The sequence below is a fragment of the Actinophytocola glycyrrhizae genome (genome assembly GCF_042653545.1).
Classification (GTDB): Bacteria; Actinomycetota; Actinomycetes; order Mycobacteriales; family Pseudonocardiaceae; genus Actinophytocola; species Actinophytocola glycyrrhizae.
In genome coordinates, this window is the sequence record NZ_JBHSIS010000002.1 from 1,256,630 (window position 1) to 1,371,972 (window position 115,343).

Below are 115,343 nucleotides of genomic sequence, written 5' to 3' on the forward strand. Positions count from 1 at the left end.
CCCGCCAGCCAGCGGGCGACGTGGCCGCCGAGGGCGCCGGTGCCACCGGTGACCAGGACCGTGCCGCGCGGCTGCCACGGGGTGGCGGGCCGGGCCGGGGCCGGTTCGATCCGGCGGCCGAACGCGCCGCCGGGCCGGATGGCGACCTGGTCCTCCCCCGTCCCGGACAGGACGCGGGCAAGGCGGTCCGCGGTGGCGGTGTCGAGGTCGGCCGGCAGGTCGACCAGACCGCCCCAGCGGGTGGGAAGTTCGAGGGCGGCGACCCGGCCAAGGCCCCACAGCCCGGCGGCGACCGGGTCGGGGCGCTCACCGCCGACGGCGACCGCACCGCGGGTGACGACCCAGAGCGGGGCCGAGGTGCCGTCGAGGGCGTTGATCAGGGTGACCGAGTCGGCGAGGGCGTCCGCGCCGTCGAGGGCGAGCAGGGAGAGAACGCCGTCGACGGGGTCGCCGGACAGGTCGGGGAGGTCGCCGGACACGGCGTGCCGGACGGTCGCGCCGCGCCCGGTCAGTGCGTCGAGGTAGGGGGTGGTGTCGAAGCCGGGGCGGCTGACGACCAGCCAGGTGCCGGGCAGGGCGGCGGGGCCGCGCTCGGCCAGGGGCTGCCAGCCGGCCCGGTAGCGCCAGGCGTCCTCGGGGGCGGACGCCGCCGCGGGGGCGGCGGTGGGCAGCAGCCAGTAGTGCTCGCGCTGGAAGGCGTAGGCAGGCAGGTCGACCCGGTTGCCGCCCGCGACGGACCAGTCGACGTCCACACCGGCGACGTGGAGCCGGGCCAGGCCGCGCCACCAGGCGTCGACCTCGTCCCGCCCGGACCGCTGCAACGGGACGGCGCCGTCCACGAGCGCGGAGAGGACCGCGTCCGGCCCGACTTCCGCCCAGGCGCCGACGTCGGCGTCGGCTAGCCGGTCGACGGCGTCGGCGAACCGGACGGTGTCGCGGACCTGCCGCACCCAGTAGCCGGGGTCGGTGACGTCCCCGTCCGCCACCACCCGCACGCGCGGCTGGTGGAAGGTCAGGGTCCGGACCGTTTCGGCGAACTCGGCGAGCATCGGCTCCATCAGCCGCGAGTGGAACGCGTGCGATACCGCGAGCCGCTTCACCCGGCGGCCCTCGGCCCGCCACCACTGCTCCAGCGCCGAGATCTCGTCCTCGGCACCGGAAACCACGATCGACGAAGGACCGTTCACCGCGGCGACGTCGATCCCCGCCGGAACGTCCGCTTCGGACACTTCGGCGGCCAGCATCGCCCCACCAGGCGGCAGGTCCTGCATCAACCTGCCACGCGCGGCGACCAGCGCGCAGGCGTCGTCCACCGACAGCACCCCCGCGACGTGGGCGGCGGCGACCTCGCCGATGGAGTGCCCGACGAGGTATTTGGGCCGCACGCCCCAGGACTCCAGCAGCCGGTAGAGCGCGACCTCGAAGGCGAACAGCGCCGCCTGGGTGTGCCGGGTCTGCCCGAGCGACTCGGCGTCGTCGAACGGGATGCCGCCCAGCCGCGCCGTGATCTCGCCGAGCGCGGCGGCGAACACGGGGAAGGCGGCGGCGAGACCGCGGCCCATGCCCGCGCGTTGCGCGCCCTGCCCGGTGAACAGCACCGCGAGCCCGCCGGGGGCGGCGGTCCCGGTGACCACGCCGGGGTGCGGCTCGCCGAGCGCGACGGCGCGCAGTGCGTCCCGGTCGCCCGCGGGGACGACGGCCCGGTGTTCGAGGGCGGCGCGGGTGGTGGCCAGGGAGAAGGCGATGTCGGCCGGGTGCGCGTCCTGGTCGAGACCGGTGCGCAGCCGGTCGGCCTGGGCACGCAGTGCCTGCGCTGTCCTGCCGGAGAGGACCCACGGGATGCGCGCGGTCGGCGCGGTGCGCCCGGCGGGTTCCTCGGCCGGTGCCTGCTCGATGATCACGTGGGCGTTGGTGCCGCTGACACCGAAGGCGGACACACCGGCCCGGCGGACCCGGTCACCGCTGGGCCACGGCTGGGCCTCGGTCAGCAGGGACACCGCGCCCGAGGCCCAGTCCACGTGCGGGGACGGCCGTTCGACGTGGAGGGTGCGGGGCAGCGTCTCGTTGCGCAGCGCGAGGATCATCTTGATGACACCGGCCGCGCCCGCGGCGGACTGGGCGTGGCCGAGGTTGGACTTCACCGACCCGAGCCACAGCGGCCGGTCGCGGTCCTGCCCGTAGGCGGCCAGGACGGCACCGGCCTCGATCGGGTCGCCGAGCACGGTCCCGGTGCCGTGCGCCTCCACCGCGTCCACATCGGACGGTGCGAGACCGGCGGCGGCGAGCGCGTCGGCGATCACCCGCTGCTGGGCGGGGCCGTTGGGGGCGGTGAGCCCGTTGGACGCGCCGTCGGAGTTGACGGCGGAGCCGCGCAGCAGCGCCAGCACGGGGTGCCCGTTGCGGCGGGCGTCGGACAGGCGCTCGACCAGCAGCACGGCGACGCCCTCGGCCCAGCCGGTGCCGTCGGCGGCCTCGGCGAAGGACTTGCAGCGGCCGTCGGCGGCAAGCCCGCCCTGCCTGCCGAACTCGGCGAACGCGCCGGGGCTGGCCATGACGGTGACCCCACCGGCCAGCGCCAGCGTGCACTCGCCACGGCGCAGCGACTGGGCGGCCAGGTGCAGCGCGACCAGCGAGGAGGAGCAGGCGGTGTCGATGGTGAGCGCGGGGCCTTCCAGACCGAGCGCGTAGGCGACCCGGCCGGACAGCACGCTGGGCGCGGACCCGGTGCCGAGGTAGCCCTCGACGTCCTCGGTGGCGGGAGTGGCGATGCCGTAGCCGGAGGTGGACGAGCCGATGTAGACGCCGGTGCGCGTTCCGCGCAGTGCCAACGGGTTCATGCCCGCGCGCTCGACGGTCTCCCACGCGGTCTCCAGCAGCAGCCGCTGCTGCGGGTCCATGGCCAGCGCCTCGCGCGGGGAGATGCCGAACAGGGCGGCGTCGAACTGTCCGGCGTCGGGCAGGAACCCGCCGGTCACCGCGGCGGCGTCCGGCCAGCCGCGGTCGAGCGGGGCGGGTCCGGTGGCCTCGGCTCCCGCGTCGAGCAGCGCCCAGAAGTCCGCGGGCGAGGTGATCCCGCCGGGCAGCCTGCATGCCATGCCGACGACCGCGACCGGCTCGGCGGCGGCGTCGGTCAGCTCGCGGTTGAGCGCCTTGAGCGACTCGTTCTCCTTGAGCGAGGTGCGCAGGGCGGCGACGTACTGATCGACCGTGGCACTCATGACTCCCCCTCGCGGGCTCCGGGGAGCCGCTCGCGGTCGCCCTGTGTCTGTTGATTCGTTCCGCGGGCTCCACTCATGACTGGTGCACCTCTCCGGCGGCGACCAGCCGCAGCAGACTCTCGCCGTCCATGTCGTCGAGCGAATCGGCCGCGGCGGGCGCCGGTTCTTCCGCGCCGGACGCCAGGCGCAGCAACAGGTCGAGCAGGCCGGCCTCGCGCAGGCGGGACACCGGGATCGCGGCCAGCGTCCGCCGGACCTCGGCGTCGGCGCCGGACTCGGCAGGACCGCCGGTGACCAGGGGGGCGGTCACGTGGGTGAAGAGGTGCTCGGCGAGCCGGGCGGGTGTCGGGTGGTCGAAGACGGCGGTCGCGGCGACCGGCAGTCCCGTGGCGGCGCGCAGGCGGTCGCGCAGCCGCACCGCCGACAGCGAGTCGAAGCCAAGGTCGCGGAACGGCCGGCCCGGTTCGATCTCGGCGGCGCCCGCGTGCCCGAGCACGACGGCGGCCTGGGCGCGGACGACCTCGGCGAGCCGCTCCCTGCGCTCCCACTCCGGCAGTGCCGCCAGGTCGGCGCGCAGTGCGGCGTCATCGACCTCGGTCTCCCGTTCGCCGGTGGCGGCCTCCGGCAGGTCGGCCAGCAGCGGGCTGGGCCTGCGGGCGGTGAAGGCTGGGGCGAACCTGGCCCAGTCGACGCAGGCCACGGTGGCGCACGGGTCGCCGCTGTCCACGGCGTCCTTCATGGCCGCGAGAGCGGGTTCGGCCTGCATGGGTGGCAGGCCGCGACGGCGCAGGGCCTCGCCGGTGGTGCCCTCGCCCATGCCGGGACCGGCCCAGGGGCCCCATGCGATGGCGGTCGCGGGCAGGCCGCGGGCGGCACGGCTCTCGGCGACGGCGTCGAGGGCGGCGTTCGCGACGGCGTAGGCGCCCTGGCCCGCGCCGCCCCAGGTGGCGGCGGCCGAGGAGAACAGGACGAACGCCTCCAGGTCACCGCACAGGGCGTCGAGGTGGCGGGCGCCCTGCGCCTTGGCGGCCAGGACTGCGGCGAGCCGGTCGGTGCCGGTGGCTGCCAGCGGGGTGAGGTCGCCGGTCCCGGCCGCGTGCACGACGGCGGTGAGCGGGTGTTCGGCTGGGACGGCGGCGAGCAGGGCACGCAGGGCCTGCGCGTCGGCGACGTCGCAGGCGGCGACGGTGGCCTTGGCGCCGAGGGAGTTGAGTTCGGCGACGAGGTCGGCGGCGCCGGGCGCCTGGTCCCCGGCCCGGCTGACCAGCAGTACGTGGTCGGCGCCCTGGCGGGCGAGCCAGCGCGCGGTGTGCCTGCCGAGAGCGCCGGTGCCGCCGGTGACCAGGACGGTGCCGTGCGGGCGCCAGTCGCCGCGCGGCCCGGTGCCCTCGGCACGGACGAGCCTGCGTGCGACCGTCCCTTCCGGGCGGATCGCCACCTGGTCCTCGGCACCGGCCAGGACGGCGGCGAGCGCGGCCGGGTCGGGGACGCCGTGCAGGGCGACGACCCCGCCCCAGCGGTCGGGGTGCTCCAGCGCGGCGACGCGGCCGAGGGCGGCGACGGCCGCGGCGGTCGGGTCGCCGGGGGTGTCGGCGGTGGCGACCCACAACGGGGCGCCGACGGTCCGGATCAGGGCCAGCGAGTCGGCGAGCCCCGTGGTGAGCAGCGGGTGGCCGGGGTGCGGGCGGTCGTCCAGCGCCAGCAGGGACAGCACGGCATCGGGGCTGCCGGTCCGGTCCGCAAGACCGTCGAGGCCGGTGATCCGGACGGCGGTGCCGCCGTGCCGGGTGACGGCGTCGGCGCAGGCGGCGGCCACGTCCCCGGCGCCGGAGGGCTCGACGATCCACCAGGTGCCGGTGAGGCGGGCATCGGTCGTGGCGGTCACCGGGGTCCAGTGCGTGCGGTAGTGCCAGTCGCGGGCGGGCGGGGTGGCGCGGGCAGGCCAGTGGCGGGTGCGCTGGAACGCGTAGGTGGGCAGATCGACCGTGGTGCCGCCCCAGTCGGCGAAGACGGCGGCCCAGTCGACGTCCGCGCCGTCGACGTGCAGCTCGGACAGGGCACGCAGGGCCGACGCGGTCTCGTCGCGGCCCGCGCGCAGCATCGGCACGGCGCTGTCCAGGTGGGTGGCGAGGACCGCGTCCGGCCCGATCTCGACGAAGGTCGCGGCGTGCCGCTCGCGCAGTCGCCGGACGCCGTCCGCGAACCGGACGGTGCCGCGGATCTGCCGGACCCAGTAGCCGGGGTCGGTGACGTCGCCCCCGGCCGCGGCGGGGACGACGGGGATGCGCGGGGCGTGGTAGGTCAGCGAGTGCGCGACCTCGGCGAACTCCGCCAGCATCGGCTCCATCAACCGCGAGTGGAACGCGTGCGATACCGCGAGCCGCTTCACCCGGCGACCCTCGGCCCGCCACCGCTGCTCCAGCGCCGCGATCTCCTCCTCGAGCCCCGACACCACGAGCGAAGCCGGACCGTTCACCGCCGCGACGTCGACATCGGCCGGAACGTCCTCTTCGGACACTTCCGCGGCCAGCATCGCCCCACCAGGCGGCAGGTCCTGCATCAACCTGCCACGCGCGGCGACCAGCGCGCAGGCGTCGTCCACCGACAGCACCCCCGCGACGTGGGCGGCGGCGACCTCGCCGATGGAGTGCCCGAGCAGGAAGTCCGGGGTGACGCCCCACGACTCCAGCAGCCGGAACAGCGCCACCTCCAGCGCGAACAGCCCGGCCTGGGCGTTGCGGGTCTGGTCGAGCGCGCCGGGGTCGTCGAGCGGGACGCCGCCGAGCCGGGCGAGGATGTCGTCGAAGACCTCGGCGAAGACCGGGAAGTCACGGCGCAGTCCCGTGCCCATCCCGGCACGCTGCGCGCCCTGACCGGTGAACAGGAACGCCACTCCCCCACCGCTCACGGTCCCGGTGACGACCGCGCCGGACTCCTCGCCCGCCGCGAGCGCGGCCAGACCTGCCCGTGCCTGTGCCCGGTCGCCCGCGAGGACGACGGCGCGGTGGTCGAGCGGGGTGCGGGTGGTGGCGAGCGAACGGGCGAGGTCGAGGTCGGTGTGCCCGCCGGACAACGCGGGCGCCAGCCGCCGGGCCTGGCCGCGCAGTCCGGCCGTGGACGCGCCGGACACCAGCCACGGCAGGACGGCGGGACGCACGGAAGGCTCAGGGGTTTCGGCGGCGGTCTCGGGGGCCTGTTCGACGATGACGTGCGCGTTGGTGCCGCTGACCCCGAACGCCGACACGGCGGCGCGGCGCGGGCGGGCGGTCTCCGGCCACGGCCGTTCCTCGGTCAGCAGCGACACCGCGCCGGAGGACCAGTCCACGACCGGGGTCGGCTCGTCGACGTGCAGGGTGCGGGGCAGGACACCCGAGCGCAGCGCGCCGATCACCTTGATCACCCCGGCGACGCCCGCGGCGGCCTGGGTGTGGCCGATGTTCGACTTGACCGAGCCGAGCCACAGCGGCCCGTCCACCCGGTGCCTGCCGTAGGTGGCCAGCAGCGCCTGGGCTTCGATGGGGTCACCCAGCCGGGTGCCGGTGCCATGCGCCTCCACCATGTCCACATCGGACGGTGCGAGCCGGGCCCGCCCCAATGCCTGCTCGATCACCCGCTGCTGAGCAGGCCCGTTCGGCGCGGTCAGCCCGCTGGACGCCCCGTCGGAGTTGACGGCGGATCCGCGCAGGACGGCCAGGATCCGGCGACCGCCCGCGATCGCGTCGGACAGGCGTTCCAGCAGGAGCACGCCAGCGCCCTCGCCCCAGCCGGTGCCGTCGGCCGCGGCGGCGAAGGACTTGCAGCGCCCGTCGGCGGCCATGCCCTCGTCGAACTCGAACCCGGAGAACATCAGCGGGCTCGCCATGACGGTGACCCCGCCCGCCAGCGCGAGGGCGCACTCCCCGTCGCGCAGCGCCTTGGCGGCCAGGTGCATGGCGACCAGTGACGACGAGCAGGCGGTGTCGACGGTGATCGCCGGGCCCTCCAGTCCGAGGGTGTAGGCGACGCGGCCGGACAGGACGCTGCTCGCGTTGCTGGTGCTGACGTAACCGTCGAACACCTCGGGCGCGGCGTCGAGGCTGGCGGCGTAGTCGCTGTACATCCAGCCCGCGAACACCCCGGTCCGGCTGCCGCGCAGGGTCCGTGCGTCGATGCCCGCGCGTTCGACGGCCTCCCAGCAGATCTCCAGCATCAGCCGCTGCTGGGGATCCATGGCGGTGGCCTCGCGCGGGGAGATGCCGAAGAAGTTCGGGTCGAACTCGCCCGGCCCGTCGAGGAACCCGCCCGCGGCGGCGCGGGCGCCGGTGAGCGCGGCGAGGTCCCAGCCCCGGTCGCCGGGGAAGCCGGTGAGGGCGTCGGTCCCGTCGGCGACGAGCCGCCACAGGTCCTCCGGTGAGCGCACACCGCCGGGGTAGCGGCAGCCGATGCCGACCACGGCCACCGGCTCGGTGTCCCGGTCCTGCACCTCCCGCAGTTTGCGGTTGGCCTCGCGCAACTCCGTCGTGGCCCGCTTGAGGTAGCCGAGGAGCTTCTCGTCGTTCGCCATGGGTGGATCTCCTTCCGCACCGGTCAGGACTTCGAGAACTCCTGGTCCAGAAGCGTGTACAGGTCCTCGGCGGTGGCCGAGTCGAGACTGTCGGGCACCTCGGCGTGCTCGGTGTGCTCTGCGGGGGTGTCGGTCAGCCGGTCGAGCAACGCCCGTAGCCGGGTGGTGAGCGTCCCTCTGTCGGCCATGAGTTCCGCGCCGCCGGGGGCGATCCCGGCCAGCGCCCGCTCCAGCCGGGCCAGTTCGGCGAGGGCGGCCGGTCCCGCGCCTGCCGCGCGCGGTTCGAGGCCGGTGCGCAGGTGCCGGGCGAGGGCTTCGGGGGTGGGGTGGTCGAACACCGTGGTGGCGGGCAGCCGCAGACCGGTGCCGCGGGCGAGGCGGTTGCGCAGCTCGACACCGGTCAGCGAGTCGAGGCCGAGTTCGACGAACCCGCGGCGGGCGTCGACCAGCCCCGGGTTGCCGTAGCCGAGGACGATGGCGGTCTGGGTGCGCACCAGGTCCAGCAGGATGCGGCCACGTTCGGTGTCCGGCGCGGCGGTCAGCTTGCGGCGCAACGCTTCCGCCGAACCGGCCGCCGACGCGGCGCCGCCCGTGCGGACGAGCCCGCGCAGCAGCGGTGCCACCTCGGCGCCCCCGGCCCGCAGCGCCGCCGGGCTGAAACCCATCGGCACCACGAGCGCGTGGCCCGCGGTGAGCGCCTCGTCGAAGAGCCGGAGCCCGTCCTCGGTGGCCATGGGGATGAGGCCGTGGCGGGCGAGACGGCGCAGGTCGGCGTCGGTGAGGTCGCCGGTCAGCGCCGACCGCTGCGCCCACGGACCCCAGGCCAGGGACACGGCGGGGAGGCCGATGGCGGCACGGTGCTGCGCGAGGGCGTCGACATGGGTGTTGGCGGCGGCGTAGTTGCCCTGTCCCGCGCCGCCGAGAACCCCTGCCGCGGACGAGAACAGGGCGAAGATCTCCAGGTCCGCGTCCCGGGTCAGCTCGTGGAGGTTGAGCGCGCCCCGCGCCTTCGGTGCGAGCACGTGGTGCAGGCGCTCGGGGGTGAGTGCGGCGACGACACCGTCGTCGAGCACGGCGGCGGTGTGGGCGACCGCGGTCAGCGGATGCTCGGGCGGTACGGCCGCGAGGACGTCGGCGAGAGCGGCGCGGTCGGCGACGTCGCAGGCGACCACCGTGGCCTGCGCGCCGAGTTCGGCCAGCTCGGCCACGAGTTCGGCGGCGCGGGGGGCGGCCGCGCCGCTGCGGCTGGTGAGGACCAGCCGCCGGTAGCCGTGGACCCGCACCAGGTGCTTCGCCAGTTCCGCGCCGAGCGTGCCGGTCGCACCGGTCACCAGCGCGGTCCCGGCGGCCGGGCGCGCCGCCGTGGTGACGGTCCGCCGTGGCAGGCGAACCAGGCGCGGGGCCAGCGCAACGCCCGCGCGGACGGCGATCTGCGGTTCGCCCTGGGCGCCCGCGGCGGCGATGGCGGCGGGCAGCGCGGTCAGCGAGGCCGGGTCGTCGTCGAGGTCGACCAGGAGGCACCGGCCGGGGTGCTCCGACTGCGCCGACCTGACCAGGCCGTGCACGGGGGCGTGGACCAGGTCGGGGACGGTGTCCCCCGGTCGCGCGGCGACCGCGCCCCTGGTGACGACGACGAGCGTGCGCTCGTCCGTCGACCAGCTCTGGAGCAGCGCCAGCACCTCGGTCAGTGCGTCGGCCGGACCGGTGAACTGGGCGAGCACCACGTCGGCGTCCGGGTCGGCGGCACCGACGCCGAGCGGGTCGGGGCCGTGCAGGGTGACGCGGACCGGCGGGGCGGTCGCGGTGACCGGGCTCCAGTCGACGGCGAAGAGCGATTCGCCGGAGCCGCGCCGCGCCCCGGCGACATCGGCCGCGGCGGGCCTGCACGCCAGCGCGTCGATGGTGAGCACGGGCGCACCGGTCTCGTCGGTCATCCGCACGGCGACCGTGCCGTCGGGCGCGGCGGCCAGCCGGACCCGCAGGGCGGTCGCGCCGTGCGCGTGCAGAGCGAAACCGGTGAAGGAGAACGGGAGTTCGGCGGGGCGGTCCAAGCCGTTGCCGTCGCGCAGGGCACGCGCCATGCCGATGCCGTGGAGCGCGGCGTCGAGCAGGGCGGGGTGCAGGCCGTAGCCGCCCTCGCCGCGCAGGTCCTCGGGCAGTGCCACCTCGGCGTACAGCTCGCCGTCGTGGTGCCAGGCGGCACGCATGCCCTGGAACGCCGGTCCGTAGCCGTAACCGGCCTCGGCGGCGCCCCGGTAGAAGCTGTCGACGTCGACCGGGGTCGCGCCCGGCGGCGGCCACTCGGGGACCGGGTCTCCCGCGGCGGACGAGTCGGCGACCAGGGTGCCGGTGGCGTGCCGGGTCCAGGCGGCGGGGTTGTCGTTCTCGTTCTCGTTGTCGTTCTCGTTGTCGTGGCGGGCGTGGACCGCGACGGCGCGGCGGCCGTCCCGGTCGGGCGCCGCGACGGTCACCTGGAGCCGCACGGTGTCGCGCTCGGCGAGCACCAGCGGGGCCTCCAGGACCAGTTCGTCGACGGCGGGACAGCCGGCCTCGGCGCCCGCGTGCCGGACGAGGTCGAGGAACCCGGTGGCGGGGAACAGGATCGCGCCGAGGACGGCGTGGTCGGCCAGCCACGGCCGCGTGCGGATCGACAGGGTGCCGGTGGCGACGACCCCGCCGTCGGCCAGCGCCACCGTGGTCTCCAGCAGTGGGTGGCCGCCGTCGGCGACCGGGCCCGCGACGGCGGGCTCGAGCCAGTACCGGGTGCGCTGGAACGGGTAGGTCGGCAGGTCCGCGACCGGGCCGGTGCCGGTGAGGGCGGCCAGGTCGACCCGGCCGCCGGCCGCGAAGTACTCGGCGGCGGAACGGGCGACGCGGCCGCCCTGGTCGCGGCGCAGCGTGCCGATGGCGACGGTGCCGGGCAGGTCGGCGTCGGTGACGGCGGCGGTGAGCACGGGGTGGGGGCTGGTCTCCACGAAGAACCGGAAACCCTGTTGCGCCAACGCACGCACGCCGCGTTCGAACTCGACGGTCTGGCGCAGGTTGCGGTACCAGTAGGCGGCGTCGAGACCGGTGCCGTCCAGCCAGCAGGAGTCCACTGTGGACCAGAAGGGGACGGTGGCCGCGCGGGGCCGGATGCCCGCGAGGGTGGTGAGCAGCTCGTCGCGGATGCGTTCGACGTGCGCGGTGTGCGAGGCGTAGTCGACGGGGACGCGCTTGGCCCGCACGCGGTCGGCGGCCAGGTCGGCCAGCAGTTCGTCGAGCGCGTCCGCGTCACCGGCGACGACGGTGGCGGCGGGCCCGTTGACGGCGGCGACGGCGAGTTCCCCGTCCCGGCCCGCCAGCCGGTCCCGCACGGCGTCGGCGGCCAGTGGCACCGCCACCATGCCACCCAGCCCGGACAGTGCGGTGATCGCCTTGGCACGCAGCGCGACGACGGCGGCGGCGTCCGCCAGCGACAGCGCGCCTGCCACGCAGGCGGCGGCGATCTCCCCCTGGGAGTGCCCGATCACCGCGTCCGGCTCGACGCCGAGCGACCGCCACACCGCGGCCAGCGACACCAGCACCGCGAACAGGGTGGGCTGGAGGACGTCGACGCGATCCAGCGCGGCGCCGTCGAGCACCTCGCGCAGCGACCAGTCGACGTGCGGCGCGAGTGCCCGCTCGCAGGCGTCGACGCTGTCGGCGAACACCGGCGAGGTCGCCATCAGCTCACCGGCCATGCCCGCCCACTGCGAGCCCTGGCCGGGGAACACGAACGCGGTCCTACCCGTTCCGGCCTCCCCGGTCACCGCGGCGGCCGGTTCCTGGTCGGCGGCGACGGCGGTCAGCGCGGCGCGCAGGGCGTCACGGTCACGGCCGAGCAGGACGGTCCGGTGCTCGAACACCGGCCGCGCGGCCAGCCCTCTGGCGACCTCCCCGACGGTCGTCTCCGGGTGGCGCTCCAGGTGACCGGCCAGCCGCCGCGCCTGGTCGCGCAGGGCGGCGGGGTTCCTGGCGGTGAGCACCCACGGGACGTCCCCGCCGGGTTCCGCCGTGGCCTCGGCGGGCCGGGCGTCGTACTGCTCGATGACGGCGTGGGCGTTGGTGCCGGTCCCGCCGAAGGCCGAAACGCCTGCCCGGCGCGGGTGGCCGGTCCGCGGCCACGGCCGGGACTCGGTCAGCAGCGACACCGCGCCCGCCGACCAGTCGACCTCGGGCGTGGGTTCGTCCACGTGCAGCGTCCGCGGGAGGACGCCGTGGCGCAGCGCCATGACCGCCTTGATCACCCCGGCGACGCCGGCGGCCGAGCTGGTGTGGCCGATGTTGGACTTCACCGAGCCCAGCCACAGCGGCTCGTCCCGGTCCTGGCCGTAGGTGGCGATGATCGCGTCCGCCTCGATCGGGTCGCCGAGGGTGGTGCCGGTGCCGTGCGCCTCCACGACGTCCACTTCGGACGGTTGGAGCCGGGCGTTGGCCAGCGCCTGGCGGATGACCTGCTGCTGCGCGAGGCCGTTGGGGGCGGACAGGCCGTTGGACGCGCCGTCCTGGTTGACCGCGGAACCGCGGATCACCGCGAGCACCGGGTGGCCGTTGCGCCGCGCGTCGGAGAGCCGTTCGACCAGCAGCACGCCCACGCCCTCGCCCCAGCCGATCCCGTCGGCCCCGGCGGCGAACGGTTTGCAGCGGCCGTCGGCGGCCAGGCCGCGCTGCCTGCTGAACTCGGTGAACGACACCGGCGACACCAGCACGGCGACACCGCCGGCCAGGGCCATGTCGCACTCGCCTGCCCGCAGCGACTGGCAGGCGAGGTGGATGGCCACGAGCGACGACGAGCACGCCGTGTCGACGGTGACCGCAGGGCCTTCGAGCCCGAAGGTGTAGGAGACCCGCCCGGAGGTGCCCGCGGTCCCGGAACCGAAGAGGAAGTAGCCCTCGGCCTCACCACCGGGCCGCCCGCCGACGCCGTACCCGGCGAAGGACGCGCCGACGAACACACCGGTGCGGCTGCCGCGCAGCGTGCCGGGGTCGACCCCGGCACGTTCGAACGCCTCCCAGCCCGCCTCCATCAGCAGCCGCTGCTGCGGGTCGATGGCGACGGCCTCGCGGGGGCTGACGCCGAAGAACCCGGCGTCGAAACCGGCCGCGTCGTGGACGAAGGCACCCTGGGAGGTGTAGGAGGTGCCGGGGTGGTCGGGGTCGGGGTGGAACAGGTTCTCCAGGTCCCAGCCGCGGTCGGCCGGGAAGTCGCCGACGGCGTCACCGCCCGCGCTGACCAGGTCCCACAGCTCGTCCGGCGAGGTGACCCCGCCGGGGTAGCGGCAACTCATGGCGACGATGGCGATCGGCTCGTCGGAGGCGACGGTGGCCGTGGCGTCGCGGACCGGGCCGCGTTCGCCGAGCAGATCGGCCAGCAGGTGCGCCGACAGGGCGGTCGCGGTGGGGTGGTCGAAGACCGCCGAGGTCGCCAACCCGCGGCCAGTGGCCGCGCGCAACCGGTTGCGCAGCGCGACGGCGGTGACCGAGTCGAAGCCGAGGTCGCGGAACGCCCGGTCGGGTTCGACGGCGGACGGGTCGGCGTAGCCGAGCGCGGCGGCCGCCTCGGCGCGCACCAGGTCGAGCAGGAACGGCGCGCGGTCGGCCTCTGCCATCTCCGCGAGCCGCCGCCGCAGGTCGGTCCCGGCTTCGTCGTCGGGTTCCGCCTCGGTCAGCGCGGCGCGGACCTCGGGGATCTCGCCGACCAGGGGTCGGCCGCGGGCCGCGGTGTAGGTGGGCAGGAAGGCGGGCCAGTCGATGTCGGCGACGGTCAGCGCGGTCTCCCCCGCGCCGACGGCCTGCGCGAGCGCCAGCAGCGCCAGGTCCGGGTCCATGGTGCGCAGGCCCCGGTCGCCGAGGCGGGCGGCGGTGGCGGCGTCGGTCATGCCGCCACCGGCCCAGCCGCCCCAGGCGAGCGCGGTGGCGGGCAGGCCACGGTCCGCGCGCCGCCTGGCGATGGCGTCGAGGTGGGCGTTGGCCGCGGCATAGGCGGCCTGGCCGGCGCTGCCCCACACGCCCGCACCCGAGGAGAACAGGACCAGCGGGCCGTCGGTCAGCTCGTCGAGGATCTCCGCGCCCGCGATCTTGCCCGCGAGTACGTGAGCCAGCGCGGCGGCGTCGAGGTCGGCCAGAGCGGTGGTCTGGGTGACGCCCGCGGTGTGCACGACGGCGTCGACGGGATGGCGGGCGAGCAGGTCGGCGACGGCGGACCGGTCCGCGGTGTCGCACGCCTCGACCACCACGGGCACGTCCGGCGCGGCCTCGGTGCAGGCGGCGACGATCGCGCCGGCTCCTGGCGCGGCCGGGCCGGAGCGGCTGGTCAGCACGATCCGGGTCGCGCCGTTCGCGGCGAGCCAGCGGGCGACGCGACCACCGAGCGCGCCGGTGCCGCCGGTGACCAGCACGGTCCCCTCGGGCCGCCACGCGGGCGCCGGTCCCGCCACGGCACGGACGAGGCGACGGGCGAGCACGCCCGCCGGGCGGAGGGCGACCTGGTCCTCGGTGCCGTCGGCGAGGACGGCGGCGAGGTCGGCGAGCGCCCGGTCGTCGAGGGTCTCGGGGAGGTCGACGAGGCCGCAGCGCAGTTCGGGGCGCTCCAGCGCGGTCACCACGCCCAGGCCCCAGACCTGGGCGTGCGCGGCGGCGTGGATCCGGTCGTCGGGTGCGGTGGCCACCGCGCCGCCGGTCGCCAGCCACAGCGGTGCGCGGACGTCGGCGGCGACGAGGGCGTTGACCAGGCCGAGGGTGGCGGCGGTGCCGCGCGGCACGCCGGAATCGTCCTCGGCGTCGAACGCCAGCAGCGACAGCACGCCGTCGACCGGTGTGCCCGGCTCGAACACCGGGACCGCGGTGGCGACCGCGCCCGCGGCGGTCAGTGCGGCGACACACCGGGCGGTGCGGTCGTCGGTGGGGTCGCCGACGACCAGCCAGGAGCCGGACAGGGCCGCGCCCGCGGGCCGGACCGGCCGCCAGTCGACCCGGTAGCGCCAGTTGTCCACAATGGACTGGCCGCGCTTGCTCCTGCGCCAGGTGGCGAGCGGGGGCAGCAGGTCGGCGGCGGCGTCGGCGGGGACGGACAGGGTCGTGGCGAGGCCGTCGCGGTCGCCGCGCTCGACGGCGTCCCAGAAGGCGGCCTCGGCGGGGTCGGCGGCGGCCGGGGCGGGCGCGTCGAGCCAGTAGCGGTCCCGGCCGAACGGGTAGGTCGGCAGGTCGACGGGCGCACCGGTGCCGGTCAGGGCCGCGAGGTCGACCGGGGCGCCGTTGGCGTACAGCTCGGCGAACGCGCCGGTCAGCCGGTCCGGTCCGCCGTCGTCGCGGCGCAGCGAGCCGACGGCGACGAGGTCGGCCGACACGGCCTCGCCGACGTCGCCGACCGCGCCGAGCAGGACCGGGTGCGGGCTGATCTCGACGAAGAACCGGTGGCCGTCGGCGGCCAGTGCGGCCACCCCGGCCTCGAACTCCACGGTCTCGCGGGTGTTGCGGTACCAGTACTCGGCGGCCATGGTCGCGGTGTCGATCCACCCGACGTCCACAGTGGACATCATGGGCACGGCCGCGGTGCCGGGGCGGATGCCGTCGAGCACGTCGAGCAGGTGGTCGCGGATGAGGTCGACCTGGGCCGAGTGCCCGGCCCACGCCGCCGGGACCCGCTTGGTGCGCACGGACTCCGCCCCACACAGCGCTTCCAGGTCGTCCAGGGCGTCGCGGTCGCCCGCCACCACGACGGACTCCGGCCCGTTGACGGCGGCCACGGACAGCCTGCCGTCCCACCGGGGCAGCCACGCGCGGACCCGCTCCGCGGTCGCGGCGACGGAGGTCATCCCGCCCCGGCCGACCAGACCGGCCCCGGCCTTGCTGCGCAGTGCGATGATCCGGGCGGCGTCGGCCAGGTCGAGCCCGCCTGCGACGTGCGCGGCGGCGATCTCGCCCTGGGAGTGGCCGATGACCGCGTCCGGCTCGACCCCCAGCGACCGCCACACGGCCGCCAGCGACACCAGCACGGTGAACAGCGCGGGCTGCACGACGTCGACCCGGTCCAGCGACGGTGCCCCCTCGACGCCGCGCAGGACGTCGAGGACCGGCCAGTCCACGTGCCGTTCGACGGCGTCGGCGCACTCCGCGGCCTTCTGCGCGAACACCGGCGAGGTCGCCAGCAGCTCGCGGGCCATGCCGGTCCACTGGGAGCCCTGACCGGGGAAGACGAACACGACCTTGCCCGGCTTGGCGGTGCCGCGCACCAGACCGGGGCTGGTGCGGTCCTCGGCGAGCGCGGTGAGCTGCCGGTCACGGTCGGGGCCGGTGAGCACGGCGCGGTGCTCGAAGGCGGTGCGGGTGGTGGCCAGCGCCCTGGCGGTGTCGGCGTCGGCGTGCGGCCCGGCGGCGAGCAGGCGGCGGGCCGCACGCGCCAGCGCGGGCGCCGTGCGGGCCGACAGCACCCATGGCAGCCGCCCGTCCCCGGCCGCCGGGGCCGCGGGCGGGGCCTGCGCGGCGGGCGGGGCGTCGTACTGCTCGATGACGGTGTGCGCGTTGGTGCCGCTCATGCCGAACGAGGAGACCGCGGCCCGGCGCGGGCGGCCGGTCGCCGGCCACGGCACGGTGCCGGTGAGCAGCTCCACGTCCCCGGCGGACCAGTCGACGTGCGGCGAGGGCGCTTCGACGTTCAGTGTCGATGGCAGCGTCCCGTTCCGGATGGCCAGCACCATCTTGATCACCCCGGCGACGCCCGCCGCGGCCTGGGTGTGCCCGATGTTGGACTTGATGGAGCCCAGCCGCAGCGGCCGCTCCCGGTGCTGCCCGTAGGTGGCGAGCAGGGCACCGGCCTCGATGGGGTCGCCGAGCGCGGTGCCGGTGCCGTGCGCCTCCACCGCGTCCACTTCGGACGGTGCGAGTCCGGCGTCGGCCAGTGCAGCCCGGATGACCCGCTGCTGGGCGGCGCCGCTGGGCGCGGTGAGCCCGTTGGAAGCGCCGTCGGAGTTGATCGCGGAGCCGCGGACCACCGCGAGTACGGGATGCCCGTTGCGTTCCGCGTCGGAGAGCCGCTCGACCAGCAGCATGCCGACGCCCTCGCCCCAGCCGGTGCCGTCGGCGGCGGCGGAGAACGCCTTGCAGCGGCCGTCCGGGGCGAGCGCGCCCACCTGCCCGCTGTCGACGAACATCGCCGGGTTGGTCATCACGGTCACGCCGCCCGCCAGCGCCATCGTCGCCTCGCCCGCGCGCAGGGCGCGCACGGCCAGGTGCAGGGCGACCAGCGAGGACGAGCACGCCGTGTCGACGGTGAGCGCGGGGCCCTCCAGGCCGAACGCGTAGGCGACGCGGCCGGACAGCACGCTGGTGGCCGCGCCGGTGAGCATGTGGCCCCGGGTGCCCTCTGGCAGGTCGAACTGGCCGAAGCCGTAGGCGGAGTTGGCGCCGCCGACGAACACCGCGGTGCGGCTGCCGCGCAGGGACGCCGGGAGGATGCCCGCCCGCTCGACCGCCTCCCACGAGGTCTCCAGCAGCAGGCGCTGCTGCGGGTCCATCGCCAGCGCCTCTCGGGGGCTGATGGCGAAGAAGGCCGGGTCGAAGCGGTCGGCGTCGTCGACGAAGCCACCGACGGGGGTGGCGCCCGCGGCGGTGACCGCGCCGATGTCCCAGCCACGGTCGGCCGGGAATTCGCGCAGCGCGTCGACGCCGTCGGCGACCAGCCGCCACAGGTCCTCGGGCCCGGCGACGCCGCCGGGGAACCGGCAGGCCATGCCGATGATCGCGATCGGTTCGTCGGCCGCGAGCGCGGTGGCGGTCGCCTCGGTCGTCCCGCCGCCGAGGTCGCGGTGCAGGCGGTCGGCGAGGGCGTCGGGGGTGGGGTGGTCGTAGACGACGGTCGTCGGCAGCGCGACGCCGGTCGCGGCGACGAGCCGGTTGCGCAGTTCGACGGCGGCCAGCGACCCCACGCCGAGTTCGGCGAAGGGCCGGTCGGCGACGACGTCGTCCGCCGAGGCGAACCCGAGGGTGGCGGCGGCGGTCGTGCGGACGAGGTCCAGCAGGGCGGCGCGGCGGTCGGCCGCCGACAGCGCGGTCAGGCGGGGGCCCGCCGCGCCTGCGCCCCGCCGGACCGGCCGGATCAGCTCGTGCAGCAGGTGCGGTGGGCTGCCGCCGAAGCCTGCCGGGTTCAGCCGGACCGGCACGACGGCGGGGTGGTCGAGGCGCAGGGCCTGGTCGAGCAGGGCGAGCGCGTGCGCCGGGTCCAGCGGCGGGAGACCGGAGCGGGCGATGCGGGCGCGGTCGGCGTCCGCGAGCGCACCGACCATGCCGCCTTCGGTGTCCCATGGGCCCCACGCGAGGGAAAGCGCGGGCAGCCCGGCCTGGCGGCGGCGGGCGGCGAGCGCGTCGAGGACGGCGTTGGCGGCGGCGTAGTTGCCCTGGCCGGGGCTGCCCATCGTGCCGGCGATCGAGGAGAACAGGACGAACGCGGTGAGGTCGGCGTCGGCGGTCAGTTCGTGGAGGGTGAGCGCGGCGTCGGCCTTGGGCGCGAACACCTGGTCGAGCGCTTCCGGCGCGAGCGTGGCGACCAGGCCGTCGTCGACCACCCCCGCGGTGTGGAAGACCGCGCCGACGGGGTGGTCGGCGAGGAGTGCGGCGAGCGCGACCGGGTCGGCGACGTCGCAGGACGCGACGACGACGGCGGCGCCGAGTGCGGTCAGCTCGGCCGTCAGCTCGGCCGCGCCGTCGGCGTCCGGGCCCCGGCGGCTCGTCAGCACCAGCTCGCGGACGCCGTACGCGGTGACCAGGTGCCGGGCGAGCAGGCCGCCGAGCATGCCGGTGCCGCCGGTGATCAGGACGGCCCGCCCGGGATCGACGACGAACGGCACGTTGTCCTGAGTGGACACGCGGGAGAGCCGGGGGGTGAACAGACTGGTCCCGCGCAACGCGACCGCGGGCTCCCCGGTGGCGACGGCGATCTGGACGGCGGCGTCCACCTCGCCGTCGGTGTCGACCAGCACGATGCGGCCCGGGTGCTCGGCCTGGGCGGAGCGCACCAGGCCCCAGCAGGCCGCGCCCACCGGGTCGGGAGCGGGATCGTCGCGACGGACGGCGACCGCGCCCCTGGTCGCGATCACCAGGTCCTCGGTGCCGGTGCTCGCCAGCCAGTCCTGGAGCACGGAGAGCACGCTCTGGACGCCGCGGCGCAGGTCGGCGCTGTACGGCTCGGCCACCGCCACACCCCGGTCGGCGACCTGGACGCGGTGCAGCATCGTCTCGTCGAACAGCGCACGGAACCCGCGCTCGCCCGCCCGCGCCGGTGCGGGCGCGACGGTGCGTTCGCGCCACTCGACGCGGTAGAGGTCGTCGGCGCCCGTCGCAGCGGCCGGAAGGTCCCAGGTGGACAGGACGACGCGGTCGGCGGAGAGCACCGGCCGGTCATCGGCGTCCACCGCGAGGACGGCGACCGCGTCCCCGCCCACCGGGGTGAGCCGTACGCGCAGCGCGGTGGCGCCTGCCGCCCACAGGGTGACGCCCGACCAGGTGGTGGCCGCTGCGCCGTCGAAGGCGGCGTCGAGCAGGGCGGGGTGCAGGCCGTAACGATCGGGACGTTCCCCGTCGGGCAGGGCGACCTCGACGGCGCTCTCGGTGGTGGTCCAGGCGGGTTCGGCGGCCCGGTCCTGCGGGGCGAGCACGCCGCGGGCGTGCGGGGCCCACGGGCGGCCGGACCAGCCGCGGTCGGTCCCCGGGTCCTCGGCGCGGGCGTAGACGGTGAACGCCCGGCGGCCGGCCGCGTCGGGGGCGTCCACCCGCAGCTGCACCTGGAGCGCACCAGCTGCCGGGAACGGCAGCGCGGTGTCGACGGCCAGTTCGGTGAGGTGCCCGCAGCCGACCTGGTCGCCGGCCCGGATCGCGAGTTCGACGAACGCCGTGCCGGGCACGGCGTCGTGCCCGGCCAGCCACGGCTGGGCACGCGCGGACAGCCGGGCGGTGAACAGGTAGTCGTCGCCGCCCGCGACCCCGATGCCGGAGCCGAGCAGCGCGTGGTCGGTCACGCCGAGCCCGGCGTCGGCCACGTCGCCCCGCCGCACGGCGGGGGCGGGCCAGAACCGCAGGCGAGCGAAGGGATGGGTGGGCAGGTCGACGCGCCTGCCCTCGGGAACCACCTGGGTCCAGTCGACGGTCGCGCCGCGCACCCAGGCGCCCCCGACGGCGGTGAGCAGGGTCGCGGCCTCGTCGCGCCCACCGCGCAGCACCGCGGCGGAGTCCTCGACGTGTGCGGACAGCACTGGATCGGGCCCCAGTTCGAGGAACGACGTCACGCCCTGCTCGCGCAGCCACGCGACCCCGTCGGCGAACCGGACGGTGTCGCGCACCTGCCGCACCCAGTACGCCGGGTCGGTCACCGCGCCGGGCAACGGAATCCGGGGTTCGTGGTAGGACAAGGACGCCGCGACGGTGGCGAAGTCGGCGAGCATCGGCTCCATCAGCCTGGAGTGGAACGCGTGGGACACGACAAGCCGCTTGACCCGCCGCCCCTCGGCACGCCAACGCTCCTCCAGAGCGTCGATCTCGGCCTCGGTACCCGACACCACCAGCGACGTCGCACTGTTCACCGCCGCGAGGTCGACACCAGCCGGAACGTCCTCTTCGGACACTTCCGCCGCCAGCATCGCCCCACCCGAAGGCAAAGCAGCCATCAACCGGCCACGAGCAGCGACCATGGCGCAGGCGTCGTCCAACGACAGGACCCCAGCGACGTGTGCGGCCGAAATCTCACCGATCGAGTGCCCCAGCAGGAAGTCCGGGCGGACGCCCCACGACTCCAGCAACCGGAACAGCGCGACCTCCAGCGCGAAGATCGCGGCCTGCGCACCATCGGTCCGGTTCAGCAACTCCTCGTCGTCGACCGGGACCCGGTCGAACCGCGCACACACCTCCTCCCAGGCCCGCGCGAAAAGCGGGAACGTTTCGCGGAGTTCCCGCCCCATCCCGATCCGCTGGGCACCCTGACCGGTGAACAGGAACGCCAGACCGCCCGGCACCACCGCACCGTCGACCAGGTCGTCCCCCACCAGAACGGCACGGTGCGTCAACCGCGCCCGGGTGGTGGCCAGCGAGAACGCCACATCGGCCACGGGTGCGGTGAGCGCGCGAACGGACTCGACCTGCTCCCGCAGCGCCTCGGCCGACCCCGCCGACACCACGAGCGGTGCGGGCGCACCCGGCACCGCGTCCGGCTCGGCGGCCTCGACCGCCGGTGCTTCCTCGATGATGACGTGCGCGTTGGTCCCGCTCACGCCGAACGCGGACACCCCGGCCCGCCGGGGTGTCCCACCCGCGGGCCACGGCCGGGACTCCGCGAGCAGCGACACCGCGCCCGCCGACCAGTCGACCGCCGACGTCGGCGCGTCGACGTGCAGGGTCGCGGGCATGGTCGAGTGCCGCAACGCCATGACGGCCTTGATCACCCCGGCGACCCCGGCCGCCGACTGCGTGTGCCCGATGTTGGACTTCACCGATCCCAGCCACACCGGCGAGTTCCTGGCCTGCCCGTAGGTCGCCAGGATGGCCTGCGCCTCGATCGGATCGCCAAGCCGCGTGCCGGTGCCGTGCGCCTCCACCATGTCCACATCGGACGGTGAAAGCCGGGCCAGCGCCAACGCCTGCAGGATGACCCGCTGCTGCGACGGTCCGTTCGGCGCGGTCAGGCCGTTGGACGCGCCGTCGGAGTTGACCGCGGAACCCCGCACCACGGCCAGCACCGGCCGGCCGGCACGGACCGCGTCGGACAGCCGTTCCACCAGCAGCACCCCGGCGCCCTCGCCCCAGCCGGTCCCGTCGGCCGCGTCCGCGAACGGCTTGCACCGGCCGTCGGCGGCCAGACCGCGCTGTTTGCTGAACTCGGTGAACACGCCCGGCGTGGCCATCACGGTCACCCCACCCGCCAGCGCCATGGTCACCTCGCCCCGCCGCAACGACTGCACCGCGAGGTGCAGGGCCACCAGCGACGACGAGCACGCCGTGTCGATCGTGACGGCGGGCCCTTCGAGACCGAAGGTGTAGGCGACGCGCCCGGAGACCACGGCGGAGGCGCCGCCGGTCAGCAGGTACCCCTCGGTCTCGTCGGGGGAGGCGCCCGCCACCGAGAGGTAGCCCTGGTCGTTGGTGCCCGCGAACACGCCGACCCGGTTGCCGCGCAACGAGGTCGGGTCGATCCCCGCCCGCTCGAACGCCTCCCAGCACGTCTGGAGCAGCAGCCGCTGCTGCGGGTCCATCGCCAGCGCCTCGCGCGGGGTGATCCCGAAGAACACCGGGTCGAACTCCGCCGCGCCGGACAGGAACCCGCCCCGGGAGGCGTAGCTGGTGCCCGGGGAGTCGGGGTCGGCGTCGAACAGCGCGTCGAGGTCCCAGCCGCGGTCGTCGGGGAACGGTCCGACCCCGTCGCCGCCGGACGCGACCAGCCGCCACAGGTCCTCCGGTGACTCGACGCCGCCCGGGTAGCGGCACGCCATGCCGGTGATGGCGATGGGCTCGGTGTCGCCGTCCTCCCATTCGCGCAGGCGCTGCTTTGTCCGGCGCAGATCGGCGGTGACCAGCTTGAGGTAGTCGCGAAGGGTCTTCTCGTCAGCCATGGGGACCTCATTCACGCCGGGTGGTCAGCGGACCGCGACCGGGAACTGCAGCATTCCGCGGATGATGTAGGACTTGCGGCGGCGGATCGGGCCGATCCGCCGCACGTCGGGCAGCCTGTCGGCGACCGCGGCCAGCGCGACCTCGCCCTCCAGCCGGGCCAGCGCCGCGCCGAGACAGAAGTGGATGCCAAGGGAGAACGACAGCAGCTCCCGGCTCCTGGGCCGGAACACGTCGAACCGCTCGGGGTCCGGGTAGACACCGGGGTCGCGGTTGGCCGCGCCCGCCAGGATCGCCAGCTGGCTGTCCACCGGCAGCGTCACGCCGCCGATCTCCAGCTCCTCCTGGACGACCCGCCGGTACTGCTGGGTTGGCGTCTCGAACCGCAGCGTCTCCTGGATCACCGCGGGCGCCAGCGACGGGTCGTCGCGGAACGCGGACCACTGGTCGGGGTGCTCCAGCATCAGGTGCAGCGCGTTGGCGATCAGGTTGACCGTGGTCTCGACGCCGCCGAGGGTGAGAAACGCCAGCAGCGGCACGAGTTCCGCCATCGACAGGTGCTCCTCGGCCAGGGCGGGCAGCAGGTCCGACACCAGGTCCTCACCCGGGTCGGCGCGCCGCCTTGCGATGATGTCGGCGAAGATCGCGTGCATCTGCGCGGTGGAACGGGACACGTCCTCGACCAGCTCCAGCGACGGCTCCCCGTCGACCAGGTGCATCATCCGCCGGGTCAGGGCGAACATCTCCGGCTGGTGCTCGCGCGGCACGCCGATCAGCTCGCCGATGACGTACATGGGCAACTGCTGGGCGAAGGCGGTCATGAAGTTGAACCGGGCGGGCCCGGCGAGGACCCTGTCGAGCAGTTCGTCGCAGAACCGCTCGATCCTCGGCCGCCAGGACTCCATCCGGCCCGGGTTGATCGCGTGGATCGTCAGCTTGCGCAGCCTGCTGTGGTCGGGCGGGTCCATGCCCAGCATCGAGTTGTCGAACTCGACCGACTGCGGCGCGCGCTCCCCGGAGACCATGCGCACGCCGAACCGGCGGTCCCGCAGCACTTTGCCCGCCAGAGCGTGGTCGGGCACCAGCCAGGTGCCCAGCGCGCTGCGCGAGACCGGGCCCCGCGCGCGGATCTGTTCGTAGAGGGGGTACGGGTTCTCCGGCGCTCCCAGCAGGACCGCGTAGGGATCGCCCTGCTCGCCCGCGGCGGCGACGTACTCGCGCCACACCGCCAGTTGCGCCCGCGTCCGTTCGATTGTGTCCGTTGCCATCCACCGCTCCCGCACACGACTCCCGGCCCGGACCGCCCCGGTGCCCTCGGCCAACGAAACCGACGCCGTGCCCCTAGCAACAACCCCTACCGGCACCGATCGGACGCGATCGGGCCACGCGAAACCACCGGACGGGCCGGCCAGGGGTTGTGCCGGACCGGCCGCGCGCCGCACGTTGGCACGTGCGGACCGGGCGCGAGTGCCCGTCCGGCAAGGCGCACCTGCCCCGCAGACCGAATGGACGGGAACGAGACCATGACCCACACCGCCCCGGCGACCGACCTGTGGCTGCGCCGGTACCACACAGCGCCGGACGCCACGCACCGGTTGGTCTGCCTGCCGCACGCCGGTGGGTCGGCCAGCTACTTCTTCGGCGTCGCGGGGAGCCTCGCCCCCACCGTCGACGTGCTCGCCGCCCAGTACCCGGGGCGGCAGGACCGCCGCACCGAGCCGTGCGTGGCGACCATCACCGAGCTCGCCGACCTGCTCGCCGCCCAGGTGGCGCGCGTCGCCGACAAGCCGCTGTCCCTCTTCGGGCACAGCATGGGCGCCGTTCTGGCGTTCGAGATCGCCACCCGGCTCGAGGCCGATGGCGTGCGGCCGCACTCGATCATCGTCTCCGGCCGCCGCGCCCCCGGCACCGTCCGCGACGAGCGCGTCCACCTTCGCGACGACGACGGCCTCGTCGCCGAGATCCGGTCGCTGTCGGGCACCGACGCCAAGGTCATGCAGGACGAGGAACTCCTGCGCATGGTGCTGCCCGCGATCCGCAGCGACTACCGCGCCGTCGAGACCTACCGGGGAGAGCCGGGCCGCACGGTCTCCGCCCCGATCCACGCCCTCGTCGGCGAGCGCGACCCGAAGGCCACTGTGGACGAGGTCCGCCGCTGGGAGGAGCACACCACCGGCCCCTTCGCGTTGAAGGTCTTTCCCGGCGGCCACTTCTACCTCGACCGCCACGTCCCCGAGGTGCTCGGCCTGATCCGGGCAGCGCTCGGGGCCGCCTGACCCGGGGGTCACCGGGACAGGGCCACGCGGGTCCGGGTCTCCGCGACAGCGGGCGGCAACTCGGTCGGCAGATCGGTGCGCCTGGTCACGTTCAGCTTGCGGTACACCCGGGTCAGGTGCTGCTCCACCGTGCTCACGGTGATGTAGAGCCGCCGTCCGATCTCCCGGTTGGTGTGACCGTGCGCTGCCAGCTCGGCGACCTTGCGCTCGGCCGCCGACAGCGACGTCGCGCAGACGGCGTCACTGTCGAAGCCGGTCCGCGCCTCCTGCACGGGCGCGGGCACGACCTCGTCGGCGAGCAGGCCGGCCTGGCACACCTTGGCCAGCTGGGTCACCTTGCGCAGCACCATCCTGGCGCTGGCGAGCTGACCGCGCTCCTGGTGGGTCCGGCTCAACTCGGCCAGCGACCTGGCCAGCTCCAACCGGTCGGCGCAGCGCTCCAGGTGCCGGACCGACTCGTTCAGCAACACCGTGCGGTCCTTCGCGTCCTTGCAGGAGGCCAGTACCCGCAGCGCGATGCCCACCCCTCGGGTGCCGCCCGGCGTCCTGGCGCGGTTGAGCTGCTCGGTCGCGTACGCCCGGGCCTCCCGGTGCCGTCCCAGCCGCTGCAGCGCCTGCGCCAGGTCGCCCCGCCACGGCGCGGCGGCAGGGACGTCCAGCTCACGACCGCGCGCCCAGCTCGCGCACCGCTCGAACTCCTCGAGGGCCGCCAGGGTGCGGCCGGCCGCGAGGTGGCAGTGCCCGCTGGCGTGGGCGTACCGCGCGCCGAACGTGGTGGCCGCCATCGCCTCGGGCACCGGACGTGACAGCAGCGCGGTCGCCTGCTCGGTGTTGCCCATCGCGGTCTCGGCGAGGATCAGCACCGACAGCGGGTACCCGATCAGCACGCCCCAGCTCTGCGCGGTCAGCATGCCCAGCGCCTCGGTCGCCTTCGCCCTGGCGGCCACCAGGTCACCGCGGCGCAGCGCGGTGTCGGCGGCAACGCACTTCAGCAGCGCCCGCCCCGTCGTCGCGCCATGACGGGTGGCCTCGTCGGCCAGCGCGGCCGACGCGCGCATCGCCCGCTCCGGCCGGTCCACGTCGTCCAGGGCCAGCAGCGCGGTCGCCACGACCTCCGGCGGGACGTCCCCGACCCGGCCCTGCAGCACGTGCTCGGCCCTGGGCACGACCTCCCGTGCCGAGCCCCGGGCCCACGCCCGGTGCAGCAGCGCGGTGTGCACCCACGGGTTGGCCGACGCGGCCTTCTCCTGGGCCGTCAGGAGGGCGTGCGCCTCGGCGGGAACCTGGTCGCGCAGCGACCCGTAGATCCACTCGCAGGTGAGCCGCAGTTCGGCGGCGGTGCGCACATCCAGGGGCCCGGCGGTGGCCGACGCGACGACCAGATGGTCCATCGCGGCCCCCAGGTCGCCCTGCCACAGCAGGTGCCGGATCACCGGGACCGCGTCGCGCCACGCCAGGTTCCCGGCCAGCAACGCGTCCCGCAGCGGCGGCAGGTGCCGGGCACCCGAGGAGGGGTTCACCCGCCACGCGATCCGCACCAGCGCGGCACGCAGCGCCGTCCGGTCCTTCTCGTCCCCGGTGGCGCGCAGCGCCAGATCGAGGCATTTCACCGCCAGTGCCGCGTCGTCCACCGTGACCTGTTCGGCGGCCTGGCGCAGCACGCGCACCGCCCACTGTCCCGGCGCGGTGTCGGCGGCGACGAGGTGGCGTGCCACGCCGACGGCGTCCACACCGTGCTTGTCGAGCAGTTCGGCGGCGCGGGCGTGCAGCTCGGCGGCGCTGTCGGGCGGCAGGGCGCCGAGGACCGTCGCGGTGATCGCCGGGTGACGTAATCGCCAGCCGTCGGCGATGGCGGCGCAGGACAGCACGTCGACGAGCTGGGCGGCCAGCGCGGCGTGCATGCCGAGCAGCTCGGCGACCAGTTCGGCACCGGCGTGCCCGCCGAGCACGGCGAGCCCGCCCGCCACCCGCAGGAGGTCCGGGTCCCACCGGTGCAGGCAGTCCAGGACGGCCCGCCGGAACGCGGGACCCGGCACCGGCCGGTCCGTGCCGGGGTCCAGGTCCCGGAAGTCGGCGACCAACGCGTGCACCAGCGCCGGGTTCCCGCCGCTCAGCGCGTGCAGTGCGGGGGTGAGCATGGCGGCGGCCTTCGGTTCGAGGGCACCGGCCACGATCCGGGCGACGGCCGACTCGGGCAGCGGGCCCAGCCGCACGTCAACGTGAGCCGCCCTGGTCAGCTCCGCCACCGCCAGCGGCCGGGCCATCCCTGGCCGGTCCCACTCACCGAGCACGAGCATGACCCGCGCGGCACGGGCGCGGCGGCGCAGGGTCGTCAGCACCTGGAGGGTCGCGTCGTCGACGAACTGGAGGTCGTCCACCACGACGACCAGGGGGGCGGCCGCGGCCAGGCCGAGCAGGACACCGCAGAGGTCGTGCACGGCACGGACATCGGCGGCCTCCCCGTCGCCGTCCCCGTCGATCAGGCCGGCCACGCCCTCGGGCACGCCGTCGGGCAGTGGGGCGCAGCCGAGCAGCTGCCACACCACACCCATCCGCACGCCCTGCTCCAGCCTCGTCCCGGTCGCGGTGAGCAGGATCGCGCCCTGCCCGGCCGCCTCGTCCGCGAACGCCTGCAGGAGGGTGCTCTTGCCGCCGGCCAGCCCACCGGTGACCAGCACCGTTGCGCCCCTACCCGCGACACACTCCGCGAAGGCACCGCGGAGCTGGGATAACTCGGTACGCCTGTCGACCATGGGACTTCTCACTTTCCACTCTCGGGAGCGAGGGAAGCGCCGAAAGCGGACCTCGCGTCGAACCGGACGGGGGAAGGGCGGCGGGGAAGCGCAGGCATCAGCCGGCCAGCCAGACGCCGCAGCCGCGGGCCACGGCGGACTCGTGCAGCGACCGGGCGAGCGCGGCTGTCGGGGCGCCCGCGGTGAGCAGCTCGACCAGCAGGACCTGCTCGTCCCTGCTCCGGCCGGGGTGCTCGCCGCGCAGCACCTGGCCGAGTTCGGCGTCGACCACCCGGTCGCCTGCGAGCCGGGCGTCGTCCACATAGGTCTGGTCCGCCGCGATGGCGCCCGCCACGGCGTCCCCGCTGGCGTCCACCACCAGCGCACCGGGGTCCAGCGCGTCGGCGGTGAGCGGCGCGCCGTCGGGACCGCCGACCACGACGAGGGCGGCGCCCCGCACCGCGCACCGCACGTCCTCGACGACGGACAGGGCCACTCCCGACAGGTCGGCAGCGGCTACCAGAGCGGGGTCGGCCGGCACGCCCCGCGCCGCGCTCGACGGGCACAGCGCGATGCGGTCGACCCGGGGAAACTGGTCGACGAGGAGAACGAGAAGAGGATCGCGGCCGGACCACGAGCCAACCAGCACCGCGGTCACGGGCCCAGCGGCCACCGTCAGCTCTCGCGCGGCCAGCACGGTCAGGGCGGCCGTCCGGCAGTCCCTCAGGCCGGCGGCCGGGAACACGCAGCGCGGCCTGCCCCTCGCGTCCTCGAGCACCACCAGCTCGGGGTCGTCGTACCCGGGTACCAGGCGCGAGCCGTCGTCGTGGCGATCCGTGCCACGGAGTTCCTCGGCGACCAGGTCGACCGCGGCGACGCTGCCCAGGGCGCCTGTCATGTCCCGCCCACTGAGCTGGATCAACGGTGTTGCCATCTGCGTCCCCTGACGTGTTCGCGAGGCGGTCGGGACGAAGAGTCGACCCCCGGTCTACCAAGCCTCTACCGGTTCGTTGAGAGGGACCGAGGAGAGCGGTCCGGCCAACTGGTGCCAGCAACGGACGCCAGCACTCAGGGAGTGGACATGAACAAGGTCTCGAAGCTCGCCACCCAGGTCGCCGCCAAGGTCGCCAAGGTCGCTGCCGCGACCGCCGCGGGCATCGCGGGGATCAGCGCCGTGGTCGTCCTCACGGCCTCCGGCGGCACCGCGGCGGCGGACGGCGGCTGCCTCGACGACATGCACTGGGTGGTCTGCCCGACCCTGGACGAGGTCACGGACACCGTCGACGACATCACCGACGGCATCGCCGACGACATCACCCACGACATGCACTGGTGACGCGGGGGCCTCACCCGGCGTCGAGCTGGGACAGCAAGCGGGTGGCCTCCTGGGAGTCCAGGCCGCTCAACAGGGACCGGGCGCGATCCGCCCGCTCACCCGCCACCACCGGCTCCCCCATCCCCGCGTGCATCCCCGACTGCAGGATCAACGTCTTGGCGTGCCAGAGCGCCGAACCGAGGTCCTCGAAGACCACGCGGGCCGCGTCCAGATGCAGCGTCCCGGTCTCGTCGTCGCCCCGGCCCAGGCTGATCTCGCCGAGAACGTAGCGCGACTGCCCCTCCACCAACCGCTCCCCCAGCCCCAGTGCCAGGTCCAGCGCGGCGTGCAGCGCGGTCTCCGCCTCCTCGGCCCTGCCCTCCCGGTACAGCGCCACCCCGAGCCCGTACTGGGCGTACGCCTCCCCCATCCGGTCGCCGATCTGGTGCACGATGTCGCGCACCCGGGACAGGTCCCACTGCGCCTCGACCACCGCACCCGACTCCAGACGCAGGTTCGCGTACCGGTACAGCACCTGTGCCTCGCCGCGCAGACATCCGACCTCGCGGCAGATCGCCAGCGCGCTGTCGAGCAGCTCCGCCGCGAGCTCCCCGTCCCCCTCGTTCCCGCGGAACTCCGCCACGCTGCGCAGCACCTGCGCCTCGCCCATGCGGTCACCGTGCTCGCGCAGCAGCGCCAACGACTCGGTGTACTTCTCCAGCATCGTCGCCGAGTCGCCGTGCAGCCTGTCGATGATGGCCGAGTTGCGCAGCACCAGCGCCCGGCCGTGGCCGTCCCCGACCACGGAGAAGATCTTCAACGCCTCGGCGAAGCACATACCGGCGTCGGCCAGCCGCTTCTGCGCCAGGTTCAGCGTGCCCAGCGAGTAGAGCATCGCCGCGTAGCCGCGCCGGTTGCCCGCCCGGCGGGTCACGTCGAGGCCGAGCGACGCGGTCTCCCGCCAGTAGTCGTAGTAGCCCTTGACCTCGAACAGCGTGATCGACGTCAGAGCCAGGTCCCAGCACAGCTCGTCCAGCCCGGCCGCCGCGGCCTGGCGGACGGCGTCGACCAGGTCCGCCCGCTCGGAATCCCACCACGCCATCGGGTTCTTCGACCGGTCGCGGCGCACGCGGCCCGGCACACGCCACCGCGGCGCGGTCCCGTGCAGGGTCGTGTAGTCGCCGCCGTACTCGTCGCGGTGCGCGTCCTCCGCGAGGGCGAGCCAGCCGCCCACCACCCGCTCCAGCGCGGCCGACCGCTCGTCGGCGCTCTCGGTCACGGTGAGCTGCTCCACCGCGTAGATCCTTATCAGGCTGTGGAACCGGTAGCGCAGCCGCTCGCCGGGAAAGTCGACCACGTCGAGCAGCTGGGCCTCGACCAGCTGCTCGATCACGTCCTCGGCGTCGACCAGGTCGGTGCCGAGCAGGGCGGCGGCCATCCACGTCGGGAAGTCCGCCGCCCGCACCACCGCGAACAACCGCATCAGGCGCTTGGCCCGCTCCGGCAGGCTGCGGTAGGTCAGGTCGATGTTGAAGCGCAGACCATAGCCGCGGTAGGTGAACTCGTCGAGTCTGCCGACCTCGTCCTCCAGCCGGGCGACCAGCGCGGCCACCCGCCAGTGCGGCCGCGACTCCAGCCGGGCGCCCGCGATCCGCAGCGCCAGCGGCAGACCGCCGCACAGCGCGACCAGTTCCTCGACCGAGCCGGTCTCGGCGGCCACCCGCCGGGGACCGATGATCTTCGCGAGCAGGCCGGTGGACGCCTCGGTGCCGAGCACGTCGATGTCGAACCACTGCGCGCCGAACAACCCGGGCAGGCGCATCCGGCTCGTCGCGATCACCGCGCACGTCGCACTGCCCGGCAGCAGCGGCACCACGTCCGCTTCACTGGTGACGTCGTCCAGCACCACCAGCACCCGCTTGTCGGCCAGCAGGCTCCGGTACATCTCGGCCCGCTCCTGCGTGTCGTCCGGCACGGCCGCGCCGTTGACCCCGAGCGAACGCAGGAAACGCGCCAGCAACGCCGCCGCCGGATCGTCCATTCCGGAATGGTTCTGCAGGTCGCCGTAGAGCTGCCCGTCGGGGAACTGCTCGCGCAGCTCGTGTGCCACCCGCACGGCCAGGCTCGACTTGCCGACACCGCCCTTGCCGGAGATACCCACGATCCGTACCGCGTAGGCGCCCTGGGCGCCCTCGGGGGCGATGGTCGCCTTGATCGCCTCGATCTGCTCATCGCGGCCGGTGAAGTCGGCGATGCTGGCCGGCAGTTGACGCGGCACGGGCACCCGGTCGGCGGGCGTCCGCTGCGCCCCCTCCGGCGGGAGCGGCGCGGGCGCCGCCTTCACCGTTGCGGGCGCCTGCGGGGTGAAGTCCAGCGACGGGTCGCGGTTGAGGATCGCGGTCTCGAGCTTGTCCAGGTCGTGTCCTGGCTCGATGCCCAGTTCGTCGGCCAGGACCGCCCTGGTCCGCCTGGCGGCGTCGAGCGCGTCGGCCTGCCTGCCGCAGCGGTAGAGCGCGATCATCCGCAGCTCCGCCAACCGCTCGTTGTACGGGTGCTCCTCGACCAGGGCGGCCAGCTCGCTGATCACCGTCTCGTGCCGCCCGAGGGCGAGGTCGAGCCGCACCCGCTCCTCGATCGCGGCGACCCGCCCGTCCTCGAACGAGGCCGCGCCGCGCTGCACCAGTTCGCTGTTGATGTCGGCCAGCATCGGGCCGCGCCACAGCGCCAGCGCCGCGCGCAGCGTCCCGGCGGCGTCCTCGTGCAACTCCCCGCGTGCCTGCGCCCGCCCCTCGGCGACCAGCGCGGTGAACTCCTGGCTGTCCAGGTCGGTGGCCGGCATCTGCAGGAGATAGCCGGGTGGCTTGGTCTGAATGGCCTCCGGGCGACCCGCGTCATGGGTGAACAGCTTGCGCAGACCGGAGATGCACGTCTGGATCTGGGCGCGCGCCGTCGACGGCGGCTCCTCGTCCCACAGCGCGTCGACCAGCGAATCGATGGGCGTCACCCGGTTGACGTTGAGCGCGAGCATGGCGAGTACCACCCGCTGTCGCGGCCCACCGATGTTCACCGACCTGCGGCCCACCACGACTTCGAGCGGACCAAGCAGCCGCAACTTCATCAACGCCCCCGGCAAAGCCCGCCGCACCTTCTCAAACGTGAAATCGATTCTAACCCTATCGGTGCCACGTCAGGCCCATGTCCCGCACGGTCTCATACATCCGCTCGCCGCAGGGGATGTGGTTGGCCGTAACCTACTGCTCCAATCAGATGACGAGCCATCCTCCCCCGATAACTCAGTCCAAACTGGACGTCAAGCACCGCGCCACCGGCCGCCGGACCAGCCCCGCGTCGCCCTGAGCCGGGCACGGTCATTCACGAAGCCGAGCAGCAACCGTTACCGGAAGTTTCCTTGACACACAAGAACTGCGCCCCGGCGCACTCCCCCTCCCGCCGGCGTCGCCCGACACGCCGGGGCCACCCACGACCTGCGCACGTGGTCGTGTTTGGGCGGCAGGTGCACGCCACGGCATCCTCGGCGGCCCGGGGACGCCGAGTGGCACGGTGGCACCGGACCATGAGCACCGCCGAGGTCGTGACGGCAGGGCAGCAGCCGTCAGCGGTTGCACGAAGAGGTGCGCCCCGGGCACCGCGCGTGTCGGCGCACACGCTCGGCCTACGTTGTCGGCAGCCGGACCACCACCGGTAGATCGTCCGACAGCGGACCTCGCGCGCATCGGTGCGATGCTCAGTGGACAGACCGGAACACCAAGGCCGGCTCGTCCACATCGGAGCCTTCGACACCGGGCGATGCACTGCCTGGACCGCGAACGCGCTGCGGCACAAGGAATCGACCGATCACCGCCACCAAGTACCACGACGCGAACATGGACCTCGCGCTGCGCGGCCCGGAGCGGAAGACGACATCCGCAGCCGACAGTCCGGCGGAAACGCGCGAATCCGCCACTCGGCCTCAGCACGAGCTTGCCGAGCCCGCGGCGCGGGCTCGGCAAGCTCTCGGTTCCGTGATGTCAGCGCAGTGCGGCGAAGAACGCCCGGATGTCGTCCGCGACATCTTCGGGCACCTCGAGTGCGGCGAAGTGGCCGCCCTTCTCGAAGCGGCTCCAGTGCACGATGTTGGAGTTGTCCCGTTCCGCGAACACCCTGATGGTCTGGAAGTCGTCGGCGAACACGGCCACGCCGGTCGGAGCGGCGTTGACCGGGACCGGCTCGTCGCCGTCCGCGGCGGCCGCGTTGTCGAAGTAGGACCGGGCCATGCCCGCGGCCGCGTTCGCGAACCAGGCGACGGACACCTCGGTGAGGATCGTCTCCAGCGGCACCAGGGACGTGCCGTTGCCGAAGGAGTTGAACAGCTCGCTGTAGGCGAGCAACCCGACCGGCGAGTCGCTGAGACCGGCCGCGACCGTCTGCGGCCTGCTGGCGTTCATCGTGTTGTAGCCGCCGACCTTCTGGAACCACCGCATGTGCTCCAGACCGGCGTAGTCCCGCGGTTCGAGCCGTTCGAACTCCGCCGGGTCGCCCGACGGGAAGGAGAACAGCTGCAACACGTGCAGACCAAGGAAACCGTCGGGGTTGAGGACACCGAGCTCGCGGGCGACCAGCGCGCCGTGGTCGGAGCCGTGGACGCCGTAGCGCTGGTAGCCGAGCCTGCGCATGAGGGTGTCGTAGGCGCGGGCCACCCGGGCGGTGGTCCAGCCCGCTTCGGTGACCGGGTTCGAGAAACCGAAGCCGGGCGCGTCCGGCACCACGACGTGGAACGCGTCCTCGGCGCGCCCGCCGTGGGCGACGGGGTCGGTGAGCCGGTCGATCAGGTCGAGGTAGTCGACCGACGAGCCCGGGTAGGTGTGCGCGAGCAGCAGCGGCGTCGCGCCGGCGTGCGGCGACTCGACGTGGATGAAGTGGATCTGCTGGTTGTCGATCCCGGTGGTGAAGTGCGGATGGGCGTTGATGCGCTCCTGGGCGGCGTGCCAGTCGAACACGCGCCACGCCGTCACGGCCGCACGCAGGTAGTGGTTGGGAGTGCCGTGCTCCCAGGTGTCGCCCGGCGCCGGCTGCGGCAGGCGGGTGCGGTCGAGGCGACCGGTCAGGTCGTCGAGCTCGGCCTGGGTGACCTCGATGCGGAAGGGGCGGATCTCCGTGTTCGTCATGGCACAGACGCTATAGTCCGTATAGGAAAGCTTCGTTCCTATACGGTGGAGGTTCTCGATGTGACCGCCGACACATCCGCACGTCTCCTGGCGCTGCTCGCGCTTCTCCAGTCACGCCCGTCGTGGAGCGGCACCGAACTCGCCGACCAGCTGGGCGTCACGACCCGCACCATCCGCAACGACGTGGAGCGCCTGCGCGTGCTCGACTACCCCGTCGAGGCCACCCGCGGCGCGACCGGCGGCTACCGACTCGGCGCGGGTGGCAAGCTCCCTCCCCTGCTCCTGGACGACGAGGAGGCGGTGGCCGTGGTGATCGGATTGCGCGCGGGCCGGGGCATCGCCGGGCTCGAGACGTCCAGCGCCCGCGCGCTGGCCAAGCTCGAACAGGTCCTGCCACCACGCCTGCGGCCGACGGTGGACGCGCTGACCTCGGTCGTCGACCACGCACCGGAGAACACCGGCACCGACGCCCCGGACCCCGAGGTCGACCCCGGCGTGCTGCGCGCCATCGCCATCGCGATCCACGACGTCGAGTGGTTCCGCTTCGACTACCGGGACACCTCGCGACTCGTCGAGCCCTACCGCCTGCTCGCCTGGCAACGACGCTGGTACCTCGTCGCCCGCGACCCGTCCAGCGACGAGTGGGACGTCTACCGCGCCGACTGGATCGCCCCACGGATGCGCACCCACCGCCGATTCACCCCCACCCCCCTCCCCGACGACGACTACACGACCTTCACGATGCGCCGCGTCGCGTCCAGCGGCTGGCAGGTGCACGCCCGCCTGCGGATCGAGGCACCGGCCCAGGCCGTCCTCGACCGGATCAACCCCGCCGTCGGTGTGGTCGAGGCGATCACCGACACCACCTCGGTCCTGGTCACCGGCGCCGACTCACTGGACACGATCGCGGCCTACATCGGCATGCTCGGCATGGACTTCACCGTCGAGTCACCCGGCGAGCTCAGGACACTGCTGCACACCCTCGCGGAGCGCTACACCCGCGCCTGATACCAGCCGCCGGTCCCGTTGGGACCGGTGAGCGCCGACGCTGCTCCACCCGCGCCGCCTGCCACCCGAGCCCGATCGGCCTGCTGTTCATCTGCTTCAACGCGTTCGCAGGATGTCCACGACCACGTTGTCCACAATGGACGAGTGGGATGTGCTTCGTCACCACGACCACGTCAGGAAACTTTCCCTCCCCTGCCGGGTTTCGGCGCGGACCGGCCCCTCGGCTCGGCGCTGGGGCGTCGAGTGACCGGTTTCGACCAGGATTGAAACGTCTGGTCCCGGTCTCCGGTCCGCTGCCACACTTTCCGCGCTGACCATCAGTTGCAGAAGGGGAGATCCGTGCTTCGAATGTTCACGCGCGTGGCGGTCGCCGTCGCCGTCGCCGCCGGGGGACTGTTCGCCACCACCGGCTCGGCCACCGCGTCCACTGACACGACCATCACCGCGCCAACCATCACGACTGTCGCCGCGCCCGTCACCGCCGCGGACGATCCGTGCGGCTACTGGCGGGAGGGGAACTGGCTGACCGGGTACAGCTACTGGTACCGCCACTGCGCGAGCACCACGGTGTGGGTGCACATCACCTACTACGACGGCGGCTTCGAGGACACCTGCTTCGGCCCGTGGGAGAAGCGCCAGCTGTCGTGGCGAACCAACGGCGCCCACTCCGCAGGCCACCTGTGCGGAGGCTGAGGTAACCCCAGAGGGCGGCATCACCGATCGCGGTGGTGCCGCCCCCAGCCGACCGCCGGCTCCCGCGGTCGTGAACCTGCCGCGGGCCCGGCTGCCCGCAGCACGCTGCCCGCGCCGACACGGTGTGTGCCGACGAGCCCGCGCCAAGGCGGCTGACCTCTTTCCCACCGTCCGGCCCCTGGATCCCGCTCCAGGGGCCGGACTTGTCCCGCATGGCGGGAACCACGATTTCGTCCTGCGTTCAACTACTTTGGCATTATGCTGTTATAAGTCCTGCTGGGGTGGGCGGGTTGGGGAACATCAAGGGGTGGGCAGTGCTGCGGGTGCATTTCACGGTGGGGGACCTTGCTCGGGTACGCGTTATCGATGAGCCGCATCCGTTGTGGGAGGTGCTGCTGAGCCTGCACCTGTTGCAGACCCAGCAGGGTGCCGTGGCGTTCGGCGGCTGGCGTCGCGGCGTGCGGTCGAGCCCGCCGCCGCTGGTGCGGATGCTGACGACGTTGGCCCGCCCGAAGGGGTACTCACCGGACTTCCTCACCCCGCCGATCGACGCGCTGGACCTCGACACCGCGCTGGAGACGGTGCTCGGCACCGACAAGCGCAGGCTTCGCACCGACATCGGTGTGCTCGCGACGGAGGTGGCCGTGCCGGCGTGGGTGGGCGGCGTCGCGGGCGGGGACGTCGCCACGCTGGGGCGTCTGGCCGAGGCCGTCCGGGACTATCACGCGGTGGCCCTGGCGCCACACTGGCCGGTGATCCGGGCGCAGGTGCGGGCGAGCTGGTCCCGTCGTGCCGAGCTCGCGGTGAGCGGCGGGGTCGGGCACATGCTGGACACGCTTCATCCCGGCGCGCGGTGGGACGGGTCGGTGCTGGAGGTGCCGTATCCGGTCGAGCAGGATCTGCGTCTGGGCGGCCGTGGCCTCACGCTCGTGCCGTCCTTCTTCTGCTGGCAGCACCCGATCACGCTCGTCGACCCGGATCACCGGCCGACGCTGGTGTACCCGGTGGAGCGCAGCCTCGACTGGGCGATCGGCGAGCCCCAGTCCAGACCGCGCCCGCAGTCACTGGGCGCCCTGCTGGGCCGCACCCGCGCGGCGGTGCTCCTCACGATCGCGGAGCGTCCACATCTGAACACCACCCAGCTCGCCCGCATACTGGACACCTCACCCGCGAGTGCCTCGCAGCACGCGACAGTCCTCCGCGAGGCCGGACTGGTGAACACCCACCGCCACAACGGATCCGCGATACACACCCTGTCCTCCCGCGGCGCGACCCTGCTCGCGGAGCCGCTCCGACAGCAGCCCGGGAACGGCACGACGCCGTCGCGGGTCTCGAAGAGGTCGGCGTAGGGGCTGCCACCGGGCGCGCTGTGGACATACCCGGTGGAGCCCCTGCGAAACTCGTCCGTCCGTGCCCCCGAGAGATCGATTGGGGAGCCGCTCCCACGGGTATGTCCACGACAGTCACGGGCACGTCCATGGTGGACGGAACGCCCATAGGACAGGAGCGTGAGGATGCAGGAGCACCTCCAGGGAACCGCTCGTCAGCCCGCACCGGCAGGCACCGAGTGCGACCTCGACGAGTCGTTGACCTGCGACAACCTCGCCGGTGTTCGCCGTAAGATCGCCCGCGTCCTGACCGGCACGGCACGGGAACTGGTCCAGGACGTCGAGCTGGTCGCCACCGAGCTCGCGTCCAACGCCTGCGAACACGCCGAGGACCCCCGGCAGCTGCGGCTGCGCCGGGACGTGACGCAGCACGACCAGACCCTGCTCATCGAGGTGTGGGACGCGACTCCGGACCGGACGCCGATGGTCGGCACGTCCAGCCTGGGCGACCACCGCGGGCGCGGCATGACCCTGGTGACGAAGCTGTGCGACGACTGGGGCGTGCGCATGGACTCCGAGCGCAAGGTCGTGTGGGGTCGCATGCGGCTGGCGCACTGAGCCCTGGCGAGTCGCTTGTCCCCGGGCTCAACCCGCCATGGGACCGTCGCACGCGGGACCAGGCGTTCGGCCGGGTGCAGCGCGCTGCCGTCCTCCAGATCAGGGGCTCCTGGGTCCAGCACAACTCTGCCGGACGGTCCAGCCGGGGAAGAGCCCGCGCAGTTCCGCGTACGCCGCGGAGTGCCCGGACGCACCCAGCGCGGCGTACATCGTCGCGATGACGCCGGTCAGCGACGTTCCTGGGACAAGGGCAGGTCGGTCGGGAGATCCTCGGCCTTCCGGGGTGCCGGTCGCGGGTCCGGACCACCGAAGTCGGCCACCCGGTCCCAGATCCAGTCGGCCATCGTCGCGGCGACGGGCTCGTCGGGTTGTCCGGGTCGACGCCTGACCAGCGCCCCGAACGCGACGACGACCAGGTACGCCCCGGCGTCGTCGGTCATCACCTGTTCCCAGGTCTCGTTCTCCGGCCAGTCCGGGTGCGCTGCCGGGTCGGCCTCGATCTCGGTGCTCATGGCGATGATCTCGGCCGCTGACATGAGGCGGAACGGCTCGGCCAGCGCCCAGGCGGCACCGGAGCCGGGCTGCTGGCCGTCGTGCCAGGCCACCAGATCCTCCGCGACCATGGCGCCGATCTTGTCGCCCTCGGGCTCGGCGGAGATCGACGCTCCTGGTCGCAGGGTGGCGCGCAGGTCGGCGGGCAGCACGTCGTCCAGGGCCGCCAGCGCGGAAGCCAGGTCGACGCCGAGCATCTGGTCGCGGAGTTGCCGCCACGCCAGTTCGATCACCCCGGAGCGCCGGATGTCCTCCAGGGTGATGTCCTTGGCGTGCGCGTTCTCGACGATCCGTCGCATCGTCCGGGCCGTCTCCACCAGGTTCTGCAGCAGGTCTTCGGTCGGGTTCTCGCGCAGCAGCCGCAGACCGAGTTGTTCGGCGTCGGCGAACCGGTACTGCACCAGGTAGGCCCAGCCGAGCATCAGAGCGACCCAGGAGTTCGCCGCATCGGCCCGGATGGCCTCCTCGGCCGCGGGGACGAACCGGTCGGGTGGTGCGAAGCTCCCCAACAGGTACACCGCGCGTTTGCCGAGCGCGTTGCCGAGTTCGTCCGGCGCCGTCCGAGAGCACAGCGCCACCGCCTCGTCGAGTTGGCGCCACCCGTCCTCGTGCTCCCCGCAGAACGCCTGGGCCGACCCCAGCTCCATCCAGTCGTCCCACTCCTCGTGGTCCTCGCCCAGCACGGTGCGCGCCCACCGCAGCGCCTCGGGATGATCGTGCTCGGCGAACGCCAGATGCCGAAGGGCACGAGCCGCGTTGACGAACTGGTTGTCGCGGCGACCGGCCACCTGGAGGTACAGCCGCCGCGCCTCGTCAGCCTCGCCACAGATCTCACGGTGATTGCCGAGCAACAGCGACACGCTGCTTCGCTCCGGCTGGGCCGCGAGCACCTGCGACGCCAGCTCGGCGATCTTGGGATGCGTCGGCTGCGCTCCGAAGAGCTCCCAGGCCAGGTCCAGGGTCCGCTCCAGGGCATCGTTGTCATCGGCTGCCGTGCGGCCGAAGTCCCTCATCGCATGCCTCGCCTGACCCGGTACGCCCGGAGTTGGTCGAAGGTGCCGTCGTCGATGCCGTACTCCAGCACCGGCGCCACCTGGTCGAACCAGGACGTCGTGGACGGGGTGATGCCGCCGACCGCGGCCAGCATCGCGTCGGTGGTGACCGGCACCAGCTCACCGCTGCTCATCGACTCGACCATCGCCTGCTGCAGGACGGTGGTCGCCAGATGACTGAGGTCAGCACCGGAGAACCCCTCGGTCGCCGCCGAGACGGCAACGACGTCAACGTCGTCGGCCGGCTTGCCCGTCAGCGCGCCCTGGACGATCGCCTCGCGGGCGACCGCGTCCGGTGGCAGCACCAGCACCGTCTTGTCGATCCGGCCCGGTCGACGCAGCGCGGAGTCGATGTCCCACGGCCGGTTCGTCGCGGCCAGGAAGTAGACCCCGTCGTTCGCGCCTGCCACGCCGTCGAGCTCCTCCAGCAGCTGCGTGACGAGCATCCGCATCGACTGCGACCCGCCGCCCCCGGAGGTACGCCTGCCGCCCAGCGCGTCGAACTCGTCGAAGAAGATCACGCACGGCGCTGCCGCGCGTGCGTTGCGGAACACGCTCTGGACCGCCTTCTCGCTCTCCCCGATCCACTTGCTGAGCAGGTCCGCGAGGGTCACGTGGATGAAGGACGCTCCGAGGTCGCCGGCGATCGCCCTGGCGATGAACGTCTTGCCGCAACCGGGCGGGCCGTACATCAGCAGCGACCCGCCCGGCTTCTGCCCGAACGCCGCCGCCAACTCGGGGTTGCGCAGCGGGGCCAGGAACGTGGTGTCCAGGTGCCGCTTGACCTCGGCGAGACCCGCGACGTCGGCCAGCGTCACCGCCGGGCGCTCGGCGTCCCACAGGGACGCTGACACAGCAGCGCTGCCGGCCTGACGGTCCTCGTCGGCCGGGGTCGGAACCGGTCCCCCGGGGCGTACCGCCGGCGCGGATGACGCGGTCGGGAGCGCGGTCTCGGCGGGCGGCGGCGGGTTCGAGGCGCGCAACCGCGCCGCCATCAGCCGGGCGCGCAGCAGCCGGATCCGTGCCGGATCACCACCGAGGGCCTCGAACGCATCCAGTTCGGTGGCGGCACGGCCGCGGTCCTGCTCCAGCAGGAGCGTGACGAAGTCCTCACGCAGCGCCAGGTTGCTGGGATCGGCCTCCACCTCGCGCGCGATCACCTCGACGAAGCGCTCGCCTGAACCGGCGTCGTTCACCGCGCGGCCCTTTCGATCCAGCCCTTGAGCAGCCCCAGGTTGGTCAGCGGGATGTAGTGACCGAGCCGCGGATGGTCCAGCGTCACACCGACGACGCCGGCCTTGCCGAACGAGGCGACGTAGTCGATCGCAGCCGGCATCGGCACGCCGAACAACGGCACCGTGCCACCCTCCGATTCGACCAGCCCGAGAACGCGGGCGGCTTCGTTCGCCCGCACGGCGCTGCTGTAGAGGCAGATCATCGGCCCCTGCCCGGAGGCCACGCCGTAGGGGCGGGATTGGTCGGCCGAGCCCCGCGCGATGAAGAACCAGTGCGCCAAACCGGTCACCTGCTGCCACAGCGCGATCTGTGCGTTCGTGTCTCCCGCTGGCGCTGCTCTGACCGCCTCATCGAGACGGTCCAGCTCGGCCACCATCTCGGGATCGTTGTCTCTGGTCATTCGGTTCTCTCTCGTCTGAGCTCAGCCATCCGCGTTCGCGACCCTGAACGCGCGGACCCGCCCGGGTTCGGGACCAGAGACAAGCATGCCGTCGATCGTGGCGAACAGGCGGTCGAACACGGCACCGTCGACCTGTTTCTTCTCACATCGGCCACATCGACGCCACTGATCGTGTAGCCGCTTCGTCGCGTTCAGTGGTTTCGCTCGCACATCGATGCGATCGTCTGGTGTGGACGCGGAGGACACGTCGGCGGGACGAGACGATCCGGCGTCCTCACGCCGGACGCGGTGATCGAGGACGAGATGGGCCGTGCGTCGGGCGGCAGCCGGCGTCCGTCATGCGGGCCGAGGCCGCGCAACTCGTCGACGGCGCGCCGGTCCCCGGCCGCGGCGGTGTCGAGGCCCGCCACACCGGCGTGCTCACCAACACCGGCTGCGGGTCAGCGCCCCGGTCCCGCCGCCGTAGCGGTGGGTGCGGCGTGCCCCCGTCGGCTTCCTCAGCAGTTCGGTCGCGACCAGCCGGACCGCGTACTCGCCGGCCAGTCGCCGATTTGCAGCGGTCAGCTGGTCAGATGGTGCAGGGCCACCTCGGGTGGGAGTGGCTCCAGTTCCGCGGTCTCCTCCGGGGCGCGATCGAGATACTCCGGGTTGCAGCTCCGATAGCCCATCAGTCGCGCTATCGGCGCGAGAGCCCCGTACAGCACGCGCTGCACCGGCCAGGGCGGGTTGGCATACCTGACCACGTCGGCGAACTCCGGCAACGTCACCGCCCGTTGAAGGAGGTTCGGCACGCCGGCAGCGTTGGTCCTGCCGTCCTGAGCGAGGCCGAAGAGCTGGCGCAGCACCAGTTTCTCGAACCGGTCGGCCTTGTTGCGCAGCTCGCAGATCATGAAGGTCTCTTCGTCGTCGCTGTCGCTGAACCAGCGGTGCACCTTACCCGGAGGGATGAGCACCGTCTGCCCGGCCTCCTTCAGGATGACGTCCCGGCCGGCGATGTGGACACGGAGCCTGCCGCGCACGAGGGTGAATCTCTCTTCGCTGAACGGATGGTTGTGGTAGCCGGCGACGAATCCGCCGGGTTCCACATAGACATCCATGATGATGCGTTCGCCGTTGGTCTGCGACGACGGCGTGCGGATGACGACCTTCTCGCGACACCGGGGGTTGTAGTAGACCTCGCCGGGCTTGACCACCATGTGCTGCTCCCTTTCTTCGACGATCGAGAAGTCGGATTGCCGATGCTGTGAGCCACAGCCTTCTCAGCACACGCGGTCGGCACTATCCGTTACTTGCGATCTGCCGGGCTGTCTTTCCGTGCCAGGAAGACCCACACCGCGGCCGCGCCGGCCAGCAGAATGACGACGTCCGCGAGGGTCGCGGCACGGAGACCGTGAAGAATGACACCCGGCCTGCTTGTCGCGATCGCGCTGAGAACCGGGATGCCCAGTGTGATGCCGATCTGCATACTCGTCGTGGACAACCCCGTGGCCAGCCCCTGTTCGTGGTCGGGAATGCCGGAGGTCGCGGTGACCATGTAGGACACCAGGCTGAGTGCGTGACCGAAGAACCCGAAGGCGAGTGCCACCACCACCAGCACCCCCGCGGCGCGGTCGGTACCGATCAGCAGGAGCGTCGCGAACGCGAACGCTTGCAGCAGCAGCGATGCCGCCAGTGTTCTCGAGCTGCCGTAGCGGCCGATGAACCGCGGCGCGAGCGTACCGCCCAGGATCACCAGCAGACCGGGTCCGCCGAGCGCGAGGCCCGTCGCGACGGCGGAGTAGCCGAGCACCTCCTGCAGGTACAAGGTCATCAGGAAACAGATGCCGGTGACCATCGCGATGGTCACGACACCACCGACATTGGCCACGGCGACGGTACGCGTCCTGAGCACCCACGCGGGTACCAGCGGGTGCCGGCTCCTCTGCTCGACAAACCAGAACGCGACCAGCAGCACCACCCCGGACGAGAGGAAGACCAGGACCCATATGTCACCCCATCCCGCGTGACCGGCCGTCGTGATGCCGTAGACCAGCGCCAGCAGGCCGGCGGTGACGGTCAGCGCACCGGGGATGTCCAGCTTCGCGGTGGACCGCTCACCGGAGTCCCGGATGAACAGGAGCGCGCCAACGAAGAGGAGCAGTGCGACCGGCACGTTGATCAGGAACGCCCAACGCCAGCTCAGCAGACCGGTGAGCAGGCCGCCGATGAACGCCCCGGCGGTGAACCCGCCCCCGAGCAGCGCGCCGTTGATCCCCAGGGCGCGGCGCCGCATCGGGCCTTCGGGGAACGAGGTGGTCAGCAGCGACATCGCGGACGGTATCGTCATCGCGGTCGCAACCCCCTGTGCGACGCGGGCGGCGATGAGGACACCCGCTCCGGTGGCGAAGGTGCCCGCCAGGGACGCGATCGCGAGCAGGGTGATTCCCGCCAGGAACAGCGTCCGCCGCCCGGCCAGGTCGCCCGCGCGTCCGAACAGGAGGGTGAGGCCGGCCGCGGGCAGGGCGAACCCGGTGGTGACCCACTGCAGGTCACCGACACTGAGGCCGAGGTTGTCGCCGATCACGGGTAGCGCCACCGTGAGAATCGAGAAGTCGGCGGCCAGCATGAACTGAGCACCCAGCAGGACCGCCAGAATCCGCTTCTGTTCGGTGGTGGCACGCGGCGGTCCACCCGGGACCGGACTTCGGGTCGCCTGACCCGGATCAGCCATCACGTTCTCCCAGTGTGTCACGGGTTGCGGAGCCATCGAGTCCTGTCCCGGTGAGCCGGCCGTGACCTCCCGAACACCGCTGACCAGCGAGCCGGCCAACACCTCACGACGGGGGTTGTGAACAACCTCGGTCACGTTACGGAAGGGGTTCCGGCCCGGCGCTCCATTTCTTGCTGCCTGTCGGCTCACCAGCCCGGCTTCCCGCCGGCGGTGTTGCCGACTAGCTCGATTCTTCAGCGGCCCGTGCGACCGTGAGTCGAGTCGCCAGAGAGAGGGTGGCAGCGCACCGATGTCCACTGTGGATCGACAGGAACAAGGTCAGCACTCGGTGCCCGGGTCCGATGGCACGAGACGGAGCCCTCCGGACGCGGTCGACCACCGCCAACGGGCTGTCGGCCTGCGGGACTGTCTCGGGCACTTCGCCACCGGCGTCACCGTCGTCACCGTCGGCGACCAGAACAACGTGCACGGCGCCACCGTCAACGCCTTCGTCTCGGTCTCGCTCGATCCGGCGTTGGTCATGGTGTCGCTGAACCGGCGCAGCCAACTGTGCGAACGACTCAGGGACACGACCTTCGGCATCAACATTCTCGCCGCGGACCAACAGGATCTCGGTTTGCATTTCGCTGGAGCGAAGAGCAGGCCGGACGTGTCGGTGGAATGGGAGGATTTCACCCTCGCGCCGAGACTGCGCGGCTGCCTTGGCTTCCTGGCCTGTTCGCCATGGGCGATGTACGAAGGCGGTGACCACGTTCTGTACGTGGGGGAAGTCCGGTATTTCGAGCACCGCGCGGGTGAGCCGCTGGTGTTCCACGGCGGCGCTTTCCGTGACCTGCGCGACGAACCCGACGGGAACGCGTGGGCGGGCTCGTTCGACGACCCCGCCACCGGCCCGTGGCAGCTCTACGACCTGCTGCAGGCAGGCGCTCCGCCCCCAACCACAAGGACTGATCATGTCGCTGTTCCAAGAGACACCAGTGAACCAGGCGGCACCCGCCGCTCGGACTCGCCCGATGACCGGCGACGAGTACCTGGAAAGCCTGCGTGACGGACGCGCGGTGTACCTCTACGGCGAGCGGGTCGAGGACGTCACGAGGCACCCTGCCTTCCGCAACTCGGCGCTGATGACCGCCCGGCTGTACAACGCGCTGCACGACCCGGACAAGCGCGACGTGCTCACGACGGCCACCGACACCGGCAGCGACGGCTACACCCACAAGTTCTTCCGTACCCCGCACACCGTCGACGACCTGGTAGGAGATCGGGAGGCCATCGCCGAGTGGGCGCGGATGACCTACGGGTTCATGGGCCGCAGCCCCGACTACAAGGCGGCCTTCCTCGGCACACTCGGCGCGAACTCCGACTTCTACACACCGTTCCAGGACAACGCACAGCGCTGGTACCGGGAGTCGCAGGAAAAGGTGCTGTACTGGAACCACGCGATCATCCATCCGCCGGTGGACCGGCACCGTCCCGCCGAAGAGGTCAAGGACGTCTTCGTGCACGTGGAGAAGGAGACCGACGCGGGCCTGGTGGTCAGCGGCGCGAAGGTGGTGGCGACCGGATCGGCGATCACGAACTTCAACTTCATCTCGCACTACGGACTTCCGCTGAAGGAGAAGAAGTTCGCCCTGGTGGCCACCGTGCCGATGTCCGCGCCGGGTCTCAAGCTGATCTGCCGGCCGTCCTACGCGGCCGCCGCCGCTGTCATGGGCAGCCCCTTCGACTACCCGCTCTCCAGCCGCCTCGACGAGAACGACACGATCTTCGTCCTGGACAAGGTGCTGATTCCGTGGGAGAACGTCTTCCTCTACGGCGATCCTGAACAGGTCAACGACTTCGCCGCCAAGTCGGGATTCCTCGAACGGTTGACCTTCCACGGCTGCATCCGGCTCGCCGTCAAGATCGACTTCATCGCGGGGCTCCTGCTCAAGGCGGTGGAGATCACCGGTACGAAGGACTTCCGCGGCGTGCAGGCGCGGATCGGCGAGGTGATCGCGTGGCGGAACATGTTCTGGGCGTTGAGCGACGCCGCCGCACGCAACCCGCAGGAGTGGCGCAACGGGGCGCTGCTGCCCCGGCTCGACTGCGGGATGGCGTACCGCTGGTTCATGACGATCGGTTATCCGAGGATCAAGGAGATCATCGAGCAGGACGTCGCGGCCGGTCTCATCTACGTCAACTCCAGCGCCGAGGACTTCCAGAATCCGGAGATCCGCCCGTACCTCGACAAGTACGTGCGCGGCTCCAACGGCTACGACGCGGTGAGCAGGGTCAAGCTCATGAAACTGCTCTGGGACGCGATCGGTACGGAGTTCGGCGGACGGCACGAGTTGTACGAGCGCAACTACTCGGGAAACCACGAGGCCATTCGCATCGACATGCTGATGGCCCAGACCGCCAGCGGGCAACTCGACGCCTACCGGGGGTTCGCGGACAAGTGCCTCGAGGAGTACGACCTGGACGGCTGGCGGGTGCCCGATCTGGACTCGTTCCCGGAAGTCCGGAAGAGCAGGAACGACCTCCTGCGCAGGGCATGAGGCAGGCCCGTACGAACGCGTCTCACACCGTCGAACGACCCACCGAAGGAGAACCACGGATGAGAATCCAGGTCGAGCTGACCGATGCGCTCCAGGACTACATCGCCGACGTGTCCCCGAACGAACCCGATGTGCTGCGTGAGCTGCGCAAGCGGACCGACGAGCTGCCGCTGCGGCTCATGCAGATCTCCCCGGAACAGGGACAGTTCCTCAACGTCCTGGTCCGCGCCCTCGGGGTGCGGCGCGCCATCGAGGTCGGTGTCTTCACCGGCTACAGCCTGATCTCGACCGCGCTCGCCCTGCCGGAGGGGGGCACGATCGTCGGCTGCGACGACAATCCGGAGTGGACCTCGATCGCCATGGAGTTCTGCGAACGGGCCGGGGTCACCGACAAGGTGGACATGCGCGTCGGCGACGCCGTGGCGACGCTGACCGAGCTCGTGGCGTCGGGTTCGGCGGAGACCTACGACTTCGTCTTCATCGATGCCGACAAGCAGAACTACGAGACCTACTTCGAGTTGGCACTGACACTGCTGCGCACCGGAGGACTGATCGTGGTCGACAACGTCCTGTGGCACGGCGCGGTGATCGACGACTCGGCGCAGGACGAGGAGACCACCGCCCTGCGCGCGTTCAACCTCAGGTTCACCGACGACAAGCGGCTCGACCTGAGTCTCCTGCCGTTCGCCGACGGCCTGACCTTCGCCGTCAAACGCTGAGCGGGGGGTTCCCGCGACCCGGTCGCTCGCGGGAACCCCTTCGGTCAGGGCAACTGGACGGACTGCCCGTGCCGGAAGACGTCGCGCGGGTCCCACCTCTTCTTGACCCGCTGCAGCCGGGGATAGTTCTCCTTGTAGTAAAGGGTGTGCCAGGGAGTCGACGAGCGATTGAAAGCCGGATCGCTCAGGTCGGTGTCGGCATAGTTCACGTAGCAGCCGTCGGTCACCGCGTTGGGTACCGGGACGCCACCGGTGTCCGCGTACACCTCGCCGTAGCTTTCCCGGGTCCAGGCAACGGTCCTGGCGTCGTCGGCCCGGTCACCCCACCAGACCTGCCAGAGCAGCTTGAACGCCGCGTCCCGGTGCGGAAACGCCGTCGCCCCGGCGGGCACCGAGTTCACCCTGCCGCCGAACGAGCTGGCGACGAGCGCGGCGGCCGGATTGTCGATGGCGGTACTCGTGAAGTGCTTGTAGAGCGCCGCGATCTGGTGATCGGGGAAGACGGCGCGCATGTACGCGGACTTGTAGTCGCCACGCAGGGTCGGGTCGTTGACCGTCGCGTTCGTCGTGCCGAGGAACCGTGCCGCCTGCAGCCAGGGCAGTCGCCGCGGCGCGGCGAACTCGGGCATGGCCGAGAACTCGCCCATCCTCGTCGTGAGCGCGGCCGGTTGGACACCCACCCCCTTGTTCATGGTGGTCAGCCACTCGGCCAGGATCCGGTCCGCGCCCGGCACGGTCGCGTCGACCTGCGTGACCAGACCGATCTGACCGTTGGACCTGTGGTTGAGCATCAGGAAGCTGGCCAGTGCGCGTCGCGGGTTGTCCGGGCCGGAGTTGGCGACGTGCCAGGTGCTGTAGTTCTTCAGCAGGGCGGCGAAGTTCGTCCGGTCGATCTGTGCCCAGGGCCACGAGATCGCGCTCAGCAGTACCGAAGCCGGCGGCTTGGGCAGCAGCTCGCCCGGCGATCCGCCGGTAGCGCCGGGAGTGCGGAACCAGTAGCGCGTGACGACGCCGAAGTTGCCACCGCCACCACCGGTGAACGCCCACCACAGGTCGCGATGGGGGTCCTCGGGATCACGAGTGGCGACGACCGCGCGAGCGGTGCCTGCCGCGTCGACCACCACGACCTCCACCGCGTACAGGTAGTCGACGATCAGGCCGAACTTTCGGCACAGCAGGCCCCAGCCACCGCCTGCGACGTGCCCGCCGAGCCCCACCGAGTAACAGATGCCCCCTGGCAACGTCACCCCCCACAGGGAGTACAGCTTCTCGTACACCTCGAGCAGTGTCGCGCCCGGTTCGACCGCGAAGGCATCGCGGTCCTGGTCGAACCCGATCCGGTTCATGGTCGACAGATCCAGTACCACCTGGACGGCGGGGTTGTAGACGAAGTCCTCCAGGCAGTGTCCGCCGCTGCGGATGCTGATCCGCTTGCCTGCCCGCACGGCCCGTTGGACGGCCACGACGATCTGCCTGGTGGTCGAGACCAGGCAGACGGCCTCCGGTTTGCCCACCCATCGCTGGTTCATTCCGGTGACGAGATCGGGATACTGCTGGGAGGACGGCGTCACGACCACCGCGTCGGACGCCCCTGTCGTCGGTTCCGCCGGTGCCGCGCCGCTGTTGGGCACCGTGCCGACGGCAGCGCCGACGGCACCGACGCCGACCGCTGCCGCGGATCCCGACAGAAATAATCGTCTGCCCATATTGGATGGCAACCGGGTCATCGATTTCTCCTCTGCTGCGGTAGGTCCTGTGTCCGGTCGCCAGGGCAGGGCGTTTCCCGGCGACGCGTGCTTCGACACAGCAACATACGGAGCGGCCACAGCGAAGACGCTCCGTATGTTGCTGTGGCCCGCTCCGGGTCGGCCGAGGCGGATTCGGCGGGCGGAATCGCAACCGATTCACCGACATCGGTGTTCCCCGGGTACGAGCATCTTTCTGCTCCGCGCACCGAGCGAGGTGGGCACAACCGCAGATGGGAAGATCATGGATCTCAAGCTCTCCGACCGCGTGGCCGTCGTCACCGGTGCTTCGAAGGGCATCGGGCTGGCCGTCACCCGCACGCTGTTGCTGGAGGGGGCCAAGGTCGTGGCCGCCTCCCGCAAGAGCACCATGGAGCTTGACGAGCTCGCGGGTGAGAACCTGGTGCACGTCGCGGTCGACCTGATGAATCCCGAGGCACCAGAGCAGGTCGTGGCGCAGGCCGTCGAGAGCTTCGGCGGGCTGGACATCCTCGTGAACAACGCGGGTGGACCACCGCCGGGTATCGCGCTGCCGCGCACCTCGTTCCTCGACGCGAGCGATGCCGACTGGCACGCGATGTTCGAGTTCAACCTCTTCGCCGTCGTTCGCGCGATCCGTGCGGCCATCCCGCGGCTGCTCGAGCGAGGCGGTGGCTCGATCATCAACATCTCGTCCGGCAACGGGCGCCAGCCGTCGCCGATCAACGTCGACTACGGCGCCGCCAAGGCAGGGATCAACAACCTGACCAAGGTGCTCACCGAGGAGTACGGCCCACAGGGAATCCGGGTGAACACGATCTCCCCCGGCGGGGTGCGCACGGCTTGGTGGACAGAGGAGGGCGGGGCCGCCGACATCATCGCCGCGCGGGCCGGTGCCGATCGGGACGCGGTGCTGGACACCCTGGCACCGCAGATGATGAACATGGTGACCGGCAAGCTCGTCGATCCGCAGGAGATCGCCGACGTGGTCGCACTGCTGGCCTCGCCACGTTCGGCGAGCACGACGGGTGCTGACTTCGTGGTCGACGGCGGCTTCCTCAAGTCGCTCTGAACAACACCGGGCGGCCCCTGTTTTCGGGGGCCGCCCGGCGTGTGTTCAGAGCCATCCACCCCGTCGTCGCAACAACCAGAGTGCCCGGCAACTCGTTTCGACCTTACGCTCGGGTCACCAATCGAGATCGGCTCGACCAGTTGGACTGGGTGAGGAGACAGCGTGCAGAGACTCGCCGGGAAAGTCGCGGTCGTGACGGGCAGCAGCCGCAGCATCGGCCGGGGAATAGCGTGTCGCCTCGCCACCGACGGCGCGCTGGTCGGTGTGCACTACTCGAGCAACTCGCAGGCAGCGGCGGAAGTCGTGGACACCATCGAGCACGCGGGCGGCAGGGCTTTCGCGTTCGGGGCGGAACTGGGTGTCGATGGCGACGCCGAGCGGTTCTGGACCGAGTTCGACGAGCAGCGGGCCAAGTACAGCGGCCCCGACGAGACCGGCCTCGACATCATCGTCAACAACGTCGGGGTCGCCCTGCGCGACCATTTCGAGGAAGCGACTTCGGAAGACTTCGACAAAATGTTCGCCGTGAACGTGCGGGCGCCGTTCTTCATCATTCAACAGGGTCTCGATCGACTGCGCCCGGGCGCACGTGTCATCAACATCTCCTCGATCGTCACCCGGCTGGCGCTGACCGATGTCATCGTGTACGGCACCACGAAGGGCGCGCTGGACACCTTCACCCTCATTCTCGCCAAGGCCCTGGGCAGCCGCGGCATCACGGTGAACTCGGTGGCTCCCGGATTCATCGACACGGACTCCAACGCGGAGTGGTTGCGGGTCGACAAGCAGGCATGGTCGGACACCGCCGCCCAGTCGGCGTTCGGCCGGGTGGGCGAGCCCGAAGACGTCGCGGACGTGGTCGCCTTCCTGGCCACGGACGAGGCACGCTGGATCACCGGCCAGGTCATCGACGTCAGTGGCGGCACCCGGCTGTAGCCCGGGCGCGCCGGACGAGTACTGCCGACCGATCGGAGTTCCCGAGATGGACCGCTCGCCGGCGACACCGGTCGCCGTCGTGGGCGGCGGCCCGATCGGGCTGCTGCTCGCACTGTTCCTCGACCACCACGGCGTGCGATCCGTCGTGTTCGACACGGAGCCCTCGGTGCAGACGCTCCCCCGCGGCAGCACCCACAACGCCAGGACGATGGAGCACTACCGCAGGCTGGGGCTCGCCGCGCAGGTGCGCAGGCTCGGCCTGCCATGGGACCACTCGGCCGACATCGCCTTCTTCACCCGCTACACCGGGTTCGCCCTTGCCCGGCTACCACATCCGGGTCCCGGCCAGGCGATGCGCGGCGTGGCGACGGCGGACCGGTCGGACCAGGTGCCGGAGCCGATGCACCGGGCGAACCAGATGTATGTCGAACGGTTGCTGTTCGAGCACGCCGCCACCAGGCCGGCGATCGACACGCGCTACGGCTGGGAGGTCACCGGGCTCGACGAGAGCGCGGACGGCGTCGAGGTGACCGCGGCCCGCGATGGCCGGCAGCGGACGCTGGCGGCCGCGTACGTGGTCGGCTGCGACGGCGGGCACGGTTTCGTACGTCGACGGCTCGGTGTGGGCTACGGCGGACCGGGATCGCTCGATCAGGACATCCTGGGGGGCCGCGCGACCGCGGCGCATCTACGCGTCCGGAGCCCGGCGGGCGGGTTCTTCGGGCACCGCAGGGCGTGGAGCCACTGGGCGATCAACGCCGACCTCGCGCTCAACCTGATCGCGCTTGACGGCGTCGACGAGTACTTCCTCCTGAGCAGCTCCGTCGAGCCGGACAAGGGTGACGACGACCTCGTCCGGCTCGTCCAGGCGGCTGCGGGCGTGCCCGTCGCGGTGGAGGTGCTGAGCCGTCGCATGTGGACACCGGGAGCCGCGCTCGTGGCCGAGCGGTTCGGCGCGGGACGGCTGCTGCTGGCGGGCGACGCGGCCCACCTGTTCACCCCCAACGGCGGGTTCGGCATGAACACCGGCGTCGACGACGTCGCCAACCTGGCCTGGAAGCTCGCGGCGGCGATCCAGGGCTGGGCGGGGCCGGGCCTGATCGGCTCGTACGAGGTGGAGCGCAGGCCGATAGCGCTGCGCAACACGGCCGCCGCCCGCGACCTGAACATCGGCCTCGGCGCCATCGCACGCCCACCGGTCCTGGAGGTCGACTCGGCGGAGGGTGCCGCCGCCCGCGAGAAGACCGGGCGGCAGTTGGCCGAGTACGGCGGGCGCACCCTGGACACGCTGGGCGTGCAACTCGGTGCGCGCTACGACGGGTCCCCCATCGTGGCGGCCGGGAGCCGGCCCGCGCCGTCCGACGCGTTCGCCACCTACACGCCTTCCGGCGTGCCGGGTGGACGGGCTCCGCACGCGTGGCTCGACGACGCCCACGGCCGGCACAGCTCGCTGTTCGACCGGTTCGGCCCCGGGTTCACCCTGCTGCGGCTGGGCGGTGACCCGGCGATGGCCGCGAACCTGGCCGGAGCCGCCGCGGCGCGGGGGATCCCCATCAGCACCGTCGCCGTCGCCGACGACCTCGTGCGCGACCTCTACGGACGGGACCTCGTGCTGATCCGGCCGGATCAGCACGTCGCGTGGCGCGGGAACCGGCTTCCCGAACAGGTGGACGAACTGGTGGCGCGGGTCGTTGGCCACTCCGGCGGCCCGCGGTAGGGCGTGTCCCGCGGATCTTCCCCGGGACACGCCCTGGTGGCTGGGGTTACGGCAGCCGGATCGACTGATCGTGGCGGAACGTGTCCCGTGGATCCCACCTGGCCTTGACGCGCTGGAGCCGTGGGTAGTTGTCCTTGTAGTACAGGGTGTACCAGGGCACGCCCGACCTGTTGTAGCGGGCATCGCTCAGGTCGATGTCCGGATAGTTGACGTAACAGCCGTCGGTCACCGCGTCGGGTACCGGGACACCGCCCGTGTCGGCGTACAGCGCCCGGTAGAAGTTCCTGAGCCAGCTCACATATCTGACGTCGTCGGCCCGGTCCGCCCACTGCAGGTACATGACCATCTTCATCGCCGAGTCCCGGTGCGCGGAGGCCGTCGCACCGGAGGCCGTCGCGTTGACCATGCCGCCGAAGGAGTGGAACTGCGCCATCGCGGAGGGATTGTCGATGGCGGAACTGTTCAGGTTCTCGTAGAGCACCTCGATGTGCCGGTCGGGGATGTTCGCCCGCAGATAGGCCGACTTGTGGTCGGCGCGCTGGGAGGGGTCGTTCACGTTGCCTCCCGTACCGACCGCGCCGCCGAGCAGCCGGGTGGCCTGCAACCACGGGATTCGTTTCGGGGCGGTGAACTCGGGCAACGGGCCGTGCTCCCCGAACGGCGCGGTCACCGATCCGCGCGGAATGCCGACACCGTCGCCGATCGCGGCGACGAAGTCCGCGTGCAGCCGTTCGGCATCGTGGACGGTGGCGTCCGACTGGGTGAGCAGGGAGATCTCGCCGTGCGAACGATGGGTCAGGGTGAGCAACGCGCACAGACCCTCATAACGGTTTCCGGGCGCGCTGTTGGCCATGTGCCACACACTGAAGTTCTTCACCAGAGTGGCGAAGCCCTCGCGGGTCATCTCGCGCCACGGCCAGGAGACGGCACTGACGAGCACGGCCGAGGGTGGTCTGGGCAGCAGCGCCGCCGGATCGGTTCCGGTCGCACCGGGTGAACGGAACCAGTAGCGGGTCACCACCCCGAAGTTGCCACCGCCGCCACCTGTGTGCGCCCACCACAGGTCCCGGTTCGGGTCGGACCTCTCGCGGGTGGCCACCACCGCACGGGCGGTGCCGGCGGCGTCCACGACGACCACCTCCACGGCGTACAGATGGTCCACGCTCAGGCCGTACTGTCTGCACAGCATTCCCCAGCCGCCACCACTGATGTGGCCACCCATGCCGACGTTGTAGCAGACACCGGCGGGCACCGTGACTCCCCAGAGCCGGTAGAGTGTCTCGTAGACATCCAGCAGGGTCGAGCCCGCCTCGACCGCGAACGCGTTGCGGCCGACGTCGAAATACACCCGCTTCATCTCCGACATGTCCACGACGACCTCGACCTTCGGGTTGAAGACGAAGTCCTCGAAGCAGTGGCCGCCGCCGTGCACCGAGATCCGTTTGCCCTCCCGCACCGTGTCCTGCACGACCCGCACCACCTGCGCGGTCGACCCGACGAGGTACACCGCTCTGGGCCTGCCGATCCACCGTTGGTTGAGCCCGCGAACGAGATCCGGGTACCGCCCGTCCTTCGGGGTGACCGCGACCGGGCCGAACCCCGCGACATCGATCGCCCTGTCCTCGGCGGCTGCCGAGCCCGTGGCACCGAACACCGCGGCCGATCCCACCGCGGCGGCACCCGCGAGAAACCGGCGGCGGGCCGTCTCACTCAGATCTCGTTCCATGCGCGACACCTTCCTGGATCCGATCGTCGGTCAGGCGGAAATCAGGGGGCACGACGAGGGCCGGATCGAACAGGACACGATGAACCGCTTCCGCGCTCGGTTCCCTCGGCATGCCGCGCAGTGCAGCATTCCGCGACGCGTCTTCTGGAACACTCCGATTCTTGCGACCCGGCATCCGTCGGGCCGACAGGCAGCCGGCCGCGCCCCCTCGGCAACCGAGTGAGACCGTGCCGCCACCTCGTGGCAGTGCTACGGTTGGGTTGTGCGTCGAGAGTGTGCCTGGACCCAGCGTTCGACGATTCACCGTCCATAAGCTGGCCGCCACTGTTTCGCCGCGGTAGTCGCGTTGGTCCGTCGAGGGATCCGCAGCGGTCGGCATGGCCAGAGGAGCCGACCGTGGGACCAGTAATGCACGACGTGCCAGGCGTGTGTCACGCCTTGCCGAACGGTGCGGTCGCCTGATGCCGGTCACCGAGACCAGAACCCCCACGACGTCACGTCGTCGCCAGCTTGAGGTCGAGCCGGCCGAAAGCCTGCTGGACGCTCTGGTCGACGATCTGGACGTCGGTTTCGCTGAGCTGGTCCGGACCTACGAACGAGTGGTGTTCTCGGTGGCTCTGCGGGTGAGTGGCAGGACCGCGGAGGCCGAGGAGTTGGCGTCGGAGTCGTTTCTGCGTTCCTATCTCGCGCTCCGCGGCTACGAGCCATCCCGCATTCTTGCCCTGCGGCCCGCGCCGTGGCTGATCACGATCATGCTCAACACCTGGCGCAACAACGTTCGGACCGCCAGCAGGCGACCCCAGCAGATATCGATGGCCGACCTTCCCGAGAAGCCGAGCGCCGAGGCGAGCGTCGAGGAGCAGGTCGAACGGGCCGAGACCCGCCACGAGCTGGCCGAACTCATGGCGCTGTTGCCCGAGAACCAACGGCTCGCGGTGGTTCTGCGCCACTTCGTCGGCCTGCCGATCGCCGAGATCGCCACCGCGATGCACCTTCCCGAGGGAACCGCCAAGTCCCATGTCTCGCGTGGCCTCCACGCACTGCGCGACCTGTGCGGGGACCCCCGGTAGGTCGGACGGTCACCCGGTGCGGGCGGAGTCGGCGCAGCCGTTCACCCGCCGTCACCCGAGGCGGGCAGCTGGTCGGGGCGCTGCCGTAGCGCGGACACCTCCAGCATGGGGTCCGCGGCGAGGATCGCCTCGTAGAGCCGGCGCATCCGCGGCACCGGGTCGAGACCGAGCTGGTCGAACAGCAGTGTGCGCAGACGGTGAAACATCTCGATGGCCTGCGCCTGCCGACCGGAGCGATACAGGGCCACCATGAACTGGGCCTGCACGTTCTCGTGCAGAGGGTGGGTGTCGGCGAGAGTACCCAGCTCCGCCAGCAGTTCGTGGTGCCTGCCAAGGCGCAGATATGCCTCGATGCGCTGCTCCAGTACCCCGAACCGCGTCTCCTCCAGGCCGATCCGGTGCACGGCGATGGTCGGGCCGTCCGGTACGTCGGCCAACGCCGACCCGCGCCACAGACCGAGCGCGGAGTCGAACAGCTCGGCCGCACGGCGATCGTCACCCTGGACGATCGCCGCCCGGGCCCGGCCAACCAGGGACTCGAACATCCCGCGGTCGAAGCTTTCCGCAGGGACGTGGAGCTGGTAGCTCATGTTGTGGGTGGTGAGGACCTCCTGACCGCGGACGGTCGGCACCGCTCGGAGCAACCGGCGGATCTGCAGCACGTAGGTCTGCAGGGTGGACACGGCACTCCTGGGCGGGTCGGCCTGCCAGAGCTCGTCGACGCAGGCGTGCACCGGAACCATCTGGTTGGCGTTGACCATCAGCAAGGCGAGCAACTGCCGCCCCTTCGGCGATGTCGGCACACAACTGCGGTTCCCGTGAGCCAGCCGCAGCGCTCCCAGCACGCCGAACTCCACGATGTTCTCGCCTTCTTGCTAACGGGCGACACACGATCCCCAGGTCGGCCGTCTCCCAATTCGGCCGTACAGGTGCACGATACCCGAGAACGGTTCTCCCATCCGGGTCAGCGGATTGATCACAATCAGGCAGCGGCGTATGGCGGTACTTTCCAGGGCCGATCGTCCCAATGCACGCCGGGAAATGCGCCGATCTTGTCGGCCGACGTCACCCACCCGGCTCCTCCAGGCAGCTTTCAGCGCGACCCAACACCATGGACGGCAGGGTGATCGCCACGTGCCAGCCGGGTGCGCCCCCAGGAGGACGCCGTGCACAGAAATCTCTTCACTTCGGAGTCCGTGGCCGAGGGGCATCCGGACAAGATATGCGACGCGGTCAGCGACGCGATTCTCGACGCGATGATCGAGGCGGATCCGCACTCGCGGGTCGCGGTGGAGACACTGGTGACGACCGGTCAGGTGCATATCGCCGGCGAGGTGACGACCAATTCCTACGTCGATATCCCGGCCATCGCCCGGAACACGATCCTGAATATCGGTTACGACTCCTCGGCGAAGGGTTTCGACGGGAACTCCTGCGGCGTCAACGTGGCGATCGGGACCCAGTCGCCGGACATCGCGCAAGGCGTGGACGCCGCCTACGAGACGCGCGTCCAGCACGGCTCCGACGAGATCGACCGCCAGGGCGCGGGAGACCAGGGACTGATGTTCGGCTACGCCTGCACGGACACGCCGGAGCTGATGCCGTTGCCGATCGCGCTGGCGCATCGCCTCGCCCGTCGTATGGCGACGGTCCGCAAGACAGGGGTGATGCCGTACCTGCGTCCGGACGGCAAGACCCAGGTGACGGTCGAGTACGACCACCACACGGCGACCCGCCTGGACACCGTCGTGGTGTCCAGCCAACACGCCGAGGGGGTGAACCTGGACACGCTCCTCGCGCTCGACATCCGCGAACACGTGGTGTCGCCGGAGATCGACGAGTTGGAGCTGGACACGGCGGAGGTGCGGTTGCTGGTCAACCCGACCGGCCGGTTCGTGGTCGGCGGGCCGATGGGTGACGCCGGCGTGACCGGCCGCAAGATCATCGTGGACACCTACGGCGGGATGGCAAGGCACGGTGGCGGCGCGTTCTCCGGCAAGGATCCATCCAAAGTGGACCGATCGGCGGCGTACGCGATGCGCTGGGTCGCCAAGAACGCGGTCGCCGCCGGGCTGGCGTCCCGCATCGAGGTTCAGGTGGCCTACGCCATCGGGAAAGCGGCCCCGGTGGGGTTGTTCGTCGAGACGTTCGGCACCGAGAACGTGGCCCCGGACCGGATCCTGTCCGCGATCCGGGCCGTGTTCGACCTGCGGCCCGCGGCGATCATCCGTGACCTGGACCTGCTACGGCCGATCTACGCGCAGACCGCGGCCTACGGGCATTTCGGACGACTCGACCTCGACCTGTCGTGGGAGCGCACCGACCGCGCCGACGACCTCAAACAGGAGGCCACCACGTGACGATCGAGCACACGGACGGCCGCCGCACGTCAGTGGCGGCGACCGGATCGACCACGACCAGCCGACCACGGCCACACGACGTCGCGGAGACGCCCCGCGCACCCCTGCTCGACGCGCTCGCCGACCGGGTACTCGTCGCCGACGGCGCCATGGGCACGATGCTGCAGACGGCCGACCTGTCGCTGGACGACTTCGCCGGGTTCGAGGGGTGCAACGAGATACTGAACGTGACCCGGCCCGATGTGGTGAAGCAGCTGCACCGCCGGTACCTGACGGTAGGTGCCGATGCCGTCGAGACGAACACCTTCGGGGCGAACCTGGCGAACCTGGCCGAATACGGCATCGCCGATCGCATCCTCGAGTTGTCGGAGAGCGGCGCGCGGTTGGCGCGGGAGGTGGCCGACGAGTTCACCGACGCGACCCGGCAGCGGTTCGTGCTCGGGTCGGTCGGCCCCGGCACGAAGTTGCCGTCCCTGGGTCACGTCCGCTACGCCGAACTGCGGGACGCCTACGAGCTCCAGGTGCGCGGTCTGCTGATCGGCGGGGTGGACGCGGTGATCGTGGAGACCTCGCAGGACCTGCTGCAGACCAAGGCCGCGGTGATCGGCGCGAAGCGCGCCATGGCCACCGAGGGCCGGGGGGTGCCGATCATCACCGAGGTCACCGTGGAGACGACCGGGACCATGCTGCTCGGGTCGGAGATCGGCGCGGCCCTGACCGCCCTCGAGCCGCTGGGCATCGACCTGATCGGGCTGAACTGCGCCACCGGCCCGGCGGAGATGAGTGAACACCTGCGCACCCTGGCCAGGCAGGCGCGCATCCCGCTGGCGGTGATGCCCAACGCCGGTCTCCCCCAGCTCGGTCCGAACGGCGCGGAGTACCCGCTGGACCCGGAAGCACTCGCCGTGGCGCTGTCCGGGTTCGTCACCGAGTTCGGCGTGCGGCTGGTCGGCGGGTGCTGCGGAACGACCGACGAGCACATCCGCCGACTGGTCGACGCGGTCCGCGACCTCGCGCCGACAGCACGCGAGGCGAGCCCGGAGCCGGGCGTGTCGTCGCTGTACCAGGCGGTGCCCTTCGCCCAGGACGCGACGGTGCTGGTGATCGGGGAACGGACCAACGCCAACGGCTCCAAGGCGTTCCGGGACGCGATGCTCGACGCCAGGCTGGACGACTGCGTGGACATCGCCAGAGCGCAGACCCGCGACGGAGCGCACGTGCTCGACCTGTGCGTCGACTACGTTGGCCGCGACGGCGTGCGGGACATGGACGAGCTCGCCGCCCGGCTGGCGACGGCGTCGACCCTGCCGATCGTGCTCGACTCGACCGAGCCCGAGGTGATCGCGGCCGGGCTGGAGCGGCTGGGTGGCCGGTGCACGGTCAACTCGGTGAACTACGAGGACGGGACCGGACCGGAGTCCCGGTTCCAGCGCACGATGACGCTCGTGCGGGAGCACGGTGCGGCCGTCGTGGTCATGTGCATCGACGAGGAAGGGCAGGCGCGCACCGCGGAGAACAAGGTGGCGATCGCGTCCCGCATCGTCGACGACCTCGTCCGCGACTGGGGCATGCGGATCGAGGACATCATCGTCGACTGTCTGACCTTCCCGATCACCACCGGTCAGGAGGAGGTCCGGCGCGACGCGATCGAGACCATCTCGGCGATCGGCCTGCTCAAGGACCGCCATCCCGGGGTCACCACGACCCTGGGCGTGTCCAACGTGTCGTTCGGGTTGAACCCGGCGGCCCGTCAGGTGCTCAACTCCGTCTTCCTGCACGAATGTGTGCAGGCCGGTCTGGACACCGCGATCCTGCATGCCGCGAAGATCCTTCCGCTGGCCCGGATCCCGGACGAGCAGCGCGCCGTAGCGCTCGACCTGATCCACGACCGGCGCCGCGACGGCTACGACCCCCTGCAGGAGCTCATGGGTCTGTTCGACGGCGCATCGGTTGCCTCGTCCAAGGCCAGCCGGGCCCAGGAACTGGCCGCACTGCCACTGTTCGAACGGCTGGAGCGGCGCATCGTCGACGGCGACCGCAACGGGCTGGCAGCCGACCTGGACGCCGCGCTGGTCGAGCGGCCGGCGTTGCGGATCATCAACGAGACGCTGCTGTCCGGGATGAAGACCGTCGGCGAGCTGTTCGGCTCCGGGCAGATGCAACTGCCGTTCGTGCTGCAGTCCGCCGAGGTCATGAAGGCCGCGGTGGCCTGTCTCGAGCCGCACATGGACAAGACGGCCGCCGACGGCAAGGGCCGCATAGTGCTCGCCACGGTCAAGGGCGACGTGCACGACATCGGCAAGAACCTGGTCGACATCATCCTCACCAACAACGGCTACGACGTGGTCAACCTGGGCACCAAGCAACCCATCGGCACCATCCTGGACGCCGCGGACGAACACGGCGCGGACGTCATCGGCATGTCCGGGTTGCTGGTCAAGTCCACCGTGATCATGAAGGACAACCTCAGGGAGATGAACTCCCGCGGCGTCGGCGACCGCTGGCCGGTCCTGCTCGGCGGCGCCGCCCTCACCCGTGCCTACGTGGAGAACGACCTCGGTGACCTGTACACCGGCGACGTCCGGTACGCCAGGGACGCCTTCGAGGGCCTGCGGCTGATGGCGGCCGTCATGGGCGCCAAACGTGGTGAGTCACCGGCCCTCGACGAGGAGGAGCAGGCCAAGGTGGCCGAGCGCAGGACCCGCAGAAAGCGTTCGCTGCGCATAGCCGCCAAGCGGGCGGCCCGTGCGAGCGAGGACGAGCCCCCCGCCGAGTCACTCCCCACCCGCTCGGCGGTGGCCACCGACCTGCCCCTGCCCGCTCCCCCGTTCTGGGGCAACCGGGTCGTGCGGGGCATCCCCGTCGCCCGGTACGCGGCCATGCTCGACGAGCGTGCGACGTTCATGGGCCAGTGGGGACTGCGGGGCAGCCGGGGCGGCGACGGTCCGTCCTACGCGGAACTGGTCGAGAGCGAGGGCCGGCCCAGGCTGCGGTACTGGATGGAGCGGCTCGCCACCGAAGGAGTCCTGGCGGGGGCCGCCGTCGCGTACGGGTACTACCCCTGTGTCGCCGACGGCGACGACCTGGTCCTGCTCACCGAGCCGGCGCCGGACGCCCCCGAGCTCACCCGGTTCAGCTTCCCCCGCCAGCGCAGGGAACGCCGTCTCTGCCTCGCGGACTTCTTCCGGCCCAAGGACGCCGCGCTGGCAGCCGGTGAGGTGGATGTGGTCGGGCTCAGCCTGGTCACCATGGGCCAGTCGATGGCCGACGTCGCCAACGGGCTGTTCGCCGACGACCACTACCGCGACTACCTGGAGGTCCACGGGCTCGGCGTACAGCTCACCGAGGCGCTGGCCGAGCTCTGGCACCGCCGGATCCGGGAGGAGCTGCGCCTCGCGGACGGCAGCGCACTGGCCGCCGACGATCCGGCGGACATCGCGGACTACTTCACCCTCGCCTACCGCGGTGCGCGCTTCTCCCTGGGCTACGGCGCCTGTCCCGACCTCGATGACCGGGCGAAGATCGTCGAACTGCTCGAACCCGAGCGAATCGGGGTCAAGCTCTCCGAGGAGTTCCAGTTGCACCCCGAACAATCGACCGACGCCATCGTCGTGCACCACACCGAGGCCACCTATTTCAATGTCTGAAAAGGACACCACCGGTATGCGGTGGCCGTTCCGCGTCATCTCTCGCTCGTTTCTTCACCGGCGCCTGCGAAGGTGGTTTCATGAGACCGATTCCCACCATCGACGCACTCCATGACTACGTTCTCGACCACAGCGGTCCGGTGGACGGCGCACATCGGAATCCGAATCGGCACACGTCGGCCGCCGGCGAGCGGACGCAGTCACAGATCGGACATGACCAGGGCACGTTCCTGACCATGCTGACCCAGTTGATGAACGCGGAGCGCGCCATCGAGATCGGCACCTTCACCGGCTACTCCGCCCTCTGCATCGCTCGTGGTCTGCCCGCCAACGGCCGCCTGATCACCTGCGACGTCAGCCACGAGTGGAGCGAGACCGCCGGACAGGCCTGGTCGAGGGAGGGACTGTCCGGCCGCATCGAACCGAGGCTGGGCCCTGCTGTCGAGACACTGCGCGCCCTTCCCGCCGATCCCGTCTACGACCTCGCCTTTCTCGGCGCCGACAAACCCGGCTACCTCGACTACTACGAGGAACTGGTACCGCGCCTGCGCGCCGGCGGCCTCATCGTCATCGACGAGGTGCTGCTGGCCGGCACGGTGGTCACGGATCCGGATGCCGAAGCAGCCAGGACCATGCGCGAGTTCAACGCGCATGTCTGCGCCGACAAACGCGTCGACGCCGTGATGTTGTCGATCGGCGACGGCGTGACGCTGGCCCGCAAACGGCTCGCCGACGACACGGCATGAACGTCCATTGTGATCAGCCCTCAACTGACAGGACTCAAGGTGTGAGATGTCCAGAACGCCATTGACTGGCAAACTCCTGCGAATGGCACGGTTGTCGCGCCCTCGCGACAACCGTTATCTGTTCGTGCCGCTCGACCATTCCATGGCCGACGGACCGATCGTCGGCCAGGCTGATTTCAACACGCTCATCAGTGACATCTGCCTGGGCGGCGCCGACGCGCTCATCGTCCACAAAGGACGAGCCCGCACGATCCAGCCGGACCTCCTCGGCGACTGCGCGTTGATAGTGCACCTCAACGCCAGCACCGACCACGCCCTGGACAGCGACGAGAAGGTGCTCGTCGGCGATGTCGAGGAGGCGCTGCGGCTCGGCGCGGACGCCGTGAGCATGCACGTCAACGTCGGCTCCGACACCGAGGCGAGCCAACTCGCCGACCTCGGCACGGTCGCATCGGCCTGTGACCAGTGGGGTGTGCCGCTGCTCGCCATGATCTACCTGCGTGGCCCCCGGGTGATCCATCCGAACAGTCCCGACCAGCTGGCCCACATGGTCAGCATCGCCGCCGACCTCGGCGCGGATCTCGTCAAGACCGTGTTGGCCTCGCCGACCGCCCGGATGGCCGAGGTGACCGCGGCCTCCGCGCTGCCGGTCGTGGTGGCCGGCGGGGACGGACACGACATGAACCTGTACGACTTCGCGACCACGGCGATGGCCGTCGGCTGCCGAGGACTGGCGGTGGGCAGGCGCGTGTTCACCGACGACACCCCCCGAGGAGTGGTGCAGCAGTTGGCCGCCATCGTGCACGGCCGTTATGTCCCCCCTGTTCCCGAGTTGGCACAAGAACTGGCAGGTACCAAGTGAAGTTCGCGTGGATCGATGTACGCAGCGTGCCCGAGGCTCAGGTGGAATCCGTGGTGGACGCCGCGATCCATGCCAGGGTCGACGCGATCGTGCACGACGACGAGACCCTGCTGGGCACGCTCCCCGCCACCGTGCGCAGAGTCCTCCTGTCCGAGGAGGGACCCACGCCGGGCACGGAGACAGCGGATCTCGTGGTGCTGCGCCCCGCGACGGACATGTCCGGGCTCGACCGGTTGCGTGCCCTGCACCGCGCGGGTGACGAGCACGTCGCCGCCCTGGTGGACGTCGTCGACGACCAGTCGTTGACGCTGGCGTGTGAGGCAGCGATCGCGCTGCCCCACACGGTGGTCCGGTTCAAGGACCCGACCAAGATCCCGCTCGAGATCGTGATCGCCGCGGCGGACAGCTCACCGGGGCAGCTGATCTGCCAGGCCGACAACCTGGAGGAAGCGAAGATCATCGTCGATGTCCTGGAGAAGGGTTCCGAAGGCGTGCTGCTGGCGCCCAGGGACGCCAACGACGTGTTCGACCTGATGGCGATGTTGCAGACGAAGACCGAGCCGCTGAGCCTGTCGACACTCACCGTGGACTCGACCGAGCACCTCGGCCTCGGCGACCGGGTGTGCATCGACACCTGTTCGCACTTCGAGGAGGACGAGGGCATGCTCGTCGGCTCCTACGCCCACGGCTACATCCTGTGTTGCAGTGAGACGCACCCCCTGCCGTACATGCCGACCCGGCCCTTCCGGATCAACGCGGGCGCGCTGCACTCGTACGTGTTCGGCCAGGACAACCGCACGAACTACCTCAGCGAGCTGAAGGCAGGCAGCGCGGTGCTCGGTGTGGCCGCCGACGGCCGTACCCGGCGCATCGTCGTCGGCCGGATCAAGCTCGAGTCCCGGCCGCTGCTCAGCATCAAGGCCACCTCGGCCGAGGGGGTGCAGGCGAACCTGATCGTGCAGGACGACTGGCACGTGCGGGTTCTCGGGCCTGGCGGGACCGTCCGCAACGTCACCGAGCTCAAGGCCGGCGACCAGGTGCTCGGCTACGTCGCCACCGACAAACGCCATGTCGGCTGGCCGGTCGGCGAATTCTGCGTGGAGAAGTGACCGCCTCCGGTCTCGCCGCACCGAACCGGCGTGGCGAGCCCGGCCGGGGCGTACCCACGTCCTCCTGGTGGGGCGAGGATCTGCTTGGCCGCAGCGCGGACGACACGCCGTGGGCGCGCGGGGCGAGCACGGTCACAGCGGGCCGGATGCGAACCGAGGTCGCGTGGCTGCGCAAGGTGTACGGCCATCAGGGCATCGGGGCGCGCAGTACCGTGTCCCTGCACGGCACCCCGAGCTTCACCCAGCTGTGGTCGGTGTTCGCGCTGTGGTCGCTCGGCGCACAGGTGACCATGCTGGAGCAGCGGCTGGCACGCGAGGACCGGGCCGTGGTGCACGCCCGGACCCGGCCGCAGTTCCACATGACCTTCGGCGGCTCGAACAGGATGAACAGGCCGTTCACCGACGAGTGCGAGGTGCTGGTCCGCCCGCTGCCGGACGGCGAGCCCGCCGTCACCGACCACTGCCTCGTGCACCTGTCCTCCGGGACCACCGGCCAGGGCAAGATCATCGGCCGGACCCCTGACTCGCTGCTCACCGAGGTGGACCGGCTGGCGGCCCTGGACGCGATGCCACGGCCGGGCGAGCAGGTGCTGATCCTCAGCTCCTGGGCGCACTCCTTCGAGCTGATCGGGGGTGTGCTGCACGGCCTCGACCGGGCGGCCACCCTGGTGTTCCCGACCTCGCTCGTGCCCGAGCGGCTGCTGCTCACCGCACGCGACGCTCAGGTGCTGATCGGAACCCCCCGCCACTTCGAACTCCTCAGCGCGGTGCCCGGCACGCACGTGCTGCCCGAGCTGCGCGTCGCCATCTCCGGCGGCGAGGTGCTCAACCCCAGCGTGTTCGCGCGATTCGCGCGCCGCTACGGGGTGCGGATCGGGCAGGTGTACGGCACGACAGAGGCCGGCATCATCGCCACCGACCTGGCGGGCGCGCACCCCCCGCCGAACGTCGGCCTCCCGGTGCCCGGCGTCCGGGTGCGGATCGAGGACGGCGAGCTGGAGGTCCACCTGGCACAGTCGCCCTACCTGACCGAGGCGCAGCCGTGGTTCGGCGGCTGGATGTCCACACAGGACCGCGTGGTGCCGGACCCGGAAACCGGGGTCCTGCGGCTGTGCGGCCGGTCGGGTGACGAGCGAGCGGACAGGTACCCGGAGGCCGACCTCCTGGAGATCGAGCGGGTCCTGCGTTCGCACCGGGACGTCGACGAGGCGGTCGTGACCGGCGTCGACGCCATCGAGGCCCATGTCTCCGGCTCACCGGGTCTGGATCACATAAACCTGATGGAGTGGTGCAGGCGGCTCATGGGAGAGACGAACACCCCCGCACGCTGCCACGTGGTCTCCTCCCTACCGCGGACCGCCAACGGCAAGTCCTTGCGCACCAGGGGGCTCATCCGGGCGACGGGCTTCCGACCGGCCGGTGGAGGCACACCATGACCACCGTGTACGACGATCGCAGGCGGGCCGTCGACCAGCGCGACCGCCGTGCGGACGGAACGTTCTACTACGCGGTGCCGACCACGGATGTCTACAACAGACCGTCATGCGTCACGAGGCCACCCGCGCGGGACCCACTGCTGATCTTCGACACCACCGTCGAGGCGGAAGCCGCCGGGTTCCGCCCGTGCCTTCGGTGCCGGCCCGACCAGTCGACCCTGCACGAGCGGCACACGGCGGCAGTGGTACGGGCCTGCCGGGTCATCGAGAACATGCACGACGCGCCCAGCCTGGACGACCTGGCCGACGCCGCCGGGTTCAGCCGGTTCCACTTCCACCGTGTCTTCAGGGCGATGACGGGCCTGACACCACACTCCTACATCACCGCCTGCCGCTCGCAGCGCATGCGGGCCGAACTGTCCAGGGCCGACAGCGTCACCAGCGCGATCTACGATGCCGGTTTCAACTCCAACGGCCGCTTCTACGCCACCTCCCCGGAGATCCTGGGCATGACGCCGATGAGCTTCCGCGCGGGCGGCGAGGGAACCCGCGTCCATCGCCACGTCGCGCGGTGCTCCATGGGCTTCGCACTCGTCGCCGCGGCCGATCGCGGTGTGTGCGCGGTCCTGCTCGGCGAGGATGTGGGCACTCTGCTGCACCAACTGCGGCGCTGGTTTCCCCATGCGGCGATCAGCGAGGCGAGCGAGGCATTCGCCGCGCAGGTGGACGAGGCGCTGTTCCTGGCCGAACCGCCGCTGGCGGCCCGCGCGTTGCCTGACGACGTCCGCGGTACCGTGCTGCGTCAGCGAATCCGGGCGGCCCTGCGCGACCGCGACACCTCGGTCACCGCCGACGCCGGTTCCGGCCTGATGGTGCTGCGGGACGCGGTCGCAGGCAACGCCGGCTGAGTACGCGACGAACCTCAGGCGCAGGTCATCAGGTCCAAGGACATACCGGTGCCGGCGATCGGGCCGTCCAGTCTCGGATCGGCGGACAGAATGGCCGTCTGCACACCGGATGCGCCTGCCGACGGCACGATCCCGTGTTCGGCACGCAGCACCGCGCACAGCCGCCGGTACACCGCCAACGCGTCGACCTGCCTGCCACAGCGGTAGAGCGCGGTCATCAGCCGCACCTGCAGCCGTTCGTCGGCCGGGTGCCGGTAACTCAGCGCACCCAGCTCACCGAGCAGCTCATGATGCCTGCTGAGTTCGAGGTCGAGGTCGATGCGCAGGCACAGTGCGTCCATCCGGCGCCGAGCCAGACCGTCGCGCAGCACGCTGGACACGGGTCCCGACAACACGTCCACCAACACCACCGCCTGCCACAGCTCGAGTGCGGCACCGACCAGCCGCGCCGACGCACTCAGGTGGTGCGCGGACCTCGCGACGTCGGCCGCCCGCATCCGGTCGGCGAAGACGGTGACGTCGATCTCGCCACGCTCGGCCGCGAACACATATCCCCGGCCGTGGGTCATCAGCCGGCCGGCACCGGACGGCGCTGACGCCAGCACCTTGCGCAGCTGTGTCATGTGCGCGTGCACGGTCGCGAGCGCACCGGCAGGCGAGTTGCCGTCCCAGAGCTCACGAATGCACTCGTCGACCGACACCGTGCTGTTGGCGTTGAGCAGCAGCAGGGCCAGCAACTGGCGCTGTTTGGGGGCCGATGGAGTGACATCGAGGTCACCGTCGCCGAGACGCAACGGACCGAGCAGGCTGATGTCCATCACAAGGTCTCTCTCCCGGATACGCCGTCAGGTGTGCATACGGTGGAACACCGCGGCGGCCGGATCCGTTGCGGCCGGTACAGGGCAAGAACCAGAGCGGTACCGCGGCCCGCGCGCCGTAACGTCGACGGCATCCAGCTCCCGAGACATTTCCTCCTCAAGGGAACGCCATGTACCTGTTCGGCACCCACCGATCCATCGTCCAGAGGCTGCGGCTGTCCATGGACGGCGACCTCGGCGCGGGGAACTTCTTCTGGCGGGTCTGCGCTGTCGCCGACGACCTCGATCGGCCGATCTTGTTCCGGTCCGGGCCCGACGGCCTCACCGGTCTGTCCCTGAGGACCCTGCGCGAACGCGTGCTGCGCTGTGCGAACTGGTACCTGGCGCACGACGTCGGCCACGGCACCCGGATCGGGGTGTACACATCGGACGGTCTGCGCGCGTTCCTGCACCACATAGCGATCACGAGTCTCGGCGGGGTCACCGTACTGGCCAACCCCAACCTGGACCCCGCGGCCGCCGCCGACTACTTCCGGCGCACCGACACCGCGATGGTGCTGGCCGACACGACCAGGCTCACCGCGATCAGGGCGACCGCGGACCACGAGGGCGATGAGCCCCTTACCACCGCCGACGTCGATACGGTCGAGCGAGAAGCCACCTCGGCCAAGGACCACGCCGAGCACCGGCACCACCACCGACTCGACGATCTCGTCCTCATCTCGCACTCCTCCGGCACCACCGGAACACCGAAACCCACCCTGTTCGCCCACCACACGTTCTCCGTCGGCAAACGGGAACGCCTGTGGAAGTTCCCGTCGGCGACCACCGACCGGATGCTGACCGCGTTGCCACACAGTCATTCCGCCGGAATCAGCTACCTGAGCCTCGCGGTGCTGCTCGGCCTGCCCACGCTGATGATCGACGATCCCTCCGGCGCCGCGGTGGCAGTGGCGATGAACGCGTTCACTCCGACCGTGGTCATCGCCTTCCCACTCTCGCTGGCCGACCTGGCCATCGAGACACTCTCCCCGGCGGCCAGGACGAGCGTCCACACCTGGATGGGCATGGGTGACGCATCGCACGAGCGGCACATCCGGCCGCTCGTCGCGCTCGGCCCGGCTGCCGGCTCGACCTATGTGGATGGTCTGGGATCATCGGAGATGGGCATGGTGTTGTTCAAGCACGCCTACACCAGGGAGTCCACTCGGTACGGACGGGTCATCGGCAGGCCGGTGAAGGTGGTGAGCCGGGCCGCCGTACTCGACGAGCTGGGCAACGAGCTCCCGGACGGCCAGGCCGGTCTGCTCGGGGTGCGCACCCCGAGCGTCACCCCGGGCTATGTCAACGACCCAGCCCTCACCGCGCAGGCCCGCGCCGGCGGATACTTCTTCACCGGCGACGTGGTCCGCCGCGACGCCGATGGCACGTGGTACCACCTCGACCGGACTCCGGACGCGATCCACACGGTGGCAGGCCCGACCTACAGCCTGCCACTGGAGGAAATCGTGCTGAGCGAGACCGGTGCGTTCGACGCGGCCGTGGTCGCGGTGGACGACCCGTTCGCGGTCGGCCGGTCGCGGCCGGTCGCGGTGGTGCTCTTCAAGGGCGGAGGTCCGACGCCGCAGGACGTCCTGGCACGGTGCAACCGCGTCCTGGCACTCGCCGGTATGGCGCTGCTGGCGGCGGTAGTGGTCGCCGAGAGCCGCGCGGACCTGCCGGTCGGCGTCACCGGGAAGGTGCTCAAAAGGGTACTGCGCGACCGCCACCGGCATCTGCTCAGCGAGCACGCTCCGCCGGGCACGGCGATCGACATCCGGTTGACCACGTCAGCCACCGAATAGTCCCGAAGAGGAACCCATGACACAGCAGACCCCTGCCCGCACCGTGGTCGACATCGCCACCGGGACCTGGCGGACCCAGGCCCTGTACGCGGCGACGGTGCTTCGGCTGCCCGATCACGTCGCGGCCGGGCACACCACCAGCGCCGCCCTGGCCGCCGAGGCCGACGCGGCCCCGGACGGCATCATCCGGCTGATGCGGCTGCTGACCGCGCTGGACGTCTTCGCAGGCGACGACCGCACCGGCTACCGGCTGACCCCGGTGTCCCAACTACTGCGCAGCGACGAGCCGGGATCGATGCGGGACATGTGTCTGATGTACGGCGAGGAGTTCCACCGAGCCTGGGGCTCGGCGGCGACCGCGATACGCACCGGTCACGCGGGATTCGAGGACGCGTTCGGCAAGACCTTGCACGAGTATCTCGCCGAAGAGCCGGAGGCGGGGCCGAAGTTCCTGAGCGCGATGAACGCCGGCAGCGTCTTCTTCTCCGACGTGCCTGCGGTGTACGACTTCTCCGGTTGCAAGACGGTGACGGACCTGGCCGGCGGCAGCGGACTGCTGCTGTCCACCGTCCTGCGCGCCAACCCCGGACTGCACGGTGTGCTGCTCGACCGCGAACACATGTTGACGGTTGCCGAGGCGCATCTGAGCTCCACCGTCGAGCCAGGTCGCTACGAGGTGGTGGCCGGCGACATCTTCGAGTCCGTACCGTCTGGTTCCGACGCCTACCTGCTCTCCCGCATCCTGCAGGACTGGGAGGACGACGACTGCATCACGTTGCTGAGCAACGTCCGTCGTGCCATGACCAGCACCGCCGCCCGGCTGCTGATCGTCGAGCGAATGATCCCCGACGGGGGCTCCGCGGTGTTGCCGCTGCTGTACGACCTGCACCTACTGATGATGGCGGGCGGCCGGGAACGCACCCCCGCCGGTTACGCGTCCATTCTGGACGGTGCGGGACTTCGCGTGGAGTCGGTGCACGAACTGGCTCTGGAGACCAGCCTGCTGGTGGCCGCACCCCGGTGACCCGGCCGGAACACCGTTGCGAACGATCCGACCAGCAGGACTGTCCGAGGAGGTGCCGGATGCGGACGAGGACCATCCAGGTCTGCGTCATCGGTCTCGGCCCGCGAGGACTGTCCGTACTGGAGAGGATCTGCGCCAACGCGACCGGGTGCCTGCCGACGGGCCATGACCTTGTGGTGCATCTGGTGGATCCGCGTGCGGGCGAGGGCGGCGGGGTGTGGCGGGACAGTCAGGACCCGGAGCTGCTGATGAACACGGTGGCCGCACAGATCAGCATGTTCGTCGACGACAGCGTGACCTGCGCCGGCCCGGTGGCACCTGGGCCGAGTCTGCACGAGTGGGCCAGGTCCCTCGCCCTGGTCGATGCGCCGCCGGAGGTCCCGGACACCGTGCGCCGGGAGGCGGCGCGACTCGGACCCGACTCGTACCCATCGCGATCGTTCTACGGCCACTATCTCAACTGGACACTGCACCGCGTGGTGCGCACGGCACCGCCGGTGGTCGCGATCCACCTGCACAACGACAACGCGATGGACCTGCGCGAGTCCGAGGACGGTTCGCAGGTGGTCCGGTTGACCGGCGGCGCCACGATCGACCAGCTCGATGCCGTGGTGCTGGCACAGGGACACCTGCCGACCCAGCCGACCAGGGCGCAGGTCGTGCTGAGCCGGTTCGCCGACGAACACACCCTGCGCTACCTGCCGCCGGGCAACCCCGCCGACGTGTCCCTCGACGCCATCGGGGCCGGCGAGGTCACCATCCTGCGCGGCATGGGGCTCACCTTCTTCGACTACATGGCGCTGCTGACCATCGGCCGGGGCGGCGTGTTCTCGCGGCGCGCGGACGGCTCGCTGACCTACCTGCGCTCGGCCGCGGAACCGCGACTGGTCACCGGATCACGACGGGGCGTCCCCTATCAGGCACGCGGCGAGAACCAGAAGGGAGCGACCGGCAGGCACCGGCCGGTCTTCCTCACCGAGAAGGTGATCGCCGGGCTGCGGGCACAGGCGGATCAGGGCCGGCCGGTCAACTTCCGGCGCGACGTGTGGCCGTTGATCGACCTCGAGGTACGCGCGGTGTACTACAGCACACTGGTGCGCGAGCGGAACTGTGTCTGCGACGCCGCGGCCTTCCTGCACTGTTTCACGACGACCGCGGCGGAAGGTAGCGCCCGGGCAGGCGGCGACCCGTTCGGCACCGAGCCGTCGGCAGCCGAGCAGAGGCTGCTGTCCAGCGCCGGTATCGCCGACGACGAGCGGTGGGACTGGCACCGAGTCGCCCGGCCGTACGGTGGGTCAGAGCTGCGTTCCACCGCGGAGTTCCGCGACTGGCTGAGGTCCTACCTGGACGGTGACGTCGCCGAGGCACGGCTGGGCAACGTGCAGAGTGCCCCCAAAGCCGCGCTGGACGTGTTGCGTGATCTACGCAACGAGATACGTCTCGTGGTCGACCACGGCGGGCTTTCCGGCGACTCCTACCGCGACGACCTGCAACGGTGGTACATGCCGCTGAACGCGTACGTGTCGATCGGCCCGCCCGCGCAACGGGTCGAGGAGCTTGGCGCGCTGATCGACGCCGGTGTGGTCTCGGTGATGGGCCCAGGTCTGGTTGTGACGCAGGACGTGAGCACCCACCGCTTCGTGGCCACCTCGCTGATGTTCCCAGACGTGCGAGAACAGGCCACCACGCTGATCGACGCGCGCCTCCCGGAAACCGACCTGCGCCACACGACCGATCCGCTGGTCCGCAATCTGCTGGCCCGCGGGGAGTCCAGGCTGCATCGGATCCCGATCCGCGACGGCGGCTCGTACCCGACCGGCGGCCTGGCGGTGACCCAGCGTCCCTATCACCTCGTGGACGCCGACGGGTCCCCGAACCCGCGTCGCTTCGCCTTCGGCGTACCAACCGAAACAGTGCACTGGATCACCGCGGCGGGTATCCGGCCCGGCGTGAACTCCGTCATCCTCAGCGACGCGGACGCGGTTGCCAGGGCGAGTTTGGCCGCGGCACTCGACCGATCGGTCGTTGCCGCGGCCGCGGACTGAATCGACACCCGCGAGCAGGATGTCGCCGACACGAACCACTCCTGCGACACACGTCAGCGGTGTTGACCACGCCGGTCTCCTGCTCGGAAAGCGGCCACGCGGATGCGCCCGGCCCGTGGTAGGTGACCTCGGTGCGGCGTTGTGCTGTGGGGCTTCGTCAATTCTTGTCGGGCTTCTCCACGTACGAGGCTCGCAGCCGGTCCTTGTCCGACCTCGTCCAGGCGATTCCCCACAGGCCACGCTCGATCGCTACGTGGAAGGTGGGCTTGTCGCCAGTGATTTCGCTTGTCATCGCTGCTGCTTCTGCCAGCGCGGCGCGACCGGCTTCCTCAGCGCCGACACACATGAGGAGAACGGACAGATTGTGCAATGCCTCCGCGAGACTCTGACGGCAGTCAGGGTCGTTTTCGGAGAGTTCGCGTTGCAGGGCGACGGCTTCCCGCGCGACGGCAACGGCGGCCGGTCTGCTGGCTGTCATGTGCAGTCGACGGCTGAGCCGGTCCAATGCGCTGCCAAGCCTCGGGCGGTGCACCAGGGGGTCGGTTCCGATGAGCTCGCGGTAGAGGCCGACAGCTTCCTCTGCTGTGGCAAGCGCGGCGTGTGCAGCTCCTTGGTTCGCCTGGTATTGGCTCAGGTCGTCCAGACTGGCCGCCAAGCCGGAGCGAACCGACGCGGGATCGGCCGCGGCCAGTTCCCGGTAGAGCACGACTGCCTCGCCAACAGCATCAAGAGCTGCTTGCCCACGACCGGCTCGGCTGAAGGCGGTCCCGAGGACGGCCAGGCACCTGGCGAGTTCCGGCCGGAAGGCGTCCGGATCGACCGCGGCGACCTCGCGGTAGCGGGCCACCGCCTCTTCGGCGGGAGCCAAGCTCGCCGTCACATCGCCGTTGTGCGCCAGCCAGAGCCCCAGATTGCTCAGGCTACGGGCCAGTTCGGCGCGGTGCGCGACGGGATCCGACGTCACGAGTTTCCGGTAGAGCGCAACGGCTTCCCGGGCCGGGCCGGCAGCCGTTTCCACCCTGCCCGCCGCTGCCAACAGGTTGCCGTAGTTGTTGAGCGCCAGTGCCAACTTGGGGGCGAACTCGGCGGCGTTGGATTCAACGAGCTCGCCAAGCAATGCCACCGCTTCGCCGACCGGTTCGACCGCGTCTCGCGGGTGCCCGGCTTCACAGAGTCGCACGCCGAAGTTCTGCAAGGCGGTGGCCAGATGTGGCCGGAAGGTCAGTGGATCGGCTTCAGCGAGCTCCCTGCGGATGGCTAGCGCCTCACGTGCGGGCCCGAGTGCGCCTTGCTTGTCGCCTGCGTCGGCGAGCTGGCTACTGAGGTTGATCAGGCTTGCCGCCAAGCTGTCCTGGTGACCACGGCCTGACTCGGCGAGGTAGCGGAAGATCGTCACTGCTTCACGGGCCGGGGCGATCGCGGCTTGCCGCTCGCCTGCGATGCCCTGAAAGGCGCGTTCAGGGCGCTGAGCGCCCTGAACGGCCCATTCACGGCACCGGCCCAGCCCCGTCTCGGGCGACCGCAGAGGTGTGGGTGTCGTGCCCGACGACGGTCCGTACACCCAAGCCACTTCGCATGATCTTCACGGAATCAATCGTCTAGCATGGCGCCGTGCCACGGACCGACACGGGAGCCCGGGTGATACCCGCGCCGCCGGAACGCGTGTACGCCGCCCTCGTCGATCCGGACGCGCTCACAGCATGGCTACCACCCGACGGGATGACCGGCAGATTCGACCGGTTCGACGCACGCCCGGGCGGCTCGTACCGGTTGATCCTGACCTACGCGGACGCGGGTTCACCGGGCAAGGCCACCCCCGACTCCGACGTCGTGGAAGCACGATTCGTCGACATCGTCCCCGGCGCACGCGTGGTACAGGCGGTCGAGTTCGTCTCCGACGACCCCGCCTACGCCGGCACGATGACCATGACCTGGGAGGTCACCGCCCTCGGCACCGGTACCCACGTGGAGATCCGCGCCGACGACGTCCCCGACGGCATCTCCGCCGAGGACCACGCTGCCGGACTGGCCTCCTCGTTGGCGAACCTCGCCGCCTACCTCGAGACAGACTCCTAGCGCCCCGCGCCGGACACCAGGTCTCTGAACCACCTATCGGGCGGCAGCCGGCTTGCCTGCCCCTCGTGAGATCCTGCCCGACCACCGAGTCAACTTCGCCCTGTCGTCGGGGTCCGTCACCGTGAGCGCCGCGCAGGCGCGGTCTGCCAGTTCCGGCACGCCCGCCTGGCGGAGGCGTACCTCGCGCCGTGACGGTGGCCGCTACAGTTGGATCCTGGTGCGACAGCCGGAAGGGGTCAGGTGGCGAACCAGTTCGGTCCGCTGTTGCGGGAGTTCCGGCAGCGGGCGGGACTGACCCAGGAGGCGCTGGCCGAGCGGTCCGGGCTGGGCGTGCGCACCGTCCGCGGGCTGGAGACCGGCGAACGCGACGACCCCAGGATGCGCACCGTGGAGTCGCTCGCGGAGGCGCTCGACCTCACCGCGCACGACCGAATCGAACTGCTCGCCGCGGCCGGCAGCCAACCGCCTGCGGACTCGCCCCGCCGCGTGCCTGCGGGTGCCGACCGGCTGACCGAGGCCGCGAGCCTGCTCGCCTACGAGCTGCGCACCAGGCTGCGCCGCGAGGAGGAGCAGCGGCAGATCCACGACCCCATACCGCTGCCCGTCCGGTGGCGGGCGGCACCGGACGGGTTGCTCGACTCCTGGACGAACATCGGCATGGCCAAACCGGGCGAGACCGTGCGCCCGGTGGAACTGGCCGGCAGCCTGGACGAGATCGTGCGGGTGTACCAGCGCATTCCGTCGGGACGGCTGGTGGTGCTCGGCCGGGCCGGGTCGGGCAAGACCATCCTCACGATGCGCTTCGTGCTCGGCCTGCTCGACGTGAGCGCGCCCGGCGACCCGGTACCGGTGATCTTCAGCGTCGGCTCGTGGCACCCCGGCACGACGGCCCTGCGGGACTGGCTGATCGAGCAGCTCCTGCGCGACCACCCGGGGCTCGACGCGCCCGGTCCCGGCGGGTCGACGTTGGCGGCGGCGTTGGTGGAGTCGGGGCGGATCCTGCCGGTGCTGGATGGGTTCGACGAGATCGCGGCGGGTTTGCACCGGGCGGCGTTGGCCGCGTTGAACGCCACCACCCTGCCGTTGCTGGTGACCAGCCGGGTGGACGAGTACCAGGCCGCGGTCGAGTCGACCGACGTGCTCACGGCGGCCGCCGCGGTCGTGCTCACCGACCTGACCGCCGACGACCTCGCAAGCTACCTGCCACGCACGACCCGGCGGCAAGGCGCGGCAGGCACGGTGTGGGAACCGGTCCTCGCGCACGTGCGCGACCACCCGGACGGCGACCTCGCGGCCGTGCTGACCACGCCGCTGATGGTGAGCCTCGCCAGGACGATCTACAGCGACACCCCCGAGCACGACCCGGCCCAGCTGCTGGAAACCGGCCGTTTCGGCACCCGGGAGGCGATCGAGCGGCACCTGCTCGGCAGCTTCGTGCCGACCGTGTACCGGCGCGAACCTGGCCGGTACACCCACGACGAGGACCGCGTCGAGCACTGGCTCGGCTTCCTCGCCCACCACCTCGACCGGCTCCGCACGCACGACCTCGCCTGGTGGCAGCTCGGCGACCGGATGCCGGGCTGGCTGCGGATGGTGGTGAGCGGGCTGGTGCTCGGCATCGCCGTCGGCCTTCCCGCCGCACTCGTCATCGGCCTGATCCACACCGTCGGGGTCGGTACGGCCAGTGCCGGACTCGGCGGCGGCCTGTCCGCCGCGCTCGCCGCCGGGCCGATGGAGGCGCTCGCGGTGGGCATGACCGTCGGCCTGGCACACGGCGCCTCGCTCGCGTTCCGCAGCACCGTGTTCGAACCCTCCAGGGTGCGGCTCCGGCTGCGGGTGGCACGCCGGAGCCCGGTCCTGCGCCGGTTCGCGGTCGGGCTCGCCGTCGGGGTGGGGCTCGGCATCGGCCTCGGCATCGCGCGTGAGCTGGGCGCGACGTTCTGGATAGTCGGCCGGATCGGCGACACGACCGCGGTGGTCGTGCTGTTCGGGCTGGTGTTCGGTGTCGTGTGGGGCCTCGTCTGGGGCGTGATGGCCAACTTCGAGGCACCGGTGGACATCAGCTCGGCGGGGAGCCCCGTGGACCTGCTGAACACCAACCGCAGGACCGTCGTGGTCCAGTCACTGGCGTTGGGGCTGATGACCTGGCTCACGTACACGGCCATGGTCGCGGTGCTGCACGGGCCCCGGTTCGGGTTGGCGTACGGCCTGTCCTACGGGCTGGTGCTCGGCCTCGCGATCAGCCTCGGCGCGTCCAGCCTGACCGCGTGGGGCACCTGGATGGTGTTCGCGCGGGTGTGGCTGCCGGTGAACGGGCGGCTGCCGTGGACGCTGCCGGAGTTCCTCGAGGACGCCTACCGGCGGGGGGTGCTGCGCAGGGCTGGCGCGGTCTACCAGTTCCGGCACGCCCGCCTCCAAGATCATCTGAAGCAGGCCTACCGAACCGGCCGCTGAGCCGTTTGCCCTGGTCAGAGCGACCGGCCAGATATGGCCGCCGCCTTTGCCTGTCCCTCTTCCACCGCCGAGACGCAACCTGGTGGCACCGGGACGGGGATCTGCGGAAGGGGACACGGGGTGTCAGACGCCTGGGAGCGGTACTTCACCGAGCCGCCTGCCGAAGGCGGGGTGAACTGGGAGGCCTACAGCCACGACGAGCTGTACCAGATGCTGTGGCAGGACGCCGACGTCGCGGACGTCAGCACGGTCGCCACCGAGTGGGCCAGGCACCGCGCCGCACTGGCCACACACGCCGAGGTGCTGCGTGAGCAGAGCGTGGCGCTACTGGACAGCTGGCAGGGCCGGAGTGCGGAGGAGGCTGCCAAGCGGCTGGAGACGCTGGCCGCGCGGGTGGAGAAGATCAGCGAGATGGCCAACGCGGGCGGGCTGGCCGCACAACAGGCCGCCGACGCGCTGGCCACGGCCAGGGCCCGGATGCCGCCGCCACCCGGCAGCCCGGCGGCACCGTTCACCGCCATGCCCGGCCTCACGGCCCCACCTGCGCCGAGCACGCCGACGGCGCCAGCCGCGCCGAGTTCGTCGTCCGTGTCGTCGATGCAGTCGTACGTGTCGTCGATGCAGTCGTACGTGACCGCGATGCAGACGTCGATGCGGGACTCGATGGACTCGATGCGGTCGTCGCTGCCGTCGTGGTCACCGTCCGGGGTGCCGGCCTGGAACCCGGCCACCGCCTCGACGACCACCCCCAGCGCGGCCACCACCTCGGACATGGGCACCGCGTTCGGTGCGGTCGGCAGCGGCGAGTTCAGCTTCTACACCGGCGCCGCCACGGCCGACCAGCAGAAGGCGCAGGCCGTGCACGCGATGCAGGCCTACGAGTCCAGCCTGACCGACAGCGGCCGGCTGCTCGGCGACGCGCGGAGCGCGGTCCCCGCCGCGGCCCCGTTGCCCGCCGCCACCACACCTGCGAGCCATGCCAGCCCGGGCCAGGCGGCCACCGGCGTGCCGTGGCACCGGCTCGTCGGCGCCGGTCCGGCCGGCGGCCTCCGGTCCGGCTCCGGCACGGTCACCGGCGCACCGGTCGGCGGCGGGTCGGGCGGCGGCGGGCCGGGTGGCGCCGTGCCGCTCGGACCGGGCGCCCGCGTCGGCGCGATACCCGGCGTGGCAGGCGGGCCCGCCATGCCGGGCGGACCGCTCGGCGAGACCGCCGCGGCACGTGGGGGCACGCACGGCGGGATGGTGCCGCCGGTCGGCGCGCGCGGCGCCGGCGCGGAGGACGAGCGGCACGTGAACCAGATGCCGACGATCAACCACGGGCTGTTCGCCGTGGACGAGCCGACCGTCACGGCGGTGCTCGGGGAGCCGGAGGAGCGGCGATGAGCGGAGCTTGCGGAGCGAACCATCCGGCAGAGCATCGAGGTTCAGGGCGCCACCTCGACCGCGGAGGGTGCCGGTGGGGCGGAGCCCGCGCAGCGTTGCGGCGCCACGCAGTGAGCGAGGAGGCGGCATGAGCAAGGGATACCAGGTCGAGCCGGATCTGCTCGCGGAGCGGATCTCGACGCTGACCAAGCTCGGTGACCTGACCGGCGACCTGGTCGCGACCGCGAGCCGGCTGGCCGAGCGGCTGCCGATGCTGGGCACGGCGCCGCCCGCCGTGCACCTGGCGGTGCGGCTGCGGGAGGCCGCCGGGCGGACCGGCCTGGCCGGGGAGGTGGCGGCGGCGCAGCGGGAGGTCGAGGCCTTCCAGGCGACGCTGTCCGACGCCAAGCGGGCCTACGACGAGGGGGAGGCCGAGGCCGAGTCGGCGGTGCGCGCGGCCGGTGAGCACGATCATGGGGCGCGGTCATGACCGCCACGACCGAGCGGCACGAGGTCCACTTCGGACTCGTCGAGCTGGACCTGCTCGCCACCCACGCCGGGGTGCCGTTCCCGTTCCCGCTCCGGGTGCCCTCGTTCGGCCGGCTCACCGACGAGCGGGACGAGCTGCTCGCCGCGGCCGGGCACGCGCTGCGCGAGCGCGGCCTGGCCACCGAGCACGGCCCGGCAGGCGTGGCGGCCGAGGTGGTGACCGCGCTGCGCGAGTACCGGAGCGCGGCCGACCTGGTGGTGCTCGACGGCGAAGCGGCGACCGGCGTGGTGGCCATGGTCTGTGGGAACCAGGCGATGCTGTGCCGCCAGTCGCTCGCCGGGCAGGCGGACACCGTCCTGGCCGGGCGGGTCCCGGCGGCCGCGCTGGCCGACGAGTTCGCCGGCCTGGTCCCGGACGTCCCGGCGGCGTCGGCCATGCCGGTCACGCTGCCGCCCGGCGTCATCGGCGACGCCCTGCGGCTGGTCGGCAACACGGCCGACACCCCGGCCACCCGGCGGTACGTGCGCGAACTGGTCCGCGAGTGCGGCGGCGACGAGGCCGTGGTCGACGAGCTCGTCGACCTGCTCCCGACACTGACCGGCCGTGGTCAGCTCGGCGTCACCCGGCGGTCCGGCACCGCCGTGTCCCGCCGGTTCGAGGTGTCGTGGCTGGACAGTCCACGGGGGCGGGTCCGGGTGAGCCGCGACGACCAGGGGTGGGTGAGCGTCAACCCGTTGCGGCGCGGCGAGCTCGTCCGCCTCACCCGCGAGGCGGCCGCACTCGCCCGCGCCTAGCGCTCGGGGAAACACAGGAGAGAGATAAGGGGAACACCATGGATCCAGCACAGTGGCTGGCGGACTACCGGGACCGCCTCGATCGCGTCGCGCACAGTGCCCGCGCGGCGAGCGCGAGCCTGCGCGGGGTCGGGGCGAGCGCGGCCTCGCCGCGCGGTGAGGTCACCGTGACGGTGAACGCCGCGGGCGTGCTCGAGCACATCACCCTGACACCCACGGCCCGCAAGCTCGAGGCCGACGTCCTCGCCGCGCTCATCGTGGCGACCTCACGGGAGGCCCAGAAGCTGGCGGGCGCGCGGATGGCCGAGGTGATGGCGGGCTACCTCGGCGACGGCGACGCGCTGGCGCAGATCACCCAGCACCTGCCCGCGGGAGCCGTGCGATGACCGGGAACCAGGGCGGTTTCAGCCTCGACCCCGACCAGCTGCGTGCGCACTGCGGCTCGCTCGACGGCTACGCCGACCGGCTCTCCGGGATCGGTTCGGGGCTGCCCAGCGCGCTGTCCGAGCAGTCGCTCGGCTCGTTCGCCCAGTTCCTCACCGCCGGGCTGGGTACCGCGATGACCGAGACGCTGACCGCGTTCGGCCACGCCGCGTCCGCGGTGGAGATGGTGGCGGGCGGTGTCCGGCAGACGGTCGACTCCTACCAGCGCACCGACGACGACCGGGCCACGACGTTGACCGGCATCGAGACGAGCATGGTGGAGGAGGGCCGATGACGACGACGCCGGACGCGGTGGAGATCAACGCGTTGCTCGCCGACCTGCGGATCGCCAAGGACGCCGTTGGCGACAAGGAGTGGCTGTCGCCGGAGCTGGCCGGTGGGCCCGCGGTCTCCGTCGAGTTGCTCGGCTCGACCGGCAGTCCGCTGTCCTCCTTGGACAGCGCGGGGATGGGTTTCCTCACGCCGATGGTGTCGTTCCTCGATGAACCGCTCGGCCAGCTGCGTGGCGATCCGTCCTCGGTGTCGTCCGGCGCGGGTGAGTTCGACCGGGCCGCGCAGGACGGGGCCGCCGTTGCCGAGGAGTACCGGGCCACGGCGGGCAGCGAGACCAGCGAGTGGTCCGGCCAGGCCGGGGCGGACTACCTGAACAAGGGCATGGAGCTGGCCGACGGGGTCCTGTCGATCGCGGAGACCTCGCTCACCTCGGCCAAGGCGCTGATCGGTGCTGGCGAGGTGGTCGCCAAGGCCGTCGCCGACGTCACCGCGCTGATCAACGAGGCGGTCGGCCAGATCGTGCCGATCATGAGCCAGGCGATTGCCTCGGCGCCGGTGACGTTCGGGCAGAGCATCGCCGCCGCGATCCCGCAGTGCGTGCAGATCGCCGCCGACTACGCGGGCCGGATCGCGGGCAAGATGGCCGCCCTGCTCTCCAGCGGCGAGAACCTGATGAAGCTCATCGACGGCGCGGTCGGCGTCCTCAAGATCGTCAAGCAGGTGCTGACGTTCATCGGCGAGCAGAGCCAGGGCGGCGCGCCCACCACCACCGTCGCCGCACCGCGCAGGCCCGCGGCCGAGCCGTCGGACGACACCACCGAGGAGGAGTCCTGACCAGGCCGTTCGAGCGGCGCGCCCTCCGGCCGCTCGACGAGCTGGGGCTCGACGACGACACCCCGCTGTACGTGCTGACGACGCCGGAGGGCAACGTCGAGGTGCGGGAGACGCTGCGCGACGAGGTCGTGGTGTGGGCGTACACGCGGCTGGCGCTCATGGTCCCAAGCTGTGGCAGCGGGCAGCCGTTCGTCCGGGTCACCGCGCGCGAGCTGCGTACCGTCGGGAAAGCCCTCGACCGGTTCGCCTACGCAGCGGTCGACCTCCGGCATCCCGACGGGGCGCGCTACCCGGAGCCGGACCGGCGGGACGACGACCACCTGCCGCTGATCGACACGACGGTCCCCGACACGTCGCTGCTGTGGGTGCCGATCCGCCCCGGCTCGGTCGGCACCGCCAAAGCCATGGTCGAGATGGTCGCGGAAGGGCAGGACGGGCTGGACGGGCCGCTCGTGCTCGTCTACTCCACCCTCGCCCGGCTGCGTGCCGAGCTCGGTGCCCGGCGCGCGGCGGCGTCCTTCCGCGCAGAACATCTCGGCCGCCTGACCGACGACATCGGCGCGCGTTCGGTGGTGTTCGACGCGTCGGTGGCAGAGCACAACCGGAAAGAGACTTCATCGTGGACTACAGGTACGACCCGGAGGCGCTGAAGAAGGTCGCCGAGGGCAACTACGTCGCGGCCGGGTCGATAGACACGGGACTGGCCGCGCGAATCCCGTCGGCCGACGCCGGGATGTCGTCGGAGATCGTCGGTCTCACCGTCGCGAACCTGGTGCTGCTCGGTATCACCCTCGCGCAGACCTTCGAGGACATCGCCAAGCAGGTCGACGCGACGGACGGCAGCTACGCCGAAGTGGAGAACAACAACAAGGGCGAGATGGTGTTCATGCGGAAATACCACCTCATGGGGTACCGCGGTCCCGTCGGCCCGCTCGAGAAGGCCCCGACGCGCACGACGGAGGCCACGCCATGACCGATCCCCTGATGACGGTCGTCGCCGGCAGCCCGGGGACCTGCGTCGAGGCCGCGGACGCACTGGACTCGTACGCGGGCTGGGTGCAGAAGGCGGGCGACCTGAGCCGCGGTGCGCGGGCCGTGGCCGAGTCGGGCTGGGAGGGGCCGGCGCACGACGCCTTCGACAAGGTGAGTCAGGTGCCTGCCCGCACCGCGGACGACCTGGCGTTCACCTGCCAGGAGGCCATGCGTGCGCTGAAGGACTTCGCCGGTTCGCTGACCAAGATCATGGAGACGATGCTCACCACGCGCGAGGCCGCTGTGAACGGCGGACTCGAGGTGGTCGACGGCCTCATCTTCCCGCCGGAGCCCGCGCCACCGAAGCCCAGCCTCGACCACCAGGCGTCGTCGTCGGCGGACGCGGACGCCATGTACCGGGACTACCAGGCGAAGATGGCGGCGTGGGTACCGCTCGCCGACGCGTACAACAAGAAGGCGGAGCTGTTCAACACCTGCAGTGACAGCGTGCGGGACGCGCGCGTCAAGGAGGACGAGGCGCACGCCGCACTCCGCGCGGAACTCGGGCCGATCAGCGAGAAGAACATCGACGGGGTCGCCTTCACCATCTCCTCCGAGGTGTCGCTGGGGACGGCGGCGGCGCTCAACTACGTGTCGTCGTTCGGCGGCGCACGGGCCGACGCGGTGGTGGCGCAACAGGCTTTTCTCAAGGAGGCCGATCTCTTCCAGCGATGGGCGACCGGTGACATCACCACGCTCACCCCGGACGAGCGCGCGGTCCTCACCCGTGCGGCCAACACCGGGTCGCCGACCGCGAACAAGATCCTGGCCCAGGTCATGGCGGACTCCTACCAGCAGCGCATCGACCGGTACGACAAGTGGCTGGGGCACCTGCCGGACACGATGCGGAACACGGTGACCGCGTACCCGAGCTTCAGTGCGCTGCAGCGCGCGGACGCGGGACTGGCGGCGCGGGCCACGAACACCGCCCTCAAGAACACGCCATACCTCGGCACCGCGATCACCTTCGGGTTCGAGGGCTGGAACGCCTACCAGGACCAGCAGTCCTGGCCGAAGGCGGCCGCGAAGGCAGGCGTGAGTGTCGTTGGCACCACGATCGGCGGCATGGCAGGCGCCGCGATGGGCTCGGTGCTTCCCGGCCCGGGTACCGCGATCGGCGGTTTCCTCGGCGCCACGGCCGGCGGCTGGGCAGGCAGCTACATCGTCGACAGCCTCGCGCCGGGCGAGGACCCGCACGCCCAGCCACGGGTCGCGCTCGCCGACACCACGGTCCACGACGAGAGCAAGATCGTCCGGCCGGGCCCGACCCCGACACCACCGCCACTCCCCCGCTGAACCGGCGGAGGAGCTCGCGATGACCAGGCCGGCTCACCGGTGGCTCGCGAGTCCGTGCTCGTCGGACACCGGTGCGGGTCGTGCGGGTGCCGGCGCGCACGCCACCAGCGCCACGACGATCGTGACGAGCAGGGCGGGCCGGCGCATCCCGGTTCCTTTCACCGAACGGTCCTACGGTAGGTATCGCACGCAGACGCGGAACGTGACACCCGGCACAACCTGGCCCTGGCAGTCGGGATCCGTCTCCTCGTCAGCCAGGCAGTCTCGTGCCCTGTGATGTGTAGGCCGCCGCGCCACCGGGTACCTCGAACGGGCGTTCGAGAAGAGGAGGGAACATGGTCACGCCTGTGCCGGACAAGGATCCCGAGGAGTGGGTGACGGGAGACGAGCCGATGACCGGCCCCCAGCAGTCGTACCTGAACACGCTCGCGCACGAGGCCGGTGTCGACGTGCCCGACGACCTGACCAAGGCGAGGGCTTCCGAGCTGATCGACGAACTGCAGGAGCGGACCGGCCGCCAGGGCGGCCGGGAGGACGACGGGAGGACTTCCGGCAGTACACCCGGTTCACGGTGATCGACCTGGCGGGGTTCCTGAGGGCACCGGCTTCGCGACCAGGCCGGCGCCGGCCGCGCGCGTGACCGAGCCGTGATCACGCCTCCAGGGTGGTCGCGAGCGCGATGATCGTCAGTCCGACCGCCGCGAAGACGGCCTCCAACGGCTGGAAACCGAGCCAGACCAACTCCACGGACTCGAAGGCGACGAGCCCCGCGCCTGCGAACATGGACAACTCCCGTGCCCACCGGCCTCGCCGGGACTGCCACACCGCCGTCACCAGGAACCCGAAGCCGACCAGGACGGCCAGCAGCACTCCGGGCAGCCGCCAGTCTCGAAACGGGCTCGCGGCCAGCACGGCGGGATCGGCCCGCAGAAGAGCACCATCCGGCGCGATCACCAACAACAGACCGCCGATCACCGCCGCGACACCGGTCACCGCCTCCAGCACGATCAGGACACGTCGCCACCGGACCCGGGACGCGGACACGGCTGGGAGCCACCCGTGATTCCTGTGAGTCGTTCCTGCCACACCACAACTGTCGATGCCGCTCGCCGCCACTGCCAGGGACCAAGGTCGGTAGGTGTACCGCCGATGTGCCTGCTTCGGGCCATGCTCCACATCGCGGTTGCGCTGCCCATGCGTATACCGGGCGCTCATCGCCCCGGCCGTGGCTCGGCGCGTGGCTCGCCCGGCGCCGCGAGCAGCGTGGGCAGCAGGACGGCGGCCGGGTGGTCCGGCCCGGTGTGCAGCCGGACGGTGCCGCGCGGACCGGACGCGTACCAGGCCGGGAACTGGCCGGTGACGGGGTTGCGGGGGAAGAACCAGCGGGTGGCGACCTCGAGGACCAGGCAGTCCCCGGCGGAGAAGCGGGTGGCGGTGGGCAGCAGCGGGACGTCGACCGCGGCGGTCTCGCCGGCGGCGAGGGGCGCCGCCGTGCGGAAGGCGTGCACCGGCTGGGTGGGCGACGGTGACAGCGCGGGGTCGCCGGTGCGTGCGGACGCCGCCAGGAGCCCGGTGGTGACCAGGTCCCGTTCGAACCCGAAGCTGCCCTCGAAGGTGACCTCCCGGCCGGCGTGGAACTTGCGCAGCCCGGCGAACAGGTGCGCGTCGCCGCCACCGGATACCTCGACGTGCAGGCGGAGGGCGACCGGTCCGACCACGTCGAGGTCATCGGGCAGGGTCCACGCGAACCGGGCCGGGCGCCTGCGGCCGACGGTCACCACCGCGGCTTCCTCGGGCGGCTCCTCACCCATCCGTCCGGTCCCGGCGTCCAGGGCCAGCGATCGCGTACGGACCCCGGCCGGCGGGAACTCCGCGGTCTCCCGCACCTCGGCGATCCGGTCGCCCCGGTCCCGGATCTCGAGGCGGACCGCGGGCCGGTCGGCCCACCCGTTGTGCCTGCCCTTGAGGGCCCAGTCGAAGAACGCCTCGCGGGTCGCGGCGGCCTCCGCGGAGTAGTAGGTGGACCACTTGCCACCACGGTGGGTGTAGAGCCACTTGTGCCGGGAGCCCAGCCGCCGCCACGCCTCGAACGAACCCCGGGAGTGGAGGCGGTGGTCGGAAAAGCTCGCGCAGACCAACGCGGGCACCTCGACGCGCTCGAGTTCCGGGCACAGCGCGGCCCACCACCGGTCGAGCAGCGGTCGCGCCTTCTGTTCCGCCCGGATGTCGGTCTCGACCCGGCCGACGCGTTTCACCGCACCTGCCCAGATGGCGCTGAAACCGTCCTCGCGGATCGTGCCGGGCCGCATGAAGTCGCGGTAGATGTCGGTGAACCCCTCCCAGGGGCAGATCGCCGCCAGGTGCGGCGGGCGCAGCGCGGCCGCCTTCCACTGGCTGATCGCGAGGTAGGACACCCCGTCCAGGCCCACCTTGCCGTTGGACCACGGCTGGGTGCCTGCCCATTCGACGAGGTCGTGAACGTCGCGAGCCTCCTGGTCGGACAACGGTGCCCCCACCCCGTCGGAACGTCCGAAGCCACGCAGGTCGGCGTTGACCACCACGTAGCCCCGCCGGACCCAGTAGGCCGGGTCGGGCGCCTCCCACCCGGTGAGCGCCGAGAACTCCACCGGTTGCGGATGCCGGAACACCCGGGACTGGAACACCGGCCGGTACCGTCCCTTCCTCAGCTTTGGCAGGGCGTCCTTGCCGTACGGATGCGCGCTGAGGATCACCGGTGACGGTGGCAGGCCCGGTCCCGGCGGCCGGTGGACGTTCACCCGGAGGACCACCCCGTCGCGCATGGCCACCTCGACGTCGACGTCCTTGACGAGGTCCGCGGGTGGCGCGGTGACCTTGACGTCCTCGGCCCGCAGTGCGCGCACCCGGCGCCGCAGGAGTGCGGTCAACGGAACCCGAACCGGTCCGTACTCAGGCATGGGGCCATGAGACACCCCCGCGCCCGGATAGTCAAGCCACCTTGACTATCCGGGTCGCATACGGTTGACCGGTGCCGACCTCCGACCAGCCTCCGGCGCTCGCGGACGACAATCCGTTCGCCGACGCCGACGACCCGTTCGGCCCCAACCTCGCCGTGCTCCTCACCCTGGCCGCGGAGACCTTCCGCACCAAGGTGCTCACCACCCTCGCCGAACACGGCCACTCCGACCTGCGGAGCAACGACATCGTGCTGCTCCGGCTGGCCGCGACCGGCCGTCCGACGATCACCGAGCTCGCCGAACTGTTCGGCGTCACCAAGCAGGCCATGAGCCAGGTCGTCGACAGCCTGGCGACCCGCGGCTACGTCGAGCGGGTCCGCGATCCCCGGGACGGACGCCGGGTGCGTCTGACGTTGTCGCCACGCGGACGGCAAGCCCTGACGGTGGCTGGCACGGCCCGCGTCACGGAGGAGCGGCGCGTCGCCGCCGCACTCGGGCCGGACACGGCGGCGTTCCTGCGCGGACTGCGGCTCCTGACCGACGAGACCTCACCCACCTGGCTGCGCATGCTCGGCCAGCTCCCCGAGTGACGCGCGGGCTTCATCACGTCGTGTCCCCTCCGGCGGGGACGAGTGGCCGGACGAGGCGCACCGCCTGCCGGAGCAGCTCGTCGGCCTCCGGCGCGACGTCGAGCGCGAAGCCGCGCTCGTCCGGACCGAGCGGCTCCAGGGTCTCGAACTGCGAACGGAGCAACGCGGGCGGCATGAAATGGTCGCGCCGTCGCATCCGCCGGTGCAGAAGTTCCTCCTCGCCGTGCAGGTGCAGGAAGAACGTGTCCGGAACCGGGCGGCGGAGCACGTCGCGGTAGGACCGCCTGAGGGCCGAGCAGGCGAGGACCGTGGACGTCGCCTCGGCCAGCCGGTCAGCCGTCCACCGCGCGAGCTCCTCGAGCCAGGGCCACCGGTCGTCGTCGGTCAGCGGCTCGCCGCTCGACATCTTCGCGATGTTCGCAGGGGGGTGGAAATCGTCCGCCTCGGCGATCCGCAACCCGAACACATCGGCGAGGTGGCGGGCGACAGTGCTCTTGCCCGAGCCGGCCACGCCCATCACGACGACGTGGAAACTGGTGGTCACGGGGGCACTCCGTCCGTCGGTAGGCTGAGGAACATGGCGACGCTGCACGAGGAGGTCCTCGCCAAGCTCGGACCACTCATCATCTCCGGAACTCTCGCGCCGGGATCGACGGTGAACCTGGAGTGGGTGCAGCAGGAGTTCACCGTGTCGCGCACCGTCGCCAGGGAGGTGGTCCAGGTGCTCGCTTCGATGCGGTTGGTCTCCAGCCGCCGCCGCACCGGGGTCACGGTGCTGCCGAAGGACCTGTGGGACAACTACGACCGCGCGGTGATCAGGTGGCGGTTGGCCGGGCCGGAACGCGGCGCGCAGCTGCACCAGCTCTCGCAGCTGCGTAGCGCGATCGAGCCCCCGGCCGCCGCGCTGGCCGCGCAGCACGCCGTCGATCGGCAGCGGGACCGGATCGTCGAGCTCGGTGCGGCGATGGAGGCGGCCGGTGCGGCGGGTGACCTCACGACGTTCCTCGAACACGACGTCGCCTACCACCGGCTGCTGCTGGAGTCGTCGGGCAACGCCATGTTCGCCGGGCTCGCCGACGTCGTGGAGGAGGTCCTGCGCGGGCGCACGCTCCACCACCTGATGCCGCCGCGACCCAAGCCCGAGGCCCGCCGGTTGCACCTTGTGGTGGCCGAGGCGGTCGCCAGTGGCGAGTCGGAGGTCGCCCGGGCCGCGATGACGGCGATCTGTGTCGAGGTGACCAACGAGATGGGTCAGGTGTCCGGGCAGGGCGACTCGGACACCCGACCGCACCGGGATCAGATGACCAGCCACAGGCCGTAGGCGATGGCGAACGCGGAAAGACCGAGCGTCGTCTCCATGACCGTCCAGGTCTTCAGCGTGGTCTTCTCGTCCATCCCGAACAGCCGGCTCACCAGCCAGAAGCCGGAGTCGTTGACGTGTGAGAGCACGGTGGCGCCCGCCGCGATGGCGACCACGAGCAGGGTCAGCTTGAGGTCGCTCAGGTTGGCGTCGGCGACCGCTCCCGCGATCAGCCCGCCGGTCGTGGTGAGCGCGACGGTCGCCGAGCCCTGCGCGACGCGAAGCAGGGTCGCGATGATGAACGCCTGCAGGATCAGGGAGATGCCGAGATCGGAGAGGCTCCCGCTCAGCGCGTCACCGATGCCGCTGAGCTCGAGCACACCGCCGAACATCCCGCCGGCGCCGGTGATCAGGATGATCGCGCACACCGGGCCGAGCGCCTGGTCGAGGATCTTGCTTACGGTCGCCATCGACGCGTTGCGGCGGCCGAGGACCAGGATCGCGACGATGACCGTGATCATCAGGGCGACGGGGGTGACGCCGAGCAGACTCAGGAACCCGACCCAGGTCTGCCCCTCGGCGAGCACGCCGCTGTCCACCAGCGTCGTGAGCACGGTGTTGAACGAGATCAGCACCAGCGGGATGAGCAGCAACATGAGGACGGTGCCGAACGACGGCGTCCGCCGGGTGAGTGCGTCCGCGTCGTCGTCACCGCTTTCGCCGTCACGGCCCCGGCCGTCCTCCACCTCGCCGAAGATCACGTCCGGTACCGACACGGTGACCCTGGCGCCGAGGAAGCGGCTGACCAGCATGACGCCGACGTACCACGCCACGACCGCGATCGGGATGCCGACGAGCAGCGTGAGTCCGACGTTGGCGCCGATCAGGTTCGCCGCGGCGACGGGCCCGGGGTGTGGCGGGACGATCGCGTGCATCGCGGCGAACGCCCCCGCAGCCGGCAGCGCGTAGAAGAGCACGGACCCACCGAAGCGCCGCGCCACGGTGAGGATGATCGGGACGAAGATGACGAGCCCGGCGTCGAAGAAGATCGGGAACCCGAACAACAGGGACGCGACACCCAGCGCCAACGGGGCGCGTTTCTCGCCGAACCGGCCGATGAGCGTGTCCGCGAGTGTCTGTGCGCCGCCGGTCATCTCCAGCAACCGGCCGAGCATGACGCCGAACGCGACCAGCAGCGCCACCGAGCCGATGGTGTCGGCGAACCCGAACATCAACACGCCGGGGATGTCGCTGGGCGCGAACCCGACGAGGATCGCCGTCAGCACGCTCACCAGGACCAGAGAGATGAAGGCGTGCAGCTTCACCTTCATGATCAGGAACAACAACACGGCCACGGCGCCGGCCGCCATCAGTAACAGCGTGACGGTGCCGAACTGCGGTTCGATCGCTTCCACGACAACTCCGTTGTTTCGTCGCTTTGGCCCGACCTCGGGCATGTGCGCACACACCTTGCCGCAAAGGTACTACCTTTGACAAGGCCACGGAGAGTCGATCGGGCACTCACGGTCGCAGCGACACCTGCGACGTGGGGAATCAACCACGGGTCGCTACATCACAGAGTTGCGGGAACGTGCTGGTCGACGCTGACCGTCTCGGGTGGCCGCTGGACGGGAACCGACAGGTCCGGGACGTCCGTGGTCCTGCCCGTGATCGGGGCGTCGGGGTAGGTGCTGGCAACGTACCTGTTCGGATCGGCGACGACGTAGTCGAAGAACTCCCTGCCGTCGGCGTAGTACCAGGTGTAGACGCTTTCCTGGATCCAGCCTGCGACGTGGAAGTTGTTCTTGGCCGGCCCGACGGTCTTGGTGTAGGTCCTGCTCTCGCTGTAGGACTTCGTCGTGGTGGTACCGACCTTGATGTGCAGTCCAGCCTGGACGGTGACTCGCGCTTTCGCGGAGAACCCTTTGATGTCCATGCCGGCTTCCCTGCTGACGCTGATGTTGAGCGTCTTGTCGATCTCTTCCGTCTTCTGTTCCTGCACGCCGACGGTCGTGGTGACACCGAACTGTTCCTGGGTGTTCGCCGGGTAACCCGTGAAGCCGACGAGTTTCCAGCGAACCTGTCGCCGGATGATGACATACGGGCTTTGTTCCCGGCGCCACTTGATGTCGTGGCCTTCGTCGTCGCCCAGTATCGTCCACGGGACAACGGCCTTTCCGGCCTCGATCATCTCGGTGTACTGCGGGGGTTGGTTGCCGTCCGTCAGTTTGGGCACCTTGATGGTCGGCGCCGGCTGGTCCTTGACGGCGAGGACCTTGTCGAACGCCTGCACTTCCTCCAGTGTCCACATGTCCAGGCCATCGTCGCGTTTCTCGGTGTCCACCGCGCAGTAGAGGACCTTTTCGTTCATGATCTGCCGCTCGTCCACCCACAGGTACTTCGAGTTCGCCGCGCTGCGGAGCCGCACGTGGTCCCCGTCGGCGGTGACGTACCAGTCGGTGTCGCGGTCACCGGCGCTGGCGCCGAGCGTGCTCATCGAGAACTTGTCGAACGTGGTGAAGCTGTTGGCCGGTTCCCGGTAGGACTTCTGACAGGTCACGCCCGTGTCTTCCGGGCAGACGGACGGGTTGAGCAGGAGCACGGTCTTGTTCACGTTCGCGGGGTAGGGGGCGAACGTCGGCGCCTTGTCCTTGGCTGCCGGGTGTGCATGAGCGAGGTAGGAGCCGGGCTTGGCCTTGTTCCTGAGCCGGTACGTTCTGCCGACCTCGGGTGTGGTTGCCATCGTTGCACTCCCTGATGTGATGATGTCGGTCTGCTCTGGACACCGGCCGCGGCCAGTGTCCTGCTGGTGTTCCCGCGAACGAAACAGAAGCCACACCGGCCGGACACGTGAGCCTCCGCCGGCCGGACCCGTACTGGCAGACCGGTGCTGCCGGAGGCTCACGTTCGTCCTGGCACTACCTCCGCGTTGACGTGCGGATCAGGGGAGAGCGCCGACCTTGCAGGTCACCTTCTCCACCTTGCCGCTGCCCGCGAAACCGTTGCACTGGATGAACACCTTCTTGGCGCTGTCGATGTTCATCGTGTTCGTGCTGCTGCCCCACGGGACGCTCCAGTAGATCTTGAACCATTTGTTTGGATCGTTCCTGAAGACGTACCTCACCTCGCCTTCGGTACCCGACGGCGAGTTCTGCCTCCCCTGCGAGCAGAATGCCTTGAACTCATCGGCGTTCGGCGGGACGGGTTTCGGGGCTTCGGGCTGCTGACCGTCGGAGTCACACCACTTGCCCCAGTTGTTGTTGGCGTACTCGACATTCAGCCAGTCGTTGTTCAGGTTGGTCAACCAGAGGTGGAACTGCAGATTCTCGGTCCGAGGCTGCACGTCGTGCTGATGAGTGCGCTGTTCGGCAGGCGTCGCCGAAGCCGTGGTCACTGGTATCACACAGGCGGCGGCCGCGACCGCGGCTGCCACCAGCGTCCGAACCCTGGCATGCATTGTTGGTCCCTTCGTTGGGGTCTCGCCGATCGGGTGTCTTTTCGCAAAGAATGCTCATGTCCTGGCGGCTGTTTATCGGCCGATACTGTGAGTCGGGCCAAGCCGGTCGGCCACTCATGTATAGCACCGGGCCTGCTCGCATTGTGCGTTGTTACTCGTAACGTGGCGAGCATCAACCACGCGAGTGAACGCCGTGGCGATTATTTCGACCGCACGGTGACCGGTAATAGTTTGTGGGCTGATCGTCGAGCGGGTCACACCACCGGCACCTGCGCGGTCCGGATGAGCGACTGCCGTCGGTCTCGTGTCACCCTTTCAGGCTGCTTCTGCCCCCGCCATCGGTACCTGCTGGCACTGTCCGGTGACGCACGGCATCGGCCATGTCCACTGCGAAACAGCGGTGCCGACAATCAACGCCTACCCGTGAAGTGGTAACCACCAGCACATCGGCTACTGACCGCGCGCGTGACCTCGGGCTCAGGTCTCGTCGTAGAGGTCGATCGGGCGGCTCTGGTCAGGTCACCCCGCCACACCACCTGTCGCACCACCCGTGGCCAGGTCCATGACCGTGGGCCAGCGCGCGCCATCGCGTGGTCCGCCGCCCAGGACCAGCCCTGCTTGTTCCGAGTCGCAACAAGTCGTCACCCGCAACTGATCTCGGACGGCCGGGCCGGGCCGCGTTAACCCGGTTGGCGGTATATCCGCGCGGGACCGAGCACCTAGCGTCTGAAAGCGCGGCAGAGCGTGGGGGATCTTCGGGGGAAGATCGCGCTGCCCCGGTTCTGTCGCCGGAAATATCGGCAATATGGGGAGATTCGATGAAAATCAGTACGTTTCCTTGTCGTGCTCGCCGGGCTGGCGCTCACCTTCGGGATGACGCAGGTCAGCGCGTCCGCCACCACCATGCCGGACACGAGCGCACCCTCCGGGCACGTGGTTCTCGGCGCGGTCGACGAGTCGTCCTCGCGTGATCTGGCGATCTACGGGTCCAACGAGACGGCATACACCACGGACGCCAATCCCGGTGGCAGGGGCGTGTTCGAGCACTACGGCGAGCACCTGAAGGCCTGCGACATCCAGGGTGACGGCAACCGCGCGGTCGCGTACCTGTACTGGGTCGAGGGCGGCTACGAACACCTCGCCTGGCAGCACGACGCCGACGGCGCGAACGGCAACTGCAAGGACAACAACCTGTCCATCGGTGAAGGCGTCTACGTCGAACTGCAGGTCTGCCTCAGGGACGGCGCGAACGGTGCCGACAAGTGGTGCAGCTCCTGGCAGGGCGCCACCGCCTGACGGTTTCACCGCGGATTTCCGTGCCCGGCCGGGCACGGAAATCCGTGGTGCGTGAATTCGTTCTCGAGTGGTGTTCAGCAGCAGTACGCTCGCGCCGGGCGACTCGCCCATTCCAGTTTCGTGAGCGACTCGCCGGTGACGACCGCCACGAACGCACCGTCGATCTCGATGGTCGCGATCAGATGGCCGCCGCCGGAGTCGACGTTCAGGTCGCTGCCCGCGTAGTCGGCACGGCCGTGGTCGATCACACCCGACGTCACCGGGTCGCTGGCGGCACAGGGCGTCACGGGCGCGGCACTGGAGTCCGCCATCGCGGTCACGGCGATGTTCAACTACCTGACCCGGGTCGCGGACGCCGCCGGCATCGAGTTCGACTACGCCTCACCGCTGCCTGCCTTCGAGCCCGAGCGCGACAAGGACACCGCGGCCCGACCGGACCGCGTCTCCTGGCCGGTCGTCGCCGACGAGTTCCGGACACTGCCCAGCTTCCCGGTGACGAGCGAGGCCTGGCAGCGGTGGCACGAGTACGTCTTCGACTCGGACGAACCGCTGAACCGGCGGGATCGCGGGCTGCTGGCGCGGGCGGCCGCAGAGGAGACCTGTGACCGCGTCCGGGCCGACGAGCTGGCCGGGCACACACCGCGCGACGACCGCGAGGAGCGGCTGGACGAGTTCGCCCGCAAGCTCAGCCGCACCCCCTGGCGGATGAACCCGTCCGATCTCCAGGCCCTGCGCGACCTCGGGTACCCGGAGCCGGCGCTGCTGCACGCGATTTCCGCGGTGGCGCTGCAAAACGCCGAGTCCCGCCTGGCGATGGGGCGCGCCCTGACCGCCACGTGAGCCGCTGACGGTCGTCAGCGCAGCCGGGCGGCAGCGGACCGTGCTTCTGGTGCTGGTGTCCGAGGGCACGTCGTGGGCGGTGCGCCAGGTGGCGCAGCGGCCCGGTGCGCAACGTGCGGGCCCTGCACTCCGAGCCCGGCTCCGAGCCCGGCGAAGGCGTGCACCGTGTCAGCGAGCTTCACCGCCGGTTACGACACCCTGGTCGAGGTCGCGTTCCACACCGCGTCGAGTGGTCCGGGTAGTCGTAGTTTCCAGCCGTGTGGCGCTACCTGCCGGCCAGGTGCCGGTAGCAGGCCGGGTACTCGTTCGAGCAGGACGTCCAGTGCGGTGCGCGCCGTGGCGGTGACCAGTGGGTGTGCCGGGCAACGGTGTGGTCCTGCGCCGAAACCGAGGTGGGTACGGACGTCGCGGTACACGTCGAACCGGTCGGGATCGGGGAACATCGTCTCGTCGCGGTTGGCTGAGGCGATGGCCGCCGCGATCATGCTGTTCGCCGGGATCTCTCGTTCGGCCAGCGTCACGGCACGTGTCGTGCGTCTGCCCAGTACGCCGACCGGTCCGCTCCACCGCAGTGCCTCGTACACCGCCGCGCCGAGCAGTGCCCGGTCGGCGCGGACCGCGGCGAGTTGGTCTGGCGCGGACCACAGCGCCAGCAGTGTCCAGCCCGCCAGCCAGCCCGGCTCGATCACACTCAGCCCGAGGTGCTTGAGCACCGGCACCACGTCGACGTCCCGTCGGGCGTCGCCGGGCCGGTCGTGGTGCAGCAGATGAGAGGTCACCGACGTGTCCGGCTGCTCGCGCAGCCGGTCGACCACCACGGTCACCGCCTTGTCCTCGGCCATCGACGGGCGGGCGGCCTCATCCACTCCCGGATCGCGGCCGAAGTTGTTCGCCACCCTGGTCAACAGGTTGCCCCAGCGCCGCATCGTGTCGGCGCCGTCGGGATCGAGCCCGAGCAGTGCGCACATGGCGGCGACGGCGACCGGTTCGAAGTAGTCCGCGGCCAGGTCGGCACCTCCTGACGGTAAGACCTCGGCGGCGACCCGGTGGGCGACCGGGCGCGCGATGGTGTCGACGAAGTCGTTCACCCGGTGGGGGTCGAAGTCGTGTTGGAATGCTTCCCGCACGTCCTGGTGGGACTCGCCCTCCCGCATCAGCAGGGGCGTTCCGCCGCACAGGTCGAGCATCGGCGACCCTGGCTGGTCGGTGGTGAACCGCTCGACATCCGTCAGAACCGTGTGCACGTCCTGCCAGCGGGTGACCAGCCACTGGCGGGCGTCCGGCACCCACGCGACCGGTTCCTCCGCACGCAGCCGGAGGTAGACGGGGTAGGGGTCGGTCTCCAGTTCCGCGATGGTGACCATGGTTTCAGTCGGCGAACGTCAGCACGGTCGCGACCTCGGGCAGGGGGAACGGGTGGCCCGCCAGGCGTTCGGTGTGCTTGACGAGGCTCTCGACGAACCTCGCCGCGAGGTCGAGGGTGAACCCCTGCCTGCAGACGACCCGGATGACGTCCACGTGCTCCAGGTTCGGCGGCAGGCTGTAGGCGGGCACGTGCCAGCCGTCCCCCTTGAGCGCCTCGGACAGGTGGTACACGGTGAAGCCGTCCGCCTCCGGGTCACGAAGCCGGAACGCCACCACCGGCAGGTCCTCACCGTCGCTGATGACCTCGTACGGCCCGATCGCCTGGACGCACTTCGCGACGTACCGCGCGGTCTCCTGGCAGCGTTGGGCGATCAGCTGGTAGCCCGCCATGCCGTTGCGCAGGAACTCGTAGTACTGCGCGATCACCCCGGAGGCCGGCCGGGAGAAGTTCAGGGTGAACGTGGGGTGGTGGCCGCCGAGAACGTTGCAGTCGAAGATGAGTGACTGTGGCAGGTACTCCGGGTCCCGCCAAAGGCACCACCCGGAGCCGGGGTAGACCAGGCCGAACTTGTGGCCGGACGCATTGATCGACACCACCCTGGGCAGTGCGAAGTCCCAGGCGACGTCCATGTCGAGGAACGGTGCGACGAAGCCGCCGCTGGCCGCGTCGACGTGCAGCGGCACGTCCAGGCCCCGGTCGGCCGCCACACCGTCGAGAGCGGCCGCGATGTCGGCGACCGGGTCGTAGCGCCCGTCCTGTGTGCTGCCCAGCACCGCGACGACGCCGATCGTGTTCTCGTCGACCGCTGCCGCGGTGAGTGCCGGGTCCAGGGTCGTGCGGCCCTCCTCGATCGGCACCATCCGCGCTTCCACGTCCCAGAAGTTGCAGAACTTCGGCCAGCAGACGTGCACATGGGTGCCGAACACCATGTTCGGCCGGCCGGTACCGCCCCGCTCCCGCCACCGGCGCAGCATGGCCAGACCGGCGAGCATGGCCGCCTCCGAACTGCCGCTCGTGGAGCAGCCGATGAACCGGCCGTCGTCGTCGTGCCACAGGTCCGCGAGCGAGTTGATGCACTCCTGCTCGATGTGGGAGCTCGCCGGGTACTCCTCACGGTTCATCAGGTTGATCGACGCGGTCTCGGCGTAGATCTGTTCCAGCTCGGGCTCTGCGGTCGTCGTGCAGAACGTGGCGAGGTTGAGCGCTGCCCGGCCGTCGAGCAACAACCGGGATCGCACGATGCCGGCCGCCACCCCCGCCGGCATCGGGTTCTCCGGCAACCGGCCTTTCGGGACGACGTCCTCGTCGATCCGCTGTGCGAACACCGGAGCCAGCTGAAGATCGTGCTCATCGGTGATCACGCGTTGCAGGCTCATGACAACCTCCGGAAATGCCTTGGGGTTACAAAAGGACAGGTTCAGCTGTCGCCCGTCGAGGTCGTCGTGGTGCCCGACCTGTCGGATGGAGCGTTGTCGGTCATCTGACTCAGTGCTGTCCTTCGGCGACAGAAGGATGGTGTCAGGTCGTTCACAGGCAAGGAAACATCACCGACAACTCGCAACCCGGACAGGTGGACCTGGAGCCTCCGCTGGCTGACAGCACACTCACGCAACGTCGACACGTTCCGGTTCACCTCGACCTGAGGCTGCCCGGTTGAGCCAACCGAGCCGAGAACCATCACCGAGAGCAGGCACCGTGGTGGACAAGCTGGATCAGCCCAGCGGGATGCACCGGTCCGGGCGACAGCCGCGGCTGTGGCCGGTGTGTCGCAAGCGGACTACCGGGAGTCGCGCGTGAACCGGTACTCAGGGCAGTAGTGCCAGCCGCTGTTGTCGGGTAGCGGCGCGGCCATGATCGTTTGTGCCACCTGGCGCATCTTGCCCATGTGGGCGACCGCCTGCGCGACCTGGTCCTTGGCGCACGTGGGGTCGTCGGTGCCCCAGGCGGTCTGCAGGGCGCGCAGCATGCCGCTGTACTCGCAATTGAACGAGTGCAGGGCTTCCAGGACCTTCGGGTCGTGTTCGGTGATGGTCGGGTGGTCCGCCCAGCCGCCCGGGGGGACCTCGGCTGCCGCGTAGGTGTGGGGCATGGTGATCTTGGCGCCGGTGAACGACCAGCGGTCACCGACTCGCTGGAGCTTGCGGCCGTGGTAGAGCTCGCGGAAGGCGTAGTAGTGGGAGAGCTCGCCCTGCTTGAGGTAGTGGGGGTTCTCTGGGGAGGTGGAGGTCGCCTCGCCCTGCTCCATGATGATGTCGAGGCACTTGAGCACCGTGCCCAGGTCCGCCATGGGGACGATCGCGTTGCCCTTGCCGTGCTTGAGCGACAGGTCGAAGTCGATCTGCCTGCGGGCTTGGATCGCTGAGGGTCCGATGGTCGTGAAGGCGGTCCTGATCTTGCGGTAGAAGGCGCCGATCGAGGTGTAGGTCTCCGGGGCGTCCGGGGAGAAGGAGACGATGGGCTCGTCCGGCTCCTCGATCAGCGAGTACATCTCCACCGTCGAGCGGGTCAGCCCGGCCAGGTGGATCTCCAGCTCCGGGCGCACGCCGCCGGGCAGCGCGCCGGGGTAGCTCGGCACCACGCCCTCCTCGGCCAGCACCGGGGTGCCGCCGATGGCGTTGAGCATGTTGCCGACCAGCGCCAGGTGGGACATCTCGTCGAAGAGGATCTCGCGGATGGTGTGGTGGACGTCCTTGTCCCTGACCGGGTCCATGATCGACCACAGTCCACAGGAGTAGGGCGGGATGGTGGCCAGCTCCAGGATCATGGCGTGTTGCAACGCCTTCTTCAGCCACTCGGTGTCGAGGTCGCCGTCCGAGGTCCCCATCAGGGCGACGATCGCCGTGTCCCGATCCACTGTCATCGTCATGGTCGTCCCCCTGTGCCGTCGCGGATGTGACCGTGGAACCGCCTCATCGTGCCCACAGCTACGCCCCGAACACCAGTCGGCGGACGAAGACGACCCGATCGAAGTCAGCCCGACCACCCGACCGGGTGCGGCGAGCTGGTTGCCCGCCAACGAAAGCGCCGCCTGTGCGACGCTCCTTCCGGACATACGGCACCGTCGCCGCTGACTCCCGCTGCGAAGGAACTCGCCGCGGACTTCAGAATCTGGTTCGCCCGCCGCAGCTCACGGTTCGCCCGCCCCAACTCCCGCGATCCTGGCCGCCTCCGCCGAGGTCGTGCCGACCGCACGCCCTCGTCGGTCTCGGCCTGCTTCACCCACGTCGACAACGCCTTCGGACGCACACCGAGCTGGTCGGCGATCTGGGGGTTTCCCCGGTCATTACCTGATCGGGTCCAGGGTGACACGGTGGGCCGGGGAAGGGATGCCAGCGATGAATCGCGCCATTTCCACGGTCTGGGTGATCGGTCTCGGCACCGCCGGATCGGCGATCGTCACCCTGTTGGCCCGCAACGGTGTCCGGGTGGTGGCGGTGGCCCCTGGCCGTGAGCATCGGGTTCGCGCCGCGCTGCACGACGATGCCGACGCCATCGGTCGGGTCGAGTTCGCCGACGAGGTGGCCGACGTCGTGGACGCGGACCTCGTCGTCGAGGCACTGCCGGAACGGCTGGCCGGCACGTGCGCGTTGCCGGCCGAGGTGACCGGCCGCTGCCGGCCGGACACGATCTTCCTCACCACGGCCACCGGGCTGTCCGGTCACCGAGATCGCGTCGAGGTCCGGCCGGTGCAGCGGTCCGCTTGCCCCTGGACACGTAACGGATCCGCCGGACCGCCGACACCTCATGGTGCGGTTCGGAATCCTGGGGCCTGTGCGGGTGCTGCGTGCCGATGCGCCGGTCGACGTCGGTGGGCCCAAGCAACGCGCGCTCCTGACGCTGTTCCTGGCCCGCCCCAACCAGGTGCTGACCGCCGGCTGGCTGGCCGAGACCCTCTGGGACGGCCGTCCGCCGGCCAGCGCGCACGTCACGCTCCGCACCTACGTCACCGGCCTGCGCCGCGCGCTCGAACCCGGCCGGGGCAGGCGAGCACACAGCGATCTCCTCCGCGGCCACCCCGGCGGCTACGAGTTCCACGTCGACCCGGACGCCATCGACGCGGTCCGCTTCGACCGGTTGACCGCGGCCGCGGCGGACGCCGACCCGGCGGAAGCCGAGCGGGTGTTCGCCGAGGCGCTCGCGCTGTGGCACGGCGATCCGCTGGCCAGCGCCGCCGGGCTCGCCGCGCTGCGTCCCGACGTCACCCGTCTCACCGAGGCCCGGCTCGCCGCCGTCGAAGGACGGCACGCCGCGGCGGTCGCCGCGGGCCGACACGAGAGCGTGCTGCCTGAGCTGCACCAGCACGTCGCGGCGCACCCGCAGCGCGAGCGGGCGCGGGCGACCCTGATGCTCGCGCTCTACCGCGCGGGCCGCCAGACCGCCGCGCTCGAGGCGTACGCGGCCGGACACCGGCTCCTCACCACCGAGTTCGGGGTCGAACCCGGCCCGGAGCTGCGCGCACTGCACGAACAGGTCCTCACCCACACCGTCCCCGTCGCACGGCAAGCGCTGTTCGGCCGCGCCGTGGAACTGGCCCGGCTGACCGCGCTCCTGGACGACGCCACCCACGGCCAGGGCCGGGTCGTGACCATCGTCGGAGAGGCAGGTATCGGCAAGACCGGTCTCGCCTCGGCCGTCCGGGACCTGGCGCGGGCTCGGGGCGTGCCGGTGGTGTGGGCACGCTGCCCGGACCTCGGCAGGACACCACCGTTCTGGTTGTGGAACCAGGTCGTCCGCGCACTGTCCACACCGGACGAGGAGGCACCGGCGCTCGCCGTGTTCGCCGAGGACCGGCCCGCCGGGGCCACCGACGCCGCGACCCGCTTCCGAACCTACGACGCGGTGGCGGCGCTCGTGCGGGAGGCCGCGGCACCCACCGGGCTGGTCCTCGTGCTCGACGACCTCCACGCCGCCGATCCGGACTCCCTGCTGCTCCTGCGCTACCTCGCGCCCACCCTCGCGACCGCCCGCGTCCTCGTCGTCGCCACCTCCCGCCCGTACGACCACCTGCCCGCCGTGGTCGCCGCAGTCGCCGATCTGGTGCGCGTCCCCGGCGGCACACAGTTGCGGCCCGCAGGGCTCGACGCCGAGGCCGTGGCCGCCCTGGTCAGGACCGTCACGGGCGCACCACCGCCGCCCGGGCTGGTCGACCGGCTGGTCGCGCGCACCGGCGGCAACCCGTTCTTCATCACCGAGGTCCTCGCGGCCGACCGCACTGGCACCGCGCTGCCGCCCGGCGTGCGCGACGCCATCCGCGCTCATCTGGACACGCTGCCCGGTCCGGCCCGCGCCTGCCTCGACCTGCTGGCCGTCGCGGGCGGTGAGCTGACGCCCGCGCTGTTCGACGACCCCGGCCACCTGACCGAGGCGTTCACGGCGAACCTGGTCACCGAGGTGGGCCACGGCGCCGTCCGCTTCCGGCACCCGCTGTTCGCGGAGGTCGTCTACGCCGCACTGCCCCCGGCGCGCCGCGCCGCACTGCACGCGCGGCTCGCCGACCGCGCCGGCCTGACCAGCGCCGAACGCGCACACCACCACGACCGCGCGGGGCACGCCGAGGAGCACCTGAGCTGGACGCTGCGCGCCGCCGACGACGCCACCCGCCGCCTCGCCTACGAGGACGCGGTGTCGCACCTGGATCGCGCGGCGGATCGCCTCGCGCGTCTCGGCGACGCGGAGGGTGAGCTGGAGGTCCAGCTGCTGCGGATGTCCCTGCTGCAGGTCACCGCGGGCATCGGCAGCGACGAGGTGGCCGCCGCGGCCACACGCGCCCGGGCACTGCTCCCCCAGGCGGGCCCCGATGTCGACCAGCGGCCCGCGTTGTGGGCGCTGGGCGAGGTCGCGTGCAACCACGCCGACTTCGCGCTGGCCGACGACCTGGCCGCCATGCTCTGCGCGGCGACCGGCGACGCCACCGGCCTGGTCGCGGTGGGCGGCCACTACCTGCGCGGAGTGGTCGCCTACTTCACCGGGCGGTTGGCGGCCGCCGAGTCCTTCCTCGGCACGGCTTCGGACATGCTCGCCGAGGCGGGCCCGGTCCCGCCCGCCCGCACGCCGACGTTGACCGTCCACCACTTCCGCGCCCTCGTCCGCTCCCTGCGCGGCGACCGCACCGGAGCCACGGCCGACCTGGCCCGGGTCCGCGCGGCCATGGACCCGCACGGCCGCGCCAACGCCGCGTTGTTCGCGGGCTGGGTCGCGCTGCAGGAGCGCGACGCGGACGCGGGTCTCGTCGCGGGCGCGCGCTGCCACGCGGTCGGGGTCGACGAGAACATGCCGCACTTCGTGCACACCGGCACGTTCTTCACCGAGTGGGCGGCGGTCCGCCGCGGCGACCGGGGCAGGCTGACGGCGATGCGGGTCGCGGGTGACGGGGTGTACCGGCTGGGTCTGCGCTCGACCCGCACGGTCACGGCGTCGGCCATGGCCGACGCGTACCTGGCGGCCGGCGACACCGCGACCGCGACCCGGCTGGCGGACGAGGCGCTGACCTGGGCGGGCACCACGGGCGAGCAGGTGCTGGCCGCCGAACTGCACCGGATCCGCGGCGTCGCCACCCGCGACACCGCCGACCTGCGCGCGGCGACCGACCTGGCCGAGGCACAGGGCGCCCGCCTGCTGTCGGCGCGCGTGGCGGCCGACCTCAACAGGATCTCCACAGCAGCGGGCTGAACTGGCGGCATGCACACGGAAGACGTTGAAGTACTGGTGGTCGGCTGCGGTCCGGTCGGCGCGCTGACCGCGAACCTGCTGGGGACACGCGGCGTGCGGACGCTGGTCGTGGAGAGCAGCACCGCACCGCACGGGCAGCCGAGGGCGTTCTCGTGCGACGACGAGGCCCTGCGGATCTACCAGCAGGCGGGCCTGCGTGACGAGGTCGTCGCCGACATGCACATCCCGTCGGTCGCCGAGTACGTGAACGCGAAGGGCGAGGTGTTCGCCCGCATCGCGCTCGACGAGATCGACTTCGGTCTCGGCGCCCGCCCGCTGTACTTCTTCGACCAGCCGAGGCTGGAGGCGACGCTGCGCGCGGGCCTGGACCGGTTCGCGCACGTCACCCTGCGCACCGGCGTGACCATGGCGGCGATGTCCCAGGGCGCGTCGAACGTGACGGCCGTGCTGCGCGACCGGGAGACCGGTGCGGAGACCAGGGTCCGCGCGCGGTACGTGCTGGGCTGCGACGGCGCTCGCAGCACGACCCGGCGCGCGGTCGGCACACCGCTTTCCGGCTCGTCCTACGCGGAACAGTGGCTGGCGGTGTCGGGCACGGTGCCGCCGGACGCGGTACGCGTGGCCCGCACACGCTTCGTGTGCGACTGGCGCCGCCCGGCGTTCGTGTCGCCGGGCGCGCACGGCACGTACCGCCTCGAGTTCATGCTGCACGACGGCGAGGACCCCGCCACGATGGACGTCGCGGCGCTCGTCGCACCCTACGTGGACCCCGACCGGTTCACGGTCACCCGGTCGAGCGGCTACACGTTCCACCAGCTGGTCGCGGCGCGGTGGCGAGCCGGCCGGGTGTTCCTCCTCGGCGACGCCGCGCACCAGATGCCGCCGTTCCTCGGCCAGGGCCTGTGCAGCGGCCTGCGCGACGCGGCGAACCTGGTGTGGAAACTCGCGCTGGTGCTGGCGGGTGACGCCGACGAGGGCCTGCTCGACAGCTACGAGGCGGAACGCCGTCCGCACACCGAGGAGATGGCGGCCACCAGCGTGCGGATGGGCCACGTCTTCCTGGTGCGCAACCGGTTCGCGGCGGCTGCCCGTGACCTGGTGCTGACCGCGGTCCAGCGCGTCCCGCGCGTCCGCCGGTTCATCAGCCACTTCGAGTTCAAACCACTCCCCGCCCACCGCGAAGGCCTCATGGCAGGCGGCCGCGGCGAGGGCGTGCTCGGCACGATGTTCCCGCAGCCGACGATCGCGGGCAGACCGCTGGACGACCTGCTCGGCCCGGGGTTCGCCGTCCTCGGCCCGGACGTCACCGCCGGAACGGTCAAGTCGTGGGCGGGCCCGCCCGCGACCTTCCACCGCGTGTCCCCGGCCCCGACGAGAAGCGACGAGGTCGCCGAACTGGTGGACGAGTCCCTGGCGGCGTGGTTCGCCAGGCACCGCGTCGGCATGGTCGTCCTGCGCCCGGACCGCTTCGTGTACGCGACGTCGGTGTCCGACGTGTCCGTCCCGCTGATCACCTGTTCGCACCGGCCCAGCGAGGCGTCCCGGCACGGACATCCTGCCCAGGGCTGACCGAACCCGTAACCCAGGGGTGCACGAGAACCGTCCTCCGGCGCCGGGACACTGGATGCCCCCGGGGGCGGGCATCGCGTCGCCACGTGGGTGGAGCCCGCCATGTGGCACCGGCGAGGTAGTTGCCGGGGACACGTACTCGTCGCCGGTCGCCGCACAGCGTAGTGGACGCTGTGCGTGATCTCGGCCAGGCGGCGTTCGGTGTGATGCCCCTGTGTGTCCCGGTTCATGCGAGGGCGGCGCCGGCGTCGAGGAGCTGGGTGGTGCCGGTCAGGAAGCCGGACTCGTCGGACGCGAGGAACACCGCCAGGTGACCGACGTCCTCCGGGGTGCCGAACCGGCCCGGGTGAGGCGTTCGACTCGTGCAGGCTGATCCGCACCCCGACGGGGACCCGGTGGGCGCCGCGCCGCGGACGGCGGCCAGCGCCTCCATCATGAAACGCATCCGGTTCTCGAACGACCCGCCGTAGGCGTCCTCGCGGTGGTTGGACAGCGGGGCGGGCGTAGGCCCGGCCGAGGCCCGCGCCCGCCCCCGCCACCACGATCACCTTGCCGGACGACGTGTTCGCCATGGGCACCTCCTCGGGGTGTGCCCAGAGCGTCGCCGCACACTGTCTACACGCGCTCTACGCGTCCGGCCCCGGCCCCGGCTCCGGCGGGAACCCACCCGCGCGCAGCAGGGCGCTCGGCAGCCGGGTGGCGAGCCGTTCCTCCAGCCAGCCGGCGGCGGCGACCGTCTCCGCCAGGTCGAGGCCGGTGGGCACACCGCTGCGCTCGAACAGGTACACGAGGTCCTCGGTCGCGACGTTGCCGGTCGCGGCGGGCGCGAACGGGCAGCCGCCCGCGCCGCCGATGCTGGCATCCAGTGTGGACACGCCCGCGGCCACGGCGGCGACCGCGTTCGCGACGCCAGTGTGCCGGGTGTCGTGCAGGTGCAGTCGCAGCGGCAGCTCCGTGCCCGCCACGTCCCTGGCGAGCGTGAGGCGTTCGGTCACGTGCGCGGGCACCGCGACGCCGATGGTGTCGGCCAGCGCCAGCTCGTCCGGGCCCGCGTCGACGACGCGGCCGAGCACCTCCCGCAGCCTGGCCACCGGCACCTCGCCCTCGAACGGGCAGCCGAACGACGCACCGATCGTGACGGTGGTGAACGCACCGGCTGCACGTGCCGCACCGACCAGCCCGGCGGCGGTCTCGCACGCCTGCGCGGTGGTCATCCCCTGGTTGCGGCCGCAGAAGGTGTCGGTGGCCACGACCACGACGTCGATCTCGTCGACCCCGGCCGCGAGTGCGCGCTCCAGGCCGCGGGCGTTCATCACCAGTCCCGCGTACCGGACCCCGTCGTGCCGGGGCAGCGCGGCCATGAGTTCGTCCGCGTCCGCCATCTGCGGCACTCGTCTCGGGTTGACGAAGCTCGTCACCTCGATCCGTCTCGCCCCGGCGCGGACCGCACGTTCGACCAGCTCGACCTTGTCCTGTGTGGACAATACGGTCTTCTCGTTCTGCAGCCCGTCGCGGGGCGACATCTCGACGATCTCGACCCCGTTCACGCCTGCTCTCCCAGATAGGCCACCGCGTCCGCCTCGTCGACCACCTCGGCGTACTTGGCCTGCAGGTCGTACAGGTTCGACTCCTGCGTCCGCTCGGTGCGGTCGCCGACGGCCTCGCGCACCACCAGCGGCACGAAGCCGTGCTGGATCGCGTCGACCGCACTCGCCCGGACGCAACCGCTCGTGCTCACGCCGACGAGGACCACGGTGTCCACGCCCTGCGCCAGCAGCGTCGAGGCCAGCGTGGTGCCGAAGAACGCGCTCGCGTACTGCTTCACCAGCACCAGTTCACCGGCGGCTGGGGCGACCTCTGGCATCAGCTCACCCAGCGGACCGCCACCGTCGAACAGGTGCCGCAACGCGGGCACCTTGCGGACGAACACGCCGCCGTCGACCCCGCCCGGCCCGAACGCGACGCGGGTGTGCAGCACCGGCACCCCGTGTGCCCTGGCCGCGGCGAGCACCCGCGCCGCCGCGTCAAGACAGTCGCGGGAGGGCAGGCACAGCGGGCTGTCCGCGTCGAAGTAGGCGCGCATCAGGTCGATCGCGATCACCGCGGGCCGACGGCCGGGGATGAGCCGGCCGTCGAACCCCTCGTCGATGTCCACCACGGTGTCAGCTCGCGATCGGCGGCAGCGGCGCGGGCAGCCCGGTCTCCTCGAGCGCGCGTTCGAGGATCGTCGCGAGTTCCGGGCCGCGGTTGAAGATGGGCAGCGTTTCTGGCCGGCCCGCGCGCAGTTCGGCGCGCAACGCCTCGGTCGCGGCCGTGTCGACCACGCCGTGCTCGTCGCACACCACGCCGTAGCGCCGCGCGCCGTCGACCCCCACCAGCCCTCGGCGCACCTCGAGGGCCACCAGTTCGGGCTCGCGCAGGAGCGGGTCGCCCCAGCCGCCGCCACCCCAGGTCACGAAGTGCAGCAGGTCGCCCGCCTTGACCGGCACGTCGTGCACCTTGCTGCCGAGGATCTCGGTGGTGCCGTCGGCCCGTTCGAGCCACTTGCGGCCCCGCGCGCCCGGGTCGCCGCCGTTGACGCCCCACGGGTAGGTCAGCCACCGGTCGTCGTGGATGGCGATGGTGCCTGGCTCGAGGAACCGGTAGGCCACGTCGACGCCGTTGCCGCCGCGGTGCAGTCCCGCGCCACCGGTGTCGGTCACGGTCTCCCAGCGCTCGATCCGCAGCGGGTAGTAGGACTCCAGGTACTCGCACGGGATGTTCACGAACGACGGCCACAGCGAGTGCCCGTCCGGCCCGTCGCCGAGCGGGCGGCCGGGAATGCCGCCGAACCCGATCGAGTAGAGCTGGAACCACTCCCCCTTTCGCTCACCCTGGCTGTAGTTGCCGGAGTACATGAAGTGCGGCGAGGACGAGAACCCCGCCGCGTTCAGCAGGTCCGGGTTGGTCTGCCCGAGCAGCCCGCCGAACAGGTCGAAGACCCGGCCGATGCCGTGGTTGCGGGCGTTGAGCGCGGCGGGGAACTTCGGCTTCCAGAACGATTCCTCGGGGATCTTCACGTCCACCAGCGGGTAGAACCCGTCGTTCCAGAGGATCTGCGGGTCCGCGACGGTGATCATGTAGATCCCGAAGAACATCCGGATCAGGTTCTCGTTGATGAAGTAGTTGATCGGCCCCTGCGCCTGCGGGCTGCTGCCGGACAGGTCGAGCAGCACCTTCTCACCGGTGCGGGTCAGGCTCATCTTCAGCTCGTACGGGCCGTAGCCGAGGCCGTCGTCGCAGATGTAGTCGGTGAACGAGATGGTCTCCCCGTCCTTGAACACCGCCTGCAGCAGGACCTTCATCGCCCGGTAGTTGCGGTCCAGCAACGCGTCGAGCGCCGAGTTGTAGGTGTCGGCCCCGAACCGCGCGCACATCTCCTGCACGCGACGCGCGGCGGTGCGGCAGGCGGCGACGATGCCGTTGAGGTCGGCCCGGTTCCAGTCGGGCTTGCGGACCTGGTTGAGGATGATCCGCAACGCGTCGTCGTCGAGCACGCCCTTCTTGTAGAGCTTGAAGGGCGGGATCACCACGCCCTCCTCGTAGATGGTGCGCGCGTCGGTCGGCATGGACGCCGGTGTCTTGCCGCCCACGTCGGACATGTGCCCGAACATCGCCGACCAGCCCACGATCCGGCCCTCGAAGAAGATGGGGATCACCACGAGCCAGTCGTTCGCGTGGCTGATCGCCGCGCCGCACGAGTACGGGTCCGACGTGAGCAGCACGTCGCCCTCCTCGATGTCCTGGTCGAAGTTCTCCAGGAAGTCCGGAATGGACAGTCCGAACTGGCCGACTACCATCTTGCCGTCCCGGTTGGCGATCAGCGGGAACTCGTCGTGCTGCTCGCGGATGCCCGGGGACAGGGCGGTCCGGAACAGCACCTCGTCCATCTCGTAGCGGGCGTTGCGCAGCCCGTTCTCGACGAGGTCGAGGGTGATCACGTCCACGTCCACCGCACGCAGCGGCTCGGTCGCGGTCTCGATGAGGCGGGCCATGTCAGTTCTCCTCGATCGGGCGGATCAGCAGACTGCCGCTGGGGTGCACGGTCGCCGCGTGCCCGGGCAGCACCAGAGTGGTCGAGTCCATCTCGGTGACGATCGCGGGACCGGCGACCACGTTGCCCGCGAGCAGCCGCGACCGGTCGTACACACCGGCCTCGACCTCGGCGCCGGTGACCCAGATGGTGGTCTCGGCGGTCCTGGCGGCGCTCGCGTCGGCACCGCCTTCCGGCAGCGCGGCGGCCGCGACCCGCGGGCGCGGTCCGTGCGCGGTGGCCCGGAGGGTCACCAGCTCGTGCTCGGCGTCGAGCACGAACGAGAACAGCCGCTCGTGCTCGGTGTCGAACGCGGCGCGCAGGGCGTCGAGCCCAGCCTTGCCGTCGTCGCCGAAGCCGTCGGCGTCGACGGTCACCGGGATCTCGAACCCCTGACCGTGGTAGCGCAGGTCGGCGGAGTAGACGATCCGCTGCTCCTCCTCGGGAACACCCTGCTCGGCCAGTGTGCCCGCCACCTTGCCCGCCAACTCGGTGAGCAGGCTCTTCACGCTCGCGTCGTCCAGTTCGGCGAACCGGCGGACCAGTGTCCGCACGGCCTCGTCCCGCAGGTTGGTCGTCGCGTCGCCGTAGGCGCACAACACGCCCGGCGACGGTGGGATGATCACCGGCCACGCGCCGGTCAGCCTGCCGAGTGCGTTGGCGTGCAGGGGACCGGCGCCGCCGAACGCGACCAGCGCGAAGTCGCGCGGGTCGAAACCCTGCTGGACCGACACCAGCCGCAGCGCGCCGAACATGTTCTCGTTGACGATGTCGACGATGCCCGCGGCGGCGGCCTCGACCGAGTCGAGGCCGGTGGCGTCGGCGATCGACTTCACCGCGGCGCACGCGGCGTCCCGGTCGAGCGCGATCTCCCCGCCAGCCAGTTCGGTTGGCAGGTAGCCGAGCACGACGTTGGCGTCGGTGACCGTCGGCTCGGTGCCGCCCGCGGCGTACGCGGCCGGACCCGGTGACGCCCCGGCGGACTGCGGGCCGACCCGCAGCGCCTGCGTCAGCGGCGGTACGTGCGCGATCGACCCGCCCCCGGCGCCGACCGTGCGCACGTCGACCGACGTGGCGCGCACGGTGAGGTCGCCGACGGTGGTCTCGCGGCCGACGCGCGGGGTCAGGCCCTGCACGAGCGCGACGTCGGTGGAGGTGCCGCCCATGTCGAAGGTGAGGAAGTCCGGGTACCCGGCCTGTTCCGCAACCCAGGTCGCGCCGGTGACGCCTCCTGCCGGGCCGGACAGCAGCAGGTTCACCGGGTTGTCCGCGGCGGACTCGGCGGAGACCAGTCCGCCGTCGCTGCGCAGGATGCACAGCCGTCCGTCCACGCCGGACCCGCCGAGCTTGTCCGCCAGGTTCGCCACGTACCGGGCGACCTGCGGCTGCACGGCGGCGTTGGCGACGGTCGTGACGGTGCGCTCGTACTCGCGCAGTTCCGGGAGCACGGACGAGGACAGCGACACCGGCACGCCCGGCAGCTCCTGTTCGGCCAGCTCGGCCACGCGCCGCTCGTGATCGGGGTTGGCGTAGGAGTTGATGAGGCTGACACTGAGCGCCTCGATGCCCGCCGTGCGCAGCGTGGCGAGCTTGGCGCGCACGTCCGCCTCGTCCAGCTCGGTCACCACGCCGCCGTCGGCCGCGATCCGGCCGCGGACCTCGACGGTGTCCTCCAGCGCGGCGAGCGGCTCCGGCTTCGGCCAGATGATCCAGCCCGCGAGGCCGCCCGGCACGAAGGACCGCGCGATCTGCAGCACCTGCCGGAAACCCTCGGTCGTGACCAGGCCGACCCGGGCGCCCTTCCCTTCGAGGATCGCGTTGGTGGCCACCGTGGTGCCGTGGAACACCTCGGTGATCTCCGGCATCGGCACCCCGGCGTCGGCGCACACGCGCTCGATGCCGCGCAGCACCCCGACGGACTGGTCCTGGGGTGTGGACGAGGTCTTCGCGCGGTACGTGGTGCCGGTGGCCTCGTCGATCAACAGGATGTCGGTGAACGTCCCTCCGACGTCCACACCTAGCCGGTAGGTCATGGGTCTCCTCCTCAGATGACACCGGCCGAGCGCAACGACGCCACCTCGTCGTCGGGCAGGCCGAGCAGGTCTCGGTAGATCTCTTCGTTGTGCTCCCCGAGTTCGGGGCCCAGGTGCCGGATACGGCCGGGGCTCGCCGAGAGCTTCGGCACCACGTTGTGCATGGCGAAGTCGCCGAGGTCGGGGTGGGCGAGGCGGACGATCGCCTCGCGGGCGGCGAAGTGCGGGTCGCCGAGCATGTCGCGCGCCGTGTAGATCCGTCCCGCGGGCACACCGTGCTCATCGAGCAACGCGAGGAGGTCGTCGGCCTCGTGGGTCGCACTCCACGTCGCGATCAGGTCGTCCAGTTCCGCCATCGACGCGCCCCGCGCACCGTGGGTGGCGTACCGCTCGTCGGTGGCGAGTTCCGGACGGCCCATGGCCTGTGCCAGCCTGCGGAACACGGTGTCCTGGTTGGCCGCGATCAGGATCATCTCGCCGTCGGCGGCCGGGTAGACGTTGCTCGGTGCCACGTTCGGCAGTGTCGTACCGGTGCGTTCGCGCTGGTAGCCGGCGATCTGGTACTCGGGGATCAGCGACTCCATCAGCGCGAGCACCGCCTCGTAGATGGCCGAGTCCACGATCTGGCCCCGGCCGGAACGGCCCCGCTGGTGCAGGGCGACGAGTGTGCCGAGGCAGGCGAAGGTCGCGGCGAGCGAGTCCCCGAGCGAGACGCCCGCGCGGGCTGGCGCCCGGTCGGGGTCACCGGTCACGTACCGGATGCCGCCCATCGCCTCGCCGATGGAGCCGAAGCCCGCCCGGCTCGCGTAGGGTCCGCTCTGCCCGAACCCGCTCACCCGGGTGATGACCAGCCGGGGGTTGATCTCCCACAGCTGCTCGGGCGAGAGCCCCCAGCGTTCGAGCGTGCCGGGACGGAAGTTCTCGAGGAGGACGTCGGCCCGCGCGACGAGCGCGCGCACCAGGTCCTGGCCCCGCTCGGTGCGCAGGTCGGCGGTGACCGACTTCTTGTTCCTGGCCACGACCGGCCACCACAACGACAGCCCGTAGGGACGTTCGCGCCCCCACTGCCGCATCGGGTCGCCGCGCTTCGGGTCCTCCACCTTGATCACCTCGGCGCCGAAGTCGCCGAGGAGCTGACCGCAGAAGGGACCCGCCAGCAGTTGCCCGAGCTCGACCACCCTGACGTCGTCCAGTGGCAACGGGTCGCTCATAGTCCACCTATCCTGAGTTGCATACAACAGTGGCTGACCGTGATCCCCGCTCCGGCAAGTTGCTGGTGAAAGTAGGCGCAGACCGGAAGAAGTGTCAACGGTCAGTCAGATCGTTGCATACAATTCTGCCGATCGGTACAGTCGGCCGATGAGCGAGGTGCTTGGGGACTCCGACGCGGGGCACGCCGCGGACCACGCCTACCGGCTGATCCGCGACGAGATCCTCGCCGGCCGACGAGCCGGTGGCGAGTGGCTGCGTGAGAGCGAGATGGCGGAGTGGACCGGCGTGAGCCGCACTCCGGTGCGCGAGGCGCTGCGCAGGCTCACCGCCGAAGGACTGGTCCGCTACGAACGGCACCGCGGCGTGCAGGTCCAGAGCTGGAACGTCCGGGACGTCGACGAGATCTTCGGCCTGCGTTCGGTCCTGGAACCGTGGGGCTGCAGGCTCGCCGCGACCGCCGGCACCGTCGACATCGCCGAACTCGACGACCTCGCGCACCGGATGGACGAGCTGGCGCCGGACGACCGACCCGCCGACGTGGACAAGCTGACCGAGCTGAACAACGCCTTCCACCGGACGGTGCTGGCAGGCGCCGACAACACCCGGCTCACCACCGTGATCTCGTCGGTCATCCAGCTCCCGCTCGTGTGGCGCACCTTCTCCCGCTACACACCGGACGCGCTGCGACGCAGCCTCGCCCACCACCATGAACTGGTGGCCGCCCTCACCGCCCGCGATGCCGACTGGGCGGAGTCGGTCATGTGCAGCCACGTCCGCGCGGCCTGGCACACGGTCCGCGCGAGCCCGTCCCCCATGGCGCGGGACGCCCCCGCGAGCACCGGCGACCCGATGGCGTGACCGGCGACGGGCGGACCGCGTCGTCCATCGGCGCGCCACGGCACCCAGCCCGAGTGCGATCCGGACCGGGGCCGTCGCACCGGGGCCGCGGTGTCGGGCCCGGGGTCGGGGCGGGCGTAGGCGGGCCGGCCAGTCAGCACCCGCAGTAGCGGCACCACCCCGGCCTGAGCGATGGCGACACGACGAAGTGGCTGGCTGAGTGCGGTTGACCTGTCAGGGCTGCTGGCGGTGACGACCACGACCAGGGCGATAGCGCTGGCTGGGCGGCGACTGGGGAGGTGTGATCACCACTGTCCTCGGCGGCTTGCGGCCCCATGCTTCCTGATCACAGCAGTACATCTGGCTCACCGATGTCGCCGTGCAACCGAGTCCCGACGAGTAGTCGACGCACTCGCTCATCTCGGCGACATCCATTGTGCCGCCGTACTCCGACCCTCGATCATTGTCTACGCGGGCGGGACTCGCTGTGTCTGCCGGTGAACCGGCCGTCAGGGAGAGAGTTCGCCGAGGATCTGTTTCTCCGGCGTGTGCCAGAGGTGGATGCCGCCGGGGAACGTAGCCACATGGGGTGGATGGCTGATGTCAGCAGAGAAGCACAGGCACGTCGGATCACCGGCTCCGAGGCGGGAGGATGCCCGGCTCATCACCGGCCGGGGGCGGTTCGTCGGCGGGGTGCGGTTGCCGGACTCGGCACACGCGGTGGTGGTTCGCAGCGAGGTTCCCCACGGTCGCGTACGCGGTTGCGCTGTCGAGAAGGTGCGGGCCGCCGCCCGCGTCGTGGACGTCATCACGGTCGGGGACGCGCGTGGAATGGAGCTGCCGTGCGCCGGTCTGGGGTCTGACCGGCCGACCCACTACCCGGTGCTGGACGACACCGTGCGCTACGTCGGACAACCGATCGCGGTGGTGGTGGCCGAGACCGCGGAGGCTGCGCACGACGCCGCTGTCCTGTTCGACGTCGACATCGAGCCGTTGCCCGCGGTGGTGGGTCTGGAGACGGCGATGGAACCGGATGCCGCCCTGCTCTACCCCGAGTGGGGGACCAACGTGGGCACCGACTTCCCACTGGGTGACGTGGCGGCGGCCACGGCGGTCGCCGAGCATGTCGTGGAGATGACGTTTCGGCTCGCGAGGGTCGCGCCGCGGCCGATCGAGCCCCGTGGCGTGGTGGCCGACTACGACGGCGAGACCCTGACCGTTCGAACGGGGACCCAGGCCCCGCACTTCGTGCGTGACCATGTGGCTGGGGCGTTGGGTCTTCCGGTCAACGCGGTGCGTGTCCTCGGGTGTGATGTCGGTGGCGGGTTCGGGGCCAAGGAACACGTCTACCCGGATGAGGTGTTGATCTGCCTGGCCGCGGTGCGGCTGCGCAGGCCCGTCCGCTGGAGCGAGGCCCCCGGCGACCACCTGGCCGCCACGCTGCACGCACGCGACGCGGCCCATCGCGGACGCCTCACGCTGGACGCGGACGGCCGGTTCGTCGCGCTCCACTGCGACATCATCGGTGATCTCGGAGCCCACGCGTCGAACGCCGGTCCTGGCCCACTCGTGGTGTCGGCGGTGATGTCACCCGGCCCGTACCGGTTCGACACGGTGGGCGCGCGCATACGTGGGGTGGTCACCACGACCACCCCGACCGGGTCGTACCGGGGGTTCGGTCAGCCGGAGGTCACCTGGACGCGTGAACGGCTCATCGACGAGGCCGCCCGCCGGCTCCGTGTGGACCCGGTCGACCTGCGGCTGCGCAACATGCTCGACCCACACGAACTCCCGGTCAGGACGGGCATGGGACAGGAGTACGACTCCGGTGACTACGCCGCATGCCTGCGCACGCTACGCGACCAGGTGCGGAGCGAGCACGTCGAGGACGGGCGCAGACGCGGCATCGGGTTCTCCTGCCACGTCGAGATGACCGGCGTGGGGCCTTCCATGGCCATGAAGGCCGAGGGCTACCTGGCGGGCGGCTTCGAGAACGCGGTCGTGCGGATGGAACCGGACGCCTCCGTCACCGTCCACACCGGACTCACCGGTATGGGGCAGGGCATCGAGACCACGCTCGCGCAGGTGGCCGCCGACGAACTGGGCGTACCGCTGGCCCATGTCCGGGTCGTGCTGGGCGACACCGCGGTGACGCCGTACTCGCCCATCGGCTCGATAGCGAGCCGATCCCTCGCGGTCGGCGGCGGGGCACTCATCCACGCGGCGACCGCCTTGCGGGACAAGCTGTTCACGATCGCCGCGCACCGCCTCGAGGTCGCGCCCGGCGACCTGGAGATCGCGGACGGAACCATTCGGGTCCACGGTGTGCCGGGCGCCGCGGTCGGTCTCGCCGACCTCGCGACCTCCGCGTGGCGCGGCTGGGACCTCCCGGACGGGGTGCGGCCCGGCCTCGAGGAGCAGGCCACCTACGACCCGCCCGCCTACCTGTACTCCTCCGGCGCGCACGCCGCGGCCGTGGCGGTCGACCCGCGGACCGGTGCCGTGGAGATCGAGGGGTACTGGGTCGTCAACGACTCCGGTGTCCTGGTCAACCCTGCCATCGTCGACGGGCAGCTCCGCGGAGGAGTCGTGCAGGGAATCGGCATGGCGCTGTACGAGCAGGTCATCTACTCACCGGACGGTCAACCTTCCGCCGTGTACGACCTGCCCACCACCGCGGAAGCGCCGGACATCGACATCGTCCACCAACAGACACCGTCCCCGGTGACACCAGGCGGGACGAAGGGAGTCGGCGAGTCCGGGACCATCAGCTCCCCCGCCGCCGTGGCCAACGCGATCGCCGCCGCCCTGCCCGAGATCGCCGAACGGATCACCGCCACACCGCTCACACCGCAAGTCCTTCAACGAACCTTCGCCGACCGGAACCGATGAGGAACGCAGCTTCGACGTGCTGTGTGGTGGCAGGACGAAGCCGTCAACGTCAGAACGGGCCTCGCCGAGGCCGGGGAGATTCGGCGACATCGTCTCCATGGCGATCTACCTCGACCGCAGAGACCTCCCGGTGATCGAGCGTGACCCGGTCAGCTGGCGTGGACCGCTCGCCGCAGCGCACAGCGGCCTGCGCCTCCCCGGGTCGTCAGCGAGCCGCTCCCCCACCTCAGAGCCGCCAATGCGTCGGCCCGGCACCCTGCCCCGGCAACGCCAACCGGTACCGCTGCCATGGCACCGCAACACGCGGCCGGAGAGAACGCCTCACATGCTGATGAGCGGCGCGTCGCGGATAGGCTCACCACGTGCTCGATGTCCGCGAGTTCCGAGCCGCGTGTCACGCAGCCGCGCGGCGAACAGCCGGTTCACTGGTCGAGTTCCGTCTCGCGAGGCGCGCCACTCCCAGCTTCCACCAAGGTGTCATCGCCTACCGCGACAAGACAGTGGCCGTGGTGTGCGACCGAAACGCGCCGCTGACAGCCATCGCGCAGCCGCGAGTGATCGAGGGCGTCGACGCACTGGATTCCGGCCCTCTGACCTTCCTCGACATCCCCGGACTGCACGGCGCCCTGGAAACCATCCTCGGCCATCGAGTCCTCACCAAAGCCGACCTGAACGCCCCGTTCCAACAGGCAGACTGGCCGCACATCGCGGCCACCGACATCAAGTACTGGCGCCCAACCACCGTGGGCGAAGCCCTCTTCAACTTCTGGGACTGACACCGCGGTCCAGGTGGCTAGGCGTTTCTCCCGGGTTTCGGGACGGAGTGGTCAGGATGGTGGCCGAGGAAGTCGTCCGGTCGCTCGGGAGTTGGGGATCAGTGGTCATCGAGCGTGCGCAGACATGACGTATGGCAGTGAACCGCATTGAGCTGTCGTCAACCGCTCCGAACTGACGTGCGCTGACCTGCCGGAGTCACATCCTTGCAGGTCAGCGCACTTGCGAGGTGTTTCCCGGACCTATTCGGCCGCGCTCGTCACACAGTGGGCCAAGCGAGGCCAGCGCGGTGTCCTTGTTCCGGGCGCGATGAGATCGGCGACGGACCGCTCGCCGGCGCGGCGCGGACGCCCGACCACCACTCCGCCCGGAACGTGGTCAGTCGTAGCACACCCAACTGAACGGCCGGCTGTCGTCGATCGGCTTGCCCCAGGCACCTGGGTGATCCTTGTAGTGCCAACGGCAGGCGTCATCCATGTCGATCTCGATCTGACCGCCTCCGCCGGCGATGCACACCCAGCTGTACGCGTCCTCGTAATCGGTGGGCGTCGCGGTCAGGGTGCCTTGCGCGTTGCAGTACCCGATCAGGTTGCCCAACCCACCCAGTTCTATCGCCCGCACGGTCAGCGGGCCGGCCGACGGTTCCGCGGCCGCTGCCGGCACAGAAGCGCCTACCGCAGCGAGCCCAA

80 protein-coding genes and 1 pseudogene (2 of these 81 running past the window's edge) are annotated in these 115,343 nt (G+C 71.3%); 46 read left to right on the forward strand and 35 right to left on the reverse strand.

Annotated elements, in window-relative coordinates; all coding sequences use genetic code 11:
• From ACFPCV_RS05150 to ACFPCV_RS05165, 4 genes are all read right to left on the reverse strand, one after another.
• A protein-coding gene (locus tag ACFPCV_RS05150; RefSeq protein ID WP_465251551.1) for an SDR family NAD(P)-dependent oxidoreductase crosses the window boundary here: on the reverse strand, positions 1 to 3,218 show its 5' end (the start). 6,925 nt of this gene lie to the left of the window's left edge; 3,218 of the gene's 10,143 nt are visible here — the first part of the coding sequence; it begins with the start codon at positions 3,216 to 3,218; its stop codon lies off the left edge, out of view.
• A gap of 73 nt (positions 3,219 to 3,291) precedes the next feature.
• Entirely contained in the window at positions 3,292 to 7,761 is a 4,470-nt protein-coding gene (locus ACFPCV_RS05155) for a type I polyketide synthase (protein ID WP_417281550.1), read from the reverse strand.
• Between the two features lie 23 nt (positions 7,762 to 7,784).
• Positions 7,785 to 22,370 carry a type I polyketide synthase gene (locus tag ACFPCV_RS05160; protein WP_378054836.1) on the reverse strand — a complete coding sequence of 4,862 codons (14,586 nt, stop codon included), beginning with the start codon at positions 22,368 to 22,370 and terminating at the stop codon, positions 7,785 to 7,787.
• Positions 22,371 to 22,394: 24 nt separating this feature from the next.
• Positions 22,395 to 23,636, reverse strand: a complete 1,242-nt coding sequence (locus ACFPCV_RS05165) for a cytochrome P450 (RefSeq protein WP_378054837.1) — start codon at positions 23,634 to 23,636, stop codon at positions 22,395 to 22,397.
• Between the two features lie 255 nt (positions 23,637 to 23,891).
• Here ACFPCV_RS05165 and ACFPCV_RS05170 point away from each other — a divergent pair, with 255 nt between their 5' ends.
• Positions 23,892 to 24,644, forward strand: a complete 753-nt coding sequence (locus tag ACFPCV_RS05170; protein ID WP_378054838.1) for a thioesterase II family protein — start codon at positions 23,892 to 23,894, stop codon at positions 24,642 to 24,644.
• Positions 24,645 to 24,652: 8 nt separating this feature from the next.
• Here ACFPCV_RS05170 and ACFPCV_RS05175 read toward each other — a convergent pair whose 3' ends face one another.
• Together ACFPCV_RS05175 and ACFPCV_RS05180 are read right to left on the reverse strand one after the other, a co-directional pair.
• Positions 24,653 to 27,397, reverse strand: coding sequence for an AAA family ATPase (locus ACFPCV_RS05175; RefSeq protein WP_378054839.1), 2,745 nt, complete (start codon positions 27,395 to 27,397; stop codon positions 24,653 to 24,655).
• A 97-nt stretch (positions 27,398 to 27,494) separates the two neighbouring features.
• Positions 27,495 to 28,310, reverse strand: a complete 816-nt coding sequence (locus ACFPCV_RS05180; RefSeq protein ID WP_378054840.1) for a hypothetical protein — start codon at positions 28,308 to 28,310, stop codon at positions 27,495 to 27,497.
• A 147-nt stretch (positions 28,311 to 28,457) separates the two neighbouring features.
• Between ACFPCV_RS05180 and ACFPCV_RS05185 the strand changes: the two genes are divergently transcribed.
• Positions 28,458 to 28,712 carry a hypothetical protein gene (locus tag ACFPCV_RS05185; RefSeq protein ID WP_378054841.1) on the forward strand — a complete coding sequence of 85 codons (255 nt, stop codon included), beginning with the start codon at positions 28,458 to 28,460 and terminating at the stop codon, positions 28,710 to 28,712.
• Between the two features lie 10 nt (positions 28,713 to 28,722).
• Here the strand turns inward: ACFPCV_RS05185 and ACFPCV_RS05190 are convergent, their stop codons facing one another.
• Positions 28,723 to 31,836: an AfsR/SARP family transcriptional regulator gene (locus ACFPCV_RS05190; protein ID WP_378054842.1), complete on the reverse strand. Its 3,114-nt coding sequence runs from the start codon at positions 31,834 to 31,836 to the stop codon at positions 28,723 to 28,725.
• A gap of 883 nt (positions 31,837 to 32,719) precedes the next feature.
• Complete coding sequence (locus ACFPCV_RS05195) at positions 32,720 to 33,856, reverse strand: epoxide hydrolase family protein (protein WP_378054843.1); 1,137 nt, start codon at positions 33,854 to 33,856, stop codon at positions 32,720 to 32,722.
• Between the two features lie 60 nt (positions 33,857 to 33,916).
• Between ACFPCV_RS05195 and ACFPCV_RS05200 the strand changes: the two genes are divergently transcribed.
• The 4 genes from ACFPCV_RS05200 to ACFPCV_RS05215 all read left to right on the forward strand — a co-directional run bounded on the left by ACFPCV_RS05200 (position 33,917) and on the right by ACFPCV_RS05215 (position 37,503).
• On the forward strand, positions 33,917 to 34,864 hold the full coding sequence (locus ACFPCV_RS05200) for a helix-turn-helix transcriptional regulator (RefSeq protein WP_378054844.1): 948 nt from the start codon (positions 33,917 to 33,919) through the stop codon (positions 34,862 to 34,864).
• 348 nt (positions 34,865 to 35,212) lie between these two features.
• Positions 35,213 to 35,557, forward strand: coding sequence for a DUF6355 family natural product biosynthesis protein (locus tag ACFPCV_RS05205; RefSeq protein WP_378054845.1), 345 nt, complete (start codon positions 35,213 to 35,215; stop codon positions 35,555 to 35,557).
• A 389-nt stretch (positions 35,558 to 35,946) separates the two neighbouring features.
• The gene (locus ACFPCV_RS05210) at positions 35,947 to 36,906 is read left to right on the forward strand and encodes an ArsR/SmtB family transcription factor (RefSeq protein WP_378054846.1); all 960 of its coding nucleotides are present in this window, start codon (positions 35,947 to 35,949) and stop codon (positions 36,904 to 36,906) included.
• A 165-nt stretch (positions 36,907 to 37,071) separates the two neighbouring features.
• Positions 37,072 to 37,503, forward strand: coding sequence for an ATP-binding protein (locus ACFPCV_RS05215; protein ID WP_378054847.1), 432 nt, complete (start codon positions 37,072 to 37,074; stop codon positions 37,501 to 37,503).
• A gap of 227 nt (positions 37,504 to 37,730) precedes the next feature.
• Here the strand turns inward: ACFPCV_RS05215 and ACFPCV_RS05220 are convergent, their stop codons facing one another.
• From ACFPCV_RS05220 to ACFPCV_RS05240, 5 genes are all read right to left on the reverse strand, one after another.
• Complete coding sequence (locus tag ACFPCV_RS05220) at positions 37,731 to 39,068, reverse strand: tetratricopeptide repeat protein (RefSeq protein ID WP_378054848.1); 1,338 nt, start codon at positions 39,066 to 39,068, stop codon at positions 37,731 to 37,733.
• Positions 39,065 to 40,303 (reverse strand): ATP-binding protein, encoded by a 1,239-nt coding sequence (locus ACFPCV_RS05225; RefSeq protein WP_378054849.1) that lies wholly within the window; start codon positions 40,301 to 40,303, stop codon positions 39,065 to 39,067. Before ACFPCV_RS05225 ends, ACFPCV_RS05220 begins: the two co-directional genes overlap by 4 nt.
• Positions 40,300 to 40,743 carry a hypothetical protein gene (locus ACFPCV_RS05230; RefSeq protein ID WP_378054850.1) on the reverse strand — a complete coding sequence of 148 codons (444 nt, stop codon included), beginning with the start codon at positions 40,741 to 40,743 and terminating at the stop codon, positions 40,300 to 40,302. The genes ACFPCV_RS05225 and ACFPCV_RS05230 overlap by 4 nt, the downstream gene beginning before the upstream one ends.
• Before the next feature lie 560 nt (positions 40,744 to 41,303).
• The gene (locus ACFPCV_RS05235) at positions 41,304 to 41,939 is read right to left on the reverse strand and encodes a cupin domain-containing protein (RefSeq protein ID WP_378054851.1); all 636 of its coding nucleotides are present in this window, start codon (positions 41,937 to 41,939) and stop codon (positions 41,304 to 41,306) included.
• Positions 41,940 to 42,028: 89 nt separating this feature from the next.
• Positions 42,029 to 43,453, reverse strand: a complete 1,425-nt coding sequence (locus ACFPCV_RS05240) for an MFS transporter (RefSeq protein WP_378054852.1) — start codon at positions 43,451 to 43,453, stop codon at positions 42,029 to 42,031.
• A 289-nt stretch (positions 43,454 to 43,742) separates the two neighbouring features.
• Between ACFPCV_RS05240 and ACFPCV_RS05245 the strand changes: the two genes are divergently transcribed.
• The 3 genes from ACFPCV_RS05245 to ACFPCV_RS05255 are packed head-to-tail and all read left to right on the forward strand — an operon-like array spanning position 43,743 to position 46,712.
• Positions 43,743 to 44,501, forward strand: coding sequence for a flavin reductase family protein (locus tag ACFPCV_RS05245; protein ID WP_378054853.1), 759 nt, complete (start codon positions 43,743 to 43,745; stop codon positions 44,499 to 44,501).
• Positions 44,467 to 45,993: a 4-hydroxyphenylacetate 3-hydroxylase family protein gene (locus ACFPCV_RS05250; protein WP_378054854.1), complete on the forward strand. Its 1,527-nt coding sequence runs from the start codon at positions 44,467 to 44,469 to the stop codon at positions 45,991 to 45,993. Before ACFPCV_RS05245 ends, ACFPCV_RS05250 begins: the two co-directional genes overlap by 35 nt.
• Positions 45,994 to 46,052: 59 nt before the next feature.
• Entirely contained in the window at positions 46,053 to 46,712 is a 660-nt protein-coding gene (locus tag ACFPCV_RS05255) for a class I SAM-dependent methyltransferase (protein ID WP_378054855.1), read from the forward strand.
• Between the two features lie 44 nt (positions 46,713 to 46,756).
• On the opposite strand, the gene ACFPCV_RS05260 is transcribed toward ACFPCV_RS05255, so the two are convergent.
• On the reverse strand, positions 46,757 to 48,439 hold the full coding sequence (locus tag ACFPCV_RS05260; RefSeq protein WP_378054856.1) for an FAD-binding oxidoreductase: 1,683 nt from the start codon (positions 48,437 to 48,439) through the stop codon (positions 46,757 to 46,759).
• Positions 48,440 to 48,701: 262 nt separating this feature from the next.
• Here ACFPCV_RS05260 and ACFPCV_RS05265 point away from each other — a divergent pair, with 262 nt between their 5' ends.
• The 3 genes from ACFPCV_RS05265 to ACFPCV_RS05275 all read left to right on the forward strand — a co-directional run bounded on the left by ACFPCV_RS05265 (position 48,702) and on the right by ACFPCV_RS05275 (position 52,161).
• Positions 48,702 to 49,508: an SDR family NAD(P)-dependent oxidoreductase gene (locus ACFPCV_RS05265; RefSeq protein ID WP_378054857.1), complete on the forward strand. Its 807-nt coding sequence runs from the start codon at positions 48,702 to 48,704 to the stop codon at positions 49,506 to 49,508.
• Positions 49,509 to 49,700: 192 nt separating this feature from the next.
• Positions 49,701 to 50,444: an SDR family oxidoreductase gene (locus ACFPCV_RS05270; protein WP_378055026.1), complete on the forward strand. Its 744-nt coding sequence runs from the start codon at positions 49,701 to 49,703 to the stop codon at positions 50,442 to 50,444.
• Between the two features lie 46 nt (positions 50,445 to 50,490).
• Positions 50,491 to 52,161, forward strand: a complete 1,671-nt coding sequence (locus tag ACFPCV_RS05275) for an FAD-dependent monooxygenase (RefSeq protein WP_378054858.1) — start codon at positions 50,491 to 50,493, stop codon at positions 52,159 to 52,161.
• Positions 52,162 to 52,207: 46 nt separating this feature from the next.
• Here ACFPCV_RS05275 and ACFPCV_RS05280 read toward each other — a convergent pair whose 3' ends face one another.
• Positions 52,208 to 53,887 (reverse strand): FAD-binding oxidoreductase, encoded by a 1,680-nt coding sequence (locus ACFPCV_RS05280; protein ID WP_378054859.1) that lies wholly within the window; start codon positions 53,885 to 53,887, stop codon positions 52,208 to 52,210.
• Here ACFPCV_RS05280 and ACFPCV_RS05285 point away from each other — a divergent pair.
• Positions 53,886 to 54,110 (forward strand): hypothetical protein, encoded by a 225-nt coding sequence (locus tag ACFPCV_RS05285; RefSeq protein WP_378054860.1) that lies wholly within the window; start codon positions 53,886 to 53,888, stop codon positions 54,108 to 54,110. The two genes, ACFPCV_RS05280 and ACFPCV_RS05285, sit on opposite strands and share 2 nt — an antisense overlap.
• 238 nt (positions 54,111 to 54,348) lie before the next feature.
• On the forward strand, positions 54,349 to 54,957 hold the full coding sequence (locus ACFPCV_RS05290) for an RNA polymerase sigma factor (RefSeq protein ID WP_378054861.1): 609 nt from the start codon (positions 54,349 to 54,351) through the stop codon (positions 54,955 to 54,957).
• A 41-nt stretch (positions 54,958 to 54,998) separates the two neighbouring features.
• On the opposite strand, the gene ACFPCV_RS05295 is transcribed toward ACFPCV_RS05290, so the two are convergent.
• Positions 54,999 to 55,814, reverse strand: coding sequence for an AfsR/SARP family transcriptional regulator (locus ACFPCV_RS05295; RefSeq protein WP_378054862.1), 816 nt, complete (start codon positions 55,812 to 55,814; stop codon positions 54,999 to 55,001).
• 309 nt (positions 55,815 to 56,123) lie between these two features.
• Here ACFPCV_RS05295 and metK point away from each other — a divergent pair, with 309 nt between their 5' ends.
• From metK to ACFPCV_RS05330, 7 genes are all read left to right on the forward strand, one after another.
• Positions 56,124 to 57,317 (forward strand): methionine adenosyltransferase, encoded by a 1,194-nt coding sequence (metK, locus tag ACFPCV_RS05300; protein WP_378054863.1) that lies wholly within the window; start codon positions 56,124 to 56,126, stop codon positions 57,315 to 57,317.
• Positions 57,318 to 57,421: 104 nt separating this feature from the next.
• On the forward strand, positions 57,422 to 60,964 hold the full coding sequence (metH, locus tag ACFPCV_RS05305; RefSeq protein WP_378055027.1) for a methionine synthase: 3,543 nt from the start codon (positions 57,422 to 57,424) through the stop codon (positions 60,962 to 60,964).
• 80 nt (positions 60,965 to 61,044) lie between these two features.
• Positions 61,045 to 61,710, forward strand: coding sequence for an O-methyltransferase (locus tag ACFPCV_RS05310; RefSeq protein WP_378054864.1), 666 nt, complete (start codon positions 61,045 to 61,047; stop codon positions 61,708 to 61,710).
• A gap of 82 nt (positions 61,711 to 61,792) precedes the next feature.
• Positions 61,793 to 62,572, forward strand: coding sequence for a 2-amino-3,7-dideoxy-D-threo-hept-6-ulosonate synthase (locus ACFPCV_RS05315; RefSeq protein ID WP_378054865.1), 780 nt, complete (start codon positions 61,793 to 61,795; stop codon positions 62,570 to 62,572).
• Complete coding sequence (locus ACFPCV_RS05320) at positions 62,569 to 63,681, forward strand: 3-dehydroquinate synthase II family protein (protein ID WP_378054866.1); 1,113 nt, start codon at positions 62,569 to 62,571, stop codon at positions 63,679 to 63,681. Before ACFPCV_RS05315 ends, ACFPCV_RS05320 begins: the two co-directional genes overlap by 4 nt.
• Positions 63,678 to 65,117, forward strand: a complete 1,440-nt coding sequence (locus ACFPCV_RS05325) for a class I adenylate-forming enzyme family protein (RefSeq protein WP_378054867.1) — start codon at positions 63,678 to 63,680, stop codon at positions 65,115 to 65,117. The genes ACFPCV_RS05320 and ACFPCV_RS05325 overlap by 4 nt, the downstream gene beginning before the upstream one ends.
• Positions 65,114 to 66,025 (forward strand): bifunctional transcriptional activator/DNA repair enzyme AdaA, encoded by a 912-nt coding sequence (locus ACFPCV_RS05330; RefSeq protein ID WP_378054868.1) that lies wholly within the window; start codon positions 65,114 to 65,116, stop codon positions 66,023 to 66,025. The genes ACFPCV_RS05325 and ACFPCV_RS05330 overlap by 4 nt, the downstream gene beginning before the upstream one ends.
• Before the next feature lie 14 nt (positions 66,026 to 66,039).
• Here the strand turns inward: ACFPCV_RS05330 and ACFPCV_RS05335 are convergent, their stop codons facing one another.
• Complete coding sequence (locus tag ACFPCV_RS05335) at positions 66,040 to 66,843, reverse strand: AfsR/SARP family transcriptional regulator (protein ID WP_378054869.1); 804 nt, start codon at positions 66,841 to 66,843, stop codon at positions 66,040 to 66,042.
• Positions 66,844 to 67,013: 170 nt separating this feature from the next.
• Between ACFPCV_RS05335 and ACFPCV_RS05340 the strand changes: the two genes are divergently transcribed.
• Genes ACFPCV_RS05340 through ACFPCV_RS05350 form a run of 3 tightly spaced genes read left to right on the forward strand, consistent with a single transcriptional unit; the run spans position 67,014 to position 71,756 of the window.
• A complete protein-coding gene (locus ACFPCV_RS05340; protein WP_378054870.1) occupies positions 67,014 to 68,687 on the forward strand; it encodes a class I adenylate-forming enzyme family protein in 1,674 nt (557 codons plus the stop codon).
• A 16-nt stretch (positions 68,688 to 68,703) separates the two neighbouring features.
• The gene (locus ACFPCV_RS05345; protein ID WP_378054871.1) at positions 68,704 to 69,711 is read left to right on the forward strand and encodes a methyltransferase; all 1,008 of its coding nucleotides are present in this window, start codon (positions 68,704 to 68,706) and stop codon (positions 69,709 to 69,711) included.
• Between the two features lie 59 nt (positions 69,712 to 69,770).
• On the forward strand, positions 69,771 to 71,756 hold the full coding sequence (locus ACFPCV_RS05350) for an FAD/NAD(P)-binding protein (RefSeq protein WP_378054872.1): 1,986 nt from the start codon (positions 69,771 to 69,773) through the stop codon (positions 71,754 to 71,756).
• Between the two features lie 157 nt (positions 71,757 to 71,913).
• On the opposite strand, the gene ACFPCV_RS05355 is transcribed toward ACFPCV_RS05350, so the two are convergent.
• Positions 71,914 to 73,152 (reverse strand): tetratricopeptide repeat protein, encoded by a 1,239-nt coding sequence (locus ACFPCV_RS05355; RefSeq protein WP_378054873.1) that lies wholly within the window; start codon positions 73,150 to 73,152, stop codon positions 71,914 to 71,916.
• Between the two features lie 215 nt (positions 73,153 to 73,367).
• On the opposite strand from ACFPCV_RS05355, the gene ACFPCV_RS05360 reads away from it, so the two are divergent.
• The 12 genes from ACFPCV_RS05360 (at position 73,368) to ACFPCV_RS05415 (ending at position 83,386) form a co-directional block, all read left to right on the forward strand.
• Positions 73,368 to 73,832 carry an SRPBCC family protein gene (locus ACFPCV_RS05360; protein WP_378054874.1) on the forward strand — a complete coding sequence of 155 codons (465 nt, stop codon included), beginning with the start codon at positions 73,368 to 73,370 and terminating at the stop codon, positions 73,830 to 73,832.
• A 240-nt stretch (positions 73,833 to 74,072) separates the two neighbouring features.
• Positions 74,073 to 76,286: an NACHT domain-containing protein gene (locus ACFPCV_RS05365; protein WP_378054875.1), complete on the forward strand. Its 2,214-nt coding sequence runs from the start codon at positions 74,073 to 74,075 to the stop codon at positions 76,284 to 76,286.
• Between the two features lie 120 nt (positions 76,287 to 76,406).
• Entirely contained in the window at positions 76,407 to 77,669 is a 1,263-nt protein-coding gene (locus ACFPCV_RS05370; RefSeq protein ID WP_378054876.1) for a hypothetical protein, read from the forward strand.
• 127 nt (positions 77,670 to 77,796) lie between these two features.
• The gene (locus ACFPCV_RS05375) at positions 77,797 to 78,138 is read left to right on the forward strand and encodes a hypothetical protein (protein WP_378054877.1); all 342 of its coding nucleotides are present in this window, start codon (positions 77,797 to 77,799) and stop codon (positions 78,136 to 78,138) included.
• A complete protein-coding gene (locus ACFPCV_RS05380) occupies positions 78,135 to 78,932 on the forward strand; it encodes an ESX secretion-associated protein EspG (RefSeq protein ID WP_378054878.1) in 798 nt (265 codons plus the stop codon). The genes ACFPCV_RS05375 and ACFPCV_RS05380 overlap by 4 nt, the downstream gene beginning before the upstream one ends.
• Before the next feature lie 38 nt (positions 78,933 to 78,970).
• The gene (locus tag ACFPCV_RS05385) at positions 78,971 to 79,318 is read left to right on the forward strand and encodes a YbaB/EbfC family nucleoid-associated protein (protein ID WP_378054879.1); all 348 of its coding nucleotides are present in this window, start codon (positions 78,971 to 78,973) and stop codon (positions 79,316 to 79,318) included.
• Positions 79,315 to 79,650, forward strand: a complete 336-nt coding sequence (locus tag ACFPCV_RS05390; protein WP_378054880.1) for a WXG100 family type VII secretion target — start codon at positions 79,315 to 79,317, stop codon at positions 79,648 to 79,650. The genes ACFPCV_RS05385 and ACFPCV_RS05390 overlap by 4 nt, the downstream gene beginning before the upstream one ends.
• Positions 79,647 to 80,483, forward strand: coding sequence for a WXG100 family type VII secretion target (locus ACFPCV_RS05395; protein WP_378054881.1), 837 nt, complete (start codon positions 79,647 to 79,649; stop codon positions 80,481 to 80,483). Before ACFPCV_RS05390 ends, ACFPCV_RS05395 begins: the two co-directional genes overlap by 4 nt.
• 71 nt (positions 80,484 to 80,554) lie before the next feature.
• The gene (locus tag ACFPCV_RS05400; protein ID WP_378054882.1) at positions 80,555 to 81,133 is read left to right on the forward strand and encodes a hypothetical protein; all 579 of its coding nucleotides are present in this window, start codon (positions 80,555 to 80,557) and stop codon (positions 81,131 to 81,133) included.
• Positions 81,103 to 81,456: a hypothetical protein gene (locus ACFPCV_RS05405; RefSeq protein WP_378054883.1), complete on the forward strand. Its 354-nt coding sequence runs from the start codon at positions 81,103 to 81,105 to the stop codon at positions 81,454 to 81,456. Before ACFPCV_RS05400 ends, ACFPCV_RS05405 begins: the two co-directional genes overlap by 31 nt.
• Entirely contained in the window at positions 81,453 to 82,811 is a 1,359-nt protein-coding gene (locus ACFPCV_RS05410) for a hypothetical protein (protein WP_378054884.1), read from the forward strand. The genes ACFPCV_RS05405 and ACFPCV_RS05410 overlap by 4 nt, the downstream gene beginning before the upstream one ends.
• Positions 82,812 to 83,146: 335 nt before the next feature.
• Positions 83,147 to 83,386 (forward strand): DUF3072 domain-containing protein, encoded by a 240-nt coding sequence (locus tag ACFPCV_RS05415; protein ID WP_378054885.1) that lies wholly within the window; start codon positions 83,147 to 83,149, stop codon positions 83,384 to 83,386.
• 76 nt (positions 83,387 to 83,462) lie between these two features.
• On the opposite strand, the gene ACFPCV_RS05420 is transcribed toward ACFPCV_RS05415, so the two are convergent.
• Entirely contained in the window at positions 83,463 to 83,855 is a 393-nt protein-coding gene (locus ACFPCV_RS05420) for a hypothetical protein (protein ID WP_378054886.1), read from the reverse strand.
• Between the two features lie 167 nt (positions 83,856 to 84,022).
• On the reverse strand, positions 84,023 to 85,747 hold the full coding sequence (locus ACFPCV_RS05425) for a CocE/NonD family hydrolase (RefSeq protein ID WP_378054887.1): 1,725 nt from the start codon (positions 85,745 to 85,747) through the stop codon (positions 84,023 to 84,025).
• Positions 85,748 to 85,818: 71 nt separating this feature from the next.
• On the opposite strand from ACFPCV_RS05425, the gene ACFPCV_RS05430 reads away from it, so the two are divergent.
• A complete protein-coding gene (locus ACFPCV_RS05430) occupies positions 85,819 to 86,337 on the forward strand; it encodes a MarR family winged helix-turn-helix transcriptional regulator (RefSeq protein WP_378054888.1) in 519 nt (172 codons plus the stop codon).
• 13 nt (positions 86,338 to 86,350) lie between these two features.
• Here ACFPCV_RS05430 and ACFPCV_RS05435 read toward each other — a convergent pair whose 3' ends face one another.
• On the reverse strand, positions 86,351 to 86,881 hold the full coding sequence (locus tag ACFPCV_RS05435; protein WP_378054889.1) for a gluconokinase: 531 nt from the start codon (positions 86,879 to 86,881) through the stop codon (positions 86,351 to 86,353).
• A gap of 33 nt (positions 86,882 to 86,914) precedes the next feature.
• On the opposite strand from ACFPCV_RS05435, the gene ACFPCV_RS05440 reads away from it, so the two are divergent.
• Complete coding sequence (locus tag ACFPCV_RS05440) at positions 86,915 to 87,658, forward strand: FadR/GntR family transcriptional regulator (RefSeq protein ID WP_378054890.1); 744 nt, start codon at positions 86,915 to 86,917, stop codon at positions 87,656 to 87,658.
• On the opposite strand, the gene ACFPCV_RS05445 is transcribed toward ACFPCV_RS05440, so the two are convergent.
• From ACFPCV_RS05445 to ACFPCV_RS05455, 3 genes are all read right to left on the reverse strand, one after another.
• The gene (locus ACFPCV_RS05445) at positions 87,634 to 89,052 is read right to left on the reverse strand and encodes a GntP family permease (RefSeq protein ID WP_378054891.1); all 1,419 of its coding nucleotides are present in this window, start codon (positions 89,050 to 89,052) and stop codon (positions 87,634 to 87,636) included. The genes ACFPCV_RS05440 and ACFPCV_RS05445 overlap by 25 nt on opposite strands.
• Positions 89,053 to 89,210: 158 nt before the next feature.
• Positions 89,211 to 90,380, reverse strand: coding sequence for a hypothetical protein (locus tag ACFPCV_RS05450; RefSeq protein WP_378054892.1), 1,170 nt, complete (start codon positions 90,378 to 90,380; stop codon positions 89,211 to 89,213).
• 198 nt (positions 90,381 to 90,578) lie between these two features.
• Positions 90,579 to 91,070 (reverse strand): aegerolysin family protein, encoded by a 492-nt coding sequence (locus tag ACFPCV_RS05455; RefSeq protein WP_378054893.1) that lies wholly within the window; start codon positions 91,068 to 91,070, stop codon positions 90,579 to 90,581.
• 867 nt (positions 91,071 to 91,937) lie between these two features.
• Between ACFPCV_RS05455 and ACFPCV_RS05460 the strand changes: the two genes are divergently transcribed.
• Positions 91,938 to 92,390 (forward strand): hypothetical protein, encoded by a 453-nt coding sequence (locus tag ACFPCV_RS05460; RefSeq protein ID WP_378054894.1) that lies wholly within the window; start codon positions 91,938 to 91,940, stop codon positions 92,388 to 92,390.
• A gap of 74 nt (positions 92,391 to 92,464) precedes the next feature.
• Here ACFPCV_RS05460 and ACFPCV_RS05465 read toward each other — a convergent pair whose 3' ends face one another.
• The gene (locus ACFPCV_RS05465; RefSeq protein WP_378054895.1) at positions 92,465 to 92,722 is read right to left on the reverse strand and encodes a hypothetical protein; all 258 of its coding nucleotides are present in this window, start codon (positions 92,720 to 92,722) and stop codon (positions 92,465 to 92,467) included.
• On the opposite strand from ACFPCV_RS05465, the gene ACFPCV_RS05470 reads away from it, so the two are divergent.
• Positions 92,715 to 93,230 (forward strand): carboxymuconolactone decarboxylase family protein, encoded by a 516-nt coding sequence (locus ACFPCV_RS05470; RefSeq protein WP_378054896.1) that lies wholly within the window; start codon positions 92,715 to 92,717, stop codon positions 93,228 to 93,230. The two genes, ACFPCV_RS05465 and ACFPCV_RS05470, sit on opposite strands and share 8 nt — an antisense overlap.
• Positions 93,231 to 93,418: 188 nt before the next feature.
• Here the strand turns inward: ACFPCV_RS05470 and ACFPCV_RS05475 are convergent, their stop codons facing one another.
• From ACFPCV_RS05475 to ACFPCV_RS05485, 3 genes are all read right to left on the reverse strand, one after another.
• Complete coding sequence (locus tag ACFPCV_RS05475; protein WP_378054897.1) at positions 93,419 to 94,594, reverse strand: cytochrome P450; 1,176 nt, start codon at positions 94,592 to 94,594, stop codon at positions 93,419 to 93,421.
• Positions 94,595 to 94,598: 4 nt separating this feature from the next.
• A complete protein-coding gene (locus tag ACFPCV_RS05480) occupies positions 94,599 to 95,972 on the reverse strand; it encodes a glutamate decarboxylase (protein WP_378054898.1) in 1,374 nt (457 codons plus the stop codon).
• Positions 95,973 to 96,373: 401 nt separating this feature from the next.
• Positions 96,374 to 97,462, reverse strand: coding sequence for a ferritin-like domain-containing protein (locus ACFPCV_RS05485; protein ID WP_378054899.1), 1,089 nt, complete (start codon positions 97,460 to 97,462; stop codon positions 96,374 to 96,376).
• A gap of 469 nt (positions 97,463 to 97,931) precedes the next feature.
• Here ACFPCV_RS05485 and ACFPCV_RS05490 point away from each other — a divergent pair.
• The 3 genes and pseudogenes from ACFPCV_RS05490 to ACFPCV_RS05500 all read left to right on the forward strand — a co-directional run.
• Positions 97,932 to 98,240 (forward strand): annotated as a pseudogene (locus ACFPCV_RS05490) (3-hydroxyacyl-CoA dehydrogenase NAD-binding domain-containing protein); the annotation flags it as partial.
• A 127-nt stretch (positions 98,241 to 98,367) separates the two neighbouring features.
• Entirely contained in the window at positions 98,368 to 101,265 is a 2,898-nt protein-coding gene (locus tag ACFPCV_RS05495; RefSeq protein ID WP_378054900.1) for a BTAD domain-containing putative transcriptional regulator, read from the forward strand.
• 9 nt (positions 101,266 to 101,274) lie between these two features.
• Positions 101,275 to 102,834 carry a bifunctional 3-(3-hydroxy-phenyl)propionate/3-hydroxycinnamic acid hydroxylase gene (locus ACFPCV_RS05500; RefSeq protein WP_378054901.1) on the forward strand — a complete coding sequence of 520 codons (1,560 nt, stop codon included), beginning with the start codon at positions 101,275 to 101,277 and terminating at the stop codon, positions 102,832 to 102,834.
• A 226-nt stretch (positions 102,835 to 103,060) separates the two neighbouring features.
• Here ACFPCV_RS05500 and ACFPCV_RS05505 read toward each other — a convergent pair whose 3' ends face one another.
• The 6 genes from ACFPCV_RS05505 to ACFPCV_RS05530 form a co-directional block, all read right to left on the reverse strand.
• Positions 103,061 to 103,327 carry an SDR family oxidoreductase gene (locus tag ACFPCV_RS05505; RefSeq protein WP_378055028.1) on the reverse strand — a complete coding sequence of 89 codons (267 nt, stop codon included), beginning with the start codon at positions 103,325 to 103,327 and terminating at the stop codon, positions 103,061 to 103,063.
• 133 nt (positions 103,328 to 103,460) lie between these two features.
• On the reverse strand, positions 103,461 to 104,381 hold the full coding sequence (locus ACFPCV_RS05510) for a hydroxymethylglutaryl-CoA lyase (protein WP_378054902.1): 921 nt from the start codon (positions 104,379 to 104,381) through the stop codon (positions 103,461 to 103,463).
• Complete coding sequence (locus ACFPCV_RS05515; RefSeq protein WP_378054903.1) at positions 104,378 to 104,992, reverse strand: isochorismatase family protein; 615 nt, start codon at positions 104,990 to 104,992, stop codon at positions 104,378 to 104,380. The genes ACFPCV_RS05510 and ACFPCV_RS05515 overlap by 4 nt, the downstream gene beginning before the upstream one ends.
• A gap of 4 nt (positions 104,993 to 104,996) precedes the next feature.
• On the reverse strand, positions 104,997 to 106,868 hold the full coding sequence (locus ACFPCV_RS05520; RefSeq protein WP_378054904.1) for a hydantoinase B/oxoprolinase family protein: 1,872 nt from the start codon (positions 106,866 to 106,868) through the stop codon (positions 104,997 to 104,999).
• A gap of 1 nt (position 106,869) precedes the next feature.
• On the reverse strand, positions 106,870 to 108,939 hold the full coding sequence (locus ACFPCV_RS05525; RefSeq protein ID WP_378054905.1) for a hydantoinase/oxoprolinase family protein: 2,070 nt from the start codon (positions 108,937 to 108,939) through the stop codon (positions 106,870 to 106,872).
• Between the two features lie 11 nt (positions 108,940 to 108,950).
• Positions 108,951 to 110,150 carry a CaiB/BaiF CoA transferase family protein gene (locus ACFPCV_RS05530; protein WP_378054906.1) on the reverse strand — a complete coding sequence of 400 codons (1,200 nt, stop codon included), beginning with the start codon at positions 110,148 to 110,150 and terminating at the stop codon, positions 108,951 to 108,953.
• Positions 110,151 to 110,298: 148 nt separating this feature from the next.
• On the opposite strand from ACFPCV_RS05530, the gene ACFPCV_RS05535 reads away from it, so the two are divergent.
• From ACFPCV_RS05535 to ACFPCV_RS05545, 3 genes are all read left to right on the forward strand, one after another.
• The gene (locus ACFPCV_RS05535; protein WP_378054907.1) at positions 110,299 to 111,009 is read left to right on the forward strand and encodes a GntR family transcriptional regulator; all 711 of its coding nucleotides are present in this window, start codon (positions 110,299 to 110,301) and stop codon (positions 111,007 to 111,009) included.
• Positions 111,010 to 111,588: 579 nt separating this feature from the next.
• Positions 111,589 to 113,880, forward strand: a complete 2,292-nt coding sequence (locus ACFPCV_RS05540; RefSeq protein WP_378054908.1) for a xanthine dehydrogenase family protein molybdopterin-binding subunit — start codon at positions 111,589 to 111,591, stop codon at positions 113,878 to 113,880.
• A 362-nt stretch (positions 113,881 to 114,242) separates the two neighbouring features.
• Complete coding sequence (locus ACFPCV_RS05545) at positions 114,243 to 114,656, forward strand: hypothetical protein (protein ID WP_378054909.1); 414 nt, start codon at positions 114,243 to 114,245, stop codon at positions 114,654 to 114,656.
• Positions 114,657 to 115,032: 376 nt separating this feature from the next.
• Here ACFPCV_RS05545 and ACFPCV_RS05550 read toward each other — a convergent pair whose 3' ends face one another.
• Positions 115,033 to 115,343, reverse strand: partial view of a hypothetical protein gene (locus ACFPCV_RS05550; RefSeq protein WP_378054910.1) — the 3' portion only. Its footprint extends 40 nt past the window's final position; only the last 311 of its 351 coding nucleotides appear in the window; its start codon lies off the right edge, out of view; it ends in the stop codon at positions 115,033 to 115,035.

What these genes read in the sequence shown, in the direction of transcription:
- ACFPCV_RS05155 (WP_417281550.1), bottom strand. Translation starts at nt 7,761, where the DNA reads ATGGCGAACGACGAGAAGCTCCTCGGCTACCTCAAGCGGGCCACGACG.
- ACFPCV_RS05160 (WP_378054836.1), bottom strand. Translation starts at nt 22,370, where the DNA reads ATGGCTGACGAGAAGACCCTTCGCGACTACCTCAAGCTGGTCACCGCC.
- ACFPCV_RS05165 (WP_378054837.1), bottom strand. Translation starts at nt 23,636, where the DNA reads ATGGCAACGGACACAATCGAACGGACGCGGGCGCAACTGGCGGTGTGG.
- ACFPCV_RS05170 (WP_378054838.1), top strand. Translation starts at nt 23,892, where the DNA reads ATGACCCACACCGCCCCGGCGACCGACCTGTGGCTGCGCCGGTACCAC.
- ACFPCV_RS05175 (WP_378054839.1), bottom strand. Translation starts at nt 27,397, where the DNA reads ATGGTCGACAGGCGTACCGAGTTATCCCAGCTCCGCGGTGCCTTCGCG.
- ACFPCV_RS05180 (WP_378054840.1), bottom strand. Translation starts at nt 28,310, where the DNA reads ATGGCAACACCGTTGATCCAGCTCAGTGGGCGGGACATGACAGGCGCC.
- ACFPCV_RS05185 (WP_378054841.1), top strand. Translation starts at nt 28,458, where the DNA reads ATGAACAAGGTCTCGAAGCTCGCCACCCAGGTCGCCGCCAAGGTCGCC.
- ACFPCV_RS05195 (WP_378054843.1), bottom strand. Translation starts at nt 33,856, where the DNA reads ATGACGAACACGGAGATCCGCCCCTTCCGCATCGAGGTCACCCAGGCC.
- ACFPCV_RS05205 (WP_378054845.1), top strand. Translation starts at nt 35,213, where the DNA reads ATGTTCACGCGCGTGGCGGTCGCCGTCGCCGTCGCCGCCGGGGGACTG.
- ACFPCV_RS05215 (WP_378054847.1), top strand. Translation starts at nt 37,072, where the DNA reads ATGCAGGAGCACCTCCAGGGAACCGCTCGTCAGCCCGCACCGGCAGGC.
- ACFPCV_RS05220 (WP_378054848.1), bottom strand. Translation starts at nt 39,068, where the DNA reads ATGAGGGACTTCGGCCGCACGGCAGCCGATGACAACGATGCCCTGGAG.
- ACFPCV_RS05230 (WP_378054850.1), bottom strand. Translation starts at nt 40,743, where the DNA reads ATGACCAGAGACAACGATCCCGAGATGGTGGCCGAGCTGGACCGTCTC.
- ACFPCV_RS05235 (WP_378054851.1), bottom strand. Translation starts at nt 41,939, where the DNA reads ATGGTGGTCAAGCCCGGCGAGGTCTACTACAACCCCCGGTGTCGCGAG.
- ACFPCV_RS05240 (WP_378054852.1), bottom strand. Translation starts at nt 43,453, where the DNA reads ATGGCTGATCCGGGTCAGGCGACCCGAAGTCCGGTCCCGGGTGGACCG.
- ACFPCV_RS05245 (WP_378054853.1), top strand. Translation starts at nt 43,743, where the DNA reads ATGTCCACTGTGGATCGACAGGAACAAGGTCAGCACTCGGTGCCCGGG.
- ACFPCV_RS05250 (WP_378054854.1), top strand. Translation starts at nt 44,467, where the DNA reads ATGACCGGCGACGAGTACCTGGAAAGCCTGCGTGACGGACGCGCGGTG.
- ACFPCV_RS05255 (WP_378054855.1), top strand. Translation starts at nt 46,053, where the DNA reads ATGAGAATCCAGGTCGAGCTGACCGATGCGCTCCAGGACTACATCGCC.
- ACFPCV_RS05260 (WP_378054856.1), bottom strand. Translation starts at nt 48,439, where the DNA reads ATGACCCGGTTGCCATCCAATATGGGCAGACGATTATTTCTGTCGGGA.
- ACFPCV_RS05265 (WP_378054857.1), top strand. Translation starts at nt 48,702, where the DNA reads ATGGATCTCAAGCTCTCCGACCGCGTGGCCGTCGTCACCGGTGCTTCG.
- ACFPCV_RS05275 (WP_378054858.1), top strand. Translation starts at nt 50,491, where the DNA reads ATGGACCGCTCGCCGGCGACACCGGTCGCCGTCGTGGGCGGCGGCCCG.
- ACFPCV_RS05285 (WP_378054860.1), top strand. Translation starts at nt 53,886, where the DNA reads ATGCGCGACACCTTCCTGGATCCGATCGTCGGTCAGGCGGAAATCAGG.
- ACFPCV_RS05280 (WP_378054859.1), bottom strand. Translation starts at nt 53,887, where the DNA reads ATGGAACGAGATCTGAGTGAGACGGCCCGCCGCCGGTTTCTCGCGGGT.
- ACFPCV_RS05290 (WP_378054861.1), top strand. Translation starts at nt 54,349, where the DNA reads ATGCCGGTCACCGAGACCAGAACCCCCACGACGTCACGTCGTCGCCAG.
- ACFPCV_RS05310 (WP_378054864.1), top strand. Translation starts at nt 61,045, where the DNA reads ATGAGACCGATTCCCACCATCGACGCACTCCATGACTACGTTCTCGAC.
- ACFPCV_RS05315 (WP_378054865.1), top strand. Translation starts at nt 61,793, where the DNA reads ATGGCACGGTTGTCGCGCCCTCGCGACAACCGTTATCTGTTCGTGCCG.
- ACFPCV_RS05330 (WP_378054868.1), top strand. Translation starts at nt 65,114, where the DNA reads ATGACCACCGTGTACGACGATCGCAGGCGGGCCGTCGACCAGCGCGAC.
- ACFPCV_RS05335 (WP_378054869.1), bottom strand. Translation starts at nt 66,843, where the DNA reads ATGGACATCAGCCTGCTCGGTCCGTTGCGTCTCGGCGACGGTGACCTC.
- ACFPCV_RS05340 (WP_378054870.1), top strand. Translation starts at nt 67,014, where the DNA reads ATGTACCTGTTCGGCACCCACCGATCCATCGTCCAGAGGCTGCGGCTG.
- ACFPCV_RS05345 (WP_378054871.1), top strand. Translation starts at nt 68,704, where the DNA reads ATGACACAGCAGACCCCTGCCCGCACCGTGGTCGACATCGCCACCGGG.
- ACFPCV_RS05350 (WP_378054872.1), top strand. Translation starts at nt 69,771, where the DNA reads ATGCGGACGAGGACCATCCAGGTCTGCGTCATCGGTCTCGGCCCGCGA.
- ACFPCV_RS05375 (WP_378054877.1), top strand. Translation starts at nt 77,797, where the DNA reads ATGAGCAAGGGATACCAGGTCGAGCCGGATCTGCTCGCGGAGCGGATC.
- ACFPCV_RS05380 (WP_378054878.1), top strand. Translation starts at nt 78,135, where the DNA reads ATGACCGCCACGACCGAGCGGCACGAGGTCCACTTCGGACTCGTCGAG.
- ACFPCV_RS05385 (WP_378054879.1), top strand. Translation starts at nt 78,971, where the DNA reads ATGGATCCAGCACAGTGGCTGGCGGACTACCGGGACCGCCTCGATCGC.
- ACFPCV_RS05390 (WP_378054880.1), top strand. Translation starts at nt 79,315, where the DNA reads ATGACCGGGAACCAGGGCGGTTTCAGCCTCGACCCCGACCAGCTGCGT.
- ACFPCV_RS05395 (WP_378054881.1), top strand. Translation starts at nt 79,647, where the DNA reads ATGACGACGACGCCGGACGCGGTGGAGATCAACGCGTTGCTCGCCGAC.
- ACFPCV_RS05410 (WP_378054884.1), top strand. Translation starts at nt 81,453, where the DNA reads ATGACCGATCCCCTGATGACGGTCGTCGCCGGCAGCCCGGGGACCTGC.
- ACFPCV_RS05415 (WP_378054885.1), top strand. Translation starts at nt 83,147, where the DNA reads ATGGTCACGCCTGTGCCGGACAAGGATCCCGAGGAGTGGGTGACGGGA.
- ACFPCV_RS05425 (WP_378054887.1), bottom strand. Translation starts at nt 85,747, where the DNA reads ATGCCTGAGTACGGACCGGTTCGGGTTCCGTTGACCGCACTCCTGCGG.
- ACFPCV_RS05440 (WP_378054890.1), top strand. Translation starts at nt 86,915, where the DNA reads ATGGCGACGCTGCACGAGGAGGTCCTCGCCAAGCTCGGACCACTCATC.
- ACFPCV_RS05450 (WP_378054892.1), bottom strand. Translation starts at nt 90,380, where the DNA reads ATGGCAACCACACCCGAGGTCGGCAGAACGTACCGGCTCAGGAACAAG.
- ACFPCV_RS05470 (WP_378054896.1), top strand. Translation starts at nt 92,715, where the DNA reads ATGTTCAACTACCTGACCCGGGTCGCGGACGCCGCCGGCATCGAGTTC.
- ACFPCV_RS05475 (WP_378054897.1), bottom strand. Translation starts at nt 94,594, where the DNA reads ATGGTCACCATCGCGGAACTGGAGACCGACCCCTACCCCGTCTACCTC.
- ACFPCV_RS05480 (WP_378054898.1), bottom strand. Translation starts at nt 95,972, where the DNA reads ATGAGCCTGCAACGCGTGATCACCGATGAGCACGATCTTCAGCTGGCT.
- ACFPCV_RS05485 (WP_378054899.1), bottom strand. Translation starts at nt 97,462, where the DNA reads ATGACGATGACAGTGGATCGGGACACGGCGATCGTCGCCCTGATGGGG.
- ACFPCV_RS05500 (WP_378054901.1), top strand. Translation starts at nt 101,275, where the DNA reads ATGCACACGGAAGACGTTGAAGTACTGGTGGTCGGCTGCGGTCCGGTC.
- ACFPCV_RS05520 (WP_378054904.1), bottom strand. Translation starts at nt 106,868, where the DNA reads ATGGCCCGCCTCATCGAGACCGCGACCGAGCCGCTGCGTGCGGTGGAC.
- ACFPCV_RS05525 (WP_378054905.1), bottom strand. Translation starts at nt 108,939, where the DNA reads ATGACCTACCGGCTAGGTGTGGACGTCGGAGGGACGTTCACCGACATC.
- ACFPCV_RS05530 (WP_378054906.1), bottom strand. Translation starts at nt 110,150, where the DNA reads ATGAGCGACCCGTTGCCACTGGACGACGTCAGGGTGGTCGAGCTCGGG.
- ACFPCV_RS05535 (WP_378054907.1), top strand. Translation starts at nt 110,299, where the DNA reads ATGAGCGAGGTGCTTGGGGACTCCGACGCGGGGCACGCCGCGGACCAC.
- ACFPCV_RS05540 (WP_378054908.1), top strand. Translation starts at nt 111,589, where the DNA reads ATGTCAGCAGAGAAGCACAGGCACGTCGGATCACCGGCTCCGAGGCGG.